Origin of the sequence: Psychrilyobacter atlanticus DSM 19335, from assembly GCF_000426625.1 — a bacterium.
Taxonomy (GTDB): Bacteria; Fusobacteriota; Fusobacteriia; order Fusobacteriales; family Fusobacteriaceae; genus Psychrilyobacter; species Psychrilyobacter atlanticus.
The window spans coordinates 1022374-1137716 of the sequence record NZ_KE384548.1; the positions used below are offsets into that span (position 1 = coordinate 1022374).

Genomic DNA, 115343 nt, shown 5'->3' on the forward strand with positions numbered 1-115343 from the left:
TTATTTGATAAGTTAAACAATGTTTTAGCAAATGATTTTGCTAGAGTTACTTATACTGAAGCAGTAGACATCCTATTAAAATCAAAGAAAAAATTTGAATTTAAAGTAGAGTGGGGAATTGATCTTCAATCAGAACATGAAAGATTCTTAGCTGAAGAGCATTTTAAAAGACCAGTTTTCGTAACAGACTATCCAAAGGATATCAAAGCATTCTATATGAAGCTTAACGAAGATGGAAAAACAGTAAGAGCTATGGATCTATTAGCTCCTGGAATTGGAGAAATCATAGGTGGTTCTCAAAGAGAAGATAACTTAGAAGAATTAGAGAGAAGAATGGATGAAATCAACCTTCCTAAGGAAGACTATAAGTTCTATACAGACCTTAGAAAATATGGTTCATTCCCTCATTCAGGGTACGGATTAGGTTTTGAAAGAATGATAATGTACGTTACAGGAATGACAAATATCAGAGACGTAATTTCTTTCCCTAGAACTCCTAAGAGTGCAGAATTTTAAAGATTAATAAAAAAATAAAGTGGAGTTTGATTGTTTCGTGCAATCAGACTCTTTCTTTTAAATCTATATAAGTAAAAAAAAATATTGTTATTTAATTTGGGAGGTTTAAAATGAGTATGATCCAGATAAGTGATAAAACACGAACTTTAAGTTTAGTGTTTTGTATCGTTGGTTTTTTAGGTCTAGGTGGACTTCACAGGTTCTATGTGGGGAAGGTCTGGACAGGTTTATTATACCTTATGACAGGAGGATTATTTGGGATTGGAACCATCCTAGATCTTATAAAAATCTCTACTAATACCTTTACCGATGCACTGGGATATCCAGTAACTAAAAATTAATTTTTTCACATCAATTCTTAAAAAATTCATAGAAAAATTAAAAATTGTTTAACAAGTCCGCGAAATGTGTTATAATAGCTTGAAAGTGTTATAAAATTAACATTAAAACTTTAGGAGGACTTTATAATGAAAGAGAACAATGCAAAAAAAATGTCATTAATATCACTGATCTTAATGATATTCACATCGGTATTTGGGTTTACTAATATTCCTAGATCATTTTATTTAATGGGATATGGTGCAATACCTTGGTACATCATTTCAGCGGTTTTATTCTTTATACCTTATGCTTTTATGATGGCAGAATACGGTGCGGCATTTAAAGATGAAAAAGGTGGAATATTTTCTTGGATGAAAAGATCAGTAGGTCTTAAATATGCATTTATCGGTACATTTATGTGGTATGCATCATATGTTGTTTGGATGGTAAATATCAGTTCATCTATTTGGATAGTAATTTCAACAGCAATATTTGGTGAAGATTTAACTTCTAAATTACATTTATTTGGATTAAATTCTACACAGACATTAGGACTTTTAGGAGTATGTCTAATAACATTAATTACATTTACAGCAACTAAAGGGTTAGAAAAAATAACTAAGGTAACATCTATTGGTGGTTTAGCAGTTACACTTCTTAACTTAGTATTATTATTTGGTTCATTATTAGTATTAGCATTAAATGGTGGAGAATTTGCTCAACCTATCGTTGCTAATTCATTTACTGCATCACCTAACCCAGCTTATGGAACACCTATGATGGTAGCTTCATTTATGGTATTTTCTATCTTTGCCTTCGGTGGAATAGAAGCTGTCGGTGGATTAGTTGATAAGACTCAAAACGCTGAAAAAACATTCCCTAAGGGAGTTACTGTAGCAGCGATAATCATTGCTATTGGATACGCTATTGGAATATTCCTATGTGGTATCTTTACAAACTGGAGTGAAATCTTATCAGACCCATCAGTTCATATGGGAAATGTGGCCTATGTATTGATGCAAAACTTAGGATATCAAGTGGGAACAGCACTTAACTTAAGTGAACCAGCTGCTATCAATTTAGGATTATGGATGTCTAGATATATGGGTATCTCTATGGTATTAGCATTAGTTGGAGCATTCTTTGCCCTATGTTACTCTCCATTAAAGCAGTTAATTGAGGGAACACCAGATGAAATGTGGCCGGAAAAAGTAAAGGTAATCAAAGATGGAATGCCGGTAAATGCAATGTGGTACCAATGTGGTATCGTAGCTGTATTCATCGTTATGATCTCTTTTGGTGGAGAAGGAGCATCTGCATTTTTCTCTAAATTAATCCTTATGACAAATGTAGCTATGACTATACCTTATTTATTCCTAGCTGTAGCATTCCCATTCTTTAAGGGAAAAACAGAGATAAATAAACCATTTGAAATTTATAAAACACATAAAGCTGCCAAGATTGCAACTTTCTTTATCGTTGCCTCTGTTGGATTTGCAAATATTTCAACAATTATAGCTCCAGCTGTAGGAGGAGATATACCTTCTACTCTATGGATGATTGGTGGACCAGTATTCTTTACGATTATAGCTTTAGCAATCTACAATAGATATGAAAAAGTTATGGAAGCAAAGAAAAAAGTCAAAATGGCATAAACTATCTTAATAAAGTTTCAAAAAAAAGGAGTTAAACCGCTACCAGCGGTTTAACTCCTTTTTTTATATACAACTATCCTTTTAAAAAATTTTCTTTAAATTCTAAATATCCGGCTTTTCTTAGACTACAAGCTGGACAATCTCCACACCCATTACCCACTATTCCATTGTAACAAGTCAGAGTTTCATCCTTTATAATATCCAAAACTCCCAATTCATAGGCCATATTCCAAGTTTCAGCTTTATCTAACCACATAAGGGGTGTTTCTAAAACAAATGTATAATCCATAGCCAAATTCAAAGTTGTATTTAAAGATTTAATAAATACATCTCTACAGTCTGGATATCCGCTGAAGTCGCTTTGAGAAACCCCAGTCATAATTACATTGATATCCCTTTGTTTAGCAAATATACCTGCAAAGGTTAAAAATATCATATTCCTTCCATCTACAAATGTATTCGGAACTTCATCTTCTGCTACATCTCCCTTTTCCACCTCTAAATCCGACCTTGTCAGAGCATTTGGAGCCAGCTGATTCAACAGCCCCATATCCAATATGTGATGTTCCACCTCATTTTTTTTACATAGTTCTTTGGCACATTCTAATTCTAAACTATGTTTTTGACCATAATTGAATGAAACTGCAATAACTTCTTTATACAATTTTTTAGCATGAAACAAAAGGGTTGTACTGTCCTGTCCCCCGCTAAAAACTAAAACACATCTATCTTTATTTATTCTATCTTTCATAAACTACTCCTTTTTTTAATTATATTCTTGTATAAAATCAACATAACTCCTAATTTGTATTGAACGTCACGTTCATTTTAAACTCCCTGCTTATTTCCCCAGATAAACTTATGCATCTGCAGCTGCAATCTGACTCCATTTAGGTTAAAATTCTTCATAAATTCGACTATTTCATCCAATTCTATTTTTTTATATATAGAACTGAAATATACACTGCATCTGTCGATAAGGTCATACTTTTCTATAATTCCTTTCGCTTTCAGGAGGTCCTTGTAATCACCTACAACAAATTTTACTGTATCCAGCTCAGATATTGTTTCAAAGTTTTTCATAGACATAAACTCTTCCATCTCACTTGAGGGCCCTTTATAGTCCATTGTAAAAGATAAGTTTTTTACATCCAATCTGAATAAATTCAAATCGATACTTCCATTTGTTTCAATTTCCAAAAATAAAGACCTGTCTTTCACTATATATTCCATCAGATCTTTAACTTCTACGTCTAAAAGTGGCTCTCCCCCTGTAAGAGTTACATTTTTAATCTTTGTATCTAAAATATAGTTGTATATATCTTCTTTTGTCATAGGTGTTGCACCTACGTTTTCTTCATTGGCCCACATTGTATCGCAATAATTACATCTTAAATTACACTTTGCAAGCCTAATAAAAACCGCTAACTCTCCCGATCTCTGCCCTTCTCCATTTATACTTACAAATTTTTCAACTACATTGTAATATTTCATAATATTTACCACCTTTTTATCTTTAAGTAAACTATAATTCTTGTATTAAACTAACCTTACTCACAGTCTAGATGCAACGTCACATTGCCCTTGCCTATTTTTCGTATGTCGCTGAATTAGTAGGAGTTTCATATACAGTTACCCTTTTTACAGAATATCCCTTCCCCTCTAAAATTTCATAAAAATACCTTGAGAACTCCTCAGCTGTCGGCCTAAAATCCACCTCTATTATATTGAAATTATCTTCCTTCAAACAATTTAATGTCATTTCTTTCATGGTACCCTTTTCTATAATCAGAGCATGGTCATGGTCATCTACCATCTTTTTTATATCTTTTTTTATATCTCCAAAATCAACAACCATTCCTCTCAGTTGTCCCTCTTGTTTTAATTTTTCACCACATATTTCTGCTATAACTTTCCATCTGTGTCCGTGAATATTTGAACACTTCCCCTGATAACCTGCTAAGAAATGAGCACTGTCAAAACTGTGTTCTCCCTTTAATATATACATACTTTATTTCTCCTCTATATAAATTTTTCTCCATAATAACAACATCCTATAGCTCCATTAAACTGTGGATCCTCTAGGACTTCTACCTCTGTATAATCTGATTTCAGATATTCTACAATAGAACGGTTTTTTGCTACTCCTCCACTGACAACAAGAGTATTCCCTCTAAATTTTGTAAGTAAGGGACGTAATCTGCTGTACATAGAATAATTTATCCCTGCTGCTAACCTGTCCAAAGGTATCCCTTCAGCAATCTTTCCAATCAATTCTGATTCTGAAAAAACAGCACATGTTGAATTAAGTTTTACTGGATCTTTAGAATAATTTGAGAGTGAATCCAAAGGGACCTCTAAAACATTAGCCATATTCTCTAAATATCTCCCACAAGAAGCTGCACACTTATCATTTAGATCTAAATCAGTAGCCAGACCCTTTTCAATTTTTACAATTTTTACATCCTGTCCCCCAATGTCTAAAAGGATAAAATCTTTTTTTCCTGACTGGGCTAAAGCCCCATATACATGAGCTTTTATCTCATTTATAGGTTTAAACATACTCAGATCTGTATTATTCCGTCCATATCCTGTGGAAACGGCCAGATCCACATCCTCTATTCCTAATTTCTTTAAATCTACGATTATTTTATTCTGGTATTGGCAATAATCTCTGTAAAAAGATACTGTACTTATCTTCTTTCTCAATACTATTTTTTTTTCTTCTGTAACTATAATTTTAACTTCTCTGCTGCCTAAATCTATTCCTACTATTTTTTTAGGAGTTATTTTTGTTTTACAGGTAATATCATTCATTAATTATCTCCAATCTGTTTTTAGCATAATCACGTTGCTTTTTATCCTTTAACATATCTAAAAAAGCTTCTATCCTTAATTTAGTCCTGGCATCTAAAACATTGGATTTATCCCCTTCGATTGTTAATATAGGTATATTTAACTCCTGTTTTAAAATTATATCCTCAACTGCACGATGGCAGAATGCCTGGGTATAATGGATAACCGCGTCTAATTTTCTTTCTTTTATCTGCTTTTTTATATCCTCTAACCTGAAATCTATATCATATGTATATGTATAGTTATAATACTGTTCATATATATCTTTGGATTCCATGGCTCTTGGAAAAGCAAACTCCCTCTGAACTTCATTGTATATAAACCTTCCGTCTAAGACCTCAACATAATCATGAAGATCTCCCTGCATAGGGGGTATCCCTAGATATCCCAGCTTTAATCCTTTTTTATCTATAGGTCTTTTATTTATTTCTTCTATCTTTTCATCTAAAAAATTACTGTATCTCTCCACATCTCCGTCAAAATCACTGAAACACAGCTGAAGTATATGATTTTCAAAACCTGTTGCCTTCCCCTCTAGAGTCAATGCATCTATGTATTTCGCTTTTTCCCTTATCAGGTTTAGTCTATCTCTCTGGGACTCTACCTCTTCATAGGATACACCCATATATTTCATAAGTTTATCTAATTCATTTTTTATATCATCTAAAGAGTGGGAGTGGGGATAACCGAAAGAATGTATTTTTATATTATTTTTTTTAAATATTTCTAAAAGTGTTTTAGTATTAGAGCAATCCCCCTCTGTTACACCCAAAACTTCCTCTATTCCATTTTCAATGCAGGCACCGTATATTCCCTTAATCCAGGCACACATACTTTTAGGAAATCCGTCCCGTTCTGCTTTTTCTATATATTTTCCATAGTCTTTGGAAACAACAAAAATATTATTTAAATCTATGGGAGTATACCCTGCTGCTAAAAGTACCTCTATCGGTACGGTAGTTGTTAAACCTATTTTTTTCATTTTTTTCCTTTCATAATTTAAGCAATAAAAAAGCAACGTGGCGTTGCATCCAGACAAGCACAATTAACTTCTTGCAATTAGTATTTTGGTGATGCCCCTCCGGGTATAAACTTTTAGGTAATAAAAAAGAGGATACACACAGTATCCTCCAATAAAATCAAAATAGAACTCTGAAAAATTTCCAGAATTGTGTCCTAGTTTTATTTATAGACAGGATGGTACCAGTGAACTGTCTTTATTCAGTTTTGTACTATATATTATCATATTTTCATTTATATTCATAATAAAAAATACTCTGAAGTCTTTGTAGATTAATTAAAGCCATGTAAACATTAGCTTTTTATTCGTTTTCTTCTTATCTTATGCTCTATAGGTATATTAAAAGTATAAATTTAAATTTGTTTACACTATTTTTACATTAAATAAACATTGGATTTACATCCTTGGTTTATAATACCTGTATATTAATAGAAAATAATCAAGGAAAAATACCAGCTATACAGTAAAAGATATTGAAAATATAAATTTGTTCTTTGTAAAAAGACTGTAAATATGTCAATTATTGATGATAGAATGGTGAATTTAAGGAGGAGTAAGATGGGATTAGATATATTTTTTAAAGTTATAGGAGGACTAGGAATCTTTCTATATGGTATGCACCATATGTCAGGTGGAATGCAAAAAATCGCCGGAGCTAAGATCAAAAGTATCATTGGTCTGCTGACTAAAAACAGGGTTATAGCTTGTATAGTCGGTGTGGTAGTTACAGCCATGGTCCAGTCATCTTCTGTAAGTACAGTTATGACTATTGGATTTGTTAACGCTTCACTTATGAGTTTAAAACAGGCATTAGGTGTGATCTTAGGAGCCAACATCGGTACCACTGTTACTGGTTGGATCCTGGTACTAAAAATCGGAAAATATGGTTTACCTATGGCAGGAATAGCTGCTATTTTCTACTTATTTGCTAAAAATGAAAAAGTAAAGACTAAAGTTTTAACGTTTATGGGATTAGGAATGATCTTCTTTGGATTACAGCTTATGAGTGAAGGATTTAAACCCCTTAGAACTATGCCTTTCTTCATAGAATTATTTCATAGTTTTGATGCTACCAGCGGTTTTGGTGGAGTAATAGCGGCTGCCCTTGTAGGAGCTTTACTTACAGCCATAGTACAGTCGTCTTCAGCTACTTTAGGTATAACAATAGTATTAGCCAGTCAGGGAATGATAAATTCTGAAACAGCAGTTGCTCTAGTCCTAGGAGAAAATGTAGGTACGACAATCACTGCTATGTTAGCTGCTTTAGGAGCTCGTGCCAATGCAAAGAGAGCAGCAATAGCTCATACGGTTATAAATGTTATAGGTGTAACATGGGTAGTATCTATATTCCCATTCTACCTTAAATTTTTAGCTAACTTTGTCGATCCTGTATCAAATATTACTAAATATATTGCCACTGCTCATACAATGTTTAACGTAACTAACGTATTATTATTCTTACCATTTATAGGTTATATAGCTAAAGTATTGGAAAAAATGATAGTTGAAAAGGCTGAAGTAGTAAAAAAACTTACTCACTTAGATGAAAGAATGCTTGAAACTCCTGATGTTGTAGTAGAGCAGACAAAATTAGAGATAAATAAAATGGGAACGGAGATTATCTCATCTTTCAGTGATTTAAAGAAAACATTTATAGATAATTTACCTGTAGATTCCAAAGAATTCCAAAATGTATTGGATCTTGAAGACAGGATGGATCTGGTACAAGATGAGATTGCTTCTATAAATTCTAAAGTTCTTACTCTAGATTTAGAAGCACCAATCATAAAGAAAGCCAGAAAAAATATAGCTATCTCAGATCAATATGAATCTGTTACAGATTATCTAAAAAGAATTGCATTTATCCATAAGAGATTATTTGATAATGACCAAAAGCTAAGCAAGAAAAACTTAGAAGAATTGGAAAAAATTCATACTATGACTGTAGATTTCTTTGACTATGTAGACACCTCTTATAAGGATGAAAACTATAAAATCTTAGGAGAAGCTACTAAAAGATCTGCCAATATTTCTAATCTGTATAAAGAGATCAGAAGAAATCATCTGGATAGAATGGCTGAAACAACTAAATCGCCAGTATTGGTTACAGGATATATGGATATATTAAATCACTATAAAAGATTGAGCGATCACTCTCTGACGGTAGTAGAAATATTAAACATATAAAATCTAAAAAAAGATTCCCTTATGGGAATCTTTTTTATTTAATAAATGATAATGTTGTTTTAAAATAACACTATATATAACAATGGTAAGATGAAAACTGTTAAAACCCCAGCTACTCCAATGGCTAATCCACTCATAGCTCCTTCAGTTTCTCCCATCTCAATAGCTCTAGAAGTACCTACAGCATGACTTGCAGTCCCAATAGCTATTCCTTTAGCTATTTTATTTTCTATCTTAAAAATCTTACAGATAAATGGTGCTAAAACGGCTCCTGTTATCCCAGTTATCATAACCATCACTATGGTAATAGGTATAATTCCTTCTACCTGTTTAGATAACTCTATGGCTATAGGAGTTGTCAGTGATTTTGACAGGGAAGATTTTATAAGACTCAAATCCATCCCCAATACCTTTCCTATAAGGGTGCAGGACAGTATAGATGTCAAAACTCCTACAACAACTCCTCCTAATATTGGTATGAAATGCTGTTTCAACAGATCTATTTTTTTATACAGGGGTACCGCTAAAACTACTGTGGCAGGCCCTAAGAAGAAAGAGATCAGGTCTCCTCCTTTTTTATAAGTTTCCAATGGTATTTTAAAATATAACAATATAGGGATTATAATTATAAGGGCTATTAATATAGGATTCAGAATAGGTAGTTTAAACTTCTTATAGATCTCCAACCCTATTATATAAGCAGCAATTGTCAGACAGATTCCAAATAAAGGACTGTTTAATAGTTCTATCATTTTTTCCTCCTATTTATCAGATATTGAACTGTAAGACCTGTAGTCACCATGGTAATTATGGTAGTTAATATCATAGTTACTACTATTTTCAATACGTTTCCATTCAGCAGATCTAAAGCGGAGATAAGTCCTACTCCCGGCGGAATAAAAAATATAGCCAGGTTGAGCAGGATATTATTAGCTCCCTTCTCTACAAAATCTACGTCAATTAATTTTCTTTCCAGCAAAATAAAGAGTATCAGCATTCCAATGACCGGCCCTGGAAAAGGGAAGTTGATGGATTTACTGATCATCTCTCCTAAGTAAGTTACCATAAATATAATGGCATATTGTTTAATCATGATCTATCACCTCGGGAAGTATTATACCATAAAAGCAACGTGACGTTGCATCCAATTAGCTATAAATTTTAAGAGCAGTATACCAGAACTTAGCCTTGTCCGCTTCTATAGTTAGAAACTAAAATAGGTGAAACATAAAGTGAGGAAAATCGTATTAAAAAAAGGTATAGTTGGTGTAGATTGGCAGCAAAAAAGTTTTTAGATTTATTTTTCTTTCTAGAAATGTTAATATTAGGAGTAAAAAATATATATAATAGGAGTAAAATATGGGATTTAGTCATTTTAAAGATGGAAAAGCTATCATGGTAGATGTAAGTAAAAAAGAGGATACTAGCAGAAAGGCTATAGCCTGCGGGAGTATAGAGGTCAATTCTGAAACTATGAATCTCATTGTCAATGGAGGAGTTAAAAAAGGAGATGTTTTAGGAGTAGCCAGAGTTGCTGCCATTATGGCTTCAAAAAAAACTCATGAACTTATTCCCATGTGTCACCCTCTGCTTCTTACAGGAGCCGACATAGATTTTGAAATAGATCAAAAAAAGTTAATCATATATGCTAAGGGAACTGTTAAAACTACAGGACAAACCGGAGTAGAGATGGAAGCTCTTCAGATGGTAAGCACAGCATTATTAACTATTTATGATATGTGTAAAGCCATAGATAAGGAGATGATCATAGGAAGGATCTATCTAGAAGAAAAAACAGGCGGTAAGAGTGGGAAATTTGTTAATTCTAAGATCTAGTTTTTTCTAATATATAAATAATCACGGGTATAAGAAGCTTATACCCGTGATTTAAATTATCTATATAAAAGCAACAGTATCTACCTTTTTTTTATTAAAGGTACTCAAAATTGAACCTTCTAATTCATCCAATAAACCATACTTTTTCCTATACTGTCCCCTCTTTTTACTTGGAACACTCAGTATATCTTTTTTTTCTAGTTCTTCCGGCAGAATCCAAAGGCCCACCTTTGTTTTTTCAGCATTTAAAGACTCCCAAAAGTTGTCATAACTAGAGTGGATAGTCCTTTTCTTCTTGTACCTCTTGGCAGTATAGACATGCTGATTATTTCCCACACATATCTTATCTATCTTCATCTCCAATGATTTTTCAAGAAAATAAAGTGATTCCATCAGAACTTTTTTAGGAAATATTCCATATAAATTTTTGGTAGCTGTTTTTATTATACTGTGATCCACACCTCTTGGAGCTCCCTGGAGTCCCCCTATGAATACTCTGAATTTATCATTTTTTCTCTGTAGGCTGAAAGTAAGGGTAGAAAGGGTTATATTCTCTGAATTGGTCAGGATCAGATTAAATTCTCCCTCCTTGTCATAATGGGGATAGAGAGCTAAATTTATATAAAACATCTCAGAGTTATTGCCGCAGATATCTCCCAACTGAATCTGTCCCTTTGTATAGAGTGATTTCCTCATCTTTTCAGAAAAATGAGTATCTATAAATTCATAGCTGTCTTTTATTGTATTTAACTTTTCACTCATTTTAAATGAGCTCGACAGGTAGGGTCTATGCATCTTGCTTACTAAGATAGGATATTGATAGACTGTCGAAGAGAGATAATCATGCTTCAAGATAAAATTTGTCAGATTATTTACCCAAGGATAATAAAGAAGAGTTCTCAAGGTAAATCTCATCTTCTTTTTTTGTGTATTGAGCTGACCTTTTTTACTTCCCTGCTTAATTAATTTAGAATAAAAAAATATGTTTTTCATTGTTGATCTCCTTTAATAATTTCAAAATTTGATGATATATTAGATATGATAACAATTTTTTCTTAAATATTAAGAGGTACTTCACAAAGTGTATTAAATCATACACGAAAAGATCAATTTTATGAGGGAATAAAAAAAGGCTTAAGTCTCAATAAACTGTAACCATGAAACTGGACACTTGAAAAAAAGTGTTAGTTTCATGGTTTTTTTGATACAATTTTTTAATAAGAGTTTAAAGGGGTGAATTAAATGTCTAAAAAAATATTTTCAGATATAGAAGTTACTAAATTATCTAAAAATAAAAATATTTCTAAAGTTTCAAATAAAGCTATTACATATACTTTTGAATTTAAAAAGAAATTTATTGAGGAATATAAAATGGGAAAGCCTCCGCGTATAATTTTTGAGGAAGCTGGCTTTGATGTGGATATTTTAGGTATGAAAAGAGTTGAAACTTCCTCTAAACGTTGGAGGAAAGCTTTTAAAGATAATGGTGAACTGGGTTTAATGGATTCCAGGAAAACATCTTCTGGAAGACCTCTGAAAAGAGAGTTAACAGATTTAGAAAAAATTAAACGTTTAGAAGCACAGATTGAATATTTAAAAATAGAGAATGAATTTTTAAAAAAGTTAGACGAGATCGAAAGGGGGGATGCTTAAATAAAACTGAGATTTTTGAAGCTATTAAATTAATAGTTAAAAGATATAAGTTGAAATCAAAAATTAAATTTCTATGTTTTCAAGCGGGGGTTTCCAGGTCTGGTTTTTACAACTATATTAATTCAGAAAAAAATAGAAATAATAAAGAAGCTAAAGATTTAAACTCCAAAAGATTAATTCTAAAAGCTTTTAATAGAAGAGGTTTTAAGAAGGGCGCCCGAAGTATCAGGATGATTTTAGAGAATGAATTTGATACTATTTTTAATTTGAAAAAAATAAGAAGAATTATGAAAAAATACGAAATAATATGTCCTCACAGAAAACCGAACCCCTATAAAAACATAGCTAAAGCAACTAAGGAACATTCGACTGTCCCTAATATATTGAAAAGAGAATTTAAACAAGAAGTTCCTAAAAAAGTTCTCCTAACTGATATCAGCTATCTAACTTATGGAATTGGAAAAAGAGCTTATCTTTCAACAATAAAAGATGGTAGTACTAATGAAGTATTAGCTCATGAGGTGTCTCATAGTCTTAGTATTGATATTGCTTTAAACACGGTTAAGCGCTTAGTTAAAAGAAAGTTTAAACTCCATCCAGAGTGCATTATTCATTCGGATCAAGGCTTTCACTATACTAATCCTAAGTTTCAAAGATTAGTGAAATCAAAGAAAATTATCCAATCAATGTCGCGAAAAGGTAACTGTTGGGATAATGCTCCTATGGAGTCATTCTTTGGACATATGAAAGATGAAATAAATTTAAAGCCCTTAAAAACATTAGATGATGTAAAGAAAGAAGTATCTAAATATATGAATTATTACAATAACCATAGGTATCAATGGAACTTAAAAAAGATGACTCCTGTGCAATACAGAAATCATCTTTTAACAGTATCTTAACCATACCTTTTTTTTAAGTGTCCTTGACAAAGGGTACAGTTTACAACGACTAAAGCCTTTATTCGGTTAAATATTTAAGGAAAATGTTTCAGTAAAAACTAAACTTTCCATTTTTTTTAAAGTTCTCTTTCCAAGGGGAAGAGTCATATTATCATAAAAAACAAGTACTTCTTCTTTAAAATCCAGTGATTTAACTTTACTTTTATTGATGATATATCCTCTCTCTACACGAATAAAATTAAGACTCAGTATATTTTCTAATTCTCCCAGAGAGACCTTTGAAAAATACTCTTCCTTATTAAAAAGAGTAATAATAGACCTTCTCAGGAGTCTGTCATAAGATATATAAGCTATATCCTCTTTTTTTATGAGGGATAGAGAAGAAGAATTTTCTATCCTCAAATACTCGACACTTTCTTTAAAAAAATCATCTATAACCTTTTCCAACATAATAAAATCTCTTTTGGAGATCATATCGAATAGAGATTTATTTTTTAGGAGCATCCTAGCTGTTGAAGTCGTTGAATTTCCCATTAAAACCACCGCTTTATTTATAGAGTTCAAATAATTTAATCCACCTTCTTCAGAAAAGGTTTCATCCAGGATCAAGAGGGAAGTTTCCTTTATTAATTCAGGTGATTTTTTTACATTTAAAAACTCTATTTTTATATTATTACATATAAGAAGGTAAGTAGAATTACTCACCCAAAGGCCGATTTTGATCATGGGCATCCACCTCCTTTATAAGGGTATCTAACTCCTCTAAAAGACTATCTTGAATGGTTTGTTTGGTCCTCTCATCTGAGATAGAATTATTCAGTATGAGAAGATCTTTTACCTCTATCAATCTGGTTCCTATGGCAAAGTTATCTAAAGAATATTTTTTTAAATCTATCTCACGGTGATTAATTCTAAGAGCTACTCCAGGAAGTTCATTCATCAGATCCTCTATTGCTTTTCTCTCAAATATTTTAAGTCTGTAATAAGGTAATATCTCAAGAGCTATAATACTCTTCTCCTGAGCAATCCCATAAAAAAATATATTTTCCTTAGTACTTTCAATATGTTTAATCCCATCAAAGTTAACTTTAAGATGGATACTTTTGAGATGAATGATTTTTGAAATTTCATTTTCTATCAAAAATTTTAACTGTGAAATATTCAAAATTTCAGACTCTTTAAATAAAATATGATTTAAGGAAAAATGTTGGGATTCCACAGCATTTTTTAAATTGATATAAAGAAGGTCAGTTCCTAGCAATATAATAAGAGCCATAAGGGTTGATTTAAAATCCCTAGTATAGATAAGATATAGATAGGCTAAAAAAACTATATAATTTACACGACCCATCCACCAAAAAGTTGACCTTAACAATCCGTATTCTCTAGAACCTGAAAATACATATGCCTTAAACAATACCAGAATAAATACCGATAGAAATATATATATCTCAACAACACTATCGATCCTTCCATTTTCAAATTCATGGAAGGTATAATACCATGTAAATATTGTGGTAAGAAAAGCTACAAAGGAAAAACTTCCTTCATTAAACAATTTAAATTTACGAAATCCCTTTAATGGAAACGGCATAGTAGCAATAAATATTATAGTAGATATCATGGGAAATAAAAATTCCCTACTGGAAACAAGAACTATAAAAAACAACATAAATATATTTGTATTTTTTATGTGTAGCAGGAGATCAAAAACTTTTCCAAAATCCAGAAAAACTAGAGCTCCTAAAAAACCTATTTGGAGAACAAAAAAAAGATTTATGAGCTTTTTTATGAAGCTCTCAAATGGTATTTTTATCTCTTTAACAACCCATTTCAGCATTGAAAAGCCTAAAAATACTTCAAACAGCAACGATAGTTTATATGTAAGTTTCCAGACTTCAAAATCATAATATTTTAACCCGAACATTATAATCCTGAGAGAAATTATGATTAACAGCGACAGAGTCGCTGCTCTGAGAAATCTATTTTTTTCTTTATTGATAATGGTTGATGTAAAAAATATAAATATCGTAGATATAAACAACATAGAATATAAAAATATAGATTGTTTTTTATCAAAATCTGAAGACTTAAAAAATATCTTTGAAAGTTTTTGATACCCCTCAGTCCGATTGAATTCAATAATTTTTTTCTGGTCTTCATATCCAAGCTCAAGAGTATATCTTCCCTTGTCTAACTCAAAAATATAGATATCATCCAAAAAATCTACCATAGGGACATCTATCAAATCATTGTTCTGATCATATATATCAACATCAATTAGATTATAGATCTCTGGAAGTTTTTCCAAACCGACCTCTAATTTTAGATAATTCCCTGTAGCAGCTGGATGGTATAAAAGTAATATATAGACTAGGGGTATAAAAATAAGCCCCAAATATTTTTTTGATTTCATATTTCCTCCAATAATTTTTTTAGTTTATTATAACATGTATTTTATTGAGATAAAGACTATTTTTAACCCCACATACCCTTGCTTACTATTTTTTGTCTCTATTTAATCTTAAAAAAATACTTCTAATGGCAGTCTTGTGTATTTTAAAAGTAATATTGTGTATCTTAATAATATTATTGTGTATGGGATAAATAAAATCATATATTTTATAGTATAATTGCCCTATCAAATTATTTTTTAGGAGGAAAATTTATGAAAAGAATTAAAATTTTATTAGGAATGGTATTCTTACTATCTAGTATGTCATTTGCAACTGGATTTCAATTTAATGTAGCAGGCAAACAGATGCCGGCATCTGAAGATGTCAGCGGATTAAGACTAAACCTATTTTACGGTAAAACTACCAATATGACTGGTTTGGATATAAACATTTTAGCTTTAGGAGAAACTGATAATTTTACTGGTCTTCAGTTAAGCCCATTTTCACTTGGAGCTAACAAGGTTAATAACTCATTTAAAGGAGCTGGATTTGGTTTAGTAAATATCCACGGTGGCGAGTCTACAGGAGCTATTTTTGGATTAGTAAATATGACTCACAATGTAAAAGGTCTTCAATGGGGAGCAGTTAATATCTCTGACGGAAGATCTACAGTTAACCTTGGTTTAGTTAATATCTCTCAGAGTTCTGCATTTCAAATGGGATTATTTAATATGACCAATGATCTTACAGGGGTACAGTTAGGTCTGATCAACATGGCAAAAACTGGATTCTTACCAATATTCCCATTCTTTAATATCGATGGAAGAATATTCTAATTCTGTATTATAAAATTAAATAGATACATACAGCCTCAAATTTATTTTGAGGCTTTTATTATTCCCATATTTTTTTAAATTTCATATATATCAATCAGTAAAAAACATTTCATATCCATTTCTTACTACTATAGTATCAAAATCTAATGGTTATTTTTTAGAAATGTAAAATATATTACAAAACAATTGTTTTATTTCCTGTATTCTTTATATAACAAAAAAAGGGGGGATTAATTTATGGTTACAATTAAACTTATTGGAATTCTTATAATAATTATAGGATTCTTATTAAAACTGGATACTATAGCCGTTGTTATTATTGCAGGAATTACAACAGGCTTAGTTTCGGGATTGGATTTTTTTACTATTTTATCTACACTGGGGGAAGCGTTTGTTAAAACTAGATATATGACACTGTTTCTTTTAACTCTTTCAGTTGTAGGAATTTTAGAAAGAAATGGTTTGAAAGAACGGGCTTCTAAATGTATTGGGGAGATGAAATCTATAACTACGGGAAAGGTACTAACCATGTATATGATTATAAGAACATTAGCTGCTGCTTTTTCTGTGAGACTAGGAGGACACGTACAATTTATAAGACCACTTATCTACCCTATGGCGCAAGGGGCAGGAGAAAAGAAAAATGGTGTTTTATCTGAAGATAAAAACGAAAATATCAAAGGAGTTGCCTGTGCTGTAGAAAATTACGGAAATTTCTATGGACAGAATGTATTTGTAGCCAGTGCAGGAGTACTTTTAGTAGTAGGAACACTTCAGGAATTAGGAGTCATTGTAACACCATATTCAGTTTCTAAAGCTGCTATTCCAGTTGCCATCATTGGACTAATTTTTTCTGTAATACAAAATCATATGCTGGAAAAAAAGATAGCTAAAACTGGAGGGGAGAGCAAATGAAAAGTATGATTCTTGAAATTATGTATATATTGACAGGTTTAGTAGCAATAGGTACAGGAATATATGCTCTGACAGACAAGGAACATAAAACAAAATTTGGTACAGGAATATTTTGGATCTTGTTTGGATTAATTTTTATTGGTGGGAAAAAAATACCACCTCATATTGTCGGAGGACTTTTGGTATTCATGGGAATTCTGACAGCTTTAAACAGGGTAGGAGCAGGTTCACAAAAGAACTCTTCAGAAGAATATCGAATTGAAAAAAGTAAAACCATAGGAAACATAATATTTTTCCCAGCATTAGCTATTGGAATAGTTGCTTTTGCCATCGCTCAATTTACTCCTTTAGGAGGATTAGTAGGTTTAGGACTAGGGTCTATCATAGCACTTATTCTCACTCTTATCATAACTAAAGAAAAACCTGAATATGTAGGATATGACAGCTCTAGGATGCTTCAGCAAATAGGATCTACAGCAATTCTACCACAGCTTTTAGCTGCATTGGGAGCTCTCTTCACTTTAGCAGGTGTAGGAGATGTTATAGCTGATTTAATGGGCTCAATCGTTCCCCAGGGAAATATTTTAGCAGGTGTGGTAGTCTACTGTCTTGGAATGGCTATCTTTACTATGATCATGGGAAATGCTTTTGCTGCTTTTGCTGTTATTACAGCTGGAATAGGGATTCCCTTTGTATTTTCTCAAGGAGCAGATCCGGCTATTGCGGGAATATTAGGACTTACAGCAGGATATTGTGGAACTCTACTTACCCCAATGGCTGCTAATTTCAACGTAGTTCCTGCAGCAATTATGGATATGAAAAATAAAAATGGTGTTATCTTAGCTCAGGCACCTGTTGCAATTGCAATGTTGGTAATCCATATTGTACTTATGTATTTTTGGGCATTTTAAGGAGGATATAGATGAAGTTATTAATTACAGGATTTGATCCATTTGGAAATGAAAGCATAAACCCAGCCTGGGAAGCTGTTAAACTCCTACCATCACAAATCGAAGAAGTAGAAATTATTAAACTCCAAGTTCCTACGATTTTTAAGGAATCGATAGATGTTCTTTTAGAGGGGATAAAAAAACATAAGCCAGAAGTCGTAATTTGTGTAGGACAAGCAGGGGGAAGGTACGATATCTCTATAGAAAGAGTGGCTATTAATTTAGATGATGCCAGAATAAAAGATAATAAGGGAAATCAACCCATAGATGAGCCTGTATATTCTGATGGAGAGAATGCATATTTTACAACCCTTCCAATAAAAGCAATGGTGGAGGAGATTAAAAAAGTAAATATACCGGCTTCCATTTCCAATACCGCCGGAACATTTGTGTGTAACCATATAATGTATGGTCTACTCTATCATATAAATAAGTTTTCTTCGGCAAAAAAAGGAGGGTTTATCCATGTTCCTTTCATACCTGAGCAGGTATTAGATAAAAAAAATACACCCTATATGGATCTAAAATCTATTGCTAAAGGGCTGGAAGCTTCCATTAAAGGAATATATGAGAATAATGAAGATTTAAAGGTAACAGGGGGAACTGAATTCTAAACTTTTTCATCTTCCAAACAAAGGGTACACTGCTGCTATTTTTCAGACATAATTAAAGGAGGAGATTTACATAAATCTCCTCCTTTTTACATCCCCATTTTTCTGGCTAGAGAATAGTATAATTTTCTGGGTAGAAACTTTACTATGGTATAGAGAATTTTATTGGACAATCCTGGAATATAGAGTCCGCCTTTTTTGTTTAAGGATTTCAGTGAAAGCTCTGTTACTTTATCCGAGTCCATCCACCTTACAAGCCACCTGTTTTTAAAGGTTTCTTCTTTTATATTCAAAGATTTGTGAAAATCACTTCTCGTGAAACCAGGACAGAGAGCCTGGACTCTTATTCCCAAAGGTGAGAGCTCAAGATGAAGAGATTCTGTGAATGTTGTTATAAATGACTTGGTGGAACTGTAAAGATGATTAAAGGATGTAGGAGCAAAGCCTGCAAGGGAGGAGACATTTATAATATTCCCATTTTTATTTTTTCTCATATTTCTCGACACAAGGTAAGTAATTTTACAAAATGAATTTATATGTGCTTCTATCATTTCATATTGCTTCTCATAAGTGTCATCAAAGAATTTTTTTTTATGACCGAAACCCACATTGTTTATTAAAAAATCAAAGGGAACTGTTTCTATTTCTTTTAATAAATTATCCACTTCTTGAGGTATGGTGAAATCAGCTAAGACCACAGTAACTTTAACGTGGTATTTTTTACGGATATCATAGGCCAATTTCTCTATAACCTCTATACGTCTTCCTGTAATATAGAGGTTATAACCCTCCTTCCCAAGTTTTCTCGCAAAGGAGGCTCCTATACCACTGGTGGCTCCTGTTATTAAAGCATTTTTCATTTAAATACCTTCCTACTTTTTTTATTTCTTCAGACATGACAGTAAGAATCTTATCAAATTCAAGATAATCCTGTGTTGAAAGAAGTTTCCGTATATAGTTTATATTCCATTTGTAAATCTCCATTATCAATATTCATAATACCTTACCACAAATAAAGGTCAATTTAATATTTTAAAAATGAGGTTGTAAAAACAAGGTAATCGTCTATTTTTTTTGTATACTCTTTCTATAATTTTTTAATTGAGAGATTGAGAGAACTGTTATAAGTTTTCTTTTTATTATGATCAACTTCTTATCCTGTAATTTCTTCAGAATATTTGTAATGCCTATCCTAGAAATGTTCAATGTATTTCCGATATTTTCATGGGTATATCCATAGATCTCTACATCATTTTCTTTATGAGGATTTCTAGAGATCGCTATTCTGATTAAAAATTCAAGAACTCTCTCTTCATTGATATAAAATTTATTGAAACTCAGTTGAAAAAGAGCCAGGTGATATTTTCTAGACATACTGTGAATAAAATACGAATAGTAATTGGGATTTTTTAAAAGAATCCTATCTACCTGTTCTTTAGTTAGCTTACATATTTTTGAATCGGTAATAAAATGAAGGGTGTAATTTTCAGAGATATCAGAAAAAATTTCAAATTCGCCTAAAATCTCACCGGGGCTCAGAGTATAAATAAGCTGTTCATCTCCATTTTCTTCTGAGAGAGAGATCTGAACTTCTCCAGCGACTATAATATACAGAGATTTTACAATATCCAAACAGATGATATTATTTTTATGATACGCAGTGGTTGTTCCATGAGGAGTTAAAATATTTAAAAAAAAGTCTCTCATATTGTTTTGTTTGCTGAGGTCAAAGATTGCCGAGTATTCTTTATTCATTCTATTCTTCTCCTTTTTTACTTTAATCTTATAGTTTTTCAATTATATATATTTATTAGTAGAGATTATAGCATATTTTGTATTAATAGTCTTAATTCTGTAGATTAAACCAACTATTCTTCAGATCTTTTGCTGAGTTACTGATCTAAAGATTAATTTCATAGTATTCTAATCAGAGAAACAAACTATTATAGTTATTTAAAAAATTGAAAATAACCATTCAATTATAAACCATTTTTAATTTTTTAATTTTTTTTAATGATAAATTATCTTTATTAAAAGGATAATGTATAATATAATTGGTATAATATTATATTATACATTTAAGGAGGAGGGGATATGAAGTCTAAAGAATCATTAAAAATTGTTATATACTATACATTATTTAGTTTTTTATGGATATTTTTTTCCGACAAACTACTTTTTATCCTGACTCAGGATTTGTCGTTATTGCATCTTTTAGGGAATTTTAAAGGGATATTTTTTATTCTTTTAACAGCTTTTTTCTTATTTAAAATGATTAAACAAAGTTATTCAAAAATTGAGAATTTAAATGAGCAGCTTCAAAAAACTATTCTGGAATCACAAAATAATCAAAATTTATATATGGAAAAAAACTTAGAATTGAATAAAGTTAATAATATTATCGATGATTATATGAGTATTTTCTTGAAGATGCTCAGCCCTATCGAATATAAGGATGAATTATTTATTTCAGAAGTATTTCGAATGGCATTTAAGGTAGCTAAGGAAAGTGATCTGGGAAGTGCCTATATTATTGAAGACGGTAAAGTTAAATTTATTGATACCATAGGATTTCCCATAGAAGATCTGAGAACAATGCCTACAGATATAAGCCTTTATAAATTTTCAAAGGATGGTGTAGTCTCAAATATAAATAACGAGAGTGAAATTTTGAAAGAAATCACAAATAAAAATTCATCCTTAACCCAGGCGAAAGAGTCTCTCTATATCGGGATATTTAAAAATGATAAAATTATAGGCGGATTTAATCTGGATATAAACATCAATTCCTCCAAACATTATTCCCATGAAACTATAAACAAAATTACGGAGATACACCACCTGTCTAATGGATTTTATAAGATAAAAAAATCCAGTGACTATAAAGTGATGCTTCAAAATGATATTGTCCAGTCATTTATTACCGCTTTGGAATTTCATGATCACTATACCAAGGGGCATTCTGAATCAGTAGCTTCATACAGTGTTCAAATAGGAAAATCACTAAATTTGGATGAAAAACAATTGGATGATCTATACTGGGCTGCAGTCATGCATGATATAGGAAAGATAATCATCCCCAGTGAAATTTTGAATAAAAAAGATAAATTAAGTGATTCTGAATATAAAATTATCAAAGAGCATTCCCAAATAGGATATGAGATAGTTTCACAGAGTGATTCTTTAAAGGAGATCTCTGAATATATTTTATACCACCATGAACGTTGGGATGGAAAGGGATATCCCAAAGGCCTCAAGGAAAATGAAATTCCCCTGTTATCTCAGATTATATCTGTGGCAGATTCGTGGCATGCTATGACATCGCAAAGAGTATATAAAAAACAACTGACCAAAGAGGAAGCTATAGACGAACTTCTAAAAAACAGGGGTACGCAATTTTCTCCCGTTGTGGTAGATGTATTTATAAAACTCATTGTTTAAAAGGACAAAATATGAATATTAAAAAAAAAGTTATTAAAATATCGATAATCAGTGCATTAATTCCTATATTATTTTTAGGAGTTTATGGGTATTTTTTAGTTAAAAATAAAATAGATGAAAGTGAGATGGAAAAAATAGAACTCATGTTTCATTCTCAAAAATCTGAATTTAATTTAATCTTCAATAAATCCAAAGCTTTATTGGATCTGGCTGAAATTATAGTCAATAGCCATGATGAATCCAGTGACCACGACAAAAATTTAAACCTTATGCTGAATAATATTGCAGCTGATAATGTGGAAGTCAAGAATATTTTTTGGGGATCGGATAAAGGAGAGATCCACACATCCAATCTAAATCTTCCAATAGACTATGACCCGAGATCACGGCCCTGGTATATAAATAGTTTAAAATCTAAAAATAATAACTTATCTACCATAACCTATGAGTTTATGGATGGAAAAAGGGGAACAACTATAACCAAAAAAGTTTACAACAAGGATGGAATTTTTAAGGGTGTTATCGGATTAGACCTGAATTTTTGCGGTCTTGAAAAAAAATTAAAAGAGTTTGCATTGGGGAAAAAAGTAACTATATTCATAGTTGATAAATTTGATTCCATTGTTATAGACTCAGCAAAAAATAATGGAAATCTTTTGCTGATCAGAGAATATATGAAAAATAATTTTCCTGTTAAGTTTTCTAAGGAAAATTATTCTTTGAGGGATATAGCCCTATCCACAGATATTTCCCGGATAAAGATAGATACTCCTAAGGGAGCCACAATTTTTATTAAAGAATACATTCCAGAGTTAGAGCTTCTTATGATTGGGGGAATCTACGAACATGAATTGACTGAGACTGCTCATAAAATAATTATTTCCAGTCTCTTATTTACATTATTAGGTTTTTCAATTACCTGGATCATTGTAAATAAATTTATCAAAAAATTAGACAGCCACATAAAAATTATAAATACCTTGATAAGAGAGATTTCTCTCGGGAACTATAAAAATGATGAAAAAAAACTTTTAGAATTTATATCCGAAGATTCAGAGTTGAATACAATAAGAAAAGAGATTGAAGCGCTTCAGATCAGTATAGAAAAAAGAGAGATCAACCTAAAAAATAGCGCTTTGATTGACTGTCTTACAGGTGTGTATAACAGGAAAGGGCTGGAACTTTTTTTGACAAAAGCAAAGGAGAAGTGGTACCTATTCGATGATTACAGTTTCTCCATAATAATATTTGATATAGATAATTTCAAAAAAATAAATGATACCTATGGTCACATATTTGGAGACAAAGTTTTAAAGTCAATCTGTAAAAAATTTATAGAAAATATTGATGAAAATGATCATATATCCAGATATGGAGGGGAAGAATTTATAATCCTTCTCCACAATATGAATCGCAAGGAAGGATTTAAAGTAGCCAATAAATTAAAAAAATTAGTAGAAAAGATAGATTTTATATCTCCTATCGATACAAAAGAAATAGTAAAAATAACTGTAAGCGGCGGTGTCGCCGAATATCAAAAGGACCTAGATATAGAGGAGCTTATAAAAAAAGCAGATATGATGCTATATAAGGCTAAAAATAGTGGTAAAAATAAAGTTATGTGTTAGTCCCAAAAAGAATATTAAAACAATTTAAACAAACCTGTAATTTTTACTGAAGTTACTTTAAATAAAATAAAAATAGATATCTAATTAGATATCTATTTTTTTATTCTAAATCTTCTACAGAACCTTCTCCATCTCATACCACACAGCTCCTCCATGGGTAGAGGCTGAAACTCCTATCTTCTTATACCCCATCCTCTCATACATTCCCATAAGGTTTTCCTTGCAGAGTAGAAGAACCTTCTCCTTTCCCATCTTCTTAGATATTTCGACGAATTCTTTCATCATTATCTTGGCTATTCCTTTTTTTTGATGGACAGGATCCACAGCTACTGAAAAAACAACTATATTTTTCCCACCATGTTCATGACCGATTAGCCCCTTAAATTCTTCATCTGTTATATCTTCCTGATTTGTTGAGCCGCTATTTATATGAGCTACTATCTCCCCATCTAATTCTCCCACTATAAATCCTTCAGAAAATTTTCTTAACCTTATTTCTATATTTTCTTTACAGGCTGCTTCCTCCTCTGGAAATGTTTTCCCTTCCAAGATAAAACAAGCTTCAATATCTTCTAACCTTCCATTTCTTATCTTCAATTCCATCTTATCCTCCTGCTATATTTTTTTAATAAAATTATAGCATATTTCATATCAAAAAAATCTTAAATATTTTCACCTAAATTTCTTAATAACCATTTTATCGCTCTTTATTTTTCTTCCAAGAAAATATCACCCCTATATTCATAACCTTTACTTTCTTATTATTTAATTTTTCATATTGATATTTAGGCAACCCCGGTAGTGCATCACCAAGCTTAAAAGTTCCCCAATGACCTGGGATCATAAACTCTGTCCCCAGATCCTCAACAACAGATATAAACGTTCCAAGCATTCCTATAAATGGAACAATGATATCCAAAAACCATATAAAGAGGAGAGCTTTTAAATTCTCCTCTATTTTCTATTAGTTATTTCAATTCTCTTTGATTTTTAGTTCGAATTTATTCTTATATTTATGGTAAAATTTAATTTCTTCTAAAGTAACCGCAATAGGACTTAGATATATTTTTTCTTTTACCTCCAAATATCTCTTCCTAAGACCAACTTGTTTATTTTTTTCAAACTTATTACATTTTCTCATATTACATCAGAGTATTTACTAGTAGATTTTTTCAATAATCCCCATCTCCTTGATTTTCCATATATTTTTTTTAGTATAAAACAAATATGAAACTCAATTAATTATGTATTTAACTAAAAGCAAAAGCTACAATACCTATACCTAATGAGTAGAAAATACTAGGTATAAATACCTTCCTGATTACTATCCCTTCTTTACCAGAAAGTCCAACAACAGTGCAAGCTGCTACAACTACATTAACACAAATTATATGGCCTACTCCTGCTCCAAGAGTTTGCTCTGCAAGTATTAGTGTAGGGTTTAAATTTATGATATTTGCCACATCATGTTGAATAGCACCAAAGGTAAGATTTGATACTGTACCACTTCCAGAGATAAATGTTCCGAGCATTCCTACAAATGGAGCAATAAAGATCCAGGATTCTGAAAATGAAGAACTCATTGCAGTGGCTATATATTGTGGCATAGACATATAACCAGTAGCGTTGATCCAGGAATTTGAAAATATCTGTACTAATGCTAATGTAGAAAATAAGATCAATGTAGTATTTTTTACTTGTCCAAATGAAGTGAAACAAGCTTTTTTTAATGAATTAAAATTTGAGTTCTGAATAAATATAGTTAAAAATGCAACTAGTATTAATACTGTTCCTGGAGAATATAGTAGGGGCCATTTATCTGAAATTTGTTCAAATCCCATTATATTTTTCCAAGAAAGGTCTATAGCTGTAGTTGTAAAATTTTTGATAACTGGAAATATTCTAGTAGCTAGCAGAGTAATAACTACAAGGATGTATGGAATCCAAGCTTTAAATAGCGACATCTCTTTATTAGGATTTATTTCCTCTACTTTCATATCTTCATCTAAAGCTTCTGTCCACACGTGCTTAGGAATTAAAAACTTCATCTTACAAGTGATTGTAGCTACAAAAAGTCCAGTAATAGAAGCAAGGATAGAGATAAATTCAGGACCTACAAAGTTTGCGTATAAGTATGCAGAGAGTGTATAGACTAGACCGATAAAGATAGACCAAGGGGTCATTTCAAGAATAGATTTAATTTTGTTCTTTTTACCAAAGGATAATACCAATACGACTACAAGTAATAATGGCATAAAGGTTGCAAGAAAGATATCTAATTTAGTAATTAATATTGCAATACTATCGAGATCTTTCGGTGCTAACTCTGAAATATTGCTAAGGCCTACAAAAATTGGAGTTCCCACAGCTCCAAATGGAACAGGGGTACTATTTGCAATAAGTACTAATATAGCTGCAGTTAGTGGTTGAAATCCTAAGGCCACCATTAAAGCACCAACAACAGCAACAGGAGCACCAAACCCAGAAACTCCTTCTAAGAGAGCACCAAATAAAAATGCCAGTATTATAGCTAAGATTCTCATATCTTCAGAAAGAGCTCGAAACCCCTTGTTTAACCTTGTGATGGCACCTGTATTTTTCAACATATTTAAAAGAACCATAGCGCCAAATAATATGAGAAGTATCGTCAGTGCTTTATGGATACCCTGAAGTGATGAAGCAACCAGAACTTTAGACTCCATACCCCAAATAAAATAAGCACCTAAAAGTAAGATTACATAACTTAATGCCATTCCCTTTTTAGCTGACATCTTTAAGATAACTAAAAATAATAAGGGAAAGACCACTGCAATAAGGGCTGTAAATAATAACATATTTGCCTCCTTTTTATAAAAAATTCTATAAAAAAATACTCCCATCTATAGATGGTGATGGGAGTATTTATGTTAGATAGTAAAACCTTTGATTAAAAGGGTTACTACTGATTCTATTGACAAACCTTTCCAGGATTTAAAATATTTTTGGGATCAAAAGATTTTTTTATACCTACCATTAAATTCAGGTGGCCTCCATTATACTGATCGAACATATATTTCTTCTTGGCAAATCCAATCCCATGTTCTCCAGATACTAATCCTCCTAATTCCAAAGATTTATCATACATTCTTTTAAAGACATCCTCTCTTTTTTTAGTCCATAATTCCATATCCATATTATCTTTACAGATATAAACATGCAGATTTCCATCTCCAGCATGACCAAAACTAGGTATTCTTATATCAAACTCTTTAGCTAAAACTTTTGTATATTTAATAAATTCTGCTACATTATTTCTAGGAACAACAACATCACACTCATCCATTTCATCGGTCGATCCATGTATAGCTTCTAAAAATGCTCCTCTAGCAGACCAAACAGCTTCCTTCCTTTCCTCTGTATCTACTAAGTAAGCATCCAAAGCCCCTATTTCTAAACACAGGTCAGCTACTTTTTCATAGTCTTTTTCTACCTGTTCCTTTGAGTTTCCATCAAAAGTTAACAAAAGATAGGAATCACTGGATTTATCTGGAAATACTTTCCCTAGATATTCCTCTGCAGCAAAAATTACTTCCCTCTGTAAAAATTCAATGGCTGTAGGTATGGCTTTAGATTTAATAATACTCGGGACTGCATCGATAGCAGTATTCAGCTCCTCAAATGGAACCAACAAACTTATGGTATGTTTAGGAAGAGGGATTAATTTTAAAATCACCTTTGTGATAATTCCCAAAGTCCCTTCGGAACCTATGATTAGATCTTTAATACTATAACCGGAAGAGTTTTTTACAACTTTCCCTCCCAATTCAATAATTTCTCCAGTGGGAAGAACTACTTCTAACCCCCTTACATAATCTCTAGTTACACCATATTTTACAGCTCTCATTCCTCCTGCATTGGTACTTATATTCCCTCCAATTGTTGCACTTTTTTCCCCTGGATCTGGAGGATAGAAAAAATCATGTTCTTCTACATATTTACTGATCTCCATAAGTAATACTCCAGGCTCTAATGTCAGAGTTAAGTTTTCCTCATCCAATTCCAAGATCTTATTCATTCCTGTAGTCTCGATAACTATTCCTCCAAAGAGGGGAACACATGCTCCTACAAGTCCTGTTCCTGATCCTCTGGCAGTTACAGGAATATGATTTTTATAGGCATATTTCATAATATCTGAGATTTCTTTAGTGGTATAAGCTTTTACCAATATATCCGGCATTTTTTCTATTCCACCTAATTCATCGTGGGAATAATCTGGGTTGATCTCATCTTTAAAGAGTACCCTTTCTGTATCTCCAATTATTATTTTTATATTTTCGAAATCATTCATGTCTATCTCTTTATATTTATTCTGCATCTTAGTCCTCCATTTAAAAAGTAATTTTTCTGTCTTTTTTTATTTCTTCTGTCAATTTTGGAATGACCTTATATAAATCTCCTACAATCCCATAATGTGCCACATCAAATATTGAGGCCTGTTCATCTGTGTTTACAGCAACTATTGTTTCGGCTCCATTCATCCCAGCAGTAAACTGAACTGCTCCATGGATTCCAAATGCAAATAATAATCTTGGTTTTACAGTCCTTCCACTAAGCCCAACCTGTAATTTATTACTCATCCATCCGCATTCGATAAGAGGTCTAGTACAAGCTATTTTCCCATCTACAAGATCTGCAAACTCTTGAATCATCTCAATATCTTCCTCTTTTTTTATCCCTCTTCCTATGGCAATAATTACCTCAGCATCAGCTATAGATACTTCTTTATCTTTTTTTACTACGTCTAAAACTTGAATTTTTGAATTTAATTTCTTTATATCGATCTTATGATCTATTATTTCCCCACTTTTTTCTACCGTTCTTTCAGGAGCATCAAATATCTTAGCTCTCACTGTACATAATTGAGGTCTATGTCTTTCTGTAACTATTTGTGCCATTATATTCCCACCAAATGCCGGCCTTATCTGTACCAAGTCTGTATTATCTTTCATCTTTAAGATAGTACAATCTGCAGTAAGCCCCGTTCTAAATCTTGCAGCTACTCTAGGAGCTAAAGATCTTCCTAATGTTGTAGCTCCTACCAATATGGAAGATGGCTTTTTCTTTTCAATATAATCAGCAAACACCTCTGTATAATTTTGAACTTTAAAATGCTCCAATTCTTTATAATCGTAGATATGAATTTGATCTACTCCATAATGCTCTAATTCTTCTGCTATTTTTTTTACATTTGAACCAATTAAGATCGCCTGAACTGGATGACTGATTATTTCAGCTAATTCCCTGGCTTTACCTATCAATTCTAAAGATACTGGATTTATTACGCCATTAAAATGATCTATATAAACAGTTATTCCATTCCATAACTTCTTATTCACACTTGTTACAGTTTCATCTTCTACAAATTCAATAGTTCCATTACCATTTTTAACACAAAGTTTACACATCTTACATCCAGAATTTATATGTGTCTGACCATCCTGTTCTTCGATTGCATTAAAGGGACATAGGTCTATCAATTCCATCATTTTTTTATGATTTATTTTATCGTGATTTATAACTAATTTAGCCATTTTAACCTCCTAGATAATTTTTCTTCCTCTCAATTTATCAAATAATTCAACCGCAGCTCCGTCCCCTGAAAACATCTCTTTATCTGCATTTTTAGGAGGATTAAATATTCTTTCTACCTGGGTCGGCGACCCATTTAACCCATATTTTTTTTCATCTTTATCATCTAAATCATCAAAAGTTAAAACTTTTATTTCCCTGGTAGCTGTATCTAGTTTATTTTTATAGGATGGTAGTCTAGGGGAATATATTCCCTTTTCTACAGTTATTAAACATGGATAACCAATAGTCTGTATCTCTATAGTTTCACCCATATCTGCTTCTACAGTTAGACTTTCTGAGGTTACTTCTAATATTTTACTTATATTTGAAATATGAGGGATGGATAAATATTCTGCCATCTCTGGTCCTACTTGAGCGGTGTCCCCATCGGTAGTTTGTTTTCCGCAGATTATTAGATCTATCTCACCCATTGCTTTTAGCCCTTGGGCTAGAGCATAAGATGTTGCTAACACATCGGCTCCGGCAAACTTCCTGTCAGAAAGTAATACACCTGTATCTACTCCCATAGAAAATGATTCTTTAATCACAGCTTTTGCCTGTGGGGGCCCCATAGATAGGACTCCTATTTCACTACTGACTTGATTTTTTATTTGAAATGCAGATTCTAAAGCATAAAGATCGTATGGATTTATCTTTGAATCAACACCATCTCTTAACAGTACTCCTGTAACCGGATCAACTTGAACATTAGTACCTCCAGGCACTTGTTTTATACAAACGGCAATTTTCATATATATCCTCCTTGTATTTTGAATTGGTATGACCAATTTTTTTTATAAAAATTAAAAACAAATAATCACAATTTGCTTCCTTTAAAAGGTTACTTTACGATCCACTATTATGTCAATAAAGTTATTTTTTTATTTAAATACCTTTACCAAATACAAACACTTATATTATGAAAATCCTATTTTTTTGTTTTCCTTACATGTTTTTTAGACCTATTTTAATATAAATAAAATAATTTGTATGAAAACAGAAAAATTAATTTAAATTTGGACATTGATTATAATTTATACGTAAATTATTTTTTTCACATTATTTTATAAAAAAAAACACCTCTACAAAGATGTTTTTCTTTTTAATATTTAATTTAAATTTGGCAGACTTTTCTCTATATTATCAAAATGAATGCTTAAACTATTTTTTAATCCTTCTTCATCTCTATCTTTCAGGGCTTCTAAAATCATCTTATGATCCAAGTCTATTTTTTCCTTCCCAAATTTTTCTAAAACCATATCTCTAGAAGCTATTATTGATTCTTCCAACAGTTCAGATATAGCAGAAATAATTGTAGTCATTAAAATATTTTTAGAAAAAGACATCATTAAAAGGTGAAAATCTCTGTCTAAATCGGCCAATTTTTCAATATCATTACAACTTAACATCTTCTCATAAATTTTTTCAACCTGCTCTATCTCCTCTGAAGTTACCCTCTTAACCATGAATTCCACATTAGAAAGTTCCAGCATCTTTCTGAGTTCGATAACGTCTTTTATTTTCCCCTTTTGCAATTCAAAAGCCAGAGATAATGGGTTACACAGCATATTTTTAAAGTCATTGGTGATATAGTTTCCCCCGCCTCTTTTACTTTCAATTAAACCAATTATTTCCAATATTTTGATCCCTTCCCTCACAGATGACCTCCCAATATTTAAATTTTCAGCCAGGGTACGTTCGGGGTATATCTGGGATCCATTTTTTAAATTGCCTGATTTTATTTCCTGTTTTATATGTTTTATTAACTTATGAAATTTTCTTTCCTCCATCTCTCTCTCCCTTATCTGCCTCTTTTATTTTCTTTAGTTATTTTATCAACCTTTATAAAAAAAGACAACTTTTAAAAAATAATGAGCTGTCTATATATAAGAAGAAAAATGAAGAGTTCTAGATCCCACCAAAAAATCTCACTATTCTATTAATAGTGAGATTTTTTTTAGTTTATATTTTCATAATTTTTTTATTCCATTAAAGATAGAATTATTTTAATTTCCCTCAAAAATTCTTTCAAAATATCTATGTTTTTTTATAAAAATTTTAACTATTCTAGGGTCAAAATGTTTACCGCTTTCAGATCTTATTATCTCTACTGATTTTTCATGAGTGAAGGCTTTTTTATAAACCCGTTCCTGTCGTAAGGCGTCGTATACATCTGCTAAAGCCACTATTCTGGCTTCGATTGGGATTTCTTCCCCCTTTAGTCCTTTCCCATATCCCAAACCATTCCATTTTTCATGGTGATATCTGACTATATTTAAGGCTACTGGACTAATTCCCAGATCCTTCATGAGATTATACCCTATTTCCACATGATTTTTCATTGTCTCAAATTCTTCCTCAGTCAGCTTTCCGGGCTTTTTTAATATGCTATCAGATATCCCTATCTTCCCCACATCATGAAGTGAAGCATATAACCCGACTTCATTTACAAAAGAGTTTGACATTTTAAGTTCTTCAGCCAATAATTCTGAATATTGATTTAACCGCTTTATGTGTGCCCCGGTGTCTTCATCATTAAATGTATTGGCATTTTCCAAAGTCTCAACCAGACCAATAGTTAATTTTTTTAATTTCAAAGAAGTGTTTTTAAACTTTCTTAAATGATTATAAACAAAACTTAGCAGAAAAATCGAAATTACTGAGATAATTATGGAAAGTTTATAATCTTTTGCTATTTCTATTTTCTTTATAAAAAATTTATTTTTTTCCTCTTTTATCCTATAAGAAAATTCATTGTTTAATGAATTTATTAAAAAATAAAGGACTTTATCTTTTTTAGGTATTCCAAAACTTAATTCTAACTTATCCTGAATGGTTCCTGCAACTTGAAGATTCTTTGCACTATATAGTTTTGAAAAATAATCTATTTGCTGTAATTCTCCTATTAAAATATCCGCTTTTTTAGAACTTACCGCTGCCAATACCTGTTCTATATTTTTAAATCTTATTAAGTTCCCCCCTAACCCTTTATACAAAAGATATTTTTCGATAAAAGAATCTTTTACTACAGCAATTCGATATTTTTTTAGGTTATCAAAATATGGAACGTAGCCTTCATCACTACTGCTAAAGATCAATAACGGCATCTGGGTGTAGGGTTCGGTTATAAGTATCTCTTCATTTTCAGGTATCAATTCTTCCCCATTGACACTCAATATAAATGGGTCTATGTCAAAATCAGAATCTGTATCTTCTCTTTCAAATTCTATTTTTAACCCTAATATTTTATCAATTTCATAGAAATAGTTATTTAAAAATCCTTCAGGAACTTTGTTTCCATTAATATAATAAAGCTGTGGAAACTCTTCAAAGGAAGGGAGTAATACTTTTATTTTTTTTCTCTTCTTAATATATTTTTCTATTTCAGCAGATATTTCCAGCTTATTTTTTGTATAACTCAACGTTTCCTCGTGAAAAAACTTCATCGTTAAGTCTTTATTATTAAAAATTCTCTCTACTATATCTAGCAGCGGCTGAAACTCTGCCTTTCCTCCAGTATAATAACCTGTTTTAATAATTTTTGAAAAATAATTTAATTTTACATTATTATTTGGATTTTTGACTAAATATTTTAAAGCCTCCTGATAATCTTCGATATAGATATCTGCTTCCTTAGACAGGATCGCTTCTACAGCTTCTTTTTGATTTGGTTTAGATATCAGTGTAATTAGATTCCCGTATTTTTTTATAATTTTATTTTTTATCTGATCTCCCTCTTCATAGACAATTTTTTTCCCAAAATTATCTTCTTTAAAATCGATGGAAGGATAATCTTTCCTGGTAATTGCAACTCCATCTAGCTCAATAGGCATATCTATATATTTGTACTCTTTATTATTTCTTTTATAATCTTCTACCCCCATTACTATATCAGGAATTCCTAAATCTACAGAACACTCAAATACTTCAGTATCTTCATTGATTATTTGAAAACTCAATCCTGTATTTTCTTCCAATAATTTAATTATATTAGGAAAAAAACCCTTTCTTTTCCCCTCTGAATCATAATTTAATATCCCCCTGTCTTTATCCAAATAAATCGTTATAGTTTTATTTTTATGTGCTGAAATCCATTCTTTTTCATCTTTGTTAAATTGAAGGTTTAAACCCTCTATCCCATAGATAGAAACATTCAATAAAATAAAAATTGAAAATAATAACTTATACATAACTCCTCCATCTTTTTCATATATTTATTTTTTCTTCATTGCTAACGCTTTCAGCAGCTTAAATTTTGTAAAGTTGAAAGTGTTTTATTTTTCATTAAAATTAAGTAAATAAAAAAGAGGCTACATTGTAATCATACAAATAGCATCTCTCTAAAAAAGTTGTGGCAACTGGCTGTCATATCTTAATAGACTTAGACCCTTTAGTTTTGCGTCACAAAATTTCTCCTGTTTTGCCTTTTTCAGAATTATTCTTTTAGTTATATTCTTTTATTCTTAAACAAAATATTATAACTTTATCTTCATAATAACAAAATAAAATAAAAACTTCAAATTATCCTATAAAAAGTAAGATAATGATAGGCTTTTTAAAAAACTAACTAGAATTAAGAAAATAAGAGAGATAATCAATTAAGATTATCTCTCTTGTTTCCTTAACAAATTTATATTTCAATTAAATACTTTTCTAATACCTTTTAGTCATTTAAAAATAATTGGATCTCCTCTGCTTTTTTTACAACTTTTTCATAACCTTCATTATAACTCTTATTTAATTTTTCAAAATCTCTGGTTAATATGGAAATATTACTATCGGGTCTTATTAGATATGCAATTCCTTTTTCTTCTAATTTTTCCAACTCTTCCAGAGTTTTATTATATTTTTCATGCCTCTTCTTTAAAATTTCAATCAAATTAGGATACTCTTTATAAACTACAGATGAAGCATTGAGATACCATGGTGATCTTTCAACATATCCTTTTGGACGAGTTAAAACAATCAATAATTTTTTATTCCCATCCAGTAGAGCTTTCTTATACGGAATTGGATCGGACACTCCTCCATCAATATAGTAGTTGTCCCTGATTTTTACAAAATCTGTTAATCCAGGATAGGCACAGGATGCTTTTAAAGTTTTTTCGAAACAATTTATTTTATTTTTTTCAAAATAGTGAGGCCGGCCAGTCTCAACATTTGTTGCTACAGATAAAAATCTTTTAGTACTCTTATTGAAAGCACAGTAATCAAAAGGGTTTTTAAATTTATTCATCATAATAAAAACAAAATCTGAATGCAGGATACTCTCATTGGTAAAGATCCTTTTCATATCAAAAAAATCATCGCTAAGCATGCATTCTATCAGCACTTCTTTGTTCCAACACCTTTGATTAGTTATATATGAGGCCCCTGTATAAGCTCCCATAGAAACACCTATAACATAGGGTAGATGAATATCTTTTTCTAAAAAAGCATCTAAAACACCTGATCTAAAAATTCCTCTCATACCTCCACCCTCGAGGATTAAAGCACTATTTCCCATATTTATCCCTCCATAAATAACAACTATTAAATATAATATATAATTATTTTTTGATTTCTTTTTATAAATCTATTTTTAAGTCTCTAGTATAACCAAAACTACCAAGACAAATCAAATTATATTTTATAATTATTTCTTCTTCTAAAGAATTCTTTCCTAATATTAGAAGACCTATCATATTTTTATTTTTATAACCTAAGAATATCATCTAAACTTTTTTGTGTATAGTGGTTTCCGTTTAGTTATATAGTTTCATTTAGGAAAGTATTGATTCTTTATTCTCTCTGTAATATAATTAATATAAAGAAAGAAACTGGAGGAGATAAACATGGATAAAATATATTCAAAAGGATGTAGAATAGAGGAAACACTTAAAATTTTAGGAAATAAATGGACATTTCTAATAATTAAAAACCTTATGGGAGATAAGCTGAGATTTAACGAGTTGTTACATCTTTTAAACGGCATAAGTCCAAAAACATTAACTGAAAGGTTAAGAAGTTTAGAAAAAGAAGGAATAATTACAAGGAAGATATACCCTGAAATTCCTCCTAAAGTAGAATATAAACTGACACCTAAAGGTGATGACTTAAAAATTATTCTAGATACTTTAAATCAGTGGGGAAAAAAATATATTTAGATCTATTATTTTAATTAAATCATTATTGATGGCTTAAACAGACATTTAAAATTATATTTAGCTGAAAATATCTAGGAGGAATTTTTATGATTATAAATTGGAAACCAAATAAATTAATTAAAATACCGCTTCATATTCAAATTTTAAATTATTTTAAAAAGATGATAACAACTGGACAATGGGTTAATGGAGAAAGGCTTCCTTCCCAGAGAGAGTTAGCTACAATATTCAATGTTAATCGAAGTACTATTTCAACAGTGATAGAAGAATTAAAATTTAAAGGATATATAGCAACAAATGGAAAAGCAGGAACTTTTATCTCTGCCAATAACCTCAAAAATTTATTATATAACAATAAATATATGATTGATAATATGTTAAAAACAGGAATTTTAAAAAGAAATAACGAAATCTATAGGGAGATAGAAAATTTAGGTTCTAAAAATATGATCAATTTAGGACAAGGTGCCCTGGATAAAACACTCTATCCTAAAAAAAAGATGAAAAATTTACTATCTGAAGTCATGAATGAAATGGATGAATTACCTTATGGTAATAAAGAGGGAGAACCTGAACTTATATTTCAGATAGAAAAAATCATGAAAAATCTATCGGTTGATATGGATAAAAATAAAATATTAATTGTCTCTGGAGCAACTCAAGGTTTATTCATTGTGGTCTTCGGTCTTCTTTCAAGGGGAAGTATAATAAAAACAAAATTACCATCCTATGTTAAATCTCTAGAAGTATTCAATGCTGCAGGACTAAAAATCGATAAATTAAGTAAAAAAATAAATAATCCAAGTGTTATCTATACAATCCCTACTTTTCATAATCCAACTGGAAAAGTAATGAATTCAGTAGAGAGGGAAATTTTTATAAATAAATATGCCAGCCAAAATCCAATTATTGAGGACGATGTTTTCAGGGATCTTTGGTATGAAGAGGAACCTCCTCAACCTTTAAAATCTTATCAGGGAGAAAATATAATCTATATCAATAGTTTTTCTAAAACAATCTCTCCAGGGTTAGGAGTAGGGTGGATTTGTGCCGACAGTTATATAATCGATAAACTCAGCGAGATAAAACATCAAATTGATTCAGGCACCTCAATTATCAATCAAAAATTAGCGGCAAAATGGTTGGAATCAAATGAATACAATAACAACATTAAACATCTCAGAAAAAATTTGAAAATCCGCCGTGATCTGGTTGAATCCATATTAAATAGAGATTTTTCTGAAATATTTAGCTGGAAAAAACCAAGTGGTGGTTATTTTTTCTGGCTTAAATCAAAAGATAGAATTAAGGGATTGAAAATCTTTAAACATGCCTTAAAGAATGGATTAATTATCTATCCTGGAGATATGTATGGGGATAATAATTCCTATAAAATAAGAATTGCCTTTTCCAAAGAAGCTGAAGAAAACATTGAAAAAGGAATGCAGATACTACTGAAAACCATGAATGAATTAAAATATGGTTTGTAAAAAAATTTAAATTAGAAGAGTTTCATCTTGAACTTCTACAGTTTTCTGGTGAAACTTTTTTTAATTCTATTTATTTTTATAGCCTAAAGTTTAAAATTATGGTATAGTACGCCTAAATATATAGTTTAGGGGGAGTAAGATATGAATATAGGATATCTATTGATGATATCATCAATGATTATATGGGGAAGTGTTGGAATATTTGTACGATATATTGATCAACCTCCAGAGGTTATCGTTTTTTTTAGAGTATTTATAGCATTTGTAGTCTTGGGAGGTTTAAAATTTACAAAAAAGAAAGATAATAGTGATAAGAAATTATCCTTGAAAGAATATTTAATCCTTTCTATGAGTGGATTATTTATTGCTCTCAACTGGTTTTTCTTTTTTCGGGCAATCAAAGTTACAACTATAGCTTCCGCAACAATGAGTTACTATGTAGCTCCCGTTATCGTAACTGTGCTTTCTGTTTTCCTATTGAAGGAAAGTATCAATAAAAAAACTTTAATTGCTGTTGGATTAAGTTTTTCAGGAATAATTTTAATGACCTTGATGGGTTCTCAAAAAGGCAGTAATTTTAACATAGTAGGTGTTGGATATGGATTGATCGCAGCATTTTTTTATGCTTTAGTTACAATCAGTGTAAAAAAATTAAAAGATGTTCCATCCCACAAGATCAGTTTATTTCAAATGGGAATCTCCTCATTGATTTTTTTACCCGTAATCAGACATATGAATACATTTAATCTCAGATCTCTGACTTTAATGATTATAGTCGGAGTTATCCATACGTGTATAGCTTTAAACCTTTATTTTGAAGGAATAAAGAGGATAAAAGTTCAGCATGTAGGAGTTTTATCCTATATAGATCCATTGGGAGCTGTTATATTAGGAGGCCTATTTTTTAATGAAATGCCGGGAATCTCAACAATTATAGGTGGGGGAATGATCTTATCTGCAACTTATATAATTTTAAAAAGAAAAGGGTAAGATCAAAGGAAGCATCCCGATTCCTTTAAAAAATATTTTGATCCAGTAAAAAAGAGAGCTGTTACAGCTCTCTTTATATATATTTATTCATTTATATATATATTTATTCATTTATTTTTGTAAAAAAATCATTCCTTCTGTATCGTACCCCAATCTTCTGGCTGTATTTAAATATTCTTCCACTAATTGCTCCGACATCTCTGCCTCTCTTCTCCTCAATACCCACAAATATTTACTTCTACCTCCTCCAACTAAAGCATACCTATAGTCCTCATCCACATAAAGAACATTATAACTTCCATAAAACGGTCTGAAAAAAGACACCTTTAATCTCCCTGATTGAGGAGTTTCTTTTATATATCCCTTACTCATCTTCCATTTTTGTTTTTCCTCACTCCACCCCCTATTGACAGCTATAATCTTATTCCCTTCTTTGGAATAATTAGCTGTTACCTTTGTTAATCCTCTCTCAAATTTATTGTCTGTCCTGGCGACTTCAACCCATTCACCCAGGTATTTTTCAAGAGAAAACTCTTCCAACGAATGATCTCTTAAATCTACCTCTTTTTTATTACTACAGGCAGACAACAAAGTTAATATAAATATAATTATTATTAATTTATGCATAACTTCCTCCTTTTTTTTGTTCCCAAGGTATACAAATATTAAATAAATTTAAATGCATCACCAATTTTATTACCTAATACCTCTTACTCTATTTTCCCTTCAATTAAGAAATCAAAATATGTGCACTATTTTTTTATATTAAATAACTCATATTTTATCTATCAAAATTTATAGTTCTACTCTGTTTCTCCCATTTTCTTTGGCTTTATAAAGCATCTTATCTGCCATATTTATAAGTATTTCTATATTATCTCCAACTTTTGGAATCAGAGAAGCTCCTCCTAGACTGATTGTAACTTTTTTCCCATGTTTTGATTTAATATGCTCTATATTTAAATTTGTAATATTTTTTATTATAGTTTCAGAAACTACTTCAGCCCCCTCTAAGTCAGTGTCATAAAGAAGAATTATAAACTCCTCTCCCCCATAGCGGCCAACGATATCCAGAGGTCTCTTACATGAACTTTTTAAGGTCTTAGCAATTTTTCTTAAACATTCATCTCCAGCCTGATGGCCATAATAGTCGTTATAAAGCTTAAATTTATCGACATCTCCCATTATGATAGAAACTTTTTTTTTATACCTGATGGCTTCCTTCCAATTTTTAATGGATAACTCATTAAACCCACGTCTATTATAAATCTTTGTAAGGGTGTCTATTATTGAAAGAGTTTTTAATTCCTCCATTACCTTTTTTAAACTTGTAATATCCTGCACTACTCCGATTATACCGGTTTTTTCTCCGTCCAAATCTTTAAATATCGATTTATGAAATATTACATCCCTTTCGTAGCCAACCATTTTATTTATAAGTTTTCTTTCATATAACTGAGCTTTTCCTGTTTTCATAAGTTCCTCATCGGCCCTGTGATACATGTCTGCTCTATCCTTTGGAAATATATCGTATACAGTTTTCCCCTGCAATTCTTCTTTTCTTATCCCAATATATTTGGCATAGGTTTCATTGCACCCTAAATATCTGTACTCTTCATCCTTAAAATAAACAGGTTCAGGAATTGTATCCAATAAAGTTTCAAGAAAAGAAACCTTCTCCTTTAAGATCCTTTTTCGCTCTAATACTATCTCCCCCATCTCTAGAAATTTATCTGCCAACTTTTCTATCTCCGATATATTATATTTTTTCTTTTCCGGTAACTCTTCATTGGAGACCTTCTCGGCTATTTTTTTCAATTTTTTTATATCATTCAAGATTTTTTTTACTATGAAGTAAACAGTAGATATCATTAGCAGGGTGAATAATCCCAATATCAAAATTATATATTTATAAAAATCCCAGATAAAAATAAATTTTCTGCCCTCTTCCTCTATAAAGATAGTAGTCCATCCAGTTTTTCTTATCTTTAAATAATTTTCTATTGTATCATCGAATATCTCTTTTTTTATCAAATCCACTTGACTATTACCCATATTTTTCTTCATGAAGATATATTTGTATCTTAGGGCATTTTTCCTTTCGGTGCTCATCTCTCCTACATTATAAAAAATAGCATTTCCATCATTATCCAAAATAAACATTTTACTACCGCTATTCTTAGCAAGCTTATTAAAAATTTTGCTGAAACTTTTCAAAGTTATATTAGCAACTAAAATATTTTTATCGAATCTTTTTGCCACCATAATTTGTTCTTTTCCATTTCTAGAATAAAATTCAAACTCCGACCATGAGGCTTTTTTTTCATTCACGGCTCTTTCTATAAATTTAAAATTAGACATGTCATCCCCTGCATCTTCTCCTACAGAAGAGTGTTTGATGACACCATTTAAATCCAATATATCCAGTTTCTCTACTCCTTCAAAATTTTTCCTCCATACCTTTAAATAGTTATTTTTTTCTTCTTCTTTCAGCTCTTCCCTTGAAAGAACTCTATTGGTTTGATCTAATATATGCTCATAATCTTCAAAAAAATGATCTATCATTATTTCTACCATTGTATTTCTTCTGAGTATAGTTTTTTTTATACTGGCTGCTGATATGGACAGCACCAGCCAATTTACTAAAAACATAGGAAGAATAACCATTAAAATAAGTTTATATAATAAAAGATGCTTTATGCTTGTAATTTTCAAAAAAAACCTCCCATCAAATATTAATTTAAAAAGTCTCACTCAAAACTTATTATTTTCCCAGTTCAATTTTTTTAAATTTTTTATTTTTTATCTGAAATATATAAAGTTCTTTCTCCCGGTCACCATACTTGTCAAATTTTCCAGGCTGGAGAAAGAATTTATTTGATCCAGGCGATAAAATTTCTATTTTTAATTCCTTACTGCTCATACCTTTATACCTCTTGAGAGCCCCCGACAAAATATTCATACTCTCATACCCAAAAAGAGCAGAGGGACTGATATTTTTATTAAAATTTTTCAGATATTTGTTTTTAAATTTTTGAAACTCTTCTCCTGAAAAATTTTCATCGTAATCAGTTATAAAGTATGTACCCTCAATGTATTTACCTCCATAGACTATAAAATCTTTGTGAAATCCCCAGTCAGAAGAGATGATGGGTATATTAGTATCCAGCTTCCTTATATTTTTAACTGTCTCTGCAGCATCTAGGGGACTTTCAATTAACAATACTCCTCCTATTTCATCTTCTATACTAGGAAAATAAGACTCCAATAGATCATTTTTAGTTTTAATATAGAAATTATTCATATTATCTTTATCTGTTAAAAAATTTTTCAGATATCCTTTTTTAAATGAAGATGCATAACTTTTATTTTCATCGCTATAAATTATTAAAACTTTTTTCATATGAAAGTGTTCTTTGGATATTTTTGCTGTTAATTCTGCAATTTTTTCATCTGAACTAATCAGCCTTATAAAGTAATCATCTATTCCTGAAAGCTCAGTAGTTGTAACTGTAGGACTTATTATCAACACCTCCCTTTCATCTCCTATTTTATTTATAGCCAGAGCCATCTTAGATGTCAGAGGACCTATTATGGCCGCTACTTTTTTATCTATAAGTTCATGTGCGGCTTTTTTGGCAGACTCTTCGTCGTGCTTATCATCCCTTATTATGAGATTGATCTTTGGCTCATAAAATTTCTGCTTTCTGTTAAAATCTTCAGCAGCCATAACTACGCCGTTTAATACATCGACTCCATGATCTGAATATAATCCTGACAAAGTGCTAATAACACCTATGTTTATACTTTTTTTATTTTTAAATACAGCTCCTAAAATTAATACTATTATTAAAATAATTATCGTTAAAACACAATATATCTTTTTCATTAAAATCTCCCTAGACTACATTTTTTTTATTTAATATTTATAAACTACTACATATATCTACCACTTAAACAATAAATTCCCTTCATAAACATCCAGATCTAACCTTGACTTTTCTTTTTTTTAGTTGTAATATCTTTCATATCCCCCCCTAGGGGATACAAAAGAATGATGGAGGCTTTTTATGAAAGAAAAATTACAGTCTGTTAAAATAATCATCGCTTTAGCTGTCCCCGCTATCCTTGAAAATACCATGCAGATATCTGTAGGATTTATAGATACATTTTTTATCGGTAAAATTGGTACTGAAGCACTGGCAGGGGTCAGTGCTTCCAATAGTATTATGAATATATATATATCTTTTTTCCTGGCTGTCAGTGTGGGATGCAGTGCATTGATGACCAGAAATATAGGAATGAAAGATTATAAAAACACCAATCATATCCTCCACCAATCTATAAATTTAGCTGTAGGAATAGGTCTTCTCAGCGGATTGATTAATATAATTTTTGGTAAATCTCTCCTCTCCTTATTGGGTTTGAGTTCCAATGTTATTAAAATTACCCTGCCTTATTTTTGGGCTGTGGCCGTTCCCGGAGTTTTAATCTCCCTTTCTATGATCTTGTCCAGTGCATTGAGAAGTAACAAAGATACCAAAACTCCTATGAAAGTTGGATTTATTGTAAATATTTTAAATACCGTTCTTAACTATTTTCTTATCTTCGGCTTAGGGAACTGGAGTGGGTTAGGTCTTTTAGGAGCCGGAATAGCTACAACTATTGCCAGAGGAGTGGGAGTTATCCTCCTATGGAAATCCTTAACAGTTTCTAAAAAGAGTAATACCGATAGATCATCACCCAATATTTTTTTAAAACAAAATAAATTATTTAAACTGAACTGGGAGACTATAAAAGATATAAGTACTATAAGTATTCCTGCTGCAATGGAAAAATTAATTATGCGGACAGGACAGCTGCTGTATATATCTATGATCATCTCCATAAGTGAAGCTACCTATGCCGCCCATAATATTGCCGGAGTTATCGAATCTTTTACCTACCTTCCTGCTATGGGATTTGGAGTTGTAGCTGCTACTTTAGTAGGGCAGCAGCTTGGAGAAGGTGATATAAAATCCGCAAAAGAATCCGGTATCATATGCTATATACTGGCAGTAATTTTTATGAGCATTGCAGGGGTTCTAATTTTTATTTTTGCTCCCTATCTTACCAACATCTTCTCTGAAGATCCCAATATTATCAGAGACGGTTCAAAAGCCTTGAGAATAATTGCATTTGTTCAGCCTGCTTTAGCCGCAACCTTTGTTATCACTTCAGCACTTCAGGGAGCCGGGGATACTAAATATCCCATGTACATAACATTTATTGGGATATGGTTTATCAGAGTAGCCGGAATATACATCCTTGGTATAAAATTAAATATGGGAATTACAGGAGTATGGCTGGCTATAGCTGCTGACATAGTCCTACGGGGTGCCCTTCTCCTACTGAGGTTTATCAAAGTCAAACCTTTAACCGAAACCGATATCAACTACATAAAATAGTTGTAAGTTTATAATAATCATTGTATATTAAAATAAGAGTTCTATAGATTTGTAGCCGGATACACTATTATTTTATAAGAAAGGAGTGATTTAAATGGGAAGTCATCCTAATCAAAAACAAATGATCAATAGATTTTCTAGAATTATCGGTCATACTGAAGCTATCAAAAGAATGATCAGCGAAGAAAAAGAGTGTGAAGATATACTGATACAGATCGCAGCTGTTCGTTCGGCTCTTAATAATGCAGGAAAGATTATATTAAAGGAACACATCAGCCACTGCACAGTAGATGCTGTAAAAAATAATGATTCTGAAGCATTGAATAAATTAAATAAAGCAATCGATAAATTTATGAAATAAATTTTCGATTCTGAGAAGAGAACTCTAAAAGGTTCTTTTTTTATTTACTCCTCAATATAACTTAATTTTTTTATTTAGACTATTTATTTATAACTTTATCGTTTTTTGATCTATTTCTTTAATCTTCACAATTATTTCACATTAAAAGGTTAAAGTATGTTAAAATAAATTAATAAATTAATTTTTTTTAATAATCGATTGAATAATACGGAGGTATAGGTATGAAAAAAATAATATTAGGTATGATGTTGGTAATGGGATCACTATCTTTTGCCACTGATAATGATACAAATAAGGTTTCTGATGGTTTGAAAAATGAAAAATCTCAGGATCAAGATTTGGAAAAATCAGTAAAAATCAGTAATATCTTTGATAATTATAAGCCATTAAACACAAACAGCTAATAATCATTTATATGATTCCAGAAAATAAAAAAATTCCCACGATCTCCCTACTACAAAACTTAAGATTTTTTATTTTTTTACAAAATTAAAAACAAGAGTGATTTTTTCATAAAAATCTCCTCTTGTTTTTTTTAATATCCATCACTCAGCTATAATATACCTATAGACTCAATTTACCTAAATAAATTGAAAAAATTATATCTTCAGGGTCTATAAAAAGGATTAAATATGGTATATACTCTAGATTGAATAATTTTAATTTTGGAGGAGTTAACTATGAATATAGATGTAATATTTTCTGCCAATGAAGTAACAAAAGACAGAGTAGAGGGAAAAATAGTTGTGGTAATTGATGTTTTAAGAGCTACCAGTGTTATGCTTACAGCCATGAACAATGGGGCTGTAGAAATAAGACCATTTAAAGAGATCAATAAACTGATCTCTTATACCAAAGATCTCAAAGGGATCTTAAGATGCGGAGAGAGAAATGGGACTAAGATAGTTGGTTTTGACCTGGGGAACTCACCCCTGGAATATAAATCTGAAATAGTTCATGGAAAAATTATCTGTATGACTACTTCAAATGGGACAAACGCACTGGTTAACAGCAGTTATGGTAAGAAAATTTTCATAGGGAGTTTTTTTAATCTGGATCTACTCTGCAAAAAAATAAATGAAATAGGTGAGGATTTAGTAATCGTTTGTGCCGGAACCAACGGTGAATTTTCTTTGGATGATTCCCTATGTGCAGGGGAAATAGTTAAAAGGTTGGAATATAGAACCCTCAGTGATAGTGCCAGAGCGATGTATATGATAGCTTCTATCCCTGGGACTCTAAAAGATAAATTAAAAGAAACAAAACACTATAACTTTTTAAAAGAATTAGGAGAAGTAAAAGATTTAGAAAACTGTTTTTCCGTAGATAGTCAGAACATCATCTTAGAATACAGAGACGGTATCATAAAGAAGTATGAGGAATAATCAAATAAAATTTCAAATATCGATGAAAAAATTGAGACATAAATACTTAGATAAATATAGGGGTGGAGGAGTTATGAAAAAAATATTGGAAGAAAACAGGGTAGTTGTAGACATAAAAAACGAAGAGGAGTTATTAAACACGGCAGATCTGATGATAGATATGTTAAGGGACAGGGAAACTGTAAAAAAAATAAGTGAGTATAATGAGGAAGTAGAAGGTTTCATCCTTCAATTTGGTAATAAAATTCAGGATGAGTTTATAGAGTGGACCCTGGAAGATATAGAAAAGGAGTTAGACTTTGAATTTTATGAAGAGGATATTAATGAAAGCTACCTGACATATTTATTCGCTCTAGGAGAGATAGATGGCGGGAAGGAAAAGATATTGGAGATACTGGATACAATTATATCAGATGAAGAACTCTCTCATATGTATGAAAATGAGTTTATCTATATACATGAAACTCCTTTCTATGTATTATCCAATCTCTATCCAGAATATTCATATTACCTTGGAACTATTGTAAACGAGATGCCATTAACAGTGAAAGATCACTGGTATTTAGAGCTGGGCAGTGAAACTATTCAAAAAATGGATAAAGATATAAATTCACTGAAATTATTTTCCCACCTTTTTGCCAGTCATTGCATAATTGAACTATTTGAAGAGGAGTACGAAGAACTTGGAGAAGAATTAGCAGGTGCAATAATAGAGGACGAAACTAACTATAAGTTATTTATCGAAAATTTCAGTGCCAGAATATTTGATAATCACCTGAAAAGTGATGAATCTGACCTTAAGACCTATGTAGAAACCTTTATAGAGGAGAGAAATCAACATGTAGAACAACTTATAGAAGATGAATTAGAGATAGATAATACAAAAGAATTAATGAATAGGATAGAGGTCCATGAAATCTTAGAAAAGATTCAGTGGGTAAAGGCAGCGAGAAAAAATATGGAAAGAAACAATTAAAATTAATGAGATCGAATAAAAGAGATCAATATAAAATATCAGAATAACATTAAAAATTATGAAAGATCATATTTTTTTAACTGTATCGATCTACTGGGAGGCAGTATGCATAGGATAGTTTTAGACATGGGAAAAAATGAAATTGACAGGTATAGGAAAGCTGCTATAGAGTTAATAACTCTCATAAGAACCTTTAGAAAAAAATCCCTAAAAGAATTTAAACTAAAAATAGAAACAAGTACAGGAGAACCACTGGATATTTCCCATTTAAAAAGCAGAGGTCTATATGATGATTACAGTAACCATTGGAAAACTCACGGTTCCGAATTTATATTTATATTAAAATTAATAGAGCTGAATATGGAAGACAGGGCCAGTGATATAGGATGGGAGATAGTAAAAGTAGCTCAAAGTGTTCAAACTCCTGATTTTCTATTTGTAGAAACTGGATATACTTTTGGACTGGATATCCTATATGCTGTTGCCGGAACCTATCCAAATTGGACGAAATTATTTAACGACTTCCTACAAGAAAGCTGGGACTCCAGCCTGGTTCCCCCATACTCAAATATGATGGAGGATCTCATTGAAAAAAACCAGGAGAAAAAACCAAGAGCATGGGTTAAATCTTATGGAATTTTCGGATTTGCCAGTGATTTTGTAGCAGGTATAAATATCAGTCTGACTCCACCTAGACTTAATCGAAAAGCTGAGATAGGGAGCTATATAGGGTGTGTCTATACTCTGGCCGATAATTTATTTAAAGACAACTCTCAAACTCTCAATATATTTGTAGGTGTAGAGGTAAAAGATTTTGAAGGAAGGGTAGTCCATACAGATAGATGGCCGGATATAGCTTTCAAAGGGAGAAACAATAGTTCTTGCTTTGTGGCAGAGGAAGGGGAATTATTTGAAGGGCATTGGAAGTTTACAGTTACACACAACGGGAAGGAACTGTATGAACAGACCATCCCTGTTATGGTAATGTAAAAATTATGATAATTAAATATAATAGGAGTTTTTATGATAGAAATTCAAGTAGATAGAGATGGTATAGCCAGCATTAAAAATGCATTGATAGAATATGCAGGGACAATAAAAAATAGAGAAGCTCTTAACAGCGATGGATATGGAGGATGTTTAAACCTGTCCTTCGTAGGAATAGATGGCAGCAAATTAAGAGTAGAGACGATAAGCTCTGAAAAGGTTCTCAAGGCCTTTGAGGGATATTGGATGTATTCTTATGGAGGAACTACCAATGAGGAGATATTTTTTGCTATAGCTATGGAGTATGATGAGCTAAAAGATTTTATCTTAGAAGTCTTCAAGGAGATAATCGATTATGCTAGGGAAGTAAACGATACAAGTGAGCTATGGAGTGATGATGATAATAACCTTATTGGATTGGGAAGCATCTATGGGTTTGTTAGATTATACCCGGAATATACCTATTTGCTCGGTCTTTATCTAATCCCTTATTGGGACGATGAACACGCCCCATTTGCAATCCATGCAATCCAAGATTTAACTATGAACATGGGAATATCCAGAGATACATTAAAATTATTTTGTTATTCAGATAACTATGAAATAAGAAATCAAATTTTTAATAATATGACTACTTGGTTCAGGGAAAATAAAGATGAATATGAATGGTTTAAAGAAACCTTGAAGGAACGATTTAGGGAATATCCATTTTTACCACGACATAGTGATGACGAAGAAGTGGAGCACCCAGTGGATGAATTTTATCTGAGTTTAATCAGTGATAGATTTGATTATGAAACCTATGAAGATGGTGAAACTACTAATTTTTCTGATTTTTTCGTCTATGACAATGGGGATGTAGAAGCTGGTGCCTTAGAAACAGAGATCTTAGAGACTACAGAGAAACCACTAATTTATATAGCAAAGAAGAAAGAGGCAATGAAAAAAAACAGTATCAACCCGATAATAGCCTGGGAAAACTTCATAATAAATGAGTTTAAATTTGGTGTAGAGATTTGGAGCTATATTATCTCTGACGGGGACAGAGATATCCTAAGATCAACAAATGATCTATATAGTAAGGATCTATATGAACTTATCCATAATTCTGACTATCCTGTAAAAAAGTATATTCCCAGCTGGTGCCAAAATACAAAAGATTTATGGGAGAATTTAGATGATTTCACTGAAAAAGTCTTTACCAAATTTATGTATACCTATACCCAGGTCTATGGCGATATTATCCTCAGGCTCACTGATTTTTTATTTGAGTTATTCGACAGAAGACCCTTTGAGGAAAATTTTATCGATGAACTAATCGATGAATACGAAGTTACAGATAACGAAACTTTGCAAGAGAGATACCCTGTTCCTATAGAACTCTTGTTAAAAAAGAATATAAAAAATTATATAAAAAGATCCAGAACACCCTATAGAGGTGAAATTTTAGCAGTAGCCAGCCTAATAGAGAAGATCAGGGAAAGCAATGAACGGTTAGTTATTACAACCTTTGAAGAAATCTTGGAAGGGAAAGTAATTGATAAAATAGAGGTAGAAGAATTATTTGAGGGTTCAGAATATAATCCAAAGATTACATTAAAGCCTCAGAAGACTGCTAAATTAATAGTTTTATTAGCTGATATTCTAAAAACAGACTTCAAAAAAGACAGAGATGATGGATTAACTAAATTCAGTAGAGATCTTCTGGAGGATAATCTAATAAAAATATTTGTAGAAGGTTTAGAAGAAAATTTAAATTATAACCACGATAAAGAGATCTGGTCTGAGATCCAAGAAGGAATAGAGAAAGGCAAAAAAAATTCATGGGACAAATATGGAAAAATCTTACAAAAAGATGAAGATAATAACTTTGCCGGATCAAATTTTAACGTCTATGAAAGCAGGGAAGTAGGACAGAAGATACTCCAATCTATATATCTTTTAGCTGGAGAAGGAATCGAACTAAAGGAGAAATACAAACTTATCCTTAATTTCTTTATGGATGGAAACCCTGTAAAAAGCATTAACGCCATAAGTAAATTATATAGAGGTAGATATAACAGCGATGAGATCTTTGATGGAATGGATTCCTTTGTAGACAAACTTAAAAAGATCGGAATAAGTAAAGTCCACATACTGGCCTGGCAGGGGTATTTTTACAATGAAGAATGTAGTAAGCAGAGTCAACAAGATTTTTTGGATAGATTGGTCAGAGAAAATATGGATCTTTTAGAAGAGGTTCTTTCCTATCTATATGAAGAGATCCGATTTGCATACTATAAACTTCTCAAAAAACTTCACCCTGAATTAGATTTTATTACAAAAATTTTATTTGATACCCTCAAAGAATTCACGCTCCTAAATATTGTGGTTATCCCTGAAAAAGAGTGTGATAATCAATCGATAGAACTTAAAAAATCTCAAATATCTGAAGATATAGGGAGATACTTTCAAGGAAAATCTGATTTTAAAGTGGTAGAACCTCATATAAATTCTATGAAGGAGGAGTATTTTTTTGAAACTAGGAGTCACTATACCATTGCAGATGCATTTTTAGATATGGACAGCCAATTAAGAAAAAGATTTTTAAATTTTTATCTCAGAACCAAGTCCGATATGTATAAGGTAATCTTTTCAAGACGATATGATAATGCGGTATTAAAGGAGATTGTAGCCCTTGTAATAGATCTAAACCTTCCATTGGAGCCTGTACTGGCTGAATTTATTGAAGATCAAAACCCAGAATCTATAAGGTTATTAATCCAGAACCTTGATATAATCGAAACTATAAGATCCTATCCAGATAAAAAAAGGTTGGAAGCCGTTAATGTTTTAACGAAGGACAGATATTTTAGAAAATATCTAAAACATTTTGAAAACGACAAGTCTAGAAGGATCAAGGATTTAGTTAAAGATTATTTTAGATATTAGGAGGAAGGAGCATGAAAAAATTATTGATAATAATGTTCTTATGGTCACTTAGTATATTTGGGAAAGTTCATCCCAATATTTCTTTGAAATATCTTCAGGGAAATAAAAAAGATTCCTTTCTTGGAGATATGATAGAAATTGATGATAGTGAACTCCGATTTGAAAAAAGAGATGGCAGGTATAACATCTTTATCTATGACAATACTGGCAGAAAAAGTCCTATAGATTCCTTTGAGGAAGAGAGGGAGATTTTAAGTGTATTTTTCCATGAGATCAGCGGAGATACTCTCAAAGAAATATTTATGATCACCAGATATAAAGATAAATATGAGATCTACTCCTACGGTGTAAGTTACGATCGTTTTTCCTATTTTTTTGGAAGTTTAAACAGGTTAAATAACCTTTTAAATAACCACTTTAAAAACACTAAAAATTTAAATGCTTCTATGGTAAAAAAAGAATTAAAAGGGAAAGTTCCACTAGATTATGGCAGCCTGGAATTTTGGCCGACAGATAAAGACAGTTTCTATAAGGGGATAGATCTTTTAAAAGGAGAATTTTTAGGTTATTATGATCACAGTGGAAATAAGGTGAAATCTTCTGATAAAGCAGATTATTATCTCAGAAGGTACAGGGATAATATTTATGGAAAGTTTGAAAAAGTCGAATCTTTCTCATTGACATCGATATTTGAAGGCCGAGAGACAGATCAGCCTCCATATTATGTGAAACAAGGGAAATATAGATCCTCATATGGTGAGGGCTATGAAGAAGGATCCTATATCGATGATACAAAGCATGGCAACTGGGAAACTATTGAAAGGATGTATCATACCTATGGAAGATATGATATGGGAGAGAAAACTGGACAGTGGTGGCTCAATGGCTATAAGGGAAAATTCGTCAATGACTTAAAAGAAGGACTGTGGATAAGGGAAGGTGGCACAGAGGAAGAACTCTATGCAGAAGGAAAATTAAAGGAAAGTCGGACCTACGATCAGGAGAGTAAGGAATTGACAGAAGAAACTATCTATAATGGAAATGGAAGCTATATAACCAAGGAATATTTAGGCCCCGCAGTCATAAAAAAAAGTACCAGAAGCAGTGAAGGAAAATATAGAATAGAGGAATATAACCCCAATGGAAAACTGATTTATCTGACGAAAAATGACGGTGCAAGGATAAAAATAGATTCCTATAAACACAGTCAGCCTAAAAGTCTTTATGAATCCACTGAATGGGATAATCTGGAGTATTTGGGGGAATTAAAAGGTTATGGACAGATAGCTTTTTCCCATGCCTATCTCCTGAAAAATAGTGAAAACGTCAATGCTTATAGAGCAAGAATCTATAAAAAAAATCTGGGGGAAAAAGAGATTTTCTTTATGGCAGTAAAAAAAGATAGAAGCAGATATTATTGGATCCGTGAAATTTTTGAAGGTCATATGACAGAGGGAAAATTCCCTTCTAACATTGTAAGGGAAGGGAAAAACGAATTATTTACCCGTGGAGAAAACATTATAGAAACCGGTAATTATAAAAACAATAAATTAAGTGGAGCAATGCTGAACTACAGCTCCGGCAGGGTCTATCAGGAGATAAATTTTGACCAGGGAAAATGGCACGGAACATATAAAGAATATGATCAGGATGGAAATTTGATAGCACACTCTAAATATGAGATGGGTAAAAAAGTAGAAGAAATTAAAGACATCGATATAGACGCTGCCGTCAATGAATTTTTTAGAAATTTGATTTATGAATAAAGACAGTCTAGATAAAATAAACTATAAAGCGGGGGAAAAATGAACCAATTTGACAAATCAATAAAAATAAAAATAGAATTAGGCAATATAGAATCTATTAGAGCTGGACTACAAGAATATCAGTTATTACTTCAAAATAAAAAAGCATTTGTTAATAGACAGTTTAATGTAGAGTTCGTTAAGATTATAGGAGATAAATATTTAAGACTTCAAATAGGAGATACTAAAAATATAAAATTTTTAAAAGAATCTTTGGATCTAGGACAAGAAGGGGGATCTCACCTTTATCCTGACTTCATAGAAGAAGATGAGGAATCATATGTATCGGAACCAATATTTATTTCTATAGCTCTTGAATATCCAGAACTAAAAGATGAAGTTGTCCGTACAGCAGAAGCTATTGTAGATTATAGTCGCTATATGAACGATACCAGCCATATGTGGGTAGATGATATGAGGGTCTTTGGTATTGAAGCTCTCTATATTCTAGCTCGAACCGATATTAAATATGCATATTTAGTATCTCAGTTTTTTATCTCTTATTGGGATGATGAACACGCCACAGGTTATGAGGGATACCTCTTTAGCTTATTAGAGCGTTATGGTTGGAGACGTGATTTAATCAAAGCATATATATATTGTGATAATCAGCAGTTTCGTTATGGAATGATACGTATAGAAACATGGCCATGGGATGATAATGAATATACTGTTAAAGAATGCGAATCCCTCGGCAAATACCTTAAAGAAAACCTAGATGAGTATGAATGGTTTAAAAATGAGATTTTTAGACGTTTTGAAACTACTCCAATGATATTTAATTCTGATTATGATCTAGATGAGTTAAATCCAGTGGTAGAATTATTTTCTACTTTATCTTCTTCAATGGAAGACTATGAAACAGGTTATGAAGACACCAGAGACAGATTATATAAACATTTTATCTTTGATACTTTAGAGAATGAAGCTATGGATCTTCAAGATAAAATAGCTGAAAAGGTAGAGAAACCATTAGTGTGCTATTCAGAAAATGATACAAAAGAAAACGAGGAACAACTTATTCTAGAGAAGCACTCTAGGCAATCTTTAAGTGAAGACTTTAATGATCTTAAAGTTTTTATATTGGCATTTCCAAATGGAGATGCATTATGGAATTATATTGAAACTGGGAAAAATGAAGGTAGTCTAACTACACTAAAAGAAATAAATTTGTTTTCTTTAGCGAAAGAGAAGGCTCCAGGTTTCTATCTTCAAATAAAATGGATGATTAATAATTTTGATGGTTATACAAACCATGAAATTGCTGAGGAGTTGGAAGAACTTTTATCAGGCGTGGCAGCTTACCTTCTAGATGAGGAGAGCAAAGAAGTTATACATGAAAATGGCATGATCACTGAAATTACAATAAGGTCTGAAAAGTCAGAAAATATATCTCAGGGAAAAAATCAGTTTCTACGTATCCTGGATGTATTTTATAGATCACTGGGAGAAATTACACTCACTTCTATGTATGAGTTCTTAACTGAAGAAGATACTTCTATAATTAGCCATAAAGAATTTTATAAACGATTCAGCCCAAACTCGCAAATTGACGACAACCAAGAGGACTCAAGGAAGTTACTTGAGCAGAGAAAATTACTTCACATTAAGTTTAGTGGTGAATTAGAGCGTGGGGCATTTTCCTTTGCTGATAAAGTTTTAGAGTTAGATCGGGATGCGTATGATTGTTCAAGCTGGGATAGAAAAGATATAGGTTCTATTTGTCTGGCAGCTTATATGCTTCATAGGGATAGCGAGCAATTTATTTATGACAATTATACCAAGGGATTAATAAACTATATGGAAGAGGGCCCTTGGGAGATTATTTTTAAAGATCTCTTAGAATATCTAGATGAAAAAAAGATCAGTGCAGAGGAAAAAGAGAAGATTCAAAACTTCTTTACTTCTCCAGTACAAATGACAATTAATCAAGAGGATATTCTCAATATATTAAAAAAATCTCTCTATCGTGAGGAATGTTTTCGTGGAGATTTAACCTTCAATAAATTTAGCCAGCATCAGCCGTCCTATTCAGTATTTCGTTTTAGAGATCGTTTTCAACCTGCTATTTTATCTTTATTTTATTTACATAATCTAAGGTCCCCTTTGGGTATGCAGGCTAATCGTATCTGGAAGCTTCTAGTGGCGTTAGCTCCTCAACGAGTTATCCGCCTAGTATCAAAACCTTTTTCAGAGGAGTATCATACTACAACTTTTTCTGATATGGATAAGGAAGATAAATTTTATAGTTCTATAGAGCGTGCTAAAATTCCTAAGGAACAAATATATGCTTTTCAAATGGTTCAAAACCAAGATACACATAAAATTAGTAATCCATGTGAAGTAAAAGAATACCTACAATGGCTAGATCTGTACAATGAAATTGATGATGAAGATTGTGGAATGATAGGTGCCGCTCGAAAAAATAAAGCTATAGCTCTTGAAAAAGGATTATATTATATAAACGAAGCAAATCGTATCCGATTTTTTCATGATCTTTCTCTACGCCATCCACGTTTTGTATTTAAGCAAGATGAAACTTTTTCCCGTTGTTTAAAGATTTTTATACAATTAAATTGGATGGGGGATAATATAGTTGAACTGGTTAATTTTCATGAAGATTTATTAGCTTATATTTTAGACGGCGGGGATTACCTAAAAATCTCCAATAACTTTAAAAAATATATTAGGACGTCATCTCTGAGTGTCGGTTCAGATGAACATACCATGAGCTCTTTAGGTCAATTTTTCTGGTTACTGAGTGAAGAATCCCAAGGTCGTTTGGCAACTTTATTACTTAATCACAGTACAAGATGCTTTAAAATCTTAGAACATGGTTTATTTTTATCTTATCAAGATATCCAGATAAGGGAAGGAAAGATGACTCTTGAAGATCGTTTAGCAACTTCCATTGAAGGGATTTTTGATGAAGAACTAACAGATTTAAAGAATGAACTTTATACACACTTATACAATAGAGTACGACCTTTAAATATTGAATCGAAAAAAATATTACACTTTGCCATAAGATCCAATACACTGTCATTTAATAATTATTTGTTAGAATTGGCACGTTCACAAGAACTTAATGAGTTGATAGGAGACCTCGACACTGAGGACTCTATCTATTTAATCAACCTATTCAAAGTTCAAAATGATGCCGAAAAACTGCTGGTTCCTTTTAAGAATAGTAAATTTAGAAAAATCCGTGACTTGATATAAAAACTAAGAATAGTTAAAGTTTGAATAAATGTAATCTACAAAATTGGAAACTATATAGATATGAATATAGAAAAAATAGAAGGGATAGGAGAATCAAATAATGAAGAAAATTATATTAATTATTATAATATTTTTAGGGTTTAATAATATTATTTTAGCAGACAGCCCTATAACTTCTACTAACTTTAGTGAAGCTTATGAAGACATTTTTATAGTTCAAAGGGCGTCAGAAGCTACATATTTGACAGAAGAATTAATAGAATATCTGGATAACCCTAATAATCCTATAGATGTAAAAGTCGCACTAATCAATGAATTGGGATGGGACAATGAAAATCAAGATAATTATAGTTTATTTTTTAAATATCTTATGATGAAATATCATTATAAAGATTTTAATGAGCTAGTTTCTAAAGCTTCGGGAGATATACTTATTTCACTGGCTTATTTAAAAGCTATGGATGATTATTTCAATGTCAAAAGTTCCGCTTTATTAGCAGAAATTGCAGTAAAGAAAAAAGAATATAGTTACACTATAAATATTATTTATGGATTAATAATGGGTCAAAAGTTCATGGATGAAGACTGGAGTAAGATTAATCTAATAACAAGTTCTGTAGATAAAAATAGACATTTAAAGAGAGATATGAGAGAGGATGCTATTAAAATTATTTTTAAATACATGAATATATATAATTAATTCAGTTGCAGCATATAGAAAAAAATTTAATAAAGGGGGTTAAGAATGGGAAAAATAATAGTAATACTATTTCTAATAGCGTTAATAGGAGGTTATCTCTGCTTGTCAGCTTATAAGAATGATGATAAATTCTTTAATTTACCCCACCAGAAAAGAACAGTGGATATTTTTGGAAGGAAAGTAGCCAGATTATTTTACTTTGGATTTGGATTTGCCATAATTGTTGTTACTTCAATATTTATTGTTAAGATAGCGTAAAATATTTGATGTTTACGCCTAAATCTTAATTATTAAACTAGTCAGGCTTTTAGAATATTTCTTCTAAAAGCCTGACTAGTTTTAATATTATGATTCTCTTCCTGTATCTATATTTAATCCCCCTCCCACGTAATTAAACTCCCTCCGATAAAATGTCTTATGAGATTAAAAAAATTACGGAGATATAAAGGAAGGGGAGCTAGCTCCACTTCATAAAATTTATATTTTTGATTTTCAACTATTCCTAGATCGATATTTGAAAGTTCCAACTCTTTCTCTATATGGCCAACAATACTTTTCCCAGAAATATTTTCACGTAAGATGACTATTTTTTTTATAAAAAAACCGCCTCTGAAGCAGAGTAATTTTAAACTTTCTTTTTTATTTAAAATAGCATATCCCGTCATAATTTTATCTCCTTTTCTGTAAATTTTCTAATTAATTTGTATTCATAGAAGAAAGGTTCTTTTCCTTGTTTATCTCATATATTGTCTTGGCAACCAAAACTCCTAAAAATGCAGCTGAGATCATATCACTCAACCAATGTCTTGTCCCGTATATACGGGCTCCACTCAAGACTACAGAATAAACTATGGCCAAGCTTCTGATCACTTTATTTTTATATCCATAATAAAATGAAAACGCTACCGCTACAGATACAATTCCATGTCCCGAAGGAAGACTGGCACTGGAACTATGAAATGGATTTACACTTCCATTCCCGTTAAACCATGAAGCCCAGTTAAAAAACTGATATGGGAGCATATTGACATCCGGCCTCAACCTGGAAATTATATATTTTAATAAATTTACTAATATTCCAGAGGCTATGACGCTGACCACTGCATTTTTGGAAACCTTTATTAATTTTTTATTTCCCAGCAGACTTCCTATCAAAAGAATTACTACCACTGAAGCTCCTGCTACATCTCCATCCCCCTGATCAGCCAAGAATCTTTCATATTTTGAATATTTTTCCTTGTTTATATTTTCTACTTTTATTTTCTTTTTTAACTCAGCTATCTCCTCCGAACTGGCAGTTCTTGCTCCATTTTCTATTCCCTCTAGAGTTTTAGCATAATATTTATTGGAAAACTTACTGGCTACAGGAAGATCCAAATAAACTATACTAAATACAGTTAATATTATTCCTATTATCGCTGCCTTTTTGTATTTTATAAGATTTTTATAAAATGCCCCTATAAAACCTTTCAAATAACCTTCCCTTAAAATTTCCAATGCTATTAGGATTATTATTATTACCATCAATGTTTCTTTATTCATAACCTCTCTCCTTTATAGATATATTTAATAATACATCTTATGTTTTTTATACCTCATCATAATTTTAAAAACCATATCCATAAATCCTTCTACAGATCCCTTGAGATACCCCTTTAAATAACCCTCTCCTAAAACTTTTATCCCCATAAAAAATTTCTTACTCATAGACCTCACCCTCTCACTTTTTAATTTTTTCTATACGGTATAGGTGCCTTATTCCCGTCCTAAAATTTTTAGTATATTTTTTTCTTATCCTAACCTCTTAAAAAACAAATTTTTAACAAGCTGTCTTAGAATATAAATTATAGTAACCTGCATTAATGAAAGTTTGATGAAAAATTTATATTTTTTATCTTTTATCTATTTCTTATTATCTTTAAAGATATACCCGACGCCCCTTATAGATGAGATCAATGGTCTTTCTAATTTTAATTTTTTTCTCATATTCTTTATACAGGCATCCACAATACTCAGGTTCCCTTCAAAGTCATATCCCCATACAGATTCTACAATTTTTTCTCTGGACAGAACCATCTCTTTATTCAAGAAAAAATATTCAATTAAGTTATATTCTTTTTTACTCAAAGATACTATTTTCCCTCTGACAGTTATTTCCTTTGAATCTCTCTTCAAACTGATCTCCCCGTATGTTTCAAACCCGTCTGTAAGGTAGTGACTTTTATTTCGCAAGGTTACCCTTATCCTGGCAAAGAGTTCTTCAATTTCAAAGGGTTTAGTGATATAGTCATCAGCTCCTATATCGAGTAACTGTATCTTTGAGATCAGACTATTTTTTGCTGTGAGCACAATTATAGGTATATCAGACTCCTCCCTGATTTTTTTACAGAGATCTTCCCCTGATATATTTGGAATCATAAGATCTAAAAGCATTATATTAAAAAAATTATTTTTCACTTTTTCTAAAGCACTTTTACCCTCAAAGGCCAGCTCCACTTTATACCCTTCTCTTAAAAATTCTATCTCTAAAAACTTACTTATTCTTTTATCATCTTCTACTATTAATATTTTCAATTTTTCCTCCTGATATCACTTGTTAAAATATAGTTTTGAAATAACTCCTGCTCTCTCTTTATTTTTTATCTCTACCTGGAAACCAAGCTGTTTTGAGATCACCTTTACTATAGATAACCCCAGTCCATGACCTTCAATATCATTATTTCGAGATTGATCCTCCCTATAAAATCTGTCAAAGATCCTATTTAAATTTTCTTCCTCAATATGTTCCCCATCATTTGAAATAGATAAAAATCCTGCATTTATTTTAATTTCTACCTTTTTATTGTCTCCATATTTAATGGCGTTTTCTATCAAATTAAGAAGTAATAGCTTTATTAAAACTTTATCTGTGGATATTTCACCGTCTCCCTCTATCACAAGTTCGCTCTCAGGGTATTTGATCAATAATTTCATGTAGATCTCCCTTACTAATTTTTTCAAATCTAGGGTTTCCAATGTTAGTTCTATATCATTCTGGACCAAAAATAATAGTTTTTCAATGAGTTGTGTACTTTCATTGATAGTATTAGATATCACTCCTACATATTCTTTTATAACATCTTTATCCCCATCGTCTATGGCCCATCGTTCCAACATCCCTGTATAACCCTTCATCACTGTAAGGGGAGTTTTCATCTCATGGGATGCACTGTGGATAAAATCCATCTGCTGGTTTTTTTGATCATTTAATCTTATGAGCATATTGTTGGTGGCATTGATTATATTTTTATTCTCCTCATAATAACTATCCTTACTTTCTATCAGTTTAAAACTTTCTCCGTATATGTCCAGGCTATTAAATTCTTCTTCTATATTTTTAATCTGAGAGATCATATGTTTATAAAAATATTTATAAAGAAATAAAACTGTCAGATTCAATAAGATAAAAACCACTGTAAATATTAAAAATATATCCACAACAAATTCAATATTATCCTCTAAATTTTTAACGACAGTTACCTGAACTGAGTTGTTCTCCTCATCATAGATAACATCGTTATAGATATAATATTTATAAAGTCCATAAATGGTCACCTTATCCCTTGCAGGAAGATCCTCGAAGACTGTATCTCCTTTTTTTAAATTAAAATCCTTATTTTTTATAATGATGGAAAGGTTTTTAAATCCTGGGACTTCACCCAATGCATCTTCAACCTTTTCCCTCAAATCCAATTCATCCGGATCAGATATCTCTTTTTTTAAAAAATCAACTATAATCTGAACTTCTTTTTTCCCATTTTTTTTGCTGTGGTTCCAGCTGAACATGGTTATCTGAATAAATACAGCTAAGATCACTGCTATAATTATAAAATATGATTTTTTCAAATCTTTGCTTATATATTTTTTTTTCATCCTCTTCCCCCGCTTTTTCCTATCTATAATTAATAATTATTGAACTTTTTTATAATTTAATTCTTTTCCTTCTACTAAGATACTACCATTTAATGAAAGTTTGAAGAAAAAATAAATTATTCTCTACCTTATTCAATCATTATTTTTATCATCCTTCCTCTTAACATATAATTTTTATCATTTAATTTTTGTTTAAGATTGTTAAAAATCAAAATCCTTACACTGAGCTCACTAAGGAAAAACTCGAAAGTGCACTAAGAGAACCTTCTTCTTTTTACCCTTGACGCAGACTAGGTTCTGACTTTAACCAATCCATAGCACACAGATCTCTCTCGAGACTATCCGATATGGGCATCACCAATATCTCTACTCGCAAGGGGTATCACCAAAATGCTATTAGTTTACTATATAAACATAGGATTTTGAGATAAAGTTTATTCCATAAACTAAGAATATTGTGGACACAGAAGCCCCTTTGAATTACACAGATTAAAACATTTTTTATTGGTTAGAATCTTAAAGCGAAGTTTATAGTCGTTCCGCTCCATCAGTATTGTTTCTACAACAACGATCGTGTATTACTTATTAAGACAATTATAAACTTCCGGCTCTTTTTGGATACTTATTTCTAGCTGCAGAGAAAAAGTATCTCGCTCCTTTAGGAGTGAAATAGTCTTTTTATTATGAACCCGTATCAAAGACGGAAACTTTGGGACCTTATTTTTGACACAGATCTAAAAATCTCAACGTAGAGATCACAGAGATTCACTGAGGATTTCTTTCTTATCTTTTGATTCCAAAATTTATAGTCATTCAAAAATGTAAAAAGGCACTCCTAAGAGTGCCTTTTTATACTAAAACTTCATTGATTTTTCCTTTAAAATTCACACACTAAAATACCATTGCTCCAATTACACCAAATATTACAAGGGGTATATTAAAGTGCAGGAAAGTCGGGACACATGTATCCCAGATATGATCATGCTGGTTATCTGCATTAAGACCGGCAGTAGGACCTAATGTACTATCGGAAGCAGGAGATCCTGCATCACCAAGTGCTGCTGCTGTCCCTATAAGTATAGCAGTTGCAAGGGGGCTAAATCCTAATTTTAAACAGAGAGGTACATAGATAACTGCAATAATAGGGATTGTACCAAAGGAAGTTCCGATTCCCATGGTGATGATCAGCCCCAGGATAATCATTATAAGGGAAGCAAAAAATTTACTTTCTCCTACAATTCCTGCTGTCACGTCAACCAAGGCCTGTACTCCTCCAGTTTCTCTGATTACCGCTCCATAACCTGAGGCAACCAGCATCACAAATGCAATAAATCCCATCATATGTATCCCATTGTTGGTTATATCATTGAGACTCTTCCACTTTATCGCCCCAAAGGTTACCATGATTCCCAAACCTACAATTGCACCTAGAGGAAGCGAACCTATCGTTAATTGAATAACCAAGGCTGTCCCTGCTCCAACTAAGGCAGCAAAATGTGATCTTGTAAATTTAATATCTTCATCTTCACTAAGATCAGGTTCAGTAAATTCGACCTCTTCGTATTCCCGGGGTTTTCGATAACTGATAAATATTGCAACCAAAACACCAACTATCATTCCTATAGCCGGGAATGCCATCCCTTTCCAGATTATTGATTTAGAAATCTCCATTCCATTTGCCGTCATCTGATCAGCAATAATCCCGTGAAAGATCAGTCCAAATCCTACTGGCAGAGCAATATAAGGGGTTTTAAGACCAAAGGTAAGAGCACAAGCTACTCCCCTTCTATCAATTTTTAATATATTCATAATTTTTAATAATGAAGGTATAAGAATTGGTATAAAAGCAATATGAACCGGTATAAGATTCTGGGATAAGCAGCTGATGGCTGCAATAATAATTAGCAACACATATCTTTTCCCTTTTATTGTCTTGGCAATTTTTTTAGATAATAGCGTAGCCAGTCCGGTCTCATGAATTGCTGTAGCCAAAGCTCCAAGCAAGATATAACTCAGTGCAGTTTCAGCGTTTCCTCCCATCCCTCCTACTAAAATATTCATAACTTCATTTAGAGGGATACCCGATAGAATCCCTCCAAATAATGCAGCTATAATGAGAGATAATATGACATTCAGGTTCAATAGACATAAAACACTCATCAAGATAACTGATAATAAAACTGGGTTTGTTAACATAAAATTTGTTCCTCCTTTTTTCTTTGCTTCCATATGGTAACATAAAGATAATATAGATATACCATATATCTGCTACATGAAATGATATACTATTACCTAAAAAAATACAACCTTAAAGCAAATTTTTAAGCCAAACCTCTACACTAAGCTCACAAAGAAAAAGAAGAGAGTACACTAAGAAGATCTTTTTTTACCACTAATCTATATTAATTTATCAGAAGTTAAACCTATCAACTCAGAGATTAGATTAGAGTTTCTCAGTGCACTATTTTTTCTCGGTAAACCTCCGTGTCCAAGGTTTAAATCTGTGATCATCAGAGAATCTTCCGTGTTCACAAAATCCTATGTTTACAGAGTAAACTACTAGCATTTTGGTGATGCCCACATCGGGTAGTGCAATAACATGAGTGATATCCTTAAAGCTCAAACTATAACCTAGTTTATCTATTGGTACTATTGAGATTTAGAGGCAAGAAATAGATTTGTCCATGAGAAACACTAAAGGTCCACCTCATGAACTAATCGTCCATCTGGTGGACCTTTTTAAGCTTTAAAAAGGTATTAAATTACAGTAAAAAATCCTCCCAAAGAGACAACTTGTCTCCTCAACAGACGTTTCTATTAATATTTTAGTAGAAAAAATAAAATAATGCAGCCATACCCAAAAGTCCCGCTATAAGTATAAATAATAGGGGAACTGTTTTTTTATAAAGATTCATTACTAAAAAGAATATCTCCTTATTTGTAATAGTTTCCCTGTTAAAATCTATATTTTTCTTTTCTCCATCAGTGAATTCACTATATTTTTTTAATTTTTTCATATCATTCCCTTATTTTTAAAAATTAATCTGTCTTATAACAGGCTATAAAATGTCCATCTCTAACTTCAACCATAACAGATTCTGTGTCTCTCTTCTTTGGATCTCTGTCATCGATCTTATAACCAGCTGGTATCTTTACCCATTCTGGTGTTTTTTCACTTGTATAGTTCTTTGTATTCTTTCTTGGATGGGACTTAGGTATGGCAGATAATAATTTTTTCGTATAAAAATGAACTGGTGATTCAAATAATTTATTTGTTTCTGCTAATTCCACTATCCTTCCAAAATACATTACTGCTATCCTATCAGAGATATGTTTTACAACTGATAGATCGTGGGTTATAAAAAGATATGTAAGCTCCTCTTCTTTTTGAAGGTCCTTCAACAAATTTATTACTTTTGCTTGTACCGAAACATCCAGGGCTGATACAGATTCATCACAGACAATAAATTTTGGATTTAGAGCTAATGCCCTAGCAATTCCAATCCTTTGTCTTTGTCCACCACTAAATTCATGGGGATATCTAGTCAAATGGTTGGGATCTACCCCACATCTACTGGCCGTTCCTCTTATATGATCATATAATTCATTCTTTTTCTTCATCTTATGAAATTTTACAGCTTCTCCAATGGTCTGTTCTACAGTCAATCTTGGGTTCAATGAAGAATAAGGATCTTGAAAAATTATTTGCATCTCCTTTCTGAGTTCATTCATCTTTCCCTTACTTGCATCGTGAATATTTGTCCCATTATAAAAAACTTCTCCACCACTTTTTTCATATAGGTTCATAAGTGTTCTTCCAAGGGTAGATTTTCCACATCCAGATTCTCCTACAAGTCCTAGAGTTTCCCCTTTTTTTATATTGAATGAAACTCCATCTACAGCTTTTACATGATCTACAGTTCTTCTCAATACACCTTTTTTTATCGGGTAGTATTTTTTTAAATCCTGTACTTCTATTAAGTTTACTCCTAAATTCTCATTCATTAATCAACCTCTTTTTTTAGATGGACTCTCAGCTCTCTATTTTCTAGTGTTATCATCTGGGTATCATCCTCATAATAAATTTCATCTGTAATTTCATAGTTTCCACCTCTATCAATTGCTATAGGATGTCCGATTTTCTCTGGCATAGAATACAGTTCATCACTGTCAGTATCTATACTCGGCATAGAATTCATAAGCCCAACTGTATATGGATGGATAGGATTATCAAATAGATCATCGATTGTAGCTATTTCCATAACTCTTCCTCTATACATAACTACTACCCTATCTGCTACTTCTGCGATTACTCCTAGATCGTGAGTTATAAATATAGTAGAAGTTTTAAACTCCTCCTTTATATCCTTTAATAATTTTAGGATCTCTGCCTGAATGGTAACGTCTAGAGCTGTAGTGGGTTCATCTGCAATAAGTAGTTTTGGTTCACACAAAAGTGCCATAGCTATTACTACCCTCTGCCTTTGTCCCCCACTCAAATTATGTGGATATCCATTATAAACTCTTTCTGGTCCTGCTATTCCTACTTTTTCCAGCATTCCTATGGCTTTTGCTTTGGCATCTTTTTTTGATAATTTTTGATGAAAAAATAGTACCTCTGTAAGCTGATCTCCAATAGTTAATACAGGATTTAGAGATGTCATAGGCTCTTGAAAGATAACTGACATATCACTTCCCCTCATATTTCTCAACTTATCAGGATCCATAGAAAATAAATTATCTCCTTGAAATCTTATCTCTCCTCCTTCTACAAACCCTGGAGGCATAGGAACAATCCCCATTATTGCCATGGTGGTAACACTTTTTCCACTTCCAGATTCACCTACTATTCCTAGAGTTTCACCTTCATACATATCAAAACTAACACCATCTACAGCTTTTACTATAGATTTATCCTCTTCTAGTCTAAAATAAAACTTTAAATCATCTATTTCTAATATTTTTTTCATGAATCAACCTCATTATTTGGATTTTGGATCAAGAGCATATCTTAGACCTGCTCCTACTAAATTAAAGCACATTACTGTAATAAATATAGCTACTCCTGGAGTCATCCATATCCACCAATAATTCTGAATTGTGTAGATTGACCTAGCTCCATTTATCATATTGCCCCATGTAGCTGCTGTAGGAGAAACTAATCCTAAGAAGGATAACATTGACTCACTTAATATTGCCCCTGCCATTCCCAATGTAATCGAAATAATTAGATATGATATTGTATTAGGTACCAAATGTACAAATATTTTTCTGGCATCGCTAAGTCCCAATGCCTTTGTAGCCAACATAAATTCTTGTTCCCGGAGGGTTAAAAGTTGTCCCCTTATCTGTCTTGCGATTCCTGTCCATCCAACAATTCCCAAAACCATCATAATCATATAGATATTAGGTCCTGTAATAGCTATCAGAGTAATCAGTAGTACCATTACCGGCAATACATTAATTACCTCGATAATTCTCATGATCGCATTATCTATTGCTCCTCCATAATAACCCGCTGCTCCACCCATTATTATTCCCAATGTAGTAGATATACTCACTGCTACCAGACCTATTGTCAACGAAATTCTACTACCATATAAGAGTCTGATAAAAATATCTCTTCCAGATTCATCGGTTCCCAAAATATGATTTCCTCCTGGTGAAAATGGTGACCCATTTATAAGTACATCCATATCTATATCATCGGGACCTATTCCAAGACCCTTTGATATCAAAGGTGTTAATAATGCAAGAAGTGCAATACACCCCAATAAAATTAGTGCTGCCAGTGCTATTCTATCTCTTTTAAATCTCTTCAGCATAATCGCTAAAGGAGATTTTGATCTATTATCCATCATCTCTCTCCCTTATTATTTAATCTAACTTTACTCTAGGATCTACAATACCATAAACAATGTCCGAGATTAAATATCCCAATAACATCAATGTGGCAAAGAATATATTGCTTGCCATAATAAGGGGGTAGTCTCTAAAGGTTACTGCTCCCAAGGCTATAGTTCCCATTCCAGGCCAGGCAAACATACTCTCGATAATGATACTTCCTCCAAAGAGTCCTCCTAATATTCCTGAAAACATAGTTACTATAGGGATCAATGTATTCCTAAAGGCATGTTTATAAATAACTGTTCTCTGAGGAAGTCCTTTGGCTCTGGCTGTTCTTACATAGTCTTGACTGAGTACATTTAACATAAATGATCTGACAAACATAACCATCCCTGCTATTCCAGTACTTACCATAACGATAAGAGGTAGAGCTGCATGACGTAGGAGGTCAAAGAAATATGCCACTCCTGTGAATCCTGCTCCAGGTGTTACCATCCCAGAAAATGGAAATAACCCAAAATCCATAGCTAATTTTTTTATTACCAACAATGCTATAAAAAATGATGGACATGATATTCCTGCTAAAGTTATTAACCCGATGGCCTTGTCGATATGTGTATTATGTTTCACAGCTGAAATAACCCCCAATGGTATAGCAATCATATTTGATATTATAATTGCTGGAACTGCCAGGGTAAAACTGTTCCACATATAGGTCTTTATAACTTCTACAGTTGGTTTACTGTACTGGATTGAGTACCCCATATCTCCATGGAGTGCTGCCCATAGCCAATAAAAATATCTCTTATATACCGGCTGGTCTAATCCATATTGTGCCCGCAATTTTGCCATCATTGCGTCGGTCATATTTGGATCCATCTGACTTCCCACAGGATCCCCAGGTGCAAATGCAAATATTGTATATATCATAGCTGACATGACAAACAATACAAATACTGATACTATGACTCTTCTAATTATGTACTTTAACATCTTCTCCCCCAATGTTTAAATTTATTCTCTGATAGAGGGGATCGAAAAAATCTCCCCTATCAATATTATTTTTAAGTAGTATAAAGTTCTATCTTTCGAGTTTAACTGTATTATCCATAACTGCCTCTCCAATAGTCATGTCGTTCATATAATCCAGTCCGCTTATCCTTTTGTTGATTCCCTCTACCCCTGTAGGACTTACCAAGAAGATATACGGCAGATCCTCATTTATTTGCTTTATAAGTTTGTCGTAGATTGGAGCTCTCTCTTCAGGATTATTTTTAGCTAGTCCTTCCACAGACAATTCATCTACAATACTATTGGAATACCCCACAAAGTTATTAGATCCACCTGTTTTAAAGGTATTAGATTGATCTGGATCTGCAATTGTAGACCACGCTAACATTATGGTGTCAAATTTAGGTTCTTTACTATCGATGTCTTTAACCATGGCATTGAAATCCACCAACTGAATATCTACATCTACACCAATCTCTTTCCAGTTTTGTTTTATTAGAGCTATCAATGTTTTACCAGTAGAACTTTGTCCTGATGATGCTGCTGTTTCAAGAACAAATGCTAACTTTTCCCCGTCCTTATATCTAAATCCATCATTTCCTGTCTTCCACCCATCATCTTCCAACATCTTCTTAGCCTTTTCAGGATTATAAGCATAGTCATTTACGTTTTTAGAGCTGGCCCAATGCTGGGGAACTAAAGGTTGATTTACTACTTTTGCATAGCCTTCCAAAACTTTATCTGCATAGAGTTCCCTGTTTAACCCATAAGCCAGAGCCTGCCTTACCGACTTATCCTTAAATTTATCCTTTCTCAGGTTAAATCCAATATATGAATATTTGGCTGGTGGAGTATTTTGGAAGTTAACCAGGTTATTTGAGGATGCCAGCTCCTTTTCCTTACTCTTTCTGCCAGGAAGACTTGCTATATCTAGATCTCCAGTTCCTAAAGCTGGAGATACAGAGTCACTAGGGATATATCTGATTACTATTTTTTGAACCTCTGAAGGTCCCTGGTGGAAATCTGTAAACCTATCTAGGACAACATATTCCCCCGGTTTATATTCGGTTAATTTATATGGTCCCGATCCTAATGGAGTTTCATTTTTAGTTAAAAATTCAGTTTTATAATTTTCCGGTTTATCATATTCATAGTAGTGTTTAGGCATTATCCTGGACACAAAGTTATTAAGGGATCTGGCATTGGCTTCTGTCATATTAAAAATAACTGTATATTTATCCGGAGTTTCAATCCCGCTTATATATCTCACTTTCCCATCTGCTACCTCTTGGAACCCCTTTATAGAAGCTGAGGCAAAGGATGACCTTCCATCATACTCAGGTCTTGCATATAGACTGTAGGTAAACTTTACATCTTCAGATGTAAGTTCTACCCCATCTTGAAATTTAACACCCTTTTTTATATGAAAAATATACTGCATTTTCTCGGGTTTATATTCATAATTTTCTACCAGACTTCCAGGCTTAAATTTAAAATCATTTCCATAACTTAACATTGTTTCAAAGATATAGCTATTTACCTTAGAATCATAGGCTGTAGATGATAGAGATGGATTGAACTTTCCCTCAAATTTAGCTGTTATGGCTAAATTAATAGTTCCACCCCTTTTTTTAGCTGGATTTTCAACTTTTTTCTCTATAGCTGTGCTGGAAACTGCCTTTGTCTCACCCTTTGTTTTTTCGTTGTCTTGACCGCATGCAAGTAAGGCTAAGACCATGGTACTTAGTAATAATATTTTTTTCATTTTTACCTCCCTAGTAAAATTCGTTAATTCGAGTTTAGTATATTTTTAAGGTATATCCAAGTTTTTTTATCATTATTTAATTTTAATGTTTAAGATACAAGTTTTTTCTAGATTGAAACCATTTTAAACGCAATAAAAACCCTCAAATTAAGATCACAAAGGAAAGTTTTTTAGTTTTAAAATATTCTTTGGACACAGACTAAAATCTGACTTTTTTCTTTTTGCCACCAATTTACACTAATTTACAAATCTCTACCGCAACAACACAAAAGTTTATATTTTTTTAGTTAAAACCTATCTACCTCTGACGCAGACTAAGGTCTGACTTGTCTTTTGAACCTAATTTCTTTTTCTAGATGTTACTCTACTTCCTAGAATATTTCTCACGAGTTTCGTCGTGCCCATCATGTCCGTCAGACATATACTTTACACTAATCCAAAAATGAATTTATATACTTGTTAACAATTATATGTTAATATATTTGTATAGCATGTGTTATATTTTCCTTTGGAGTTGTTGTAGTGACAATATTATATGACGTAGGCTTTTTTTTATCGAACTAATAATTCAAAAAAAAATAAAGGGAAAAAATAAAAAGAGACGAATTTAATAGATAGGAAAAATTTTAAATTTGAAAAGATAGGGGGAGCTTATGAGAAAGATAAAAAAAGGATTTACAGCATTAGAATTATTAATAGTAGTAGCAATAATAGGAGTCTTAGCAATAACGGTAGTCCCTAAAATAATCAATAGTTTAAATAAAGCAAAGGTAGCAAAGGTAGCTCAAAAACTAGAATTAATCAGATTAAAATTATCATTTGAAGAAACTTTAGCGGAAGTATTCCCGGATTTAGCAAATAATGATGACTATTTAAAAAATAAATTTGATGTAAAATTTACAGAGTCTTTTTCATTTAATGATGAAGGTCATGGAGAAACAGATAATATTGTTATATTCAGAGATAATAAAGGGGGCTGGATATACAATAGGGAAAATGGAGAAGTCTATGCCAACCTGCCCAATGGAGCATATACGTCAGATGTTGACAATGAAATTTGGGGAGGAGAAACAGTGCCTATATCTAAAATAAAATATAGCGATACTCTATCCTATGGAAGATTACAGTTTTTAAATGAAGATGGGGAATGGGAAGATATGATAGATGGAGAAACCTATCCGGCAGATGCAGAGATAGTATACCTTCCAGATTCCGATAGTATTTCAGGCAATACAAATCAAGTAAACATCGGTTCAAATACCGGAGAAACAGTCAGCTTAAGTGATTGGGGAACAGTTAATGGGAATACAGCAGTCTTGGAATCTGACGGGGTAACTATTACGACGACAGTTTCATCTGGAAATTTAGCTACTTTTAATGGGCCAAATAGTCATGTAGGAGCTGGGATAGGAAATGCTTCTAGTAATGGACTAAGTTCTGGTGAAAAACTAAAAATAGATATAGACGGAGAAAACATAAATAAAGTTATCTTTACTCTAGATGGTTTAGGTGGATATTTTGATGTGAATAGCAGGCATGCTACTAAAGTAAAAATTTCTGCCTTTGATGTAGATGGAAAATTAATAGAAACACAAAGTAGTTATAGACAATCAGGTGATTTTTTAGATCAATATTCCTTTGAAATTACTCAACCAGTTTCCTATTTTGAACTAACATCTTCAGGAAGTAATGGTAGTTATGTAGTACAAAATGTAGATCTAATCAGAAGTGCCCAAGATCAGGTTAATTTGACAATTCAAAATCCAGACGGGACAACTGAAGTAATATCCAAGGATATCCTTTTAGACGGAACAAATTCAGATGACATTGTTACTGTAAGGGAAAAACCAAAAGAAGAAGGCGAGGAAGGGGATAGCTAATAAAAAAAAGTTTCACGGAGATTTCTCCGTGAAACTTTTTTTTAGATTTATTTAGCTATAATTTTTAATTCTTAGGAAGTCTGTATACTCCTCTATTTAATCCATCTTGGATTGCAGATCTTATTTTCCCTCCACGAACAGTTGCTCCTGCCATTGGAATATTTTCTGGTGTGTATAGATCAGGCATTGTATCCTTTAAATTTTTCCCTACTAAATGATTTAAAGCAGCGATATACTTATCTTTCTCCTTTTCTAACTTAGAATCTTTCATATAATTTTGACCTTTAAAATTTAACATTCTCATAGATGCTTTTTTTACAATATCATTTTCTAAATCAAATTGTACATTCACTTGAACTTCTCCAATAGAATTACTGTCTCGATCAATAAAATTTCCTCTATAGGTCCCATCTGAATAAGTAGACCCAAAAGTAACCGCTGATACTACGATAAGTGCAATTAAAATAATAATTTTTTTCATTTCTTTCCTCCTAATTTTATTTGTTGTTACGTAACTAAAATAATAATATCATAATTTATTTTGTTTTTCAAACTTTTTGTAGACTTAATCAAATAAAATTTGATATACTATAAAAAAAGAAAAGGAGAGAGAAGATGAAAACTTATAAACTAAAAGATAAAATGTTTGAAATATGTTTGGGGTTATTTTTTTTTATAGGAATCTCTTTGACCATCTGGGATAATTCCTCTAAAGAAAATTTAATTGGAACCAGTAAAGGCTATAAAGGTCCCATAGAAGTAGAAGTTACTTTGAGGGGAGAAAAAATAATAGGTATAAAAATATTGAAAGAAAATGATACAGAAGGAATAAAAGAAAAAGCGTTTCGTGGAATTATAAATGGTGTTATAACAAAACAAAGTATTGCAATTGACAGTATAGCAGGAGCCAGTTATAGTTCTGTTGGTTTAAAAAAAGCTATTTTAAATGCTGTAGAACCTAAGAAAATTTTAAACATAGAGGAGGTACAACCATATTTAGAAGTGACGAGTGATTTTTTTGATAACGATTAAATTTTTTTTAAAAATTATTTTAAAAACATTTAAACTTTTTAACCACTTTCTACGACTAATTAGTATAAGCAAATGAAAATAATATTTTTTTCGTTTCTTTCTTTCCTAAATAAAATAAAAAACTCCTAACTGTACGACTATTACAGATAGGAGTTTTTTATTTTTTTGATTTATAGTTGTAGTGAGAGATTAAATTTTTTACACCTAGCTCATAAAAGAAAAAACAGATAGATTCTAAAGTTTTCGCCTTTGATACGAGCTACTTTTTCTCAATAGCAAGAAAAAGTAGCCAAAAAGTGCCAAACTTTGAAAAATTGTTCTTAAGTAAAATATTAATATACGAGCTTTGAAAGCTACAGTCCTCACTTCGTTGCGGAACTTAATTTGTTGAACGCTCTAGTATATATGAAAGTACAAAGTAAAATCACTTTCAAAGTTGAACAAGACCTTTGGTTCTGATTTTAATTCCTTTTTCTAGATGTTACTCTGCTTCTCAGTAAATATTTTACGAGTTTCGTCGTACCCATTATGTCCGTCAGGCACCCCTCTAAGAAACGGGGATCCACGGTCTCACTCTATAACATCAAATGGTTATTGCTTCGGTTTCTCTTACGAAGAGAAACCATAAAAAGGAAGAGTACGGAATTTTCTTCCTTCTTTTATGGATTTTCACAAACCATGAAATGTGTCAAAGAGACACCAAATTTAGGATATAAGAAAAAGATAGCTTTGCTACCTTTCTCTTAACTTTTTTATTAAAATCAAACCAAAAGATTTCCTCTGTGTATCTCCGTGTCCATTGTTCTTATTTTTTCCTTTCCTCCCAGATAATGAAATTAAAAATTCAAAAATTATTAATTAACAGATGCAGCGACCTTTGAAGTCTCTTTCTTTAAATATAACCAATAATAAATAACAGGTACAAATATTCCACCGGAAAGTACATTCCCAATAGTTACAGGAATATAGTTATTCATGAACATATTTGAAATAGAGATAGTTTCAGGAGAGACCATCCATCCAGCAGTAATAACAAACATATTCGCAACGACATGTTGATAACCAGAAAGAGCAAACATCATTATTGGGAACCAGCAAATCCATAGTTTTCCAGTGACATCTGTAGCAGCAAAGGTCATCCAAATAGCCAAAGCTACTACAACATTACATAAAAATCCACTGGCAACAGCTTGAGCAAATCCTAAATGAACCTTACCTTCAGCGATAGCTACAACTTTGGCAGCCATAGGAGCACTTTTGAATACCCCGGCAACAATAGCAACCCATGCAAGGAAAGCACTCCCTACAAAATTTCCCAGCCAAACTACAATCCAGTTTCTTAAAACATCTTTAAATGATGAATCCCCAGTAATATAAGCTATAAAAGCTAAGTTATTACCAGTAAATAATGACCCTCCTACAAATAAAACCAGCATAAGTCCTACTGGAAATACTGCAGCTCCAAGAAGCTTTGAAAGTCCCGGATCTACATTAGCGCCAAGAGATTGAGTAACAGTAATATAAGCTATAAAACCTAAAGCTATAAATATTCCACCCATAATTCCCAATACAAATATTTTCAATGATTTTGTTTTTGTTTTTTTTATAGCCATTTGTACGACTGCTTCGGCTACCTCCGCTGTGTTTAAAAAAGTTTTCGACATAATTTCCTCCATTTTATTTAATTTTTATGATAGATTAATTCCCCCCATTGATATTTTAGGATTCAATAAAAAATTATTAAATTAAGACCCTAACTAAATTAACCCTACAAGGGGTATATTACTATTTTTATTTTTCTAAGTCAATTTTTTTAGTACTGTTGTATTATTTTATTGTGAAAGAAATATTTTTGTAAAAAAACATTTAATCCAAACTTTATATTTATAAGGTATTTTTTATAAAAATGATGTTTTTTTTTTCACTACCAATAAAAAAAATATTTTTTTACAGACATTTAGTATATAATTAATACAATTAGTATTATTTAAAAACAATTTTAAGGTAAATCAAATTGTTATTTATAGATTTTTAAGGGGGAATATTTAAGGTGGGTAACGAATACATTGATAACATATTATCTAATTTTAATTTTAGTAAGATAGAGCTGCTTCCAATTCTTACTGAGATTCAAAAACAAAATAAAGACAATTACATTTCAGATGATATATCTGATTATGTGGCTGTAAAATTAAAGATGCCAAAAGCCAGGGTCGATGAGGTGATTACATTCTTCTCAGCTATAAACACTAGTAAAAAAGGAAAGTTCGTTTTACAACTATGTGAAAGTACTGTCTGCGGTGTCAAGAAGAAGCATCTGATGGGAGAAGCTATTGAAAAAAAATTAAATATTAAATTAGGAGAAACTACTCCTGATAACTTATTTACATTTGAACACACTCCATGTTTTGGTGCTTGTGATATTGCTCCTGCTATGAGAGTTAATGGTGTAGTTCATGGAAATCTCACAGTTGATAAGATAACAGACCTAATAGATCAACTTTCTAAGGATGGTGGGAACAATAAATAATAAATTTAATATTAAGATGATCAGTGAAAATTTTGGAAAATATAAATATGATGAGATCGATAAATATATAGAGCTCGATGGATTTAGTGGGCTTAAAGTAGCTTTTGAAAAAGGAAAGCAACATGTTATAGATGAATTAAAAATCTCTGGTCTCCGTGGAAGAGGGGGAGCTGCTTTCCCTACCTGGCAAAAATGGAAGGGTGGACTCAATGAATTAGAGCAAGAAACTTTTGTTATATGTAATGCTGACGAAGGGGAACCAGCTACATTTAAAGACAGAGAACTCCTCTCACAAGATCCTTATAAAGTTATTGAAGGACTCACTATTTCCGGATATATGAGAAGTGCTAAAACTGGAACTATATATCTCAGAGAAGAGTATACATATATGAAGCATCAAATAGAAAAGGCTATTGAGTTATCTAGGGAAAGAGGATATTTAGGAAAAAATATCTTAGGAACAGGATTTGATTTTGATATCAGAGTATTTTCTGGAGCTGGAGCTTATGTATGTGGCGAAGGATCTGCTCTTATTGAATCTATGGAAGGAAAAGCAGGGAAACCCAGACTTAAAGCTCCTAGAATTAGTTCTCAAGGATATCTTCAAATGCCAACACAGTCTAATAATGTAGAAAGTTTAGCGGTAGCGGCTACTATTTTAAAGATGGGAGCTTCTAAATATGCTGAATATGGATATGGAGAAAGTGTTGGAACTAAATTAATCAGTATTTGTGGAAATATAAATAAACCTGCTGTATATGAGATACCATTTGGGATTACTCTCAGAGAGATTATCGAAGAGGTAGCTGGCGGCGTTGAAAACAATAAAAAAGTCAAGTTTTTACAACTTGGAGGAGTTTCTGGTCCATTGGTACCGGAAAGTTTGTTAGATACTAGATACACATATGAGGATCTTTGGGATCTAGATCTTGGGATAGGATCTGGTGCTATCTTAGTCGCTGATGAGGATATGTCTGTTATAGAATATATGAAATTAGCTAACGATTTCTTCCACCATGAATCTTGTGGAAAGTGTATTCCTTGCAGGGAAGGGGTCCATGCATATAAAAAAATAATAGATAAATTATTGAATAAAACTGCAAAAAAAAGTGATATAGATTATCTTTTAGAGATTGGAACTTTGATGAATGAAACTTCTTTCTGTGGGCTTGGTCAAACAGCAGCTACTCCTGTTTTAAAAGCTATCAAGTATTTTAAAGATGAACTATATACAGCAACAATTGATTAATAAAAAAATTTATGCATTAGGAGGAAAATGTGAAAAACTTGGTTAAAATTACTATAAATGACAAAGAATACAGTGTCCCTGAAAATACAAAAGTATTGAGGGCATGTGAAAATATAGGTATCAAAATCCCTACTTTTTGTGATGACAAAAGACTGGTTCCAACAGGAGCCTGCAGGATGTGTGTCGTAGAAATAGGTAGTGGAGGGAGAACAAAACTTCAAACTTCATGTTCAACAGATGTTAAAGAAGGTATGGTTATAAACACAGATACAGAAAAAGTAGCCAATGCCAGAAGAACTATACTAAAACTTCTTTGGGCCAGTCATCCTAACGAATGCCCCACTTGCGAAAAATCAGGAGAATGTAAGTTACAGGATTACTCCTACGAATATGGTGTTGATATCGATGCCATCGCCGATATTCAGGAACACAGAGGTATTCCTAAAAATAAAGATGCTAAATTTTATTCAATTGACAGCAATAAATGTATCTCTTGTAATAAATGTGTAAGAATTTGCAGTCAGCTACAATGTAACGACGCATTGGGTCTGAATAATAGAGGTCCCCATACTGTTGTTGATAGAGCGAGTTTCAATGGAAATACTAATTGTACAGAGTGCGGTGCCTGTGTTCATGCATGTCCTGTAGGATGTCTTATGCCAAAATCCAAAGAAAAATTTAGAAATTGGCAGGTTCAAAAAACCCAGACAACGTGCTCATATTGTGGTGTAGGCTGCCAGTTAAACTTAGTTACAAAAGATAATAAAGTTGTTAGAATCGATCCAGTTATGGATAAGGTCAACAATGGTCTGTACTGTGTTAAGGGAGTTTTTGCATATAACTTTATCAATCATAGAGACAGACTTACAACTCCTTTAATAAGAAAAGACGGGAAATTAACTGAATGTTCTTGGGAAGAAGCCTATGAGTTTATTGATTTTAACAGAAAGAAAACGTTATCTGAAAAAGGCGGGGCAGGATTTGCCGGACTGGCCAGCGCTAGAACAACAAATGAAGATAACTACCTTTTCCAAAAAATGGTCAGAAGTGGATTCCAGACAAATTCCATAGACCATTGTGCCCGTCTCTGACATTCTTCTACAGTTGCAGGTCTTGCAACTATGCTTGGTAGTGGAGCCATGACAAATTCCATAGAAGAAGTAGTCGATAACGATACTATATTTGTAATCGGAAGTAACACAACGGAAGCTCATCCTGTTATTGGAGCATCTATAAAACAAGCCGTGAGAAAGGGAGCAAAATTAATAGTTGCCGATCCTGTTAGAATTAAATTAGCTGAAATTGCAGATTGTTATCTTCAAATTCAACCAGGTTCAAATACTGCTCTTTTAAATGGAATGATGAACTACATAATAGAAAACAACCTCCAGGATCAGGAGTATATAGATAAAAAAGTTGATAATTTTGAGTTCTTAAAGAAAACTGTAAAGGAATATACATTAGAAAAAACATCGGAAATATGCGGCGTAGAAGCAGAACTTATTGCAAAAGCTGCTAGAATATACGCTGAAAGTCCTGCTGCAGGTCTTTACTATGCCATGGGAATTACACAACATTCAACAGGTGTTAATAATGTAAAATCTTGTGTAAACTTGGCTCTGACTTGTGGAAATATAGGAAAAGCCAATGCCGGTGTTAATCCTCTAAGGGGGCAAAATAATGTTCAGGGAGCCTGCGATATGGGAGCTCTTCCAAATAAATTCCCTGGTTATCAAAATGTTATCGATTCAGAAGCTATAGATAAATTTGAAACTGCATGGAATACAAAACTTAGTACAACTAATGGGATGAGATTACCAGAAATGATGGATAAGGCTGCAAATGGAGAGTTAGGATTTATGTATATTGTAGGAGAAAATCCTATGATCTCTGATCCCGACACACATCATGTAACTAAGGCATTAAAAACCGTAGATTGTTTAGTTGTACAAGACATATTCTTAACAGAAACAGCTGAATTGGCAGATGTCGTATTACCTGCTGCTACATTTGCTGAAAAAGATGGAACATTTACAAATACTGAAAGAAGAGTTCAAAGGGTAAGAAGAGCTATCGATCCAATTGGAAATTCTAAACCAGATTGGATGATCTTTAGTGAACTCCTAGAAACATTTGGATTGTCTCCTAAAAATAAATACAATAATTCTAAAGATATATTTGAAGAGTTGTCATCTTTAACTCCTCAATACAATGGAATTTCATACGACAGGATCGATTCTTTGGGATTACAATGGCCTTGTCCTACAAAAGACCATCCAGGAACTAAATTTTTACATAAGGATAAGTTTATGAAAGGTGAAAAAGTAGAATTTATGCCTGTAAAATATATAGATCCAATAGAGAAAGCAACTGAAGAATATCCTATCACAATGACAACAGGAAGGATATTAGAGCATTATCATACCAGGACTATGACAATGAAAACCGATGAAATAGATAAGGAGTTTAAATCCAGCTGGTTGAGTCTTTCTCCTGAATTAGCTGAGGAGTTAAAGATAGAAGATAAAGATAATATCGTTGTTGAATCACCTAGGGGAAAAATATTTACTGTAGCCAATATATCCAATGATGTTTCTGGTAAAACAGTATTTATGCCATTCCATTTTGGAAATGGAGCAAATGTATTAACAAATGGTCAAGCCTTGGATCCTATATGCAGCATACCTGAATTAAAAGTTACTGCTATAAATATCTCTAAAGCTTAATTTAATTTTTTTATTAGAATGAATAGAACTAAAAAAGGTGGATTGCAAAAACAATCCACCTTTTTTTAAATTTGGCACTCTCCTCTTCCTTCTCATTCCTTATATATAGAATAGGATTTAATTTGAATGAGTAAAGAACTTCTGTAAAAGTAGGATCACCTTCAAAATTAAAAAATCTTTGGTTCTAGCTTTAATTCCTTTTTCTAAATGTTATCCTACTCCCCAGAATATCTCTTACGAGTTTCGTCGTACTTATCATGCCCGTCAGGCACCCCACTAAGAAACGGGGATCCATGATCCGACTCTATAACATTATTTAGAAAAAGTCTGCTTTTCTTTCGTTCATTTCTTTTTCAGATAAAAAGAAAGAACCCGTATTAAAGATGGAATCTTTAGAAACTTTTTATTTTTTTGAATATATACTTTGAGTCCCATTCTAAATAAACATCTGTAATTATCAGAGCTCTTTCCGTGTTCGCAAGATTCTTAGGTGCAACAGCACCCCTCTATCTCAAAATCCTATGTTTACAAAGTAAACTACTAGCATTTTGGTGATACTCTTTACGAGTAGAAGTCTTGGTGATGCCCTTTACGGGTAGTGCGACAGCATCTGCATTCTATTTCTTTTAGATTATATAAACTAGAATCCTTACAGTAACCTTTTATTAAATAAACCTATCTATTAAAGCCTTAGTATATTTTCTAAAATCTCCTAAGTGTTCCTTTACTACAATCTCAACTATAGTATAATCAATCCTTTGGTATTGATGTACTGCGACATTTCTAAATCCTACCATTCCCTTCATAGCCTTAAAGATATCTTCACCTATGATCCCTTCCTCTTTTAAGAGAGTAAAAGCTCCTACACTGTCTTTTGGAATTCCTAAACTGAGTTCCGCAACTAAAAACATAGCAAGATCTATACTCTGCTGGCAGGCTCTTTGAAGGTTTAAAACAATTATGTCCTGGATATCATAATCTTCCATATCAAAATTTGACATAGCTAGCTTCTCTTCTATCCTTTTTAAACATTTTTCTATCGATTCTATCTTTACTAAGATTACTTCTTCCATACATGACCCCTTTTTTTTATACTTTTTTTTACGATATCTATATCTTCTTTATATTGATAGTAACAGGATATAACTGCGTATTTAAATTCATCTCTTTCCAACTTAGTCCTGCAAAATAAGTTTTTCCCTGTAGTTACAATCTGATGTTTCAAAATAATATTTGCATCAGTCAGATCTATCAAATCCACTTCTTTTCCCAGAAGATCGACTAATTCTATCTTATACTTATATTTTTCCTTAGATTCCATAGAGGTCCCCAATAAAACAGCTATATCTATATCACTTTCTTCTCTATTAATATTTTTCGCATAGGAACCAAACAAATATATTAATTTAGGTTTTTTCTCTAAAAAATAATCGACTATTTTTTCCTGAATGGTCATAAAATCACACTGCCCTTTTTATTTTAAATTTATATTTTTTTATAGTTTAACTATTAATATTATACCATAAACTAATATTTTTAAACTTTTTATCTACTTTCACCGACTAACTAATATAAGCAAATGAAAATAATATTTTTTTCGTTTCTTTCCTTAAATAAAATATAAAATAAAAGCCTCCTAACTGTGTGACTATTACAGCTGGGAGGTCTTTTATTTTTTTGAATATATACTTTGAGTTCACTTCTAAACGCTCCTAATATAAAAAATTAAATGTATCAAAACAAAAAAATCTATAGAACGCGAATCTCTTCGAGATACACAAAAAATCTTTAATTTTCACTGATTTAAAATCTTTTTATCGGTTAAAACCTAAAAACAAAAATTTGTGATCATTTAAGCTTTTTATCCGTGGACGCAAAGTTCTATGTTTTTGTTAAAAAACTAATAGCTACTTTGGTGATGCCCTTTACGGGTAGTGCGACAGTATCAGCGCTCCAATTTCTTTTAGATTATATAAACGAGAATCCTTACACTGAGTACACAGAGGAAAGAAAAGAAAATACACGAAGTTTTATTTACCCTTTGTGAGCTCTAGTTTTTCCCTTGGTGAGCTTCGTGTCCAAGTTTTTTATTTTTTTGATTATATCTTAATAAGAAAATAAATAAGATTTAGCGATAGATTCATAGAAGATAAATAAAAAGAACCTAACTATTATTATGGTTAGGTTCTTAAATATTTTTGATTATAATAAATTTGTATCCTATCTATGATTTCTTAAATTAAAGATCCTTTTTCTCTCATTTTATCCTGTAATTTCTCTATTGAAATAGTTCTAGAGGTTTTAGCATCTTTTATTATCTGAACCGCCGCTAATGCTGCTGCTTGGCCCTCTTCAAAACATTGAGCTACAACTCTACAAGACGCTAAAGCTTCGTGTTCTGCTGATATACATCTTCCTGCAACTAAAAGGTTATTTACCTTTTTAGGTATCATTGCTTCAAAGGGTACTTCGTAATAATCTTCATCTAAGTTTACAACTTTAACACCCTTATCTCCTAAATGAACCTCAATAGGCCATGCACTTCTTACTATAGCCGAATCAAACTTCTTAGCTTCTACTACATCTTCGTTTTTCAATGTATAGTCACACACAATAGTTCTAGACTGCCTGATTCCTATTTGAGATGCAGTATCCATCAAATAAGAATTTTCAAATCCTGGAATATAATCTTGAACAAATCTTTCATATTCTCTTACCTGCTTTCTTCCTAAAAATTCAGCTTCTGTCAAATCTTTAGTTTTTGTAGGGTATAGAGTCCTTCCGTCTTTTGCTACAATACTTGTTGCATTCATTATAGCCTGTTTTTTATTAGGTGCTTTAAAAATAAATGGATGTTTTCTTGGTAAATGGTAGTTCCCTGTAGCTGAGGCTTCTAGAGTTTTTTTCCATACGTCTTCTAATTTCCATTCTCCATATTTTCCCCAATCTACATCTGTCATTCTAAAGGTGAAAGTCATCGATTGGATATCTCCATCTTTGCCAAATACGAATGGTGCACCAGCTCTATAAGCCAGATCTCCATCTCCTGAACAATCGATATAAAACTTACCCTTTATAACCCCTCTCCCATCTTTATTTTCAACAATTATTCCTTCAATCTCTCCATCTTTTACAATGGTATCTACAAAGTTAGTATGAAAATAAGTCTTTGCTCCTGATTTTTCTATTATTTCATCTGCTGTTTCCTTCCAGATAAATGGATCATGAGGAGATAACCAGGTGTGACCAAATCTTTCTAATCTGACCAATCCACCCTTAGCTTCCAGTAGATCTGCAAATCTTCCTGCAAACCCCTGAACTATCTGTTCAGGTTTACCGTCCTCTGTAGAATTAAAAAGTCCGCCTATTGTAGCAGAATATCCACCTACATTGGCTCCACCAAAAAATCCATTTTTTTCGATGATTACAGTAGATAATCCTTCTTCTGCTGCATTTACAGCAGCGGAGACTCCCGCAGGTCCACCTCCAACTATAACCACATCTACTTCTTCAAGTATAGTTAGTTCTTTTGCTGGCTCTATGTATTTACTCATGTTTCCTCCTAAAATCACTAAAAATCTATTCCTGTGATTTTCTTTAAAAATTCTTTATTCAATTCAATTCCTAATCCTGGTTTATCGCTCACTTCTAACGCCCCATCAATAATATCAGGTTCATCTAAAGTTAACTCTTGTATTAAAGTTCCATTCCAAAATTCCGGATGTAAATATTCTGTGTATGTTGATATTTTGTTAGCTTTTGCAAAATGTCTGCAGGCAGCACTTGTAATCCCAGTTTTCCAGTTATGAGGCATTATTTGTGCATTATAGATCTCACACATCTCACTAATTCTTAACAATTCAGTAATTCCTCCACACCTGTTGTAATCTGATTGTATTACAGATACACCAGTTTGCTTTAACCATTCAAGAGCTTCAAACCTTGTAGTAGACATCTCTGCACCACATAATCTGGTATTAATAGATTCAGCTAATCTTCTATGACCTTCTAAATCATCGTGTTGAAGAACCGCTTCTGCAAAATATAGATCTACATCTTCTAACTGTCTAAGTGTCCATCTTGCAGCCTGCCAGTCTGTCCATCTATATAGGAAATCAACCATCATATCAATTTCATTTCCTACTATTTTTTTTAATTCTCTAATATATCCTACTACTTCTCTGTCTGTTATATTATCATTAGGCATTACTACCACTTTTAAGGCTCTAACTTTTTTTTCTTTTGCTTTTTCAATTAAAGGCCTATAAGCTTCTACAATATCTGCAAGGGGTGCATCTCCTGCTATTGAAGGATATAAAGTGAAATAAGGATAAAACTTTTTTTTCTGAGCTCCTCCCATTAATTTATATGCTGGTACATTATGTTGTTTCCCTGCAAGATCATAGAGAGCCATATCTATCCCTGAGATCGCAAACATTCCTAGTCCTCTCATTCCAATCCAACGACTAGAATCATACATATCATCCCAAATAGCCTTAAATTCCAAAGGATCTCTTCCGATTACCTTTTCCTTTAAATTAGTTAACCATTTATGTTCTGTTTCTATTTCAGAAAAAGCTTTCATACACTCTGGAGAGCCGTCGGCTTCTCCAATTCCATATATCCCATTTCCATCTGTTACTCTTACAATAACTGTATTTTCACTCCAATTTGTTGCCGCTACATCTACAGGTATAAACTCCACTGAAACTATGTTATTTCCCACTATTCTCCCCCTATATTTCTTTTTTATCTAAATGTGCATAATCTTTCTTTAACCATTTCATCAAACAAACCACCATAATTATATAGAGTATTATCATAGGAAATCCAACTATTACACTCATTGATTTTATAGTATCTATTGCTCCTCCCATGAAAAATGCTGCCATACTTACTGCTGCAACTCCAAAAGTCCAAGCCATTCTTACTTTTACATCCGGTTCAGCATCAGCATCCAATTCCTTAGTTGATATCATCGAAACAGCTACTGTTGCAGAAGTCATAGTTGTTGACATTAAGAAGAACTCAACTATTAGAAATATTACTAAAACAGCTGTTCCCATGGGTAGTGAGGCTATTGTCTCAATGATAGCTGAAGATGGTCCCATAGTTTTCATCCACTCTATTAATGGAAGTTCCCCGGATAACTGACCGTTTACAGCATATCCTCCAAATATTCCTATAAAAAACATACATCCTGCCGATCCTGCCGAAAGACAAGTTAAAATTAAACCTTTTATAGTTCTTCCTTTTGAGATACGTGCTAAGAAAATTCCCATCATTACCAGATAAGCAAAATACCATGCCCAATAATACATTGTCCAGGCTTGTGGAAATCCTGATTTTTGCACTGGATCTGTCCAAAAACTCATCCTTATAAAGTTAGTACTAAGTACTCCTACACTATCAAAGAAATAAGAAAGTATAAATCTTGTTGGCCCTACAGCCAAAACAAATACTCCTAAGGCTAAAGCTGTATAAACACAAACATTAGAAAGCTTTGCAACTCCTTTTTTCATACCTGCAAACATTACTAAGCTATAGAAAACAACGAATAAAAGAACTATTGATACCTGTAAAAGAATATTATTCGGTATACCTAATAATTTATTGATTCCCGACCCCAATAGGTCTACGGTAAATCCCATAGAAGTAGAAAATGCTCCTAAAGTACCAAATATTGCAATAATATCTATAGCTAATCCAATTGCACCCTTTGCATTTTTTTCCCCTATAACATCTGCACACAGATGACTTAATCTTAAGTTCCTCTTCTTTTTCTTATGCAGATAGTATGCAAACGGAATTGAAGGCAGACAAAATATTGACCAGCCTATTGGCCCCCAGTGATACATTGCATATGTTATAAGCCATTTTGTCGACTCAACCGAACCTGCCTCTGCAAACATAGGCGGTGTCTGTAGATAATACATTGGTTCTCCTATAGCCCAATATATTAAGGCAGCTCCTACACCTGCTGTAAACATCATAAATGCATAGGTCGAATTAGTAAATTCAGGTTTATCTTCCGGTGCTCCTAATTTTACATGACCATATTTACCAAACGCCAACCACATTAAAAATACAAAACACCCAAATCCTCCTAATAATACCAGCCATCCCATATCATAAGTAACCCATTTCATACCTGCAGTTGCTATTGTCTGTGATTTTTCTGGAAATAAAACCGCAAACCCTAACACTAAAAATGTAACTATTATTGACGGCCAAAATACTTTCCCATTTAGATTACTTTTGGAAACATTTAACATTACTTCATCTCTTTCCATCTTTCCCCCTTGTATGATATATCTGTGATATATCAGTTTATTTTTTTAAAAAATATGTAAGCAATTACTATAATCGCTTACTTTATTATTTTTACAACAAATTTTTCAGATAAGAATTTCGATATAACTTTTCTATGTTATCTATGAGCTCATCTGATTTTAATTTAGCATTTTTAGAATCCCCCGATGCAATCAGCTTCATCAATTCGCAATGCCCTACATTTATTTTTTCTATGGTTTCCTTATCGTTTTGATAGTTCACATAATATAATCTTCTTGCCAGTGCATGAAGCGGCCTTATTGCTTCTTGAACAAATAAGTTTTTAGAAGCTTCTGCTGCCAATAAATTAAATTCATTATCTATTTTAACCGCATTTTCTGAATCGTTATTTTTGGTAACCTCTTCAAATTCAGTTGATAATTCTAAAAATCTTTTTCTCATTTTTTCAGTTGCATTTTTAGCTGCATCCCTCATAACTATCCCTTCAATAGCCCTTCTTAGTTCTATTTGCTGGAATACTTCTTCTAATTTTATCTCTGTTACCATCATACCTCTTCTAGGCATAATTTTTATCAGATGTGCCGTTTCTAGTTTTTTTAACGCCTCTCTAACAGGCATCCTTCCTATTCCTACCTCTTCACTTATTTGTTTTTCCGAAATAATTTTACCTGGTTCTAGTTTTAAAGTAACTATTCTGTCTTCAATTATTTCATAAGCTTTATCTACTAAAGATTCTTTATTCATTTGATCCCTCTCTATAAAACAGTGATATATCAGTTGTATATGTGTAATATTAAAACAATTTATAAAATTTGTCAAACATTTTTTTATAAAATATTTTCTATTAAGATTATTAAACTATAGATGAAAACACTTACACTAAGCTTACAAAGGAATAACCAAAGAGTGCACTAAGAAATTTTTTTATTCTTGGATAAAAAATTATTTTCGAAACAGATTTCTATGGGCCTATAATCTGATTCTTGGTTTTAAGCGAAGTTTATAGTCGTTGAGCTTCAGCAGTACTGTTTCTACAATGACGATTGTGACCTACTATACAATGACAAAATGGTTATTGCTTCGTCTTCCCCATTTAGGGGAAAACATAACGAGAAAGTATAACAATCTTCTTGAATTTTTACGTCTCATTTTTTCCACATCTTAATTTTTTCTAAATAGAAATAAATTAAGTATTTGTGGATCGAGAAAAGAGACCCAGTTAAGGATGGAATCCTTAGACCTTGTTTTTGTCACTAAGCTCACTAAGGTAACCTCTTATTTTTGAGCCTGACTAAGATCTGACTTTAACCAAGCCGTAGAACGCGGATATCTTCGATACACACTGAAAATTCTCTAATATACACAGATAAAATCTTTTATTTTTGGTTAAGACTATCTTTTTTGACTTTAATTCTTTTTCTGGATGTTATCCTACTTCACAGTATATCTTTTGCGAGTTTCGTCGAACCCACCATGCCCGTCAGGCATCCCAATAAGAAACGGGGATCTATGGACTTACTCATATAACATCATTTAGAAAAAGTGAGCTTTTCTTTCCTCTATTTCTTTTGCTCATGAAAAGAAATGGAGTCAGTTAAGGGCGAAACCCTTGGAACCAATTCCTTTACACTAAGCTCACGAAGCAAAAACAAGAAAGTAAACTAAGTTTTATTTCCCTTTGTGATCTCTACCTTTTTTCTCTTCGTGACCTTCGTGTCCAAGGTTTTAAATGTTTTTTCGTGTTAATTCGTGACTAATTTTTTTCTTTTAACTTTCAATTGTCAATTGTACATTTTCAACTATCAATTATTTTTTCTATCTCCGTGTCCAAGTTTCTAACTCCTTTTCCTTACTCCTCAAGTAAAGTATTGCTTCAAAATGTCGTAATGTCAAGGCCTGCGCACGTTGACGTGCAGAGATAAAGGAAAAATTCAGACTCCTTAGAATATTTATATAAACCACAGACTAAAATTAAAAATTATTCTATATAACCCTTTATTCTGTTGGGGTTGAACACATTTAATATCTTTAAATTATCTAAAAAATAAATTTTTAAAAAATTTTTAAAATATTAGGTTTTTGCAAAAAAAAATAGCCTAGGCTACTTTTTTTTCACTATTACATTGAGCCAAAACTCATCCTGTCTGTCTGGTCTTACATCTGCTGTTTTCCAAAATTTTTCAATATTAAAAATATCTAGTGAATCTAAAAGTTTAGAAAAGCTTTCTTCCGTATAATTAGAAAAACACCTTCCTCCCCTTTGAACTTCTCCTTCTCCATACTTAAAACTCATATACATAATTCCACCATCTTTCAGAGCACGGTATGAATTTTCTAAAACTTTTCCTATCTCCACTTTTTTTATATGAAGGATGGAAGCACAAGCCCAGACCCCGTCAAATTTTTCCTTAAAATCCATCTGACGCATATCCAGTTTAATAACTTCTTTATTTAAATACTTACTTGCCATCCTTACCATCTCATCGGAATAATCAGCCGAAATCACTTCGTAGCCATAGTTGGAAAAGTGATGGGAATCTCTCCCACTCCCACAACCTAGATCCAGAATTGTATCTCCTTTTTTTAGATAGTTGTTGAATATTTCATAAGTTTCGCTCATATCTGCATCTACAGTATTTTCAAAAAATCCTTTTACATTTTCATTATAAAATTCTACCGACATTATTCCTCCTCGATTTTTCATTATTCACCTCTATTATTATAGCAATTTTATTTTATTTTTAGTATAATTTTAGTAGCATAAAATATTTTAATAAAAAGAATAAAAATATATATATAAATTATTTTAGTTTCTATATCATTTGGATCCCAAAGATATAATTTTAAATTTTAAAAAGTTAATTGTTTAAAAATCAAAGTAAGCAGGAAAAATAAGGAGATAAAATGTATATATTACCTAAAAAAAAAGGACTAGATATTAATAATTTTTCTGAAATTTTAGAGTTGAAATTAACATCAAGTAGTTATAAGATTTATTGGCTTTATGGAATATTAGAAGAGATTAAAATGGGGAATAAAAATCTAACTTTTAAAGATATTGTAGATAATATGATTTGTAAAGCTTGGTATTCTATTTTAGAATTTAAATTAAGTTTTGGTCCTCAAGATAGATTAGGAGAGATTGTAAAATTTTTGTATAAAAAACATAATTTAAGTAAAACAATAAAAGAAAAAGAATTAAAAAAAATTCTTTTTAGCTTAGATTGTCCTGAATACGAAAAAATGAGAAAAAATCTTTTTAATCTTGTTCCATATAGATTGATTTCACCATTTTATGATGAATTAATAGGAATAAAAGATAATTTAAAAAATAAAATGATTATAGATTTATCAAATAAGAGTGATAAGGGATTATATAAACTAAAAGGAGAAGAATTAGAAATAAATAAAGCTTGGTTTAATTATCTTTATAAACATCAAGTAATTATAGAAGGCTGGATTAAATTTAAGTTAGTTTGCTATTTGCAGGTTAAGAATCCAAATGTTCCATCAATAATCTTTAAATTAGAAGCTGCTCAAAAGAGAAAGCTTAATAAAGCCACCAAATTTTGGGAAGGGCTGATTCAAAATTATGAAATTAAAGATATTTATACAGGAGAAATTTTAACTGTTGAAAATATGAGTATAGATCATTTTATTCCATGGAGTTTTGTTCTTCATGATGAATTATGGAACTTAATACCTACAAGTAAAAGTACTAATAGTATTAAAAATAATAGGCTTCCTAATTTAGATGAACATCTAGAAAATTTAATTAATTTATTATATTTTGCTTTTAATATTACTATAAAAAGTGGGGAAATAAAAAAATTAGAAGATTTTTTAAATATTAATGGAATTCAATTAATAAAAATGTCAAAAGAAGAATTTAAAGATTTGTTAGAAAAAACTATCAATCCCCTTCATCAATTAGCTTATAATCAAGGTTTTTCAATGTGGAATTATTAATTTTAAAATAAACCTATAAAAATGGAGACTAAACTAGTCTCCATTTTCTTTATTTTTTAAAAGAATTATAAATTACAGTTTCAGTAGTGAGAATATATCTCTAAATTTTTGGAGGTCAAAATGACCAACCTGCTACACTTCCTCTGCCTTAATTTCATTGCTTACTATTTTATTCGTAAATGTCGAACCTTCAAACAATGGAGATTCAAATTCCTTATTTCGTCCAATATTAATAAATCCACAGAGAAGAAGGCCGGATAAAAGACCCCAAGCTGCTCCTCTAGTTGCTATAACAGCAGCCATAATTCCTGCAATTCCCAAATCATTAACTGTTTTTGATTTTAGAACTCCTACTCTAATAGATACATACCCCTGGATAAGCATAGTAGCAGCAAGAGCAATCCCTAATATTGGTTTGACCAGAGTAACAATAGGAAGGAGTAAATACCCAGAAAGAGTTCCATACCTATAAGAAATAGCTCCTCCATGAATAGAGTCCATCGTTTCTCTCCCATTTTTATATCTTTCGCAAAGAACTACCTGCATTGCAGCTGCAAGTGGTCCAGACATAGTAAGGTCAGGTCCAAAAATAGACATCAATAAATTTCTTAATCCAAAAATTAAATGAGAACGATTAGGATTATAGTCTATAATCTCATCAGGCCTTTCTTTGCTGGCATTTTCAAGTAAACATTGAGTCTGAATCATATCTCCAAAAAGTACAATATAACATGATATTACCATAGGAATCCCACTGATAAACATCTTTAAGGGAGGTAATCCCAATCCAAAGATAGTCCAATTATTAAATAATTCCTTAAATGCAAGATTTGTAATTCCCCACTGGATATTAGGTATACTAGCTTCGCCTACTAATGGTCCTATAAATATAGCTAATATAATTATAGGAAGAGATCCCATATTTGAAAGGATTTTAGTAAATTTATTGAGATTTCTTTTACTTTTAAAGTGACTTGAAAATAAAAAATAAAAACCAACACCCATACAAATTACAATGGAGACAGGATATTTTTCAAAATTTCCACCTTTTTTTAATATTGACATGATAGCAGAGATTCCTGCACCTAGAATAACCCCTGACTTCATAGCATTGGGGACAATAGATGTAACTTTTTTACCAAGACCTGTAATACCTAAAAAAATAGCTAATATCCCTAAAGAAAATTGAAACGCTATAAGTGCGTGAACTCTCTCAGGTCCAACAGGGTATTGACTGATATGGAGCATAAGTAATGGAATAGCAGGAGTTATCCATCCAGGTATAACTGGATCTCCTAAAAGTATATGGGCAAAATATAATATTCCATTTAAAACAACAACGGTCATTGCTACTTCAAAAGGCATTCCTAGATATTCTTGTAACATAGGAATAGCTCCTAAACATACTGCACATAATAATAATCCTTGAAAAAAATCAACTTTTTCAAACTTTAGATGGATCAATGGTAATCTTATTTTAAATGGACCAGCAGGGATATAAGGTTGTTCTTTCCCGTACTCTCTTTTCATTGTCATAATTTCCTCCTTCTTAAACTAGACTGTTATAAAAATATTGAAATATTTTCAATGCTTTTACAATAATCTATTATAGATTGTTATTTTTTTCTCTATTAATTATAAAAAATTAAAGTTCTAGAGCTTCTAATCCTGCGGTAGCTACAGCAATATCTTCTTCTACACTTCCCCCACTGACTCCAATTCCACCTATTACCTTTCCATCTACAACTACAGGCAAACCTCCACCAAAGGGAATAATTCTTCCATTATTCGTATGATTTAATCCAAATAGATCAGATTCTGGCTTTATTTTTTCTGTAAGTTTATCAGTTGCTCTTTTCATTGTTGCTGCTGTAAATGCTTTATCTGTGGCTATACTAATACTAGTTATAAAAGCTTCCTCCATTCTTTGAGTATAAAGGATATGACCTCCTGCATCTACTACTGAAAAAACAAAAGACTTACCTATTTCTTCACACTTTTCAAGAGCTTTCTCCCCCATTAATTTTGCTGCTGCTAAAGTTATTATCTTTGTGTCTTTAAACATATTGGCTTCTCCCCTTGTTTAAATTATTAATTTTTATCTTTTCATAATATCTATTAAAAAAACTCCCAAACGTTTAGAAAATTTTCTAAACGCCTGGGATGTATTTTATAAGGTTTTTATTTTATAATGCTTTTCTATAAAGTTCGATCATGTCTTTTAGAGTTGTCTGTCTTGGATTTGCTAAGACATTTCCACTCTTCATAGCATCCTTTGCCATCTCCTCGATCATATCTTCTTTAACTCCTACTTCTGAAAGTGATTTTGGAATTCCAAAATTTTCGTTTAACTTTTTGATCTCTTCTACAAGCATCTCTGGTTTGAAATTATTAATCACTTCATTCCCTTCACGGATATAATTATAAATTACTTCATAACGTCCATTATCAGCTAGAGCATTATACTCCATAACTGTTGGAAGAAGGACTGAATTTGCAACACCATGGGGCACGTGGTAAAACGCACTTACCGGATGACTCATAGCATGAACATTCCCAAGTTTTGCCCATGCAAATGAGATCCCAGCAAAATTACTTCCTGTCATCATTGCACATGCAGCTTTTTCATCTTTTCTATTTGCTACAAACCTACGAACATTTTTACCGATTAATTCCATTGCTTTTTCAGCCATTGTATCTGAAAATGGTGAAGCATTTCTTGAAAGATATGCTTCTATTGCATGGATCAGTGCATCTACACCAGTTGAAGCTGCAATTGATGCAGGTGCAGTCATAATTAGTTCTGGATCTAAGATTGCATATTTAGGAAGAGTTTCATAACTAATCATTGAAAACTTATAGTTTTTCTCTTCATCTGTAATTACACATGATGCTGTTGCCTCACTTCCAGTTCCTGCTGTTGTAGGGATTGCAATCATTGGTACAATCGGTCCCGGAACCTTATTCATACCTTCATAGTCTCTGATGTCTCCACCATAAGAAGCAAGTACTCCTACAGCTTTTGCAACATCTAATGGACTTCCTCCACCAAGAGCAACAATACTTGTTGCGCCACACTCTTTATAAGATGCAGTAGCTTCATTTACAACATCTATTGTTGGATTAGGTACTACATCTAGATAAGCTGTACATTTGATTCCGCTAGCTTCAATGATGTCCTTTACTTTATTTACTACACCTATACTCTCTAAACCACGATCTGAGATTAAAAAAACATGATTTGAATTATTTTCTTTCATGATCTCTGGAAGTCTCTTTAAGCTTCCTATTCCAAACTCGATATTTTGTGGTATTTTAAATCTAAAATCTTTCATTATTTTCCTCCTAAAAATGGCTTAACTCCCATAAAGGGAGCTTACCTTTAAACTCTAAAACTAAATTATTCTATAATTAAGCACCATGTAGTTGCTCGTTAGCCTTTTTATTCTTTACAACGGTATAGATATATCCTAGACCAACTACTGTAAGCCCAATAGATGACATCTTAATTAATTCAGGAGTCCATGGAACATTACTCTTAAACATATTTACTCCAATTAACATTAAGACAGCGTATACAATACGTAAAAATTGTACTCTGTTGATCTTTTCTAAAAATCTCATACCAAAGAAGAATCCGATTCCAGCCATAGGTAATCCTATAAGTAGTGCACTTGTTAGATATGCTCTATTTCCTACTGGTACATTGTTATATTGAGCGAAAGCATTCCATACATTAAGGATGCACCATAACCATGTCATTGTATTACGGAATTTTTTCTTATCTTTTACTGCTTCTAGTGTATAAACAGTAATTAATGGACCTCCGATAGTAAATGCTCCATGGACAACTCCACCTAATATAAGACATCCGTAACGAAAAACTTTTTTTACTGTTGTATCTTCTGCTTCATCCTCTTCTTTTTGTTTAATAACTAGAGGTTTTATGATGTGTTTATGAATATTCATAGTTGCAATAACAATGATCATTCCACCAATCCCGATCTTTGCCGTTTGAGGACTAATACTAGTAAATAATTTGTTTCCAATTAAGATTCCTGGTGCACAAAGAGCTACAATTTTAGCCAAGTCTTTCCAAGAAACATCTTTTCTTCCTTTAATCCCTAGGTAATATAGGAAAGGTAGTGTGATGATCGTACCATACGGTACTCCGATAGCCGTTCCTAATATTCCATTTGTTACTGGTGCAGCAATAACAGTACATCCAAATCCTGTAGTCCCTTGAACAAAGAACCCAACAATTTGCATTAAACCAACAAGTATAAAATCAAAATTCATATTTCTCTCCCTTTAAATAATTAAATAATATTATCAATCAAATAGATACAAAGATCTATTTGTCCCCTCCCCTATGAAAAACATAGGGATCAATAGTTTATATTTTGTAATAATCTTTTTATGTTTCAATTAAAAATTAAGCTCTGTACGTTGAATTAGATCTTTTTGTAGTGGTTTCCCAAGCTCTACAAAGTAAGCGCTATATCCAGCTACACGTACTAGCATATCTTTATAATTTTCTGGATTTTTTTGTGCTGCTTTCATAGTTTCAGAACTCATGATGTTAAACTGAACATGCATTCCTTGCTTTGCAATATACTCATCGATGAAACTGATCAAGATGTTAAACTGAACATGCATTCCTTGCTTTGCAATATACTCATCGATGAAACTGATCAAGATGTCTCTTCCCTCTACTCCTGATACAGCTTCTTCTGGAAATCTTAGATTTAATAAAGTTCCATTACTTGCAAGACTATGGTCTACCTTTGCTACAGAGTTTACCAGAGCAGTCGGTCCACAGATATCATGAGATCCTCCATCAGTATGTACAGGTCCCATATTATCAGAGATAGGTTCATTGTTCTTACGACCATCTAGTGATGCATTGGTATATAATCCCATCCCTACATTGGCATTTACTGTATATACCCCTGGACTAAAGTCTCCACCTCTAAGGTTTTTTCTCCCTTTTATATGCCTGCAGTAACATTCAAACATAAATTTAAATAGATCATCTGCTGCATCATCATCATTCCCAAAGTGGGGAACTTTTGAACTATTTACAAGGGCATATATCTTTTCATGACCTTCCCAATTATCTTTTACAGCTTTAAGTAACTCAGCACCAGTGTAACGTTTGTCATCAAACATTAATTTTTTAATAGTAGATAATGAATCTGCACAAGTAGCAATACCACTACCTTGTGGAGCAGTACCATTATACTTAACTCCTCCCTCGGTCATATCTTTTCCACTTTCAAGACAACCTTCAAAGAAAGCAGAAACATATGGAGTAGGTTTCACTATTCTATGTACATCTTCCATGATGTTTAAACAGCTGCATAGTTGGTCACACCAGTAAGCAAACTGCTGATCAACACTTTCAAGAACTTCATCAAAACTCTTATAAGTTTCTAAACTCCCGGTATTTGGACCAAGTTCTATCTCATTTAATGTACGTCCTCCATTAATTACCATTTCCATCATCTTAGCTGTATTTACATAACCTGCATCTAACCAACCAAATTCCTTTCCTGGAAGTGATGGCTCTACACAACCTACAACACAATAATCTCTTGCCTCTTCTAATGTTACTCCCTTACTTAACATAGCTTTGATTGCTGGGCCATCATTAAAGATCTTTGGATGTCCATAACCTGCTCTTGTACATTCAGTTGTTTTAACCTTTAATTCATAAGGCGTATTTTCGTGCATACGTACACAAACCCAAGGGTTCATCATCCTTGTATGAGCTGATCCTTCTAACATCAACATAGTAAGATCATTTGTTGCATCGTTACCGTCTTTATCTATTCCACCAATAGTAAGACTCTCTCCTCCGAACCCACGTCCATTACGGACTTTTACTGTACCTTTATCCTTTAATTTTGTAGGATTATTCATCTTTACATATAATACTTCTATAAGTTCTAAAACAAACTCTTTAGTAATTTCATTATTTTTCATATCAGCTTCATAGAAAGGATTTAACCACTGGTCCATACGTCCATAAGAGATCGAGTGACCATTCCCTTCTATTTGGATAAGTGTAGTTGCAAAGTTAAATAACTGTAATGCCTGCCAAAAAGTCTTAGGAGCATCTCCTGATATTACATGACAGTTAGCTGCCATATCTTCTAATTCTTGTTTTCTCTTTTCATCAGTTTCTACTGCTGCCATATCCTCTGCTAGTTTTGCATAACGAGTGATATATTTTTTAGAAGCTTCTAACATGATAATCGTTGCCTTATAAAAATCTCTTTTCTCTCCATACTCTGGATCACTCTTACTTAGTTTTGCAAAGTGAGTCTTAGCTTCCTCGATTACTCCACTATATCCCAGTGTCATTAGTTTCTTATAATCCATTGCAAAGTGACCTATCCCGGCAAAATGATAGTTATTTGTTTGGAATACTTTTTCTCCTACATGGGAACCCTTCTTTTGCTCCTCATCTAGTCTTACATTTATAAGATCGTCAGCACACTTCCCTTCCCAATATTTACAAAGTTCTAAAATTTCTTGTTTTTCTTTCTCATTTCTTATATAAAATTGATCGTTTGAACGTTCCTCAAATGGAGAATTTAATATCTCATCGGTGATCCATTTTACAGAGAATTCAGGATATATTGGTGATGCCTTTGCTGGTGCTGCTATCTCACCTAAAATTAGATCTTCGTCATAGATACTAAGTGTTGTATTAAGTAATATATTTTCAAAAGCATAGGCACATTGAAGTTTACGTGGAGCTGATTCATTATTTTGATAAGCTTCTGTTACTAATCTAAATCTTTCTACATCTATATCATATGGTCTATCTAAAAATGTCTGTCTAAGATTATTTACACGTGGATATGGAGACCAGTCTTCATGATTGACTTGGTAGCCTATACTATATACCTTATCAAAAGCTTCTGTTCCACATGGATTTGTGTTATTCATTTTCATTAAAATCCCCCCCTAATATATGTTGTTTTATTTATTCTTTTTCCTTAGTACCTACTAGACAATGAATCCCTCTACTATTAAAATACTGTGCAATTTCATGGATGTGTTTTTGAAATGATTCTCTCTCAACTTGAACATCTTCCATCTTATAGGTCATTCCCAGTGAACTATATTTTTCTTCCCCTAGACGCATAAAACTTAAGAGCTGTAGTGTTCTTACACGACCACCAAGTTCATCTAATATAAAATCTGCTGTGGTTTTGATATTTTCCATATCATCATTTACATTTGGAATAACAGGAATTCTTAGAATAAGCTCCTTTCCTTCATCTACAACTTTTTTTAAATTTTTCAAGATCTTTTCATTGTTTGCTCCAGTATATTTCTTATGGATATCTGTATCCATATGTTTTATATCTGAAATTACCAGATCGGTATACGGTAATATCTTTTCGATCTCCTTCCAGTCACCATAGAAGCTAGATTCAAAACAGGTATGAATTTCTTCATCTTTGCAGGCCTTAAAAAGTTCTGCTACAAAGTCACTTTGAAGTAATGGTTCCCCTCCGGAGACTGTAACCCCACCACCAGAACGCTCATAATAACCCTTGTCCTTACAAATTTCTTTCATACACTCTTCTACAGACATAGATTTACCCCATTGTTTGATTGCATCTGAAGGGCAGGCATTATAACAAGCAAGCCAATCTGTAGATTTACCAGGATCTATAGAAGTCAGTTTACCATCTGTAAAAGTCAGCATACTTTTATCAGAACAGACCTCTTCACACGAACCACATTTTTCACGGGAAATACATTTACTCTTATATACACCTGGTTCTATAGAAGCCTTAAAACTCTCAGGATTTCCACACCAATCACATCGGAGGGGACATCCTTTTAAAAATAACTCTGTACGGATTCCAGGTCCGTCATGTATTGTAAAACGCTGAATATTGAAAATAATTCCTTTCTGTAACATTTGATCACCTCCTCCAAACATTAATTTTCAAAAATAATTAATTCACATTATTGAAAACAATCTAACTATATTTTAGATATTTTCATATTGTTACTGAATTTCGAAAGAACTTAATCTTTATATTTTGTTATTTTTTTATCTTGCTAAAATTATATCCTAAAATTAAAATAAAAGTGTCTCTTTAGGACACTTTAAATTCAAAATTTCACTTTTTATTCTAGTTTATATATATTTTTTTTCTCCTAATCATACTTTTAGTCATTTTTATTTAAAAAAAATAAAAAAATCATTTTTTAGACGTTAAAATTTACCGAAAAACAACTAAATTCATCTAATATCTCTTGAAAATAAAATTAATTAAGATATTGATGTGTAATTTTTAACATAGTTATATATCATTATATACTAATATCTATTTAAAAGCTGTAATAAATGTTACCGAATATTTAAATTAAATCTGTTATAATATAATTGAGTTTATTTTAAATAGCGTTGTATAATTAAATATACATAATAAATATTTAGAATTTTTCTAAGAGGAGGAGGAATTAATTTGGATAGTTTAGAATTTCCCGTTACACTGCTGCCAAAATCTGTAAAGGATAAAATTAAATTTAAAAGATATAAAAAAGGGAATCTCTTATATGGACAGGGAGATGATAAGGTTTTTTATATAAAAAAAGGAAATGCAATAAAAATCAGATGTGATGAAGACGGAGAAAAGATCTTTCCCTATATGTTTTCTGACGATGAGTTTGTAGGAGTTAATGCATGCTTTACAAGTGGAAGTGACTGGGATTGGGAAGTTATAGCATCTAGTAATGAAGTTACAGGATATGAAATACCAACTTCTATATTCAAGAAATATATCCTAAGTACGTCTTTATTTATGGAGGACTATATGCCAAAATGTACAAATATACTTTTTCAGGGACTTAGAGGTTTTTATATCTATTCTCAGGGAGGGGCTGCTGCTTATTATGCTTATATAATATCAAATTATTTTTGTAAAGACAGCAATACTTTTTATTTTGACAGTTACACCCAGCTGACTAGAGCAGTGTATGTAAATAAATCTACCCTTTATAAAATAACTAATCAATTTATTCATGAAGGTATTATAGAAAAATATAAAAACAGCATAAAGGTAATAGATAGAAAAGCATTAATAAAATACTTTGACTCTTATAAATATTAATACTTATACAGCAAATTCTCTGGAGAGTTTTACAGAAAGAAAAATTATTTGAAATTTATATGGTAGAAGGCAGAAATAAAATTTCTGCCTTTTTTAATTTTATACTTTGTGTTATATTGTTCAAAATAGACACTCTTAAATGTAAAATTATAGTTATCATAAAATCTAATGGGATATTTTATCCTGTTAAGATAAAAAAACTGGAGGAAGATAAAAATAGATATTAAATTTAGCAGCCAAAAAACAGGAAAGATAGCTATATCAGGGCATGTGGGATGTGGTCACTGTCATAGTTTGAACAATCAGGTACAGGATGATTCTCCTGGATTGTCAGTAGTTCTTTCCCTTTTTAAAAAAGCAACTGGAATAGATCTCACCATAGAAAAATTTAAATTTGAGGAAAATAAAATTACCGCTATTTTAAAAAATGGCGGAGAAGGTTACGGGACAGTTAAAAGAAAATATACATTGCAGGAAAAATCAATTATTAATAGTTTAATTGGAAAAGAAGCTGTTAATACTCATACTCTAGTTTTAGAAGCATTTGGAAGAATTTATGGTCAGGGAGTTATGGAAACACCTGTAGCTGTTCAAACAGCAATTGCAAATGCCGCTTTAAATAGTTTTACCAAAAACTATCCTGATAAGTTTATTTCAACTGTTGAAGATATTGAAAATAATATTGGGAATATAGTTGGAACAGTTTTAGAGATCAATAATATCCCCGTTAGTGTATTAGGAACAGTAAATGCAACTGAAGGAGGAATAGGACCAAATGAAGATTTAGAAGGAAATTCGCCTAATTATTCAAAAAAATTAATTATAGAAAAATTAGGGATGGATAAATTACCTACTTTAATTATCGAAGCTATGATCTATTCTAAATTTTCAAAGGGTTTAGAAAAGCCCACTTATTTTGTAAGAGGAGATGCCACAGACGATAACCCTTTTGTTGTGGAGGCAGTTGTTAAAGCCGCTAAAGATCTAGGAATAGAATGTAAATTTTTTGATGGAGCTGCAAAGAGAATGAAAGGAGCTTTAAAAAGTAATACTGAAAAAGTAGCCAATAAAATAATTGAATTAGGAAATGCATTAAAAATTAGTGAATTTTCAAAAGATAAAGTTCAGATTATCTCGGATTTAGCCGATATTATCAGCCAGGATTGTGGCGGGATAAGTTTTATGTCCAATGAACTTCATGGGGAAATTGGTGGTGCTGGAATGATAAAAAGAACAGGGGCAGTTATAAACTTAGTTGTCACAGAAGAATACGGGGAAGAGAATCCAATTCCTTATTTGACAGAAAAAGATCTGGAAGATTATTTAAATTTAACTGTCGCTTCTATAGAAAAATTAATTAAAAATATAGATATGGCAACTAATCATATATTTTCCGTAAAATAAATATAATTTATTTCCTGAAGAAGAATTAAATGGGTCAAAATATTTTACCCTTTACACCCTGGAATCTAAAAAATGGAGACTAAACTAGTCTCCATTTTTCTTTATTTTTTAAAAGAATCATAAACTACAGTTTCAGATATCTCGAGTCTTTTCTCATGCAGCTGATGGGGAACACTTTTTTCATGGGGATATCCCACAGGGAATAGTGCTACCGGTATTATGTTTTCAGGGAGCGAGAATATATCTCTGATCTTTTGGGGATCAAAATGTCCAACCCAGGTAGTTCCAAGGTTGAGGTTAGTTATTTCTAACATCATCTGGGTTGCCACAATACTTGCATCCACTTCTCCCATATCCTTATCGTCGTAACGTCTCTTCCAGCTTACTGTATTGTCATAGCAGACAAGGATTGCCAGGGGAGCATCGAAATGATATTTACTGCACTCCTTTAGTTTTTCCAAACTTTCATCTGATTCAAGGACAAGAATCCGTTGTGGCTGATAGTTAACTGCTGTAGGAGCAAGTCTTCCAGCTTCTAAAATCAGATCAATCTTTTCCTTTTCAACTTTTTTATCCCTGAATTTACGCACAGAATACCGTTTTTTTGCTAATTCTAAAAAATCCATAATAAAACCTCCAAATTTATATAAATATTTTACTGTATTATTTTACAATAGATTTATACCTTATAAATTTTCTTTTAACCATTTAAACATCTCTTCACTATCATCATAAACTTTCATTTCTCCAGAGACCATAGTATTGGCCAATTTCACTAACTGATCTTGAATTTTATAGTGTTTTCCAGATATTCCTATTTTATAAAAATTATTTCTATTTTTGAATCCATATATTATATCATCTATTACAGCTTTTATTGACACACCTTGAAAGTCATCACTGAGAACAATAGCTAGCTTTAATTTTTCCGAATCTTTTAATATCTCTTTTTCTTTTTCTATCTCTTGGATTATCACTTTTTTATAGTCTTCATCTGTTATTTTACCACTCATTGTAAAAAATAATACATCGTTTATTTTTTTAAAAATAATCATCTGAACCACTCCTCTAAAATTTATTATCTAACTAAATTACCCCATAGACAAATAAGGAAATCAAATTTTAATTAAAAATTACACCTTATAGATCTTTTAACCTACTCTAATTCCCTTATAATAGAATTATACCTTATAAATTTTCTTTCTGTCGGATCAGAATTTAAACTTTGGAATTTAAACCAAGAAATAATCTAAAAATATTGGACACGGAGATACACAGAGGAAAAAAGAGAGTACACGGAGTTTTATCCTCTTAAATTTTTAACTTTTAATTTTGAAGGCGATGCCACTTTCACAATAGTTATTCTACTAAGAGCGATATACAGAATAAGTTCCGCAACGTAGTGAGGACTGTAGCTCAAAAGCTCGAAGTTATTCTATCTCTTCTTAAAAGCCATTTTCAAAATTTCTGCTTTTCTTTCCTCTATTTCTTTTTCAGATAAAAAGAAACAGAGTCCATTAAGGGTGACACCCTTAGATTTTAATTTTTTTCTATTTTTCTTCCCGAGTATTTAAGATAAATTCACCTTCTATGAATTAATAGTTAAAATCAAAGCCAGATTCTAAAGAGTCCCTCTTTAATACGGGTCTGTTTCTTGTCTTGACACAAGAAATAGACGAAAGAAAGTCAAGAAGGTTTATAATGGTCTTAATAAGTAATACACGATCGTCATTGTAGAAACATTACTGCCGAAGTGGAACGACTATAAACTTCGATTTAGGTTCTAACCAATAAGAAAAGGTTCTAAATCTGTATAGATTAGAGGGTTTTCAGTGTTCGCAATATTCTTAGTTTATGAAATAAACTTTATCTCAAAATCCTATGTTTATATAGTAAACTAATAGCATTTTGGTGATACCCCTTGCGAGTAGAGATATTGGTGATGCCCACATCGGGTAGTATCGAAGATACCCGCGTTCAAAGTTTTTTACTAGAACGCTGATGTTATCGCATCCATAAAAAAAATGATCACAAATTTTCTTAGTGACCTCTTTTTTTTGGTATAATTAAATAAAATCTCAAATGGAGGTCTCTATGACTATAAAAGAAGTTCCTATTGAAAAAATTTTAACTATCAGAAAGGAAGTTATGTGGCCCGATAAAGATATTAACTTTGTAAAAGTAGAAGGGGATGATAAAGCTATTCATCTTGGAGTCTATGAAAATAATAAAGTTGTTTCCATTGTTTCCCTCTATATCACAAAAAATAGCTTACAGTTTCGAAAATTTGCTACATTAAAAAGCCAACAGAAAAAAGGCTACGGAACCCTTCTTCTCAAAGAAGTTTTTAAATTAGCTGCCAATAAAAATATAAACTATATCTGGTGTAACGCCAGAAAAAATAAAATTTCTTTCTATGAAAGATTTGGATTAATTTCTACCGGGAAAGAATTTTTAAAATCAGGAAAAAGTTATGTGATAATGGAAAGAAGCTTCTAAAAATAATATTTTTAACTTTTAGAGTTTATAAAAAAGCAATGGGATCTAAAATAGATGTTTAAATTAATTTGCCAAATTAATCGTAAATATAAATTAAACAGGAGGTATTCGATGAAAAAAGAAATTTACCAGGTAGATGCTTTCACTCATAAAGCATATAGCGGAAATCCAGCAGGAGTAGTTCCAAATGCTGAAGGACTTTCATCCCTTCAAATGCAACTAATAGCAAAAGAAATGAATCTTTCTGAAACTGCATTTGTTTTTCCCGGTTCCATAGATTATGATTTTGAATTACGTTTTTTTACCCCAACTGGAGAAGTTGATTTATGTGGTCATGCAACAATTGCAACTTTTAGCCTATTAAAAGAATTAGGTATTATTCCTCCTCATAAAACACAAATAATTCAAAAAACAAAAGCTGGAAAATTAAATATTCGGTTTTTAGAAGATGGAAGTATATTAATGCAGCAAACCTCCCCAATAAACTTAAAAAAAGAAATCCCCCTAGATGAGTTATTTGCGATAATGGGCTTAGCTTCTGAAGAAGTTGGAGTAGAAAATTTAATGGAGTTCCCAGAAATTTGGTCTACAGGGCTTCCCGACCTTTTATTACCCATTAGATCAACTGAAATTTTAAAAAATTTAATACCTGCCATGGATAAATTAGCAAATTTAAGTCAAAAACTTAATATTGTCGGGGTTCATGCCTTTTCTATTGATAAAAAAAATCAAGTATGGTGTCGAAACTTTGCTCCTGCTTTTGGTATACCAGAAGAATCTGCAACTGGAACCTCCAACGGAGCATTAGGAGCCTGTCTTTATACAAAAAGATGGGGATCAGCTAAAGGTCTATCTTTTGTTGCACATCAAGGTGATTGGATGAAAAAACCAAGTAGAATAATTGTTCAAATAGATACTGGAAATGACTTTCAAGTATGGGTTGGGGGAAAAGCTGTAACTGTTTTTGAAGGTAAGCTTATAATCCCTGAATAACCATAGTCAGAAAATTAATTAACGGCATAAAAGAAACAGGGATCCCTGATTTACTTATAAAAGACAAGGTGGTTATAGGTTTGGTTTCTCTGATTTGAGATTCATATTTAAAATCAAAATCAAGTTCTAAAGAGTCCCTCTTTAATACGAGTTCATGATCACGAATATCAAAATTAGGTTGAAAAATAAATCTAATTTTAAATGTGGCTTGATCTGAGAAACGAACCAAAGAAAGTCAAGAAGATTTACGACACTTTCTCGTTATGGCTTCCCCTAAATGGGGGAACCGAAGCAATAACATTTGGTCTTTGTATAGTAAGTCACGATCGTCATCGTAGAAACACTACTGCTGTAGCTCAACGACTATAAACTTCGAATAAAAGGATATCTTTCTCCCTTTCGACATTTAGAAAGAACTTTTTATTTATAAGAAATTTCTAATATTCGTCGCCACGGGAGAGTGGCGATAGGTAAGAGAGGGTTAGAAGGTTCTAACCCAAAATATAAACTTCTTTGTTATAGCGATAAAATTATAAAATATTAGTGTAGATTGGTGGCTAAAAGAGAAAAGAATTCCTTAGTGTACTCTCTAGGGTTTCCTTTGTGAACTTCGTGTAAGGGGTCAGGTTTTGATAATTTAGTAATAAAAAAACCTCCAGTTATAGCTTACGCTAATCTGGAGGTTTTTATAAAATATAAGTCAGTTTTTACCTTTTTAAATTCCTCGTCCTGGGTTGTCTTATTCTGTCTTTCAAGATTAAATTATCCTTAGAAACTGGTGGGCGTGGTCTTTCTTTTATACTATTCTTATTCAATTCATCTCTGTTATTTAAAATATCTTCCTTCGTTCTCTCCCTATCTTCAACCTGTGGTATCCCATCTGGAAATCTATCCTCCAGCTTATCCTTCACATATTCCTGGAATTCAGGATTCTCTTTTATACCTTCTATGATCTCCTTTTTCTCTTCATCGGACAGGTCATCCCAAGAAACGTCGTTGTCATAATAATCATCATAATACCCGTAGTAATAATCGTTATACCAAGGGTCATAATCGGTATTAGTAGAAGTTTTATCGGCAGAGCTGCAGCCCAGTAGGATCAATCCCACCAGTATTAAAAATATTTTTTTCATAATAGATCACTCCTTTCAACAATATAAAATCTAAATATTTAATAGTTTAATTAATAACTGCTCCATTTTAATTCATTGGTACTAAGAGCACCTTTTCTATCGCTATATCCTACAGGCCTTACTACCCAATTTAGTTTGAGAGATTCTCCTCCTGCAATGAAATCAATAGGTGCTCCTCCATCAAAAAGGGTATACATATCATTGTTATTATCTAAATTATTTTCTAATGCTAACGATGTATGTCCCCCATAAACCAATTCGGAACCTGTTGTATAATATATTGATCCCCCTACTTCTATCTGCTTTTCTCTGGCTTCACGGGAACTGTTAGTTACAGCTATTAAATCATTTGTTTTTTTATCAACCTTCCTTCTTATCTCTTCTAATGTTATAAAGGTAGGTGAGGTCGAATCACTTACAGTTTTATCTAGAATAATAATTGGTATAGATGTTCTAACAGCACCTAATACTGCAACAGCTTTAGCATCTTTTGCTTTTGCTAACTCTCTTCTCAATTTTGGGGCTAATGTTGTTGCTAATATCCCTATTATAGCTATTACAACCAGCAGTTCAATAAGTGTAAACCCATTACTTTTATTTTTTTTCATAAATACATCCTCTACTTTAAAAATTTGTCATTTTTGTTTTTCAATTTAATTGACATGTCTAATAATCAATTATGACATATATTGTTTAATTTTCATATTATTATTTTATATATTATTAGCTCAACATTGTCAAATTAAATGCAGATTCTGATAATCGTCATTGAGAAACAATACTGTCGAAGATGAATGACTATAAACTTCAGAATTAGAAAAAATACTAATCATTATAACGTTAGTTTCTCTGATCTGAGATTCATATTTAAAATTAGATATATTTATATCTAATTTTAATATTCGTAAATCGAAAGGAGTCGTATCAAGGACGAAAACCTTGGAATCTTTAACATGTATTTCCATTCACGAGTATTTAAAAGAAGTTCACCTTCTATGAATTAACATTTAAAATCAAAATCAAGTTCTAAAGAGTCCCTCTTTTATACGGGTTCTTTCTTTTTTTCTGAAAAAGAAATGAACGAAAGAAAAGCAGACTTTTTCTAAATAATGTTATAGAGTAAGTCCATGGATCCCCGTTTCTTATTGGGATGCCTGACGGACATGGCGGGTACGACGAAACTCGTGAGATATATTCTGGGAAGTAGGATAACATCTAGAAAAAGAAATTAGGTTCAAAAGATAAGTCAAAATAAAAAACCAGAACCTAGTCTGCGTCAGGGTCAAAAGAAGAAGATTCTCTTACTAACCTTTCTATTTTTTTCCTTTGTGAGCTTCGTGTAAGGATTTTTGGAGTGAAATCTGACAAATTAATTTAATCCGTGTAAATTAAAGTATTTCTGTGTATCTCGTAGAGATCCGCGTTCTATGGATTGATTAAAGTCAGAACCTAGTCTGTGTCAGGGGAAAAAAGAAGAAGATTCTCTTAGTGACCTTTCTATTTTTTTCCTTTGTGAGCTTCGTGTATGGGATTAGGTTTTAATAACTTAATACAATTTATGACAAAAAATAAATTTCAGATATCCTTGTTATAACAGTATTCGATTTGACAAAACAAATTATATATCTTATATATAATAGTAAGATTGTGCAATTTATAACGAGATACAGGGGGGATTTTATTTATGATTACATCCGGTTATAGTTTTATAGCATTTATAGTTTGTTTTGCAGCAGGTGTATTTTTTATTGAAGAAAAGTTAAAATCTAAAACGAAATTTTTTGAGGTTATTCCGCCACTGGTAATTATCTACTTTGGGGTAATGCTAATGTCTACTTTTGGTTTTTGGTCACTATCTATTGATGGGGTAAAAACAGGAGCAGGTATAGCAAGGAACGGAATGAAGAGTGCTATTTTACCATCTATGATATTTTTGATGTTATTAAAGTGTGACCTACGGCATATCCTAAAATTAGGACCAAAGATGTTATTGGCATTTTTCTCGGCTACATTCAGTATAATGACTGGGTTTGTAGTAACATTTATGATCTTCAAGGATAAGCTGGCTGAAAATTCTTGGCAGGCTTTTGGAGCACTATCCGGTTCTTGGATTGGTGGAACTCAAAACATGGTAGCAGTACAGCAGGCATTAAATTTAGATGATGTAGGGATGGGATATACCTTATTGATAGATTCTATAGATTATTCAATTTGGATCATGCTCTTACTATTCTTTGTTGGTTCAAGTAAATTAATAATGGCTTTTAATAAATTTAATAAAGCCGATACCAGTATAGTAGAGGAACTTTCGGAGCATTTGGCTGCATTGGATGAAGAGATAGTAAAAGAAGTTACATTTTTAGACCTATTCGGTACATTGGCATTTGCTTTAGGAGCAGGAGCTTTTTGCGTATGGGTAGCTCAATATCTTCCACAGACTACTTTTTTAAACAATACAACTTGGTCTATTTTATTGGTTACAATTATGGGTATTGTAGGTGGAATGTCTCCAATGAGTAAAGTTCCGGGGTCCAAACAATTATCCAATATATTTTTATATACGTTGATTGGATTGATAGCTTCTTCTGCAAACTTTGCAGAATTAACAGAGGCACCAGTTTACATCATTGCAGGAGCATGTATCTTAGGAATTCATGGTCTTATGATGGCAATCTTTGCTAAGATATTTAAATTTGACCTCTTTACTTGTTGTGTTGCATCGGTGGCAAATATCGGAGGAGTTGCATCTGCACCTGTAATTGCAGGAGCATATAATGATTCTTTAGTTCCAGTAGGAGTACTTATGGGAATGTTAGGAGCAATCATAGGAACAGGGATGGGGCTTATCATGGCTAAGATCTTATTTTCATTACTGTAAAATATAATAAGAAAATAATAAGAATATCAGAAACTTCTTCCTGCATCTAGAGAAATCTAGAAGTAGGAGGATTTTTTTTATTTCTTTAACTTTTAATTTTGAAGGCGATGAGTTAGTTAAGGAGAATACCCTTAGAGTTTAATTTTTTTTTGGAGGAGTCGCGATAGTTTTCTCTATTGTCATATTTAGAAAATTCTTTTTAATTATAAGAATTTTTAATATTCATCACCTCGTGAAAACGCTAATATGAAAGGAGTAAGAAAGTTCTAAGGGTTCCGCCCTTAATACGGCCCCTTTCTTGTCTTGATACAAGAATAGGGGGAAAGAAAATCAAGAAGTTTATAAAGGTCTTTGTATAGTAATACACAATCGTCATTGTAGAAACAGTCCTGCCGAAGCTCAACGACTATAAACTTCAGAATTAGAAAAATACTAATCATTATAACGTTAGTTTCTCTGATCTGAGAGAAACTATAAGAAGGAGGAGTTAGATTTGATCCGCGTTCTATAGGTTCTCTTGGTGTACTCTCTTATTTTAACTTTGTGAGCTTCGTGTAAAGAATCAGATTTTAAAACTCTTATACTATAAGGTCTTCTACATTTGATCTGGTAAAATAAATACTCTTCCTAAGTTTTGTAATAAATTTTTAGAAAAAATGCTATTTATTTCTTGCATTTTTGATAAAATTGCAATATAATAAATCAAATACAAAATTGTAATTATTACAAATTAAATTAGAGGAGGAATAAAATGGGTTTAAATATGTGGAATGGATATAAAAATAACTTATTCAAATTTGACGGATGGAGAAAGGTAACAGCTAAAAAATCTAGCGTAACATTTACTTCAGACGGGTGGCAGAATAAGGTCAGCAGTAGCAAGAGTTTTAAAGTTCATACAGATGGATGGAAAAATTCAATAACTTTATAAGTTTCCCCTATAGACATAATAAAAAAATCCTCCTGCCCGTAGATATATCTAACTTACAGAAGGATTTTTTTATTGAGTTTTTTTATTTCCAGCTGCTGAGTTCTTCATAGAGTTCCCCTACTGTATCTATTATTCGAGGAGTCGGTCTCAGTATTTTAGAAGACTCAACTATTGCAACATTTCCCTTTTTCCCTGCTGTTGTTTCCATCACAAAGGGACTGCTGTTTAATATGTCTTCCTTTCCCTTAATTCCCATGGCCCCCAATAATATATCTGGATTTTGAGATATTAAATATTCAGGTGAAAGAATAGGTCTTCCCCCCTTTAAATTATCTGTGATATTTTCTATCCCCAATATTTCAAAAACCTGTCCTGGTAAAGATTTTGAATTAAATGCCATCATAGGAGAGGTGCTGAATAAAAAAGCTCCCTTATATCCCAGTGGATTTTTTTCTAACTTTTTCTCTACCGCATTTAATTTTTCTCTATATTCCACTGCAACTGTATTTGATCTTTCAGCCTTCCCTGTTAATTTTCCATAAATTTTTACATTATCCAAAATTTCTTCAAAACTATCTCCGTTATTTATAAGGTATGGAATCCCCCTTTCCTTCAAAGATTTTCCAAAATCTGATATCATTGGATTTATTATCACTAGATCCGGTTTATACGATATAATTTTTTCAATGGAAGGTTTATAGAGAGTTCCAACTGATGGTATTCTTTTCGTTTTTTCCATTGGCCAAATATCTTGGTTCATAGTATTGGCTATAGCAACTATATTTTCTTCCCCTCCAATCATATAAACAATTTCTACAACTGCGGGGTCTATTAAGATTATTTTAGAATATTCTTTTAACGCCACCTTGTTTCCTTGATTATCTACAACTTTCTTTCCCTCTATTTTTAATGAAAATGCCTGAACACTCATCATCAATATAGATATTAAAACAAATATTTTTTTCACTTTTCCTCCTTAAATTATTGGAATAACATATGGATTATTTTGATTATCGCTAATGACACTACATTTTAAATTATAGATCTCCATCAATATATTTTCTGTTAAAACTTCTTTAGGGATCCCCCGATACTTAGCCGCTCCACCCTTCATAATAATCAGTTCATCACAAAACATCGATGCTAAATTTAAATCATGTATCACTGCAACAGCCGTTATATCCTTCTTTTTTACCATAGTTTTTACCTTTCCCATTAATTCTACTGCATGATTTAAATCTAGTGCCGAAGTAGGCTCATCCAAAAGTAGTATCTCTGGATCCTGAGCTAGAGCTCTGGCCAAAAGTATCCTCTGGAACTCTCCTCCCGATAGATTAAAAGCTGTTCTATCCTTAAAATCATCTAACCCCAAATCATTTATAATGTTTCTTGTGATCTCTCTGTCCTTTCTGCTATATCCATGCCACGAACTTTTTAAATGGGGTAATCTTCCCATGAGGACAAATTCTTCTACATTCATAGGAGATGATAAACTTGATTTTTGAGGTACAAATGATAATTTTTGAGCTAATTCTTTCGGACCATATTCCCTCAGTTCCCTTTCTCCTATCTGTATCCTTCCGTCCCTATTTTTTAGTACACCTAAGACAGTCTTCAAGAGAGTTGATTTTCCGCATCCATTGGGTCCCAGAATACCTGTTAATTTGCCTTTTTTTATGTGTAAATTTACCCCTTTTAGGACCTCTCTTTCCCCGTATGAGATCTTTAATTTTTCTATCTTTATCGCCATCATCCCAGCCTCCCTTTATTTTTAAAAGCCAGGTACAGGAAGAACGGTGCTCCAAAAAATGCAGTTACTACACCTATTGGAATTTCTACAGGTGCTAGCACTACCCTCCCGATAGTGTCGCAGACCAGTAAAAAAAATCCTCCTGCAAGAGCAGCGTTTGGAAGGAGTTTTGCATTACTAGGTCCTGTAATCATCCTTATTGTATGGGGGATTATCAGCCCTACAAATCCTATCATTCCTGAGAATGCTACAGAGAAAGCTACCACCAATGAAGCTACTACCAAAACCTTTATCTTTAATTTTTCTACATTTATTCCCAAAGAATGTGCTTCCTCGTCTCCAGACAGCAAAGCATCCAATTGATTTCTATTTAAACAAAATACCAACATGGAGAAGATGAGAGGTACTATCAATATAAATACTTTTTGCCAGGTTGCATTCCCTAGATACCCCATAAGCCACATTGTGATTTTAAATGAATCTTCTCCTATGAGATACATTGCAAAAGATGTCATAGCTCCTATAAAAGATGAGATTGCTATTCCTATTATAAGCAGGGTAGTCACATCTACTTTGCCTCCCTTATTGGATAGTTTAAATATCAAAATAGTGCTGATTATACAGGCAAAAAAAGCTGTAACTCCATACATTATATCCGGCATATCAAATATGTATGCTATCACTGCTCCAAAGGTAGCACTAGCTGCTATCCCTATTATATATGGATCTGCCAAGGGATTTTGAAACACAGTCTGTACAACTACACCACTAGAAGATAACATCATTCCAATGAGTACAGCCATGAAAATTCTCGGTAACCTTATATCATAAATAATTGTTTTTATATAGTCCGGAGCTGTCTCTGGAAAAATTATATAGCTAATAGGTGTTGGAACACTCCCTATCTTAATAGAGAGTATTCCAACCACTAAAATTCCCAGAACCAGCATAAACGGCAATATTTTTTTCATGCTAATTCTCCTTTTTTATTTTTTTAAAAACTATACTTAAATCCTACATAATAATTTCTTTCTGCTGCCGGGTTATAACTTTTCCCGTCAGAACTATTAGAATCTTCATAAACACCTGTATAATACATCTCATTAAATATATTATTTATTCCTGCATATAATTTTAAACCATTATCCAAAACATAATTTACAGTTAGATCTGTAACGATATAATCATTTACTTTCCCACCTGTATTTTCATCATTTAAATAATATCCGTCCCTATAGATTGTATTTAACCCCAGAGATAGTTTCTTATTAAAGTTATAAGTTAAGTTTATATTTCCTGTATATTTAGAAACTCCAGGAACATAGTTACCAGAGGTGTCTACACTTCCGTCACTTTCCTTTATCTTGGCATCTATATATGTAAACCCTTCTGATATGGTGAACTTCCCTATATACTGTTCCGCAAATAATTCCACTCCTGTTCTTCTGGTCTTTCCGATGTTATAGAATTTCCAATCATATGGCATATTCCCACTCTGGACTATCTCATCTTTAGTCTCTGTATAAAAAGCAGTTGCACTGATATATGAATTAAATACATAATCTTTTAACCCCAATTCAAATGTGTTATATGTTTCCGATTGGAGATCGTTAAATGTATAATCTCCTGTAATTTTATCTTTATCTATAAATTCACTTGGTCCGGGAGTTCTAAATCCGCCTTCAAACCTTGTATATACATTTCCTGTGTCACTATATAAATAATTTACTCCTAATTCATAGGCATCATTTACAGTGTCTGAATCATAGTTAAAAGTATCTATTTCACTATATCCTGGAGTTGTCGGCAGGGATAGAGGTGGACCAAAAGTATATTTATCCGAATATCTGTCTATCTCATACTTACTCTTTTCCCTTCTGTACCCTTGGGTAAACTCAAAACTTCCTGTCTTATATTTATTTAAAGCATATCCACCGAAAGTTTCTTTTTCCATATCATATTCATAGGTTCTATACATCCCTAGATATCCTGGTTCTCCTGTCCTTTCTCCCTTATTGTTTTTATAGTCAAATCCCAGGATAAATTCACTTTCATCTCCATATTTAAAGTTTAACTTGGGGTTGATAATCAGTTTTTTGTCTACAAAAGATCCTACACTGTCCTGCCCCACTGATTTAAAAGTCGGCATCTGAAAAACTTGCATAACAGAACTATAGGTATTATCTGTATTTTGATAACTGGTATCCAAATCAAAAGTTATCTTATCTGTCAGTTCACTTTTATAATTTAATGAATATACATCCCTATCCACTTCTGATCTACTTGGAGAGGTCCACGGTTCCCCCTCTTTTTCTCCCGATTGCTTTCTATCATCATTTAGCTCTTGTCTGGTCAGGGAGTTACTCACTTTCCTATCTTCTTCCATCCTTGAATATTTTAGTGTTAATTTATTTTTATCGTTCAAGCTGTAGTTTAGCGCTCCTTCAAAGTATTTTTTATCATAACCGCTGTCATCTCTATAACCATCACCAGATTTATCATTATAGTTTAGCTGTACCGCTAATTTTTCTGTTAATTTTTGTCCTAAATTCATGTTAAATTCATGGGCATTATCACTTCCCACTCTGGCTCCTACACTGTTATATACCTTACCTGCTTCTATCTTAGTGATTATATTTACTACTCCTCCCACAGTTCCATCTCCATAGAGTACACTTCCTCCTCCTGGTAGGACTTCGATCCTTTCTATATTTTCTACCGGTATATTATCTAGGGGTAAGATCCCCATACTCGTATCCAATGGATTTATGTTTACGCCATCTACCAACACCTGTACATTGGCTTTAGATTTATTTGTTCCCTGCCCCCTTAAATCTATTGAAGTTCCGAATACATCTGAATTTACAGTTATCCCGGGAACTTTTTTTAATACTTCTGTTATCTCAGAATAGTTTTTCCCTTCTAGATCATCATTTGAAATTACAGTTAAATTCTTTGTTGTATTTCTAACTGTAGTTTCATACCCTGTTGTAGATACCACACTCTCTTCTAACCTCACTGAACTTTCCTTTACCTCGGTATCTTCATAAAATTCTCCTTCACTTGCATAAGATGTTGCAGCCAATAATAAACTTAATAATAATAATTTTGTTTTCATCCTTCTCCTTTTTAATTCGTAAAAACTATATTTTGTATTTCAAACTATCATGTTTTAATTTAAGGGAGATCTCTCTCCCTTAGGTTTTTATACGTTAATTTTTCAAGGTTTTTAATTTCAACAGATGATAGGTCACTCCTGCCAAAACTACCAGTAAAAATATCCTTCCATGAACATTTGAAATCTTCATAAAAGAAAAGAGAATCCCTCCCCAAAGAGTCCCCAGAGATATTATTTTTTCCCTTCTCTTCAACCCTTTTTTTTCTGAATAGTTATATATATACTCCCCTAAAATTTTATTTCCCATAAGCTTTCTATGAAATTTTTCCGATGATTTAGAAAATAAAGATGCCGATAAAAGTAAAAATGGTGTGGTCGGTAATAGAGGTAAAAATATTCCCAGGGTCCCCAAGAGTAGAGATAAAAATCCTCCACCTATCATCAGATACCTTCTCATGCTAAACCTTCCTCTTATTTCCGTATAGAGTATTAGCTAAATGACTAAGTATATCCTTAGAGATATTATTTCCCCAAAAGATCCCTTCGTTTGTTAAACTAAAGTTCTCTCCCTCATCGTTCATATATCCAAGTGCGATATAATCCTTCATCTTTTCGCCATATATATTCATCTCTTTTTCACTTAAAATATCAATAAGAGCCTCTTTTTTTACCTTGGGAAACTGCATTAATCCTGAAACCATATCAAATTTTCTATGTTCCTCGGTCTTTACACTATAAACTGATCCATTCTTAGCCATTCTAAAGACACCTACATTACCGATATTTCCTCCAGCACCTACCCCAATAGGGAATGTGTCCCCGCCAGCATTTCTAACTTTAATATATTTATATAGATCTCCGCCTTTTTTAGCTATCTTAGTCAGCTCTAACTGATAGTATTCTCCAGTTTTCATAAGTTCATCTGAAAATGCATTAGCCAACTCCTTCTCTCTTTCGAGAGACTTACTTAGTTCTACTCTACCTTTTTCTATATCTTCAGATAAAACCGATCCGTCATGAACCATCAGTGAATAGTAACTTGAACTTCCCAGTCCTAACTCTCTGGTAATTTTTGCATCCTCTACAACATCTTCCTTACTTTGGTTTGGGTAGTTATAGATAATATCGATACAAACTTCTCCATTGAAGTATTCTTTTAATTCCTCAAGTCTTTTTATTACTTCTTCTTTACCATAGGTCCTGTTATAAAATTCCCTTCCAACTTCACTAAAAGACTGAATCCCAACACTGAGCCTATTGACTCCATATTTCATCATTACGTCTAATTTTTCCTTGTTCAAATTATGAAGTGTTGTTTCAAATGTGAATTCATATCCATCTTTCAATCTCACATTTTCCTCTATGCTCTTTAGGATTATCTCCAATTGATTTGGTTTATAGACTGTTGGAGTTCCTCCTCCAAAGAAGATTACCTCGAATTCACTTTCCTTCATATATCTAGTGGATCCATATTTTCTAAACTCATCAGCTATATAGTTTGCATATTCATCTAAACTACCCTTTAATTGCTCTCTATTCAAGTTACAGAATGAGCAAATCTTATCGCAGTATGGTGTATGAACATAGATTGACTTTGGAATATCTCTTGTCTCACCATCTAAATATTCTATAAATCCATCATCATCTAGACTTTTCTTTTCAAAAAAATCATCTAGGATAGCACTGGAATTATGATGGGATTTTAGCCTTACCTCAAATGGTGACATGGTCTTTTCCTTGTTTTTTGGTGCTCCCATCATTGTTTTCATCATTTTTCTTAGTTTTGGATTTTTAGCTACCTCCCCCATTAGAGCCATCATGCCTTTTTTTTCTATTGTTTTTTCTAACTTTCTATACTCTTCATCCCCTAATGCATTATGGAGAGCTTCTCTCATTTTTGGATTCAAACATATCACTTCCTCTCAGTTTCTATATCGATGCTCAAGGCACCTTTTTCTTTAGCTATGGACATTATATCTACCACATCGCCATAATCTATCTCTCTATCAGCTACTATTCCTACTTTCTTCTCTTTGGATCTTTCAATAACACTCTGGAGTTCCGTCCCCAGATTTTCTAAGTTCACATCCTCTATGGCAGATCTTCCCAGTATATCTGTTTTTAATTTTATTTCCTTACCTTTCCCTACGAGGATAGATATCTCATCTATATCTTTTGCACTTTCTTTAATAGAACTGGATTTAGGCAATTCGATCTCCAGTCCTCCCATATCATTAAATGTTGTAGCAACCATAAAGAATATTAAAAGTAAAAATACCACATCTATAAGAGGTGTCAAATCAGGAACAACTTGTCTTTTTTTCCCATTAGAAAACTTTTTTAGACTCATTTCTGCACCTCTGCTTTCTCAAGAAATTGATAAATTCAACAGCATTTTTTTCCATATTATGGAGGATCTCTTCTATTTTTTTACTATAAAAATTATGAAAAATAAGTGCCGGTATAGCTACCCCCAGCCCTGTGGCTGTAGTAATTAGTGCCTGGGATATTCCTTTGGCAATAATTGTCGGGTCTCCAGTTCCGTGAGTTGAGATTGCCATAAATGCCTGGATCATCCCGGTAACAGTACCAAATAACCCCACCAGTGGTGTCACATGGGCAGCGATTCCCAATATCCACATATTTTTTTCTAATTTAGGCATCTCACGAAGTGCTGATTCCCTTGCTTTTTCTTCCAGAAATTCATAGTTACATCCACGAATACTGCAGCTTTCATACTCGTTTATTATCTCTTTTATAACTACTGCACTACTATTTTTAAACCCATTGCAAACTGCTATAGCTTTATCCTTTTGGCCATCAATCATATACCTCTCCAGATGATTCAATAAAACTGCACCGCTATGTCTCTCATTTTTTAAAAAATAAATCCCTCTCTCTAGAATAACCCCAAATCCGATAATGGATAAAAACATTATCCCATATACAATAATACCTCCGTTTTCCAATATGTGCTTCAACATCTCTCTCCTCCTAAATATTAATATAAAGTTTTGAGCCTAAAACCTTAATAAAAATCTTTCTTTCAGTTTCTTTTTTTCTTTACTTTGAAAATCAAAGCATTGGATACGATTATAGTTAAAAAGACAAAAAATGTCAATATTTTTATTTTAAATTTACCAATTATAAGTTTTTCTAAAATTTTGATTGCATAATCTTGTTCAGCGTGTTATAAACTAGTGAGCCTAATTTATATTAATTCTTATATTCACATCATATTTTTTTATTGTTTAAATTTAATATTTAGATGGGAAATATATTTTAATACCTTATTAAAAACTTATTCTCGAAGTATAAAACTTTGGAGGTTTTTATGAGGTATTTTTTATTTTCTCTGGTGCTGCATATTATAATAGTTGTTTTTGCTTTAGAAACAATGAAAGATCCATTGGAGTTCAAGCAGGTTGGGGATCCTAAAGTTTCATTTACTATGATAGGAGCCAGTGAAAAAATCAGCGGTTCATCCCAGGATTTTGTCTTA

Annotated in this window: 103 protein-coding genes and 1 riboswitch (2 of these 104 only partly in view); of the genes, 39 read left to right on the plus strand and 64 right to left on the minus strand. The window is 32.1% G+C overall.

Annotated elements, in window-relative coordinates; all coding sequences use genetic code 11:
- From asnS to yjeM, 3 genes are all read left to right on the plus strand, one after another.
- Window positions 1-516, plus strand: the final stretch of a protein-coding gene (gene asnS, locus K337_RS0116760) for an asparagine--tRNA ligase (protein ID WP_028857601.1). 876 nt of this gene lie to the left of the window's left edge; the window shows 516 of its 1392 coding nt (coding positions 877-1392); the start codon falls outside the window, past its left edge; the stop codon is at window positions 514-516.
- Window positions 517-626: 110 nt separating this feature from the next.
- Window positions 627-857, plus strand: coding sequence for a TM2 domain-containing protein (locus K337_RS0116765; RefSeq protein ID WP_028857602.1), 231 nt, complete (start codon window positions 627-629; stop codon window positions 855-857).
- 126 nt (window positions 858-983) lie between these two features.
- The gene (gene yjeM, locus K337_RS0116770; RefSeq protein WP_028857603.1) at window positions 984-2492 is read left to right on the plus strand and encodes a glutamate/gamma-aminobutyrate family transporter YjeM; all 1509 of its coding nucleotides are present in this window, start codon (window positions 984-986) and stop codon (window positions 2490-2492) included.
- A 73-nt stretch (window positions 2493-2565) separates the two neighbouring features.
- Here the strand turns inward: yjeM and queC are convergent, their stop codons facing one another.
- From queC to K337_RS18955, 5 genes are all read right to left on the minus strand, one after another.
- Window positions 2566-3243, minus strand: a complete 678-nt coding sequence (gene queC, locus K337_RS0116775) for a 7-cyano-7-deazaguanine synthase QueC (RefSeq protein WP_037030069.1) — start codon at window positions 3241-3243, stop codon at window positions 2566-2568.
- A gap of 77 nt (window positions 3244-3320) precedes the next feature.
- Window positions 3321-3986 (minus strand): putative 7-carboxy-7-deazaguanine synthase QueE, encoded by a 666-nt coding sequence (gene queE / locus K337_RS0116780; RefSeq protein WP_028857605.1) that lies wholly within the window; start codon window positions 3984-3986, stop codon window positions 3321-3323.
- A 94-nt stretch (window positions 3987-4080) separates the two neighbouring features.
- Window positions 4081-4500: a 6-carboxytetrahydropterin synthase QueD gene (gene queD / locus K337_RS0116785; RefSeq protein WP_028857606.1), complete on the minus strand. Its 420-nt coding sequence runs from the start codon at window positions 4498-4500 to the stop codon at window positions 4081-4083.
- A 14-nt stretch (window positions 4501-4514) separates the two neighbouring features.
- Complete coding sequence (locus K337_RS0116790) at window positions 4515-5309, minus strand: acyl-CoA dehydratase activase (RefSeq protein ID WP_051251893.1); 795 nt, start codon at window positions 5307-5309, stop codon at window positions 4515-4517.
- Window positions 5302-6330, minus strand: coding sequence for a 2-hydroxyacyl-CoA dehydratase family protein (locus tag K337_RS18955; RefSeq protein WP_051251895.1), 1029 nt, complete (start codon window positions 6328-6330; stop codon window positions 5302-5304). The genes K337_RS0116790 and K337_RS18955 overlap by 8 nt, the downstream gene beginning before the upstream one ends.
- 597 nt (window positions 6331-6927) lie before the next feature.
- Here K337_RS18955 and K337_RS0116800 point away from each other — a divergent pair.
- On the plus strand, window positions 6928-8556 hold the full coding sequence (locus K337_RS0116800; protein ID WP_028857608.1) for a Na/Pi cotransporter family protein: 1629 nt from the start codon (window positions 6928-6930) through the stop codon (window positions 8554-8556).
- 59 nt (window positions 8557-8615) lie between these two features.
- On the opposite strand, the gene K337_RS0116805 is transcribed toward K337_RS0116800, so the two are convergent.
- Window positions 8616-9308 carry an LrgB family protein gene (locus tag K337_RS0116805; protein WP_028857609.1) on the minus strand — a complete coding sequence of 231 codons (693 nt, stop codon included), beginning with the start codon at window positions 9306-9308 and terminating at the stop codon, window positions 8616-8618.
- Complete coding sequence (locus K337_RS0116810; RefSeq protein WP_028857610.1) at window positions 9305-9649, minus strand: CidA/LrgA family protein; 345 nt, start codon at window positions 9647-9649, stop codon at window positions 9305-9307. Before K337_RS0116810 ends, K337_RS0116805 begins: the two co-directional genes overlap by 4 nt.
- 266 nt (window positions 9650-9915) lie before the next feature.
- On the opposite strand from K337_RS0116810, the gene moaC reads away from it, so the two are divergent.
- Complete coding sequence (gene moaC / locus K337_RS0116815; RefSeq protein ID WP_028857611.1) at window positions 9916-10392, plus strand: cyclic pyranopterin monophosphate synthase MoaC; 477 nt, start codon at window positions 9916-9918, stop codon at window positions 10390-10392.
- Window positions 10393-10452: 60 nt separating this feature from the next.
- Here moaC and K337_RS0116820 read toward each other — a convergent pair whose 3' ends face one another.
- Complete coding sequence (locus K337_RS0116820; protein ID WP_028857612.1) at window positions 10453-11385, minus strand: VirK/YbjX family protein; 933 nt, start codon at window positions 11383-11385, stop codon at window positions 10453-10455.
- 249 nt (window positions 11386-11634) lie between these two features.
- On the opposite strand from K337_RS0116820, the gene K337_RS19695 reads away from it, so the two are divergent.
- A protein-coding gene (locus tag K337_RS19695) for an IS3 family transposase (RefSeq protein WP_425414013.1) occupies window positions 11635-12947 on the plus strand; the annotation gives its coding sequence in 2 pieces (ribosomal slippage) (window positions 11635-12025 and window positions 12025-12947; 1314 coding nt in all).
- 66 nt (window positions 12948-13013) lie between these two features.
- Here K337_RS19695 and K337_RS19470 read toward each other — a convergent pair.
- Together K337_RS19470 and K337_RS0116840 are read right to left on the minus strand one after the other, a co-directional pair.
- Window positions 13014-13679, minus strand: coding sequence for a LytTR family DNA-binding domain-containing protein (locus tag K337_RS19470; RefSeq protein ID WP_084140932.1), 666 nt, complete (start codon window positions 13677-13679; stop codon window positions 13014-13016).
- A complete protein-coding gene (locus K337_RS0116840) occupies window positions 13645-15363 on the minus strand; it encodes a hypothetical protein (protein ID WP_028857614.1) in 1719 nt (572 codons plus the stop codon). The genes K337_RS19470 and K337_RS0116840 overlap by 35 nt, the downstream gene beginning before the upstream one ends.
- Before the next feature lie 252 nt (window positions 15364-15615).
- On the opposite strand from K337_RS0116840, the gene K337_RS0116845 reads away from it, so the two are divergent.
- The 4 genes from K337_RS0116845 to pcp all read left to right on the plus strand — a co-directional run bounded on the left by K337_RS0116845 (window position 15616) and on the right by pcp (window position 18658).
- Window positions 15616-16179, plus strand: a complete 564-nt coding sequence (locus tag K337_RS0116845) for a VC2662 family protein (RefSeq protein WP_028857615.1) — start codon at window positions 15616-15618, stop codon at window positions 16177-16179.
- 237 nt (window positions 16180-16416) lie between these two features.
- Entirely contained in the window at window positions 16417-17094 is a 678-nt protein-coding gene (locus K337_RS0116850; RefSeq protein ID WP_037030072.1) for a DUF969 domain-containing protein, read from the plus strand.
- Window positions 17091-18005: a DUF979 domain-containing protein gene (locus K337_RS0116855; protein ID WP_028857617.1), complete on the plus strand. Its 915-nt coding sequence runs from the start codon at window positions 17091-17093 to the stop codon at window positions 18003-18005. The genes K337_RS0116850 and K337_RS0116855 overlap by 4 nt, the downstream gene beginning before the upstream one ends.
- An 11-nt stretch (window positions 18006-18016) precedes the next feature.
- The gene (pcp, locus tag K337_RS0116860) at window positions 18017-18658 is read left to right on the plus strand and encodes a pyroglutamyl-peptidase I (RefSeq protein WP_028857618.1); all 642 of its coding nucleotides are present in this window, start codon (window positions 18017-18019) and stop codon (window positions 18656-18658) included.
- Window positions 18659-18744: 86 nt separating this feature from the next.
- Here pcp and K337_RS0116865 read toward each other — a convergent pair whose 3' ends face one another.
- Together K337_RS0116865 and K337_RS0116870 are read right to left on the minus strand one after the other, a co-directional pair.
- Complete coding sequence (locus K337_RS0116865) at window positions 18745-19515, minus strand: SDR family NAD(P)-dependent oxidoreductase (protein WP_028857619.1); 771 nt, start codon at window positions 19513-19515, stop codon at window positions 18745-18747.
- A gap of 205 nt (window positions 19516-19720) precedes the next feature.
- Window positions 19721-20410, minus strand: a complete 690-nt coding sequence (locus K337_RS0116870) for a Crp/Fnr family transcriptional regulator (protein ID WP_028857620.1) — start codon at window positions 20408-20410, stop codon at window positions 19721-19723.
- A 339-nt stretch (window positions 20411-20749) separates the two neighbouring features.
- On the opposite strand from K337_RS0116870, the gene K337_RS19475 reads away from it, so the two are divergent.
- Window positions 20750-22096 (plus strand): HD-GYP domain-containing protein, encoded by a 1347-nt coding sequence (locus K337_RS19475; RefSeq protein WP_051251897.1) that lies wholly within the window; start codon window positions 20750-20752, stop codon window positions 22094-22096.
- Between the two features lie 11 nt (window positions 22097-22107).
- Complete coding sequence (locus K337_RS0116880) at window positions 22108-23724, plus strand: diguanylate cyclase (RefSeq protein ID WP_028857622.1); 1617 nt, start codon at window positions 22108-22110, stop codon at window positions 23722-23724.
- A gap of 114 nt (window positions 23725-23838) precedes the next feature.
- Here K337_RS0116880 and K337_RS0116885 read toward each other — a convergent pair whose 3' ends face one another.
- From K337_RS0116885 to K337_RS20080, 10 genes are all read right to left on the minus strand, one after another.
- Complete coding sequence (locus K337_RS0116885) at window positions 23839-24327, minus strand: GNAT family N-acetyltransferase (protein ID WP_028857623.1); 489 nt, start codon at window positions 24325-24327, stop codon at window positions 23839-23841.
- Between the two features lie 94 nt (window positions 24328-24421).
- On the minus strand, window positions 24422-24643 hold the full coding sequence (locus K337_RS0116890) for a hypothetical protein (protein WP_028857624.1): 222 nt from the start codon (window positions 24641-24643) through the stop codon (window positions 24422-24424).
- 331 nt (window positions 24644-24974) lie between these two features.
- Complete coding sequence (locus K337_RS0116900) at window positions 24975-26558, minus strand: L-lactate permease (RefSeq protein WP_028857625.1); 1584 nt, start codon at window positions 26556-26558, stop codon at window positions 24975-24977.
- A 113-nt stretch (window positions 26559-26671) separates the two neighbouring features.
- Window positions 26672-28078 carry an FAD-binding oxidoreductase gene (locus tag K337_RS0116905; protein WP_028857626.1) on the minus strand — a complete coding sequence of 469 codons (1407 nt, stop codon included), beginning with the start codon at window positions 28076-28078 and terminating at the stop codon, window positions 26672-26674.
- A 13-nt stretch (window positions 28079-28091) separates the two neighbouring features.
- On the minus strand, window positions 28092-29294 hold the full coding sequence (locus tag K337_RS0116910; protein ID WP_028857627.1) for an electron transfer flavoprotein subunit alpha/FixB family protein: 1203 nt from the start codon (window positions 29292-29294) through the stop codon (window positions 28092-28094).
- A gap of 9 nt (window positions 29295-29303) precedes the next feature.
- The gene (locus tag K337_RS0116915; protein WP_028857628.1) at window positions 29304-30086 is read right to left on the minus strand and encodes an electron transfer flavoprotein subunit beta/FixA family protein; all 783 of its coding nucleotides are present in this window, start codon (window positions 30084-30086) and stop codon (window positions 29304-29306) included.
- Window positions 30087-30443: 357 nt separating this feature from the next.
- On the minus strand, window positions 30444-31124 hold the full coding sequence (locus K337_RS0116920) for a FadR/GntR family transcriptional regulator (RefSeq protein WP_028857629.1): 681 nt from the start codon (window positions 31122-31124) through the stop codon (window positions 30444-30446).
- A gap of 216 nt (window positions 31125-31340) precedes the next feature.
- A complete protein-coding gene (locus tag K337_RS0116925) occupies window positions 31341-33524 on the minus strand; it encodes an HD domain-containing phosphohydrolase (protein WP_028857630.1) in 2184 nt (727 codons plus the stop codon).
- 160 nt (window positions 33525-33684) lie between these two features.
- Window positions 33685-33769, minus strand: a riboswitch (cyclic di-GMP riboswitch).
- Window positions 33770-33997: 228 nt separating this feature from the next.
- The gene (locus tag K337_RS0116930; protein ID WP_028857631.1) at window positions 33998-34840 is read right to left on the minus strand and encodes a patatin-like phospholipase family protein; all 843 of its coding nucleotides are present in this window, start codon (window positions 34838-34840) and stop codon (window positions 33998-34000) included.
- Window positions 34841-34901: 61 nt separating this feature from the next.
- A complete protein-coding gene (locus tag K337_RS20080) occupies window positions 34902-35048 on the minus strand; it encodes a hypothetical protein (protein ID WP_156877418.1) in 147 nt (48 codons plus the stop codon).
- A gap of 120 nt (window positions 35049-35168) precedes the next feature.
- Between K337_RS20080 and K337_RS0116940 the strand changes: the two genes are divergently transcribed.
- The 3 genes from K337_RS0116940 (at window position 35169) to K337_RS0116950 (ending at window position 37960) form a co-directional block, all read left to right on the plus strand.
- The gene (locus tag K337_RS0116940) at window positions 35169-35480 is read left to right on the plus strand and encodes a winged helix-turn-helix transcriptional regulator (protein WP_028857632.1); all 312 of its coding nucleotides are present in this window, start codon (window positions 35169-35171) and stop codon (window positions 35478-35480) included.
- Window positions 35481-35566: 86 nt separating this feature from the next.
- Window positions 35567-36970, plus strand: a complete 1404-nt coding sequence (locus K337_RS0116945; protein WP_028857633.1) for an aminotransferase-like domain-containing protein — start codon at window positions 35567-35569, stop codon at window positions 36968-36970.
- A 141-nt stretch (window positions 36971-37111) separates the two neighbouring features.
- Window positions 37112-37960, plus strand: coding sequence for a DMT family transporter (locus K337_RS0116950; RefSeq protein WP_028857634.1), 849 nt, complete (start codon window positions 37112-37114; stop codon window positions 37958-37960).
- A 111-nt stretch (window positions 37961-38071) separates the two neighbouring features.
- On the opposite strand, the gene K337_RS0116955 is transcribed toward K337_RS0116950, so the two are convergent.
- The 3 genes from K337_RS0116955 to K337_RS0116965 form a co-directional block, all read right to left on the minus strand.
- Window positions 38072-38587: a lipocalin family protein gene (locus tag K337_RS0116955; protein ID WP_028857635.1), complete on the minus strand. Its 516-nt coding sequence runs from the start codon at window positions 38585-38587 to the stop codon at window positions 38072-38074.
- Between the two features lie 168 nt (window positions 38588-38755).
- Window positions 38756-40675: a sensor domain-containing diguanylate cyclase gene (locus K337_RS0116960; RefSeq protein ID WP_028857636.1), complete on the minus strand. Its 1920-nt coding sequence runs from the start codon at window positions 40673-40675 to the stop codon at window positions 38756-38758.
- Window positions 40676-40724: 49 nt separating this feature from the next.
- Window positions 40725-41849 carry an ABC transporter substrate-binding protein gene (locus tag K337_RS0116965; protein WP_028857637.1) on the minus strand — a complete coding sequence of 375 codons (1125 nt, stop codon included), beginning with the start codon at window positions 41847-41849 and terminating at the stop codon, window positions 40725-40727.
- 181 nt (window positions 41850-42030) lie between these two features.
- Here K337_RS0116965 and K337_RS18965 point away from each other — a divergent pair, with 181 nt between their 5' ends.
- From K337_RS18965 to K337_RS0117020, 11 genes are all read left to right on the plus strand, one after another.
- Complete coding sequence (locus K337_RS18965) at window positions 42031-43407, plus strand: MATE family efflux transporter (protein ID WP_037030075.1); 1377 nt, start codon at window positions 42031-42033, stop codon at window positions 43405-43407.
- Window positions 43408-43501: 94 nt separating this feature from the next.
- Window positions 43502-43768 (plus strand): metal-sensing transcriptional repressor, encoded by a 267-nt coding sequence (locus tag K337_RS0116975; protein ID WP_028857638.1) that lies wholly within the window; start codon window positions 43502-43504, stop codon window positions 43766-43768.
- A gap of 221 nt (window positions 43769-43989) precedes the next feature.
- Window positions 43990-44172 carry a hypothetical protein gene (locus K337_RS0116980; protein ID WP_028857639.1) on the plus strand — a complete coding sequence of 61 codons (183 nt, stop codon included), beginning with the start codon at window positions 43990-43992 and terminating at the stop codon, window positions 44170-44172.
- 276 nt (window positions 44173-44448) lie between these two features.
- Window positions 44449-45153 carry a 2-phosphosulfolactate phosphatase gene (locus K337_RS0116985; RefSeq protein ID WP_028857640.1) on the plus strand — a complete coding sequence of 235 codons (705 nt, stop codon included), beginning with the start codon at window positions 44449-44451 and terminating at the stop codon, window positions 45151-45153.
- Window positions 45154-45226: 73 nt separating this feature from the next.
- Window positions 45227-46129, plus strand: a complete 903-nt coding sequence (locus tag K337_RS0116990) for a hypothetical protein (protein ID WP_028857641.1) — start codon at window positions 45227-45229, stop codon at window positions 46127-46129.
- A 105-nt stretch (window positions 46130-46234) separates the two neighbouring features.
- Complete coding sequence (locus K337_RS0116995) at window positions 46235-47119, plus strand: hypothetical protein (RefSeq protein ID WP_028857642.1); 885 nt, start codon at window positions 46235-46237, stop codon at window positions 47117-47119.
- A gap of 33 nt (window positions 47120-47152) precedes the next feature.
- Complete coding sequence (locus K337_RS0117000) at window positions 47153-50047, plus strand: hypothetical protein (RefSeq protein WP_028857643.1); 2895 nt, start codon at window positions 47153-47155, stop codon at window positions 50045-50047.
- An 11-nt stretch (window positions 50048-50058) separates the two neighbouring features.
- The gene (locus K337_RS0117005; protein WP_028857644.1) at window positions 50059-51813 is read left to right on the plus strand and encodes a toxin-antitoxin system YwqK family antitoxin; all 1755 of its coding nucleotides are present in this window, start codon (window positions 50059-50061) and stop codon (window positions 51811-51813) included.
- A 39-nt stretch (window positions 51814-51852) separates the two neighbouring features.
- A complete protein-coding gene (locus tag K337_RS0117010) occupies window positions 51853-55074 on the plus strand; it encodes a hypothetical protein (protein ID WP_028857645.1) in 3222 nt (1073 codons plus the stop codon).
- Window positions 55075-55174: 100 nt separating this feature from the next.
- Window positions 55175-55774 carry a hypothetical protein gene (locus tag K337_RS0117015; RefSeq protein WP_028857646.1) on the plus strand — a complete coding sequence of 200 codons (600 nt, stop codon included), beginning with the start codon at window positions 55175-55177 and terminating at the stop codon, window positions 55772-55774.
- Window positions 55775-55819: 45 nt separating this feature from the next.
- Entirely contained in the window at window positions 55820-56032 is a 213-nt protein-coding gene (locus K337_RS0117020) for a hypothetical protein (protein ID WP_028857647.1), read from the plus strand.
- Window positions 56033-56145: 113 nt separating this feature from the next.
- On the opposite strand, the gene K337_RS0117025 is transcribed toward K337_RS0117020, so the two are convergent.
- The 12 genes from K337_RS0117025 to K337_RS0117085 form a co-directional block, all read right to left on the minus strand.
- Complete coding sequence (locus K337_RS0117025; protein WP_028857648.1) at window positions 56146-56439, minus strand: hypothetical protein; 294 nt, start codon at window positions 56437-56439, stop codon at window positions 56146-56148.
- 31 nt (window positions 56440-56470) lie between these two features.
- On the minus strand, window positions 56471-57316 hold the full coding sequence (locus K337_RS0117030; protein ID WP_028857649.1) for a phosphatase PAP2 family protein: 846 nt from the start codon (window positions 57314-57316) through the stop codon (window positions 56471-56473).
- A 24-nt stretch (window positions 57317-57340) separates the two neighbouring features.
- On the minus strand, window positions 57341-57481 hold the full coding sequence (locus tag K337_RS20085) for a hypothetical protein (protein WP_156877419.1): 141 nt from the start codon (window positions 57479-57481) through the stop codon (window positions 57341-57343).
- A 195-nt stretch (window positions 57482-57676) separates the two neighbouring features.
- On the minus strand, window positions 57677-58348 hold the full coding sequence (locus K337_RS0117040; RefSeq protein ID WP_028857650.1) for a response regulator transcription factor: 672 nt from the start codon (window positions 58346-58348) through the stop codon (window positions 57677-57679).
- Window positions 58349-58363: 15 nt separating this feature from the next.
- On the minus strand, window positions 58364-59686 hold the full coding sequence (locus K337_RS0117045; protein ID WP_028857651.1) for a sensor histidine kinase: 1323 nt from the start codon (window positions 59684-59686) through the stop codon (window positions 58364-58366).
- Between the two features lie 891 nt (window positions 59687-60577).
- On the minus strand, window positions 60578-61882 hold the full coding sequence (locus K337_RS0117050) for a Na+/H+ antiporter family protein (RefSeq protein ID WP_028857652.1): 1305 nt from the start codon (window positions 61880-61882) through the stop codon (window positions 60578-60580).
- 629 nt (window positions 61883-62511) lie between these two features.
- A complete protein-coding gene (locus K337_RS0117060; RefSeq protein WP_028857653.1) occupies window positions 62512-62703 on the minus strand; it encodes a hypothetical protein in 192 nt (63 codons plus the stop codon).
- Between the two features lie 22 nt (window positions 62704-62725).
- Window positions 62726-63691, minus strand: coding sequence for an ABC transporter ATP-binding protein (locus K337_RS0117065; RefSeq protein ID WP_028857654.1), 966 nt, complete (start codon window positions 63689-63691; stop codon window positions 62726-62728).
- Window positions 63691-64656 (minus strand): ABC transporter ATP-binding protein, encoded by a 966-nt coding sequence (locus tag K337_RS0117070; protein WP_028857655.1) that lies wholly within the window; start codon window positions 64654-64656, stop codon window positions 63691-63693. Before K337_RS0117070 ends, K337_RS0117065 begins: the two co-directional genes overlap by 1 nt.
- Window positions 64657-64668: 12 nt before the next feature.
- Window positions 64669-65544 (minus strand): ABC transporter permease, encoded by an 876-nt coding sequence (locus tag K337_RS0117075; protein WP_051251899.1) that lies wholly within the window; start codon window positions 65542-65544, stop codon window positions 64669-64671.
- 19 nt (window positions 65545-65563) lie between these two features.
- Window positions 65564-66526 (minus strand): ABC transporter permease, encoded by a 963-nt coding sequence (locus tag K337_RS0117080; protein ID WP_028857657.1) that lies wholly within the window; start codon window positions 66524-66526, stop codon window positions 65564-65566.
- A gap of 88 nt (window positions 66527-66614) precedes the next feature.
- A complete protein-coding gene (locus K337_RS0117085) occupies window positions 66615-68309 on the minus strand; it encodes an ABC transporter substrate-binding protein (RefSeq protein WP_028857658.1) in 1695 nt (564 codons plus the stop codon).
- 653 nt (window positions 68310-68962) lie between these two features.
- Between K337_RS0117085 and K337_RS19480 the strand changes: the two genes are divergently transcribed.
- Entirely contained in the window at window positions 68963-70189 is a 1227-nt protein-coding gene (locus K337_RS19480; RefSeq protein WP_028857659.1) for a pilin, read from the plus strand.
- Between the two features lie 64 nt (window positions 70190-70253).
- Here the strand turns inward: K337_RS19480 and K337_RS0117095 are convergent, their stop codons facing one another.
- Window positions 70254-70670, minus strand: a complete 417-nt coding sequence (locus K337_RS0117095) for a hypothetical protein (RefSeq protein WP_028857660.1) — start codon at window positions 70668-70670, stop codon at window positions 70254-70256.
- A 134-nt stretch (window positions 70671-70804) separates the two neighbouring features.
- On the opposite strand from K337_RS0117095, the gene K337_RS19485 reads away from it, so the two are divergent.
- Window positions 70805-71221, plus strand: a complete 417-nt coding sequence (locus K337_RS19485) for an FMN-binding protein (RefSeq protein WP_051251901.1) — start codon at window positions 70805-70807, stop codon at window positions 71219-71221.
- 854 nt (window positions 71222-72075) lie between these two features.
- Here K337_RS19485 and K337_RS0117105 read toward each other — a convergent pair.
- A complete protein-coding gene (locus tag K337_RS0117105) occupies window positions 72076-72885 on the minus strand; it encodes a formate/nitrite transporter family protein (protein WP_028857661.1) in 810 nt (269 codons plus the stop codon).
- 386 nt (window positions 72886-73271) lie between these two features.
- On the opposite strand from K337_RS0117105, the gene K337_RS0117110 reads away from it, so the two are divergent.
- The 3 genes from K337_RS0117110 to fdhF are packed head-to-tail and all read left to right on the plus strand — an operon-like array spanning window position 73272 to window position 77726.
- On the plus strand, window positions 73272-73751 hold the full coding sequence (locus K337_RS0117110) for a complex I 24 kDa subunit family protein (RefSeq protein WP_051251903.1): 480 nt from the start codon (window positions 73272-73274) through the stop codon (window positions 73749-73751).
- Window positions 73732-75000 (plus strand): complex I 51 kDa subunit family protein, encoded by a 1269-nt coding sequence (locus K337_RS0117115; RefSeq protein WP_084140934.1) that lies wholly within the window; start codon window positions 73732-73734, stop codon window positions 74998-75000. Before K337_RS0117110 ends, K337_RS0117115 begins: the two co-directional genes overlap by 20 nt.
- Before the next feature lie 29 nt (window positions 75001-75029).
- A complete protein-coding gene (fdhF, locus tag K337_RS20325) occupies window positions 75030-77726 on the plus strand; it encodes a formate dehydrogenase subunit alpha (protein WP_483826401.1) in 2697 nt (898 codons plus the stop codon).
- A gap of 665 nt (window positions 77727-78391) precedes the next feature.
- Here the strand turns inward: fdhF and hepT are convergent.
- The 7 genes from hepT to K337_RS0117155 all read right to left on the minus strand — a co-directional run bounded on the left by hepT (window position 78392) and on the right by K337_RS0117155 (window position 86703).
- On the minus strand, window positions 78392-78799 hold the full coding sequence (gene hepT, locus K337_RS0117125) for a type VII toxin-antitoxin system HepT family RNase toxin (RefSeq protein WP_028857664.1): 408 nt from the start codon (window positions 78797-78799) through the stop codon (window positions 78392-78394).
- Complete coding sequence (gene mntA / locus K337_RS0117130) at window positions 78787-79182, minus strand: type VII toxin-antitoxin system MntA family adenylyltransferase antitoxin (RefSeq protein WP_037030078.1); 396 nt, start codon at window positions 79180-79182, stop codon at window positions 78787-78789. The genes hepT and mntA overlap by 13 nt, the downstream gene beginning before the upstream one ends.
- A gap of 778 nt (window positions 79183-79960) precedes the next feature.
- Complete coding sequence (locus tag K337_RS0117135) at window positions 79961-81280, minus strand: FAD-dependent oxidoreductase (RefSeq protein ID WP_028857666.1); 1320 nt, start codon at window positions 81278-81280, stop codon at window positions 79961-79963.
- A 17-nt stretch (window positions 81281-81297) separates the two neighbouring features.
- Window positions 81298-82452 carry a mandelate racemase/muconate lactonizing enzyme family protein gene (locus K337_RS0117140; RefSeq protein ID WP_028857667.1) on the minus strand — a complete coding sequence of 385 codons (1155 nt, stop codon included), beginning with the start codon at window positions 82450-82452 and terminating at the stop codon, window positions 81298-81300.
- A gap of 10 nt (window positions 82453-82462) precedes the next feature.
- Window positions 82463-84019: a BCCT family transporter gene (locus tag K337_RS18985; RefSeq protein WP_211226119.1), complete on the minus strand. Its 1557-nt coding sequence runs from the start codon at window positions 84017-84019 to the stop codon at window positions 82463-82465.
- 91 nt (window positions 84020-84110) lie between these two features.
- Complete coding sequence (locus tag K337_RS0117150; protein WP_051251907.1) at window positions 84111-84764, minus strand: GntR family transcriptional regulator; 654 nt, start codon at window positions 84762-84764, stop codon at window positions 84111-84113.
- Between the two features lie 1357 nt (window positions 84765-86121).
- The gene (locus K337_RS0117155; RefSeq protein WP_028857669.1) at window positions 86122-86703 is read right to left on the minus strand and encodes a class I SAM-dependent methyltransferase; all 582 of its coding nucleotides are present in this window, start codon (window positions 86701-86703) and stop codon (window positions 86122-86124) included.
- A gap of 221 nt (window positions 86704-86924) precedes the next feature.
- Here K337_RS0117155 and K337_RS18990 point away from each other — a divergent pair, with 221 nt between their 5' ends.
- Window positions 86925-87989 (plus strand): HNH endonuclease domain-containing protein, encoded by a 1065-nt coding sequence (locus K337_RS18990; protein ID WP_051251909.1) that lies wholly within the window; start codon window positions 86925-86927, stop codon window positions 87987-87989.
- Between the two features lie 132 nt (window positions 87990-88121).
- Here the strand turns inward: K337_RS18990 and K337_RS0117165 are convergent, their stop codons facing one another.
- The 6 genes from K337_RS0117165 to hpfH all read right to left on the minus strand — a co-directional run bounded on the left by K337_RS0117165 (window position 88122) and on the right by hpfH (window position 95937).
- Window positions 88122-89525 carry a membrane protein gene (locus K337_RS0117165; RefSeq protein ID WP_028857670.1) on the minus strand — a complete coding sequence of 468 codons (1404 nt, stop codon included), beginning with the start codon at window positions 89523-89525 and terminating at the stop codon, window positions 88122-88124.
- 109 nt (window positions 89526-89634) lie between these two features.
- Window positions 89635-90054 (minus strand): GlcG/HbpS family heme-binding protein, encoded by a 420-nt coding sequence (locus K337_RS0117170; RefSeq protein ID WP_028857671.1) that lies wholly within the window; start codon window positions 90052-90054, stop codon window positions 89635-89637.
- Between the two features lie 121 nt (window positions 90055-90175).
- On the minus strand, window positions 90176-91324 hold the full coding sequence (locus K337_RS0117175; RefSeq protein ID WP_028857672.1) for an iron-containing alcohol dehydrogenase: 1149 nt from the start codon (window positions 91322-91324) through the stop codon (window positions 90176-90178).
- A gap of 76 nt (window positions 91325-91400) precedes the next feature.
- On the minus strand, window positions 91401-92288 hold the full coding sequence (locus tag K337_RS0117180; RefSeq protein WP_028857673.1) for a TSUP family transporter: 888 nt from the start codon (window positions 92286-92288) through the stop codon (window positions 91401-91403).
- 129 nt (window positions 92289-92417) lie between these two features.
- Complete coding sequence (hpfG, locus tag K337_RS0117185) at window positions 92418-94955, minus strand: (2S)-3-sulfopropanediol dehydratase (protein WP_028857674.1); 2538 nt, start codon at window positions 94953-94955, stop codon at window positions 92418-92420.
- A gap of 31 nt (window positions 94956-94986) precedes the next feature.
- A complete protein-coding gene (gene hpfH / locus K337_RS0117190; RefSeq protein WP_028857675.1) occupies window positions 94987-95937 on the minus strand; it encodes a (2S)-3-sulfopropanediol dehydratase activating enzyme in 951 nt (316 codons plus the stop codon).
- 553 nt (window positions 95938-96490) lie between these two features.
- On the opposite strand from hpfH, the gene K337_RS0117195 reads away from it, so the two are divergent.
- Both K337_RS0117195 and K337_RS18995 read left to right on the plus strand, forming a co-directional pair.
- Window positions 96491-97135: a Crp/Fnr family transcriptional regulator gene (locus K337_RS0117195; RefSeq protein WP_028857676.1), complete on the plus strand. Its 645-nt coding sequence runs from the start codon at window positions 96491-96493 to the stop codon at window positions 97133-97135.
- A 294-nt stretch (window positions 97136-97429) separates the two neighbouring features.
- Entirely contained in the window at window positions 97430-98539 is a 1110-nt protein-coding gene (locus K337_RS18995; RefSeq protein ID WP_051251911.1) for a hypothetical protein, read from the plus strand.
- 101 nt (window positions 98540-98640) lie between these two features.
- Here K337_RS18995 and K337_RS0117210 read toward each other — a convergent pair whose 3' ends face one another.
- A complete protein-coding gene (locus K337_RS0117210) occupies window positions 98641-99165 on the minus strand; it encodes a nitroreductase family protein (RefSeq protein ID WP_028857677.1) in 525 nt (174 codons plus the stop codon).
- Window positions 99166-99225: 60 nt separating this feature from the next.
- A complete protein-coding gene (locus K337_RS0117215) occupies window positions 99226-99594 on the minus strand; it encodes a SpoIIAA family protein (RefSeq protein WP_028857678.1) in 369 nt (122 codons plus the stop codon).
- Between the two features lie 1039 nt (window positions 99595-100633).
- Here K337_RS0117215 and K337_RS0117220 point away from each other — a divergent pair.
- Window positions 100634-101038, plus strand: a complete 405-nt coding sequence (locus tag K337_RS0117220) for a GNAT family N-acetyltransferase (protein WP_028857679.1) — start codon at window positions 100634-100636, stop codon at window positions 101036-101038.
- Window positions 101039-101149: 111 nt separating this feature from the next.
- Window positions 101150-102031 (plus strand): PhzF family phenazine biosynthesis protein, encoded by an 882-nt coding sequence (locus K337_RS0117225; protein ID WP_028857680.1) that lies wholly within the window; start codon window positions 101150-101152, stop codon window positions 102029-102031.
- A gap of 707 nt (window positions 102032-102738) precedes the next feature.
- Here K337_RS0117225 and K337_RS0117230 read toward each other — a convergent pair.
- Complete coding sequence (locus K337_RS0117230; protein WP_028857681.1) at window positions 102739-103164, minus strand: hypothetical protein; 426 nt, start codon at window positions 103162-103164, stop codon at window positions 102739-102741.
- A 50-nt stretch (window positions 103165-103214) separates the two neighbouring features.
- On the minus strand, window positions 103215-103772 hold the full coding sequence (locus K337_RS0117235) for a type II secretion system protein (protein ID WP_028857682.1): 558 nt from the start codon (window positions 103770-103772) through the stop codon (window positions 103215-103217).
- A 1076-nt stretch (window positions 103773-104848) separates the two neighbouring features.
- Here K337_RS0117235 and K337_RS0117240 point away from each other — a divergent pair.
- Window positions 104849-106042, plus strand: a complete 1194-nt coding sequence (locus K337_RS0117240; protein ID WP_028857683.1) for a DUF819 family protein — start codon at window positions 104849-104851, stop codon at window positions 106040-106042.
- Window positions 106043-106793: 751 nt separating this feature from the next.
- A complete protein-coding gene (locus K337_RS0117245) occupies window positions 106794-106973 on the plus strand; it encodes a hypothetical protein (protein ID WP_028857684.1) in 180 nt (59 codons plus the stop codon).
- A gap of 82 nt (window positions 106974-107055) precedes the next feature.
- On the opposite strand, the gene K337_RS0117250 is transcribed toward K337_RS0117245, so the two are convergent.
- From K337_RS0117250 to K337_RS19000, 8 genes are all read right to left on the minus strand, one after another.
- Window positions 107056-107940 carry an ABC transporter substrate-binding protein gene (locus tag K337_RS0117250; RefSeq protein ID WP_028857685.1) on the minus strand — a complete coding sequence of 295 codons (885 nt, stop codon included), beginning with the start codon at window positions 107938-107940 and terminating at the stop codon, window positions 107056-107058.
- Window positions 107941-107949: 9 nt separating this feature from the next.
- Window positions 107950-108726, minus strand: a complete 777-nt coding sequence (locus tag K337_RS0117255; protein ID WP_028857686.1) for an ABC transporter ATP-binding protein — start codon at window positions 108724-108726, stop codon at window positions 107950-107952.
- Window positions 108723-109694 carry a FecCD family ABC transporter permease gene (locus tag K337_RS0117260; protein WP_028857687.1) on the minus strand — a complete coding sequence of 324 codons (972 nt, stop codon included), beginning with the start codon at window positions 109692-109694 and terminating at the stop codon, window positions 108723-108725. Before K337_RS0117260 ends, K337_RS0117255 begins: the two co-directional genes overlap by 4 nt.
- 23 nt (window positions 109695-109717) lie before the next feature.
- Window positions 109718-111841 carry a TonB-dependent receptor gene (locus K337_RS0117265; RefSeq protein WP_028857688.1) on the minus strand — a complete coding sequence of 708 codons (2124 nt, stop codon included), beginning with the start codon at window positions 111839-111841 and terminating at the stop codon, window positions 109718-109720.
- Between the two features lie 94 nt (window positions 111842-111935).
- Window positions 111936-112298, minus strand: a complete 363-nt coding sequence (locus K337_RS0117270; RefSeq protein WP_028857689.1) for a YbaN family protein — start codon at window positions 112296-112298, stop codon at window positions 111936-111938.
- A gap of 1 nt (window position 112299) precedes the next feature.
- Window positions 112300-113748, minus strand: a complete 1449-nt coding sequence (locus K337_RS0117275) for a coproporphyrinogen-III oxidase family protein (RefSeq protein ID WP_245584906.1) — start codon at window positions 113746-113748, stop codon at window positions 112300-112302.
- Window positions 113749-113753: 5 nt separating this feature from the next.
- Window positions 113754-114191 carry an ExbD/TolR family protein gene (locus tag K337_RS0117280; protein WP_028857691.1) on the minus strand — a complete coding sequence of 146 codons (438 nt, stop codon included), beginning with the start codon at window positions 114189-114191 and terminating at the stop codon, window positions 113754-113756.
- Window positions 114169-114825 carry a MotA/TolQ/ExbB proton channel family protein gene (locus K337_RS19000; protein ID WP_051251914.1) on the minus strand — a complete coding sequence of 219 codons (657 nt, stop codon included), beginning with the start codon at window positions 114823-114825 and terminating at the stop codon, window positions 114169-114171. Before K337_RS19000 ends, K337_RS0117280 begins: the two co-directional genes overlap by 23 nt.
- A 350-nt stretch (window positions 114826-115175) precedes the next feature.
- Between K337_RS19000 and K337_RS0117290 the strand changes: the two genes are divergently transcribed.
- Window positions 115176-115343, plus strand: partial view of an energy transducer TonB gene (locus tag K337_RS0117290; protein ID WP_028857692.1) — the 5' portion only. It continues 633 nt past the right edge of the window; the window shows 168 of its 801 coding nt (coding positions 1-168); its start codon is at window positions 115176-115178; the stop codon falls past the right edge of the window.

Excerpts from the sequence above, each read along its gene's own strand:
- K337_RS0116765 (WP_028857602.1), top strand. The coding sequence starts at position 627 with ATGAGTATGATCCAGATAAGTGATAAAACACGAACTTTAAGTTTAGTG.
- yjeM (WP_028857603.1), top strand. The coding sequence starts at position 984 with ATGAAAGAGAACAATGCAAAAAAAATGTCATTAATATCACTGATCTTA.
- queC (WP_037030069.1), bottom strand. The coding sequence starts at position 3,243 with ATGAAAGATAGAATAAATAAAGATAGATGTGTTTTAGTTTTTAGCGGG.
- queE (WP_028857605.1), bottom strand. The coding sequence starts at position 3,986 with ATGAAATATTACAATGTAGTTGAAAAATTTGTAAGTATAAATGGAGAA.
- queD (WP_028857606.1), bottom strand. The coding sequence starts at position 4,500 with ATGTATATATTAAAGGGAGAACACAGTTTTGACAGTGCTCATTTCTTA.
- K337_RS0116790 (WP_051251893.1), bottom strand. The coding sequence starts at position 5,309 with ATGAATGATATTACCTGTAAAACAAAAATAACTCCTAAAAAAATAGTA.
- K337_RS18955 (WP_051251895.1), bottom strand. The coding sequence starts at position 6,330 with ATGAAAAAAATAGGTTTAACAACTACCGTACCGATAGAGGTACTTTTA.
- K337_RS0116800 (WP_028857608.1), top strand. The coding sequence starts at position 6,928 with ATGGGATTAGATATATTTTTTAAAGTTATAGGAGGACTAGGAATCTTT.
- K337_RS0116805 (WP_028857609.1), bottom strand. The coding sequence starts at position 9,308 with ATGATAGAACTATTAAACAGTCCTTTATTTGGAATCTGTCTGACAATT.
- K337_RS0116810 (WP_028857610.1), bottom strand. The coding sequence starts at position 9,649 with ATGATTAAACAATATGCCATTATATTTATGGTAACTTACTTAGGAGAG.
- moaC (WP_028857611.1), top strand. The coding sequence starts at position 9,916 with ATGGGATTTAGTCATTTTAAAGATGGAAAAGCTATCATGGTAGATGTA.
- K337_RS0116820 (WP_028857612.1), bottom strand. The coding sequence starts at position 11,385 with ATGAAAAACATATTTTTTTATTCTAAATTAATTAAGCAGGGAAGTAAA.
- K337_RS19470 (WP_084140932.1), bottom strand. The coding sequence starts at position 13,679 with ATGCCCATGATCAAAATCGGCCTTTGGGTGAGTAATTCTACTTACCTT.
- K337_RS0116840 (WP_028857614.1), bottom strand. The coding sequence starts at position 15,363 with ATGAAATCAAAAAAATATTTGGGGCTTATTTTTATACCCCTAGTCTAT.
- K337_RS0116845 (WP_028857615.1), top strand. The coding sequence starts at position 15,616 with ATGAAAAGAATTAAAATTTTATTAGGAATGGTATTCTTACTATCTAGT.
- K337_RS0116850 (WP_037030072.1), top strand. The coding sequence starts at position 16,417 with ATGGTTACAATTAAACTTATTGGAATTCTTATAATAATTATAGGATTC.
- K337_RS0116855 (WP_028857617.1), top strand. The coding sequence starts at position 17,091 with ATGAAAAGTATGATTCTTGAAATTATGTATATATTGACAGGTTTAGTA.
- pcp (WP_028857618.1), top strand. The coding sequence starts at position 18,017 with ATGAAGTTATTAATTACAGGATTTGATCCATTTGGAAATGAAAGCATA.
- K337_RS0116865 (WP_028857619.1), bottom strand. The coding sequence starts at position 19,515 with ATGAAAAATGCTTTAATAACAGGAGCCACCAGTGGTATAGGAGCCTCC.
- K337_RS0116870 (WP_028857620.1), bottom strand. The coding sequence starts at position 20,410 with ATGAATAAAGAATACTCGGCAATCTTTGACCTCAGCAAACAAAACAAT.
- K337_RS19475 (WP_051251897.1), top strand. The coding sequence starts at position 20,750 with ATGAAGTCTAAAGAATCATTAAAAATTGTTATATACTATACATTATTT.
- K337_RS0116880 (WP_028857622.1), top strand. The coding sequence starts at position 22,108 with ATGAATATTAAAAAAAAAGTTATTAAAATATCGATAATCAGTGCATTA.
- K337_RS0116885 (WP_028857623.1), bottom strand. The coding sequence starts at position 24,327 with ATGGAATTGAAGATAAGAAATGGAAGGTTAGAAGATATTGAAGCTTGT.
- K337_RS0116900 (WP_028857625.1), bottom strand. The coding sequence starts at position 26,558 with ATGTTATTATTTACAGCCCTTATTGCAGTGGTCTTTCCCTTATTATTT.
- K337_RS0116905 (WP_028857626.1), bottom strand. The coding sequence starts at position 28,078 with ATGCAGAATAAATATAAAGAGATAGACATGAATGATTTCGAAAATATA.
- K337_RS0116910 (WP_028857627.1), bottom strand. The coding sequence starts at position 29,294 with ATGGCTAAATTAGTTATAAATCACGATAAAATAAATCATAAAAAAATG.
- K337_RS0116915 (WP_028857628.1), bottom strand. The coding sequence starts at position 30,086 with ATGAAAATTGCCGTTTGTATAAAACAAGTGCCTGGAGGTACTAATGTT.
- K337_RS0116920 (WP_028857629.1), bottom strand. The coding sequence starts at position 31,124 with ATGGAGGAAAGAAAATTTCATAAGTTAATAAAACATATAAAACAGGAA.
- K337_RS0116925 (WP_028857630.1), bottom strand. The coding sequence starts at position 33,524 with ATGTATAAGTTATTATTTTCAATTTTTATTTTATTGAATGTTTCTATC.
- K337_RS0116930 (WP_028857631.1), bottom strand. The coding sequence starts at position 34,840 with ATGGGAAATAGTGCTTTAATCCTCGAGGGTGGAGGTATGAGAGGAATT.
- K337_RS20080 (WP_156877418.1), bottom strand. The coding sequence starts at position 35,048 with ATGATATTCTTAGGTTATAAAAATAAAAATATGATAGGTCTTCTAATA.
- K337_RS0116940 (WP_028857632.1), top strand. The coding sequence starts at position 35,169 with ATGGATAAAATATATTCAAAAGGATGTAGAATAGAGGAAACACTTAAA.
- K337_RS0116945 (WP_028857633.1), top strand. The coding sequence starts at position 35,567 with ATGATTATAAATTGGAAACCAAATAAATTAATTAAAATACCGCTTCAT.
- K337_RS0116950 (WP_028857634.1), top strand. The coding sequence starts at position 37,112 with ATGAATATAGGATATCTATTGATGATATCATCAATGATTATATGGGGA.
- K337_RS0116955 (WP_028857635.1), bottom strand. The coding sequence starts at position 38,587 with ATGCATAAATTAATAATAATTATATTTATATTAACTTTGTTGTCTGCC.
- K337_RS0116965 (WP_028857637.1), bottom strand. The coding sequence starts at position 41,849 with ATGAAAAAGATATATTGTGTTTTAACGATAATTATTTTAATAATAGTA.
- K337_RS18965 (WP_037030075.1), top strand. The coding sequence starts at position 42,031 with ATGAAAGAAAAATTACAGTCTGTTAAAATAATCATCGCTTTAGCTGTC.
- K337_RS0116975 (WP_028857638.1), top strand. The coding sequence starts at position 43,502 with ATGGGAAGTCATCCTAATCAAAAACAAATGATCAATAGATTTTCTAGA.
- K337_RS0116980 (WP_028857639.1), top strand. The coding sequence starts at position 43,990 with ATGAAAAAAATAATATTAGGTATGATGTTGGTAATGGGATCACTATCT.
- K337_RS0116985 (WP_028857640.1), top strand. The coding sequence starts at position 44,449 with ATGAATATAGATGTAATATTTTCTGCCAATGAAGTAACAAAAGACAGA.
- K337_RS0116990 (WP_028857641.1), top strand. The coding sequence starts at position 45,227 with ATGAAAAAAATATTGGAAGAAAACAGGGTAGTTGTAGACATAAAAAAC.
- K337_RS0116995 (WP_028857642.1), top strand. The coding sequence starts at position 46,235 with ATGCATAGGATAGTTTTAGACATGGGAAAAAATGAAATTGACAGGTAT.
- K337_RS0117000 (WP_028857643.1), top strand. The coding sequence starts at position 47,153 with ATGATAGAAATTCAAGTAGATAGAGATGGTATAGCCAGCATTAAAAAT.
- K337_RS0117005 (WP_028857644.1), top strand. The coding sequence starts at position 50,059 with ATGAAAAAATTATTGATAATAATGTTCTTATGGTCACTTAGTATATTT.
- K337_RS0117010 (WP_028857645.1), top strand. The coding sequence starts at position 51,853 with ATGAACCAATTTGACAAATCAATAAAAATAAAAATAGAATTAGGCAAT.
- K337_RS0117015 (WP_028857646.1), top strand. The coding sequence starts at position 55,175 with ATGAAGAAAATTATATTAATTATTATAATATTTTTAGGGTTTAATAAT.
- K337_RS0117020 (WP_028857647.1), top strand. The coding sequence starts at position 55,820 with ATGGGAAAAATAATAGTAATACTATTTCTAATAGCGTTAATAGGAGGT.
- K337_RS0117025 (WP_028857648.1), bottom strand. The coding sequence starts at position 56,439 with ATGACGGGATATGCTATTTTAAATAAAAAAGAAAGTTTAAAATTACTC.
- K337_RS0117030 (WP_028857649.1), bottom strand. The coding sequence starts at position 57,316 with ATGAATAAAGAAACATTGATGGTAATAATAATAATCCTAATAGCATTG.
- K337_RS20085 (WP_156877419.1), bottom strand. The coding sequence starts at position 57,481 with ATGAGTAAGAAATTTTTTATGGGGATAAAAGTTTTAGGAGAGGGTTAT.
- K337_RS0117045 (WP_028857651.1), bottom strand. The coding sequence starts at position 59,686 with ATGAAAAAAAAATATATAAGCAAAGATTTGAAAAAATCATATTTTATA.
- K337_RS0117050 (WP_028857652.1), bottom strand. The coding sequence starts at position 61,882 with ATGTTAACAAACCCAGTTTTATTATCAGTTATCTTGATGAGTGTTTTA.
- K337_RS0117060 (WP_028857653.1), bottom strand. The coding sequence starts at position 62,703 with ATGAAAAAATTAAAAAAATATAGTGAATTCACTGATGGAGAAAAGAAA.
- K337_RS0117065 (WP_028857654.1), bottom strand. The coding sequence starts at position 63,691 with ATGAATGAGAATTTAGGAGTAAACTTAATAGAAGTACAGGATTTAAAA.
- K337_RS0117070 (WP_028857655.1), bottom strand. The coding sequence starts at position 64,656 with ATGAAAAAAATATTAGAAATAGATGATTTAAAGTTTTATTTTAGACTA.
- K337_RS0117075 (WP_051251899.1), bottom strand. The coding sequence starts at position 65,544 with ATGGATAATAGATCAAAATCTCCTTTAGCGATTATGCTGAAGAGATTT.
- K337_RS0117080 (WP_028857657.1), bottom strand. The coding sequence starts at position 66,526 with ATGTTAAAGTACATAATTAGAAGAGTCATAGTATCAGTATTTGTATTG.
- K337_RS0117085 (WP_028857658.1), bottom strand. The coding sequence starts at position 68,309 with ATGAAAAAAATATTATTACTAAGTACCATGGTCTTAGCCTTACTTGCA.
- K337_RS19480 (WP_028857659.1), top strand. The coding sequence starts at position 68,963 with ATGAGAAAGATAAAAAAAGGATTTACAGCATTAGAATTATTAATAGTA.
- K337_RS0117095 (WP_028857660.1), bottom strand. The coding sequence starts at position 70,670 with ATGAAAAAAATTATTATTTTAATTGCACTTATCGTAGTATCAGCGGTT.
- K337_RS19485 (WP_051251901.1), top strand. The coding sequence starts at position 70,805 with ATGAAAACTTATAAACTAAAAGATAAAATGTTTGAAATATGTTTGGGG.
- K337_RS0117105 (WP_028857661.1), bottom strand. The coding sequence starts at position 72,885 with ATGTCGAAAACTTTTTTAAACACAGCGGAGGTAGCCGAAGCAGTCGTA.
- K337_RS0117115 (WP_084140934.1), top strand. The coding sequence starts at position 73,732 with ATGGTGGGAACAATAAATAATAAATTTAATATTAAGATGATCAGTGAA.
- hepT (WP_028857664.1), bottom strand. The coding sequence starts at position 78,799 with ATGGAAGAAGTAATCTTAGTAAAGATAGAATCGATAGAAAAATGTTTA.
- mntA (WP_037030078.1), bottom strand. The coding sequence starts at position 79,182 with ATGACCATTCAGGAAAAAATAGTCGATTATTTTTTAGAGAAAAAACCT.
- K337_RS0117135 (WP_028857666.1), bottom strand. The coding sequence starts at position 81,280 with ATGAGTAAATACATAGAGCCAGCAAAAGAACTAACTATACTTGAAGAA.
- K337_RS18985 (WP_211226119.1), bottom strand. The coding sequence starts at position 84,019 with ATGGAAAGAGATGAAGTAATGTTAAATGTTTCCAAAAGTAATCTAAAT.
- K337_RS0117150 (WP_051251907.1), bottom strand. The coding sequence starts at position 84,764 with ATGAATAAAGAATCTTTAGTAGATAAAGCTTATGAAATAATTGAAGAC.
- K337_RS0117155 (WP_028857669.1), bottom strand. The coding sequence starts at position 86,703 with ATGTCGGTAGAATTTTATAATGAAAATGTAAAAGGATTTTTTGAAAAT.
- K337_RS18990 (WP_051251909.1), top strand. The coding sequence starts at position 86,925 with ATGTATATATTACCTAAAAAAAAAGGACTAGATATTAATAATTTTTCT.
- K337_RS0117165 (WP_028857670.1), bottom strand. The coding sequence starts at position 89,525 with ATGACAATGAAAAGAGAGTACGGGAAAGAACAACCTTATATCCCTGCT.
- K337_RS0117170 (WP_028857671.1), bottom strand. The coding sequence starts at position 90,054 with ATGTTTAAAGACACAAAGATAATAACTTTAGCAGCAGCAAAATTAATG.
- K337_RS0117175 (WP_028857672.1), bottom strand. The coding sequence starts at position 91,324 with ATGAAAGATTTTAGATTTAAAATACCACAAAATATCGAGTTTGGAATA.
- K337_RS0117180 (WP_028857673.1), bottom strand. The coding sequence starts at position 92,288 with ATGAATTTTGATTTTATACTTGTTGGTTTAATGCAAATTGTTGGGTTC.
- hpfG (WP_028857674.1), bottom strand. The coding sequence starts at position 94,955 with ATGAAAATGAATAACACAAATCCATGTGGAACAGAAGCTTTTGATAAG.
- hpfH (WP_028857675.1), bottom strand. The coding sequence starts at position 95,937 with ATGTTACAGAAAGGAATTATTTTCAATATTCAGCGTTTTACAATACAT.
- K337_RS0117210 (WP_028857677.1), bottom strand. The coding sequence starts at position 99,165 with ATGGATTTTTTAGAATTAGCAAAAAAACGGTATTCTGTGCGTAAATTC.
- K337_RS0117215 (WP_028857678.1), bottom strand. The coding sequence starts at position 99,594 with ATGATTATTTTTAAAAAAATAAACGATGTATTATTTTTTACAATGAGT.
- K337_RS0117220 (WP_028857679.1), top strand. The coding sequence starts at position 100,634 with ATGACTATAAAAGAAGTTCCTATTGAAAAAATTTTAACTATCAGAAAG.
- K337_RS0117225 (WP_028857680.1), top strand. The coding sequence starts at position 101,150 with ATGAAAAAAGAAATTTACCAGGTAGATGCTTTCACTCATAAAGCATAT.
- K337_RS0117230 (WP_028857681.1), bottom strand. The coding sequence starts at position 103,164 with ATGAAAAAAATATTTTTAATACTGGTGGGATTGATCCTACTGGGCTGC.
- K337_RS0117235 (WP_028857682.1), bottom strand. The coding sequence starts at position 103,772 with ATGAAAAAAAATAAAAGTAATGGGTTTACACTTATTGAACTGCTGGTT.
- K337_RS0117240 (WP_028857683.1), top strand. The coding sequence starts at position 104,849 with ATGATTACATCCGGTTATAGTTTTATAGCATTTATAGTTTGTTTTGCA.
- K337_RS0117245 (WP_028857684.1), top strand. The coding sequence starts at position 106,794 with ATGGGTTTAAATATGTGGAATGGATATAAAAATAACTTATTCAAATTT.
- K337_RS0117255 (WP_028857686.1), bottom strand. The coding sequence starts at position 108,726 with ATGATGGCGATAAAGATAGAAAAATTAAAGATCTCATACGGGGAAAGA.
- K337_RS0117260 (WP_028857687.1), bottom strand. The coding sequence starts at position 109,694 with ATGAAAAAAATATTGCCGTTTATGCTGGTTCTGGGAATTTTAGTGGTT.
- K337_RS0117265 (WP_028857688.1), bottom strand. The coding sequence starts at position 111,841 with ATGAAAACAAAATTATTATTATTAAGTTTATTATTGGCTGCAACATCT.
- K337_RS0117270 (WP_028857689.1), bottom strand. The coding sequence starts at position 112,298 with ATGAGAAGGTATCTGATGATAGGTGGAGGATTTTTATCTCTACTCTTG.
- K337_RS0117280 (WP_028857691.1), bottom strand. The coding sequence starts at position 114,191 with ATGAGTCTAAAAAAGTTTTCTAATGGGAAAAAAAGACAAGTTGTTCCT.
- K337_RS19000 (WP_051251914.1), bottom strand. The coding sequence starts at position 114,825 with ATGTTGAAGCACATATTGGAAAACGGAGGTATTATTGTATATGGGATA.